This window comes from Blastococcus mobilis, from assembly GCF_900188025.1.
GTDB lineage: Bacteria > Actinomycetota > Actinomycetes > Mycobacteriales > Geodermatophilaceae > Blastococcus_B > Blastococcus_B mobilis.
The window spans coordinates 1-115,343 of the sequence record NZ_FZNO01000007.1 but is presented as its reverse complement, the minus strand read 5'-3'; the positions used below and the strand labels follow the sequence as shown (position 1 = coordinate 115,343).

At 73.0% G+C, this 115,343-nt stretch carries 109 protein-coding genes and 3 tRNA genes (1 of these 112 running past the window's edge); 88 read left to right on the top strand and 24 right to left on the bottom strand.

Annotated elements, in window-relative coordinates; translation table 11 throughout:
- Positions 1-1,766, bottom strand: the 5' portion of a protein-coding gene (gene treS, locus CHB94_RS08285; RefSeq protein WP_254920497.1) for a maltose alpha-D-glucosyltransferase. Its footprint begins 91 nt before the window's first position; only the first 1,766 of its 1,857 coding nucleotides appear in the window; its start codon is at positions 1,764-1,766; the stop codon falls past the left edge of the window.
- 133 nt (positions 1,767-1,899) lie between these two features.
- Complete coding sequence (locus tag CHB94_RS08280; protein ID WP_089336100.1) at positions 1,900-3,933, bottom strand: alpha-1,4-glucan--maltose-1-phosphate maltosyltransferase; 2,034 nt, start codon at positions 3,931-3,933, stop codon at positions 1,900-1,902.
- A 160-nt stretch (positions 3,934-4,093) separates the two neighbouring features.
- Between CHB94_RS08280 and glgP the strand changes: the two genes are divergently transcribed.
- Positions 4,094-6,643 (top strand): alpha-glucan family phosphorylase, encoded by a 2,550-nt coding sequence (gene glgP, locus CHB94_RS08275; RefSeq protein ID WP_089336099.1) that lies wholly within the window; start codon positions 4,094-4,096, stop codon positions 6,641-6,643.
- 122 nt (positions 6,644-6,765) lie between these two features.
- Positions 6,766-7,728 carry an FHA domain-containing protein gene (locus tag CHB94_RS08270; RefSeq protein ID WP_089336098.1) on the top strand — a complete coding sequence of 321 codons (963 nt, stop codon included), beginning with the start codon at positions 6,766-6,768 and terminating at the stop codon, positions 7,726-7,728.
- Between the two features lie 65 nt (positions 7,729-7,793).
- On the opposite strand, the gene CHB94_RS25060 is transcribed toward CHB94_RS08270, so the two are convergent.
- Entirely contained in the window at positions 7,794-7,946 is a 153-nt protein-coding gene (locus CHB94_RS25060) for a hypothetical protein (protein ID WP_176445468.1), read from the bottom strand.
- Positions 7,946-10,120: a glycogen debranching protein GlgX gene (gene glgX / locus CHB94_RS08265; protein ID WP_089336097.1), complete on the bottom strand. Its 2,175-nt coding sequence runs from the start codon at positions 10,118-10,120 to the stop codon at positions 7,946-7,948. The genes CHB94_RS25060 and glgX overlap by 1 nt, the downstream gene beginning before the upstream one ends.
- 62 nt (positions 10,121-10,182) lie before the next feature.
- Between glgX and CHB94_RS08260 the strand changes: the two genes are divergently transcribed.
- From CHB94_RS08260 to ligA, 15 genes are all read left to right on the top strand, one after another.
- Positions 10,183-10,995: an ABC transporter ATP-binding protein gene (locus CHB94_RS08260; RefSeq protein WP_089336096.1), complete on the top strand. Its 813-nt coding sequence runs from the start codon at positions 10,183-10,185 to the stop codon at positions 10,993-10,995.
- Between the two features lie 172 nt (positions 10,996-11,167).
- The gene (locus tag CHB94_RS08255) at positions 11,168-11,953 is read left to right on the top strand and encodes an enoyl-CoA hydratase/isomerase family protein (RefSeq protein WP_089336095.1); all 786 of its coding nucleotides are present in this window, start codon (positions 11,168-11,170) and stop codon (positions 11,951-11,953) included.
- 123 nt (positions 11,954-12,076) lie between these two features.
- Positions 12,077-13,219 (top strand): ABC transporter substrate-binding protein, encoded by a 1,143-nt coding sequence (locus CHB94_RS08250; protein WP_217899226.1) that lies wholly within the window; start codon positions 12,077-12,079, stop codon positions 13,217-13,219.
- Between the two features lie 71 nt (positions 13,220-13,290).
- A complete protein-coding gene (locus tag CHB94_RS08245) occupies positions 13,291-14,139 on the top strand; it encodes an ABC transporter permease (protein WP_089336093.1) in 849 nt (282 codons plus the stop codon).
- Positions 14,136-15,014, top strand: coding sequence for an ABC transporter permease (locus tag CHB94_RS08240; protein WP_217899225.1), 879 nt, complete (start codon positions 14,136-14,138; stop codon positions 15,012-15,014). The genes CHB94_RS08245 and CHB94_RS08240 overlap by 4 nt, the downstream gene beginning before the upstream one ends.
- Complete coding sequence (locus tag CHB94_RS08235) at positions 15,011-16,117, top strand: ABC transporter ATP-binding protein (RefSeq protein WP_089336092.1); 1,107 nt, start codon at positions 15,011-15,013, stop codon at positions 16,115-16,117. The genes CHB94_RS08240 and CHB94_RS08235 overlap by 4 nt, the downstream gene beginning before the upstream one ends.
- Positions 16,114-17,238, top strand: a complete 1,125-nt coding sequence (cds1, locus tag CHB94_RS08230) for an L-cysteine desulfhydrase Cds1 (protein WP_089336091.1) — start codon at positions 16,114-16,116, stop codon at positions 17,236-17,238. The genes CHB94_RS08235 and cds1 overlap by 4 nt, the downstream gene beginning before the upstream one ends.
- A gap of 124 nt (positions 17,239-17,362) precedes the next feature.
- Positions 17,363-18,142: an electron transfer flavoprotein subunit beta/FixA family protein gene (locus CHB94_RS08225; protein WP_089336090.1), complete on the top strand. Its 780-nt coding sequence runs from the start codon at positions 17,363-17,365 to the stop codon at positions 18,140-18,142.
- A 35-nt stretch (positions 18,143-18,177) separates the two neighbouring features.
- Complete coding sequence (locus CHB94_RS08220; RefSeq protein WP_089336089.1) at positions 18,178-19,140, top strand: electron transfer flavoprotein subunit alpha/FixB family protein; 963 nt, start codon at positions 18,178-18,180, stop codon at positions 19,138-19,140.
- Positions 19,141-19,370: 230 nt separating this feature from the next.
- Entirely contained in the window at positions 19,371-19,844 is a 474-nt protein-coding gene (locus CHB94_RS26080; RefSeq protein ID WP_254920496.1) for an MFS transporter, read from the top strand.
- The gene (locus CHB94_RS08215; RefSeq protein ID WP_254920495.1) at positions 19,802-20,806 is read left to right on the top strand and encodes an MFS transporter; all 1,005 of its coding nucleotides are present in this window, start codon (positions 19,802-19,804) and stop codon (positions 20,804-20,806) included. The genes CHB94_RS26080 and CHB94_RS08215 overlap by 43 nt, the downstream gene beginning before the upstream one ends.
- Positions 20,807-20,843: 37 nt before the next feature.
- A complete protein-coding gene (locus CHB94_RS08210; RefSeq protein WP_089336088.1) occupies positions 20,844-22,034 on the top strand; it encodes a cysteine desulfurase family protein in 1,191 nt (396 codons plus the stop codon).
- Positions 22,031-23,128 carry a tRNA 2-thiouridine(34) synthase MnmA gene (gene mnmA, locus CHB94_RS08205; protein ID WP_089336087.1) on the top strand — a complete coding sequence of 366 codons (1,098 nt, stop codon included), beginning with the start codon at positions 22,031-22,033 and terminating at the stop codon, positions 23,126-23,128. Before CHB94_RS08210 ends, mnmA begins: the two co-directional genes overlap by 4 nt.
- A 51-nt stretch (positions 23,129-23,179) precedes the next feature.
- Complete coding sequence (locus CHB94_RS08200; protein ID WP_254920494.1) at positions 23,180-24,196, top strand: methionine synthase; 1,017 nt, start codon at positions 23,180-23,182, stop codon at positions 24,194-24,196.
- A gap of 55 nt (positions 24,197-24,251) precedes the next feature.
- Positions 24,252-26,384: an NAD-dependent DNA ligase LigA gene (gene ligA, locus CHB94_RS08195; protein ID WP_089336085.1), complete on the top strand. Its 2,133-nt coding sequence runs from the start codon at positions 24,252-24,254 to the stop codon at positions 26,382-26,384.
- A gap of 57 nt (positions 26,385-26,441) precedes the next feature.
- Here ligA and CHB94_RS08190 read toward each other — a convergent pair whose 3' ends face one another.
- Complete coding sequence (locus CHB94_RS08190; protein ID WP_089336084.1) at positions 26,442-27,140, bottom strand: ACT domain-containing protein; 699 nt, start codon at positions 27,138-27,140, stop codon at positions 26,442-26,444.
- A 228-nt stretch (positions 27,141-27,368) separates the two neighbouring features.
- On the opposite strand from CHB94_RS08190, the gene gatC reads away from it, so the two are divergent.
- The 4 genes from gatC to gatB are packed head-to-tail and all read left to right on the top strand — an operon-like array spanning position 27,369 to position 30,887.
- Positions 27,369-27,668 (top strand): Asp-tRNA(Asn)/Glu-tRNA(Gln) amidotransferase subunit GatC, encoded by a 300-nt coding sequence (gatC, locus tag CHB94_RS08185; protein ID WP_089336179.1) that lies wholly within the window; start codon positions 27,369-27,371, stop codon positions 27,666-27,668.
- Positions 27,665-29,221: an Asp-tRNA(Asn)/Glu-tRNA(Gln) amidotransferase subunit GatA gene (gene gatA / locus CHB94_RS08180; RefSeq protein WP_254920493.1), complete on the top strand. Its 1,557-nt coding sequence runs from the start codon at positions 27,665-27,667 to the stop codon at positions 29,219-29,221. Before gatC ends, gatA begins: the two co-directional genes overlap by 4 nt.
- Complete coding sequence (locus CHB94_RS08175) at positions 29,218-29,397, top strand: hypothetical protein (protein WP_089336083.1); 180 nt, start codon at positions 29,218-29,220, stop codon at positions 29,395-29,397. The genes gatA and CHB94_RS08175 overlap by 4 nt, the downstream gene beginning before the upstream one ends.
- On the top strand, positions 29,394-30,887 hold the full coding sequence (gene gatB, locus CHB94_RS08170) for an Asp-tRNA(Asn)/Glu-tRNA(Gln) amidotransferase subunit GatB (RefSeq protein ID WP_089336082.1): 1,494 nt from the start codon (positions 29,394-29,396) through the stop codon (positions 30,885-30,887). The genes CHB94_RS08175 and gatB overlap by 4 nt, the downstream gene beginning before the upstream one ends.
- A 114-nt stretch (positions 30,888-31,001) precedes the next feature.
- Here the strand turns inward: gatB and CHB94_RS08165 are convergent, their stop codons facing one another.
- The gene (locus CHB94_RS08165; protein ID WP_089336081.1) at positions 31,002-32,156 is read right to left on the bottom strand and encodes a PQQ-dependent sugar dehydrogenase; all 1,155 of its coding nucleotides are present in this window, start codon (positions 32,154-32,156) and stop codon (positions 31,002-31,004) included.
- A 50-nt stretch (positions 32,157-32,206) separates the two neighbouring features.
- Between CHB94_RS08165 and CHB94_RS08160 the strand changes: the two genes are divergently transcribed.
- Positions 32,207-33,154 (top strand): 2-hydroxyacid dehydrogenase, encoded by a 948-nt coding sequence (locus CHB94_RS08160; protein WP_176445467.1) that lies wholly within the window; start codon positions 32,207-32,209, stop codon positions 33,152-33,154.
- Here the strand turns inward: CHB94_RS08160 and CHB94_RS08155 are convergent.
- Positions 33,148-33,537 (bottom strand): PH domain-containing protein, encoded by a 390-nt coding sequence (locus CHB94_RS08155; RefSeq protein WP_254920492.1) that lies wholly within the window; start codon positions 33,535-33,537, stop codon positions 33,148-33,150. The genes CHB94_RS08160 and CHB94_RS08155 overlap by 7 nt on opposite strands.
- 141 nt (positions 33,538-33,678) lie before the next feature.
- On the opposite strand from CHB94_RS08155, the gene ilvD reads away from it, so the two are divergent.
- The 6 genes from ilvD (at position 33,679) to ilvC (ending at position 44,730) form a co-directional block, all read left to right on the top strand.
- Positions 33,679-35,388, top strand: coding sequence for a dihydroxy-acid dehydratase (gene ilvD, locus CHB94_RS08150; RefSeq protein ID WP_089336079.1), 1,710 nt, complete (start codon positions 33,679-33,681; stop codon positions 35,386-35,388).
- An 83-nt stretch (positions 35,389-35,471) separates the two neighbouring features.
- Entirely contained in the window at positions 35,472-38,123 is a 2,652-nt protein-coding gene (locus CHB94_RS08145; protein ID WP_141137450.1) for a putative bifunctional diguanylate cyclase/phosphodiesterase, read from the top strand.
- A 23-nt stretch (positions 38,124-38,146) separates the two neighbouring features.
- Positions 38,147-40,912, top strand: a complete 2,766-nt coding sequence (locus CHB94_RS08140; protein ID WP_089336077.1) for a putative bifunctional diguanylate cyclase/phosphodiesterase — start codon at positions 38,147-38,149, stop codon at positions 40,910-40,912.
- 213 nt (positions 40,913-41,125) lie between these two features.
- Positions 41,126-43,018 (top strand): acetolactate synthase large subunit, encoded by a 1,893-nt coding sequence (locus CHB94_RS08135; RefSeq protein WP_089336076.1) that lies wholly within the window; start codon positions 41,126-41,128, stop codon positions 43,016-43,018.
- A 95-nt stretch (positions 43,019-43,113) separates the two neighbouring features.
- The gene (gene ilvN, locus CHB94_RS08130) at positions 43,114-43,641 is read left to right on the top strand and encodes an acetolactate synthase small subunit (protein WP_089336075.1); all 528 of its coding nucleotides are present in this window, start codon (positions 43,114-43,116) and stop codon (positions 43,639-43,641) included.
- A 60-nt stretch (positions 43,642-43,701) separates the two neighbouring features.
- Positions 43,702-44,730 (top strand): ketol-acid reductoisomerase, encoded by a 1,029-nt coding sequence (ilvC, locus tag CHB94_RS08125; protein ID WP_089336074.1) that lies wholly within the window; start codon positions 43,702-43,704, stop codon positions 44,728-44,730.
- A 59-nt stretch (positions 44,731-44,789) separates the two neighbouring features.
- Here the strand turns inward: ilvC and CHB94_RS08120 are convergent, their stop codons facing one another.
- Both CHB94_RS08120 and CHB94_RS08115 read right to left on the bottom strand, forming a co-directional pair.
- Positions 44,790-45,287, bottom strand: a complete 498-nt coding sequence (locus CHB94_RS08120) for a DUF805 domain-containing protein (protein WP_217899224.1) — start codon at positions 45,285-45,287, stop codon at positions 44,790-44,792.
- A 149-nt stretch (positions 45,288-45,436) separates the two neighbouring features.
- Positions 45,437-46,216, bottom strand: coding sequence for a hypothetical protein (locus CHB94_RS08115; protein WP_089336073.1), 780 nt, complete (start codon positions 46,214-46,216; stop codon positions 45,437-45,439).
- Positions 46,217-46,370: 154 nt separating this feature from the next.
- Between CHB94_RS08115 and serA the strand changes: the two genes are divergently transcribed.
- The 3 genes from serA (at position 46,371) to cimA (ending at position 51,020) form a co-directional block, all read left to right on the top strand.
- Complete coding sequence (gene serA / locus CHB94_RS08110; protein ID WP_217899223.1) at positions 46,371-47,972, top strand: phosphoglycerate dehydrogenase; 1,602 nt, start codon at positions 46,371-46,373, stop codon at positions 47,970-47,972.
- 16 nt (positions 47,973-47,988) lie between these two features.
- Positions 47,989-49,011, top strand: coding sequence for a 3-isopropylmalate dehydrogenase (locus tag CHB94_RS08105; RefSeq protein ID WP_089336174.1), 1,023 nt, complete (start codon positions 47,989-47,991; stop codon positions 49,009-49,011).
- 395 nt (positions 49,012-49,406) lie between these two features.
- Positions 49,407-51,020, top strand: coding sequence for a citramalate synthase (gene cimA / locus CHB94_RS08100; RefSeq protein ID WP_089336072.1), 1,614 nt, complete (start codon positions 49,407-49,409; stop codon positions 51,018-51,020).
- Positions 51,021-51,315: 295 nt separating this feature from the next.
- On the opposite strand, the gene CHB94_RS08095 is transcribed toward cimA, so the two are convergent.
- Positions 51,316-51,693 carry a VOC family protein gene (locus CHB94_RS08095; protein WP_089336071.1) on the bottom strand — a complete coding sequence of 126 codons (378 nt, stop codon included), beginning with the start codon at positions 51,691-51,693 and terminating at the stop codon, positions 51,316-51,318.
- A 44-nt stretch (positions 51,694-51,737) separates the two neighbouring features.
- Between CHB94_RS08095 and CHB94_RS08090 the strand changes: the two genes are divergently transcribed.
- From CHB94_RS08090 to CHB94_RS08040, 11 genes are all read left to right on the top strand, one after another.
- Complete coding sequence (locus CHB94_RS08090; protein WP_089336070.1) at positions 51,738-52,556, top strand: fumarylacetoacetate hydrolase family protein; 819 nt, start codon at positions 51,738-51,740, stop codon at positions 52,554-52,556.
- Positions 52,553-54,067 (top strand): glutamate--tRNA ligase, encoded by a 1,515-nt coding sequence (gltX, locus tag CHB94_RS08085; protein ID WP_089336069.1) that lies wholly within the window; start codon positions 52,553-52,555, stop codon positions 54,065-54,067. Before CHB94_RS08090 ends, gltX begins: the two co-directional genes overlap by 4 nt.
- Positions 54,068-54,363: 296 nt before the next feature.
- Positions 54,364-55,284 (top strand): CPBP family intramembrane glutamic endopeptidase, encoded by a 921-nt coding sequence (locus CHB94_RS08080; protein WP_176445466.1) that lies wholly within the window; start codon positions 54,364-54,366, stop codon positions 55,282-55,284.
- Positions 55,285-55,363: 79 nt separating this feature from the next.
- A tRNA-Gln gene (locus CHB94_RS08075) sits at positions 55,364-55,435 on the top strand.
- Positions 55,436-55,469: 34 nt separating this feature from the next.
- Positions 55,470-55,542: transfer RNA gene (locus tag CHB94_RS08070), tRNA-Glu, on the top strand.
- A 106-nt stretch (positions 55,543-55,648) separates the two neighbouring features.
- Positions 55,649-55,721, top strand: a tRNA-Glu gene (locus CHB94_RS08065).
- Between the two features lie 148 nt (positions 55,722-55,869).
- The gene (gene galT, locus CHB94_RS08060) at positions 55,870-56,952 is read left to right on the top strand and encodes a galactose-1-phosphate uridylyltransferase (RefSeq protein ID WP_089336067.1); all 1,083 of its coding nucleotides are present in this window, start codon (positions 55,870-55,872) and stop codon (positions 56,950-56,952) included.
- A complete protein-coding gene (gene galK, locus CHB94_RS08055) occupies positions 56,949-58,118 on the top strand; it encodes a galactokinase (RefSeq protein WP_254920491.1) in 1,170 nt (389 codons plus the stop codon). The genes galT and galK overlap by 4 nt, the downstream gene beginning before the upstream one ends.
- A gap of 46 nt (positions 58,119-58,164) precedes the next feature.
- Positions 58,165-59,838, top strand: coding sequence for a sodium:solute symporter family protein (locus CHB94_RS08050; RefSeq protein ID WP_089336066.1), 1,674 nt, complete (start codon positions 58,165-58,167; stop codon positions 59,836-59,838).
- Positions 59,839-59,852: 14 nt separating this feature from the next.
- Positions 59,853-60,119 carry a hypothetical protein gene (locus CHB94_RS08045; protein WP_089336065.1) on the top strand — a complete coding sequence of 89 codons (267 nt, stop codon included), beginning with the start codon at positions 59,853-59,855 and terminating at the stop codon, positions 60,117-60,119.
- 20 nt (positions 60,120-60,139) lie between these two features.
- Entirely contained in the window at positions 60,140-60,634 is a 495-nt protein-coding gene (locus CHB94_RS08040) for an MOSC N-terminal beta barrel domain-containing protein (RefSeq protein WP_089336172.1), read from the top strand.
- A gap of 140 nt (positions 60,635-60,774) precedes the next feature.
- Here the strand turns inward: CHB94_RS08040 and CHB94_RS08035 are convergent, their stop codons facing one another.
- A complete protein-coding gene (locus CHB94_RS08035) occupies positions 60,775-61,476 on the bottom strand; it encodes an IclR family transcriptional regulator (RefSeq protein ID WP_089336064.1) in 702 nt (233 codons plus the stop codon).
- Between the two features lie 77 nt (positions 61,477-61,553).
- On the opposite strand from CHB94_RS08035, the gene leuC reads away from it, so the two are divergent.
- Positions 61,554-62,966, top strand: a complete 1,413-nt coding sequence (gene leuC / locus CHB94_RS08030) for a 3-isopropylmalate dehydratase large subunit (protein WP_089336063.1) — start codon at positions 61,554-61,556, stop codon at positions 62,964-62,966.
- Positions 62,966-63,571 carry a 3-isopropylmalate dehydratase small subunit gene (gene leuD / locus CHB94_RS08025; protein ID WP_254920490.1) on the top strand — a complete coding sequence of 202 codons (606 nt, stop codon included), beginning with the start codon at positions 62,966-62,968 and terminating at the stop codon, positions 63,569-63,571. The genes leuC and leuD overlap by 1 nt, the downstream gene beginning before the upstream one ends.
- Before the next feature lie 112 nt (positions 63,572-63,683).
- On the opposite strand, the gene CHB94_RS08020 is transcribed toward leuD, so the two are convergent.
- From CHB94_RS08020 to cofC, 3 genes are read right to left on the bottom strand one after another with little or no spacing between them, the layout of a single operon-like run.
- Positions 63,684-64,613 carry an NUDIX hydrolase gene (locus CHB94_RS08020; protein WP_089336062.1) on the bottom strand — a complete coding sequence of 310 codons (930 nt, stop codon included), beginning with the start codon at positions 64,611-64,613 and terminating at the stop codon, positions 63,684-63,686.
- On the bottom strand, positions 64,597-66,687 hold the full coding sequence (locus CHB94_RS08015; protein WP_176445465.1) for an RNA degradosome polyphosphate kinase: 2,091 nt from the start codon (positions 66,685-66,687) through the stop codon (positions 64,597-64,599). The genes CHB94_RS08020 and CHB94_RS08015 overlap by 17 nt, the downstream gene beginning before the upstream one ends.
- 20 nt (positions 66,688-66,707) lie before the next feature.
- Positions 66,708-67,343: a 2-phospho-L-lactate guanylyltransferase gene (cofC, locus tag CHB94_RS08010; protein WP_089336060.1), complete on the bottom strand. Its 636-nt coding sequence runs from the start codon at positions 67,341-67,343 to the stop codon at positions 66,708-66,710.
- A 119-nt stretch (positions 67,344-67,462) separates the two neighbouring features.
- Between cofC and CHB94_RS08005 the strand changes: the two genes are divergently transcribed.
- From CHB94_RS08005 to CHB94_RS07995, 3 genes are all read left to right on the top strand, one after another.
- On the top strand, positions 67,463-68,284 hold the full coding sequence (locus CHB94_RS08005; protein WP_089336059.1) for a lysophospholipid acyltransferase family protein: 822 nt from the start codon (positions 67,463-67,465) through the stop codon (positions 68,282-68,284).
- 73 nt (positions 68,285-68,357) lie between these two features.
- Complete coding sequence (locus CHB94_RS08000; protein ID WP_089336058.1) at positions 68,358-69,353, top strand: NAD(P)H-dependent glycerol-3-phosphate dehydrogenase; 996 nt, start codon at positions 68,358-68,360, stop codon at positions 69,351-69,353.
- A gap of 11 nt (positions 69,354-69,364) precedes the next feature.
- Complete coding sequence (locus tag CHB94_RS07995) at positions 69,365-70,504, top strand: cystathionine gamma-lyase (protein ID WP_089336057.1); 1,140 nt, start codon at positions 69,365-69,367, stop codon at positions 70,502-70,504.
- Here CHB94_RS07995 and CHB94_RS07990 read toward each other — a convergent pair.
- Entirely contained in the window at positions 70,487-71,302 is an 816-nt protein-coding gene (locus CHB94_RS07990) for a CDP-alcohol phosphatidyltransferase family protein (protein ID WP_217899221.1), read from the bottom strand. The genes CHB94_RS07995 and CHB94_RS07990 overlap by 18 nt on opposite strands.
- A 40-nt stretch (positions 71,303-71,342) precedes the next feature.
- Here CHB94_RS07990 and CHB94_RS07985 point away from each other — a divergent pair, with 40 nt between their 5' ends.
- Both CHB94_RS07985 and CHB94_RS07980 read left to right on the top strand, forming a co-directional pair.
- Positions 71,343-72,494 (top strand): D-alanine--D-alanine ligase family protein, encoded by a 1,152-nt coding sequence (locus CHB94_RS07985; protein ID WP_089336056.1) that lies wholly within the window; start codon positions 71,343-71,345, stop codon positions 72,492-72,494.
- Positions 72,491-73,156, top strand: coding sequence for a DUF7373 family lipoprotein (locus CHB94_RS07980; protein WP_089336055.1), 666 nt, complete (start codon positions 72,491-72,493; stop codon positions 73,154-73,156). Before CHB94_RS07985 ends, CHB94_RS07980 begins: the two co-directional genes overlap by 4 nt.
- A 5-nt stretch (positions 73,157-73,161) precedes the next feature.
- Here CHB94_RS07980 and CHB94_RS07975 read toward each other — a convergent pair whose 3' ends face one another.
- A complete protein-coding gene (locus CHB94_RS07975) occupies positions 73,162-73,719 on the bottom strand; it encodes a DUF3515 domain-containing protein (protein WP_254920488.1) in 558 nt (185 codons plus the stop codon).
- A 65-nt stretch (positions 73,720-73,784) separates the two neighbouring features.
- A complete protein-coding gene (locus tag CHB94_RS07970; RefSeq protein WP_089336054.1) occupies positions 73,785-74,018 on the bottom strand; it encodes an Lrp/AsnC family transcriptional regulator in 234 nt (77 codons plus the stop codon).
- 95 nt (positions 74,019-74,113) lie between these two features.
- Between CHB94_RS07970 and CHB94_RS07965 the strand changes: the two genes are divergently transcribed.
- The 3 genes from CHB94_RS07965 to CHB94_RS07955 are packed head-to-tail and all read left to right on the top strand — an operon-like array spanning position 74,114 to position 76,339.
- A complete protein-coding gene (locus tag CHB94_RS07965; protein WP_089336053.1) occupies positions 74,114-75,154 on the top strand; it encodes a thiamine-phosphate kinase in 1,041 nt (346 codons plus the stop codon).
- Positions 75,138-75,722, top strand: a complete 585-nt coding sequence (locus tag CHB94_RS07960) for a GNAT family N-acetyltransferase (RefSeq protein ID WP_254920487.1) — start codon at positions 75,138-75,140, stop codon at positions 75,720-75,722. The genes CHB94_RS07965 and CHB94_RS07960 overlap by 17 nt, the downstream gene beginning before the upstream one ends.
- Complete coding sequence (locus CHB94_RS07955) at positions 75,710-76,339, top strand: cytidylate kinase-like family protein (protein ID WP_089336051.1); 630 nt, start codon at positions 75,710-75,712, stop codon at positions 76,337-76,339. The genes CHB94_RS07960 and CHB94_RS07955 overlap by 13 nt, the downstream gene beginning before the upstream one ends.
- Positions 76,340-76,474: 135 nt before the next feature.
- Here the strand turns inward: CHB94_RS07955 and rpmB are convergent, their stop codons facing one another.
- Positions 76,475-76,657 (bottom strand): 50S ribosomal protein L28, encoded by a 183-nt coding sequence (gene rpmB, locus CHB94_RS07950; RefSeq protein WP_425427062.1) that lies wholly within the window; start codon positions 76,655-76,657, stop codon positions 76,475-76,477.
- 194 nt (positions 76,658-76,851) lie between these two features.
- Between rpmB and CHB94_RS07945 the strand changes: the two genes are divergently transcribed.
- From CHB94_RS07945 to smc, 12 genes are all read left to right on the top strand, one after another.
- A complete protein-coding gene (locus CHB94_RS07945) occupies positions 76,852-78,459 on the top strand; it encodes a DAK2 domain-containing protein (protein ID WP_089336050.1) in 1,608 nt (535 codons plus the stop codon).
- A gap of 18 nt (positions 78,460-78,477) precedes the next feature.
- Positions 78,478-80,679: an ATP-dependent DNA helicase RecG gene (gene recG / locus CHB94_RS07940; protein ID WP_089336049.1), complete on the top strand. Its 2,202-nt coding sequence runs from the start codon at positions 78,478-78,480 to the stop codon at positions 80,677-80,679.
- A gap of 7 nt (positions 80,680-80,686) precedes the next feature.
- Entirely contained in the window at positions 80,687-81,241 is a 555-nt protein-coding gene (gene rsmD / locus CHB94_RS07935; RefSeq protein WP_089336048.1) for a 16S rRNA (guanine(966)-N(2))-methyltransferase RsmD, read from the top strand.
- Positions 81,238-81,726 carry a pantetheine-phosphate adenylyltransferase gene (coaD, locus tag CHB94_RS07930; protein ID WP_217899220.1) on the top strand — a complete coding sequence of 163 codons (489 nt, stop codon included), beginning with the start codon at positions 81,238-81,240 and terminating at the stop codon, positions 81,724-81,726. The genes rsmD and coaD overlap by 4 nt, the downstream gene beginning before the upstream one ends.
- Positions 81,723-82,409, top strand: a complete 687-nt coding sequence (locus tag CHB94_RS07925; protein WP_089336046.1) for a hypothetical protein — start codon at positions 81,723-81,725, stop codon at positions 82,407-82,409. Before coaD ends, CHB94_RS07925 begins: the two co-directional genes overlap by 4 nt.
- A 285-nt stretch (positions 82,410-82,694) precedes the next feature.
- On the top strand, positions 82,695-83,261 hold the full coding sequence (locus tag CHB94_RS07920) for a YceD family protein (protein ID WP_254920486.1): 567 nt from the start codon (positions 82,695-82,697) through the stop codon (positions 83,259-83,261).
- Positions 83,262-83,263: 2 nt separating this feature from the next.
- Complete coding sequence (rpmF, locus tag CHB94_RS07915; protein ID WP_089336044.1) at positions 83,264-83,443, top strand: 50S ribosomal protein L32; 180 nt, start codon at positions 83,264-83,266, stop codon at positions 83,441-83,443.
- Positions 83,444-83,463: 20 nt separating this feature from the next.
- Positions 83,464-84,234 (top strand): ribonuclease III, encoded by a 771-nt coding sequence (gene rnc, locus CHB94_RS07910; RefSeq protein ID WP_089336043.1) that lies wholly within the window; start codon positions 83,464-83,466, stop codon positions 84,232-84,234.
- A gap of 3 nt (positions 84,235-84,237) precedes the next feature.
- Positions 84,238-85,167 (top strand): bifunctional DNA-formamidopyrimidine glycosylase/DNA-(apurinic or apyrimidinic site) lyase, encoded by a 930-nt coding sequence (gene mutM / locus CHB94_RS07905; RefSeq protein ID WP_089336042.1) that lies wholly within the window; start codon positions 84,238-84,240, stop codon positions 85,165-85,167.
- 10 nt (positions 85,168-85,177) lie between these two features.
- Entirely contained in the window at positions 85,178-85,447 is a 270-nt protein-coding gene (locus CHB94_RS07900; protein WP_089336041.1) for an acylphosphatase, read from the top strand.
- A 53-nt stretch (positions 85,448-85,500) separates the two neighbouring features.
- Positions 85,501-85,788, top strand: a complete 288-nt coding sequence (locus tag CHB94_RS07895; RefSeq protein ID WP_254920485.1) for an MreC domain-containing protein — start codon at positions 85,501-85,503, stop codon at positions 85,786-85,788.
- Between the two features lie 124 nt (positions 85,789-85,912).
- A complete protein-coding gene (smc, locus tag CHB94_RS07890; RefSeq protein WP_089336040.1) occupies positions 85,913-89,479 on the top strand; it encodes a chromosome segregation protein SMC in 3,567 nt (1,188 codons plus the stop codon).
- A gap of 62 nt (positions 89,480-89,541) precedes the next feature.
- Here smc and CHB94_RS07885 read toward each other — a convergent pair whose 3' ends face one another.
- Positions 89,542-90,339 carry an endonuclease/exonuclease/phosphatase family protein gene (locus CHB94_RS07885; protein ID WP_089336039.1) on the bottom strand — a complete coding sequence of 266 codons (798 nt, stop codon included), beginning with the start codon at positions 90,337-90,339 and terminating at the stop codon, positions 89,542-89,544.
- Between the two features lie 12 nt (positions 90,340-90,351).
- Positions 90,352-92,025 carry an alkaline phosphatase D family protein gene (locus CHB94_RS07880; RefSeq protein ID WP_089336167.1) on the bottom strand — a complete coding sequence of 558 codons (1,674 nt, stop codon included), beginning with the start codon at positions 92,023-92,025 and terminating at the stop codon, positions 90,352-90,354.
- A 67-nt stretch (positions 92,026-92,092) separates the two neighbouring features.
- Here CHB94_RS07880 and ftsY point away from each other — a divergent pair, with 67 nt between their 5' ends.
- Positions 92,093-93,298, top strand: coding sequence for a signal recognition particle-docking protein FtsY (gene ftsY, locus CHB94_RS07875; protein ID WP_089336038.1), 1,206 nt, complete (start codon positions 92,093-92,095; stop codon positions 93,296-93,298).
- Positions 93,299-93,354: 56 nt separating this feature from the next.
- Here the strand turns inward: ftsY and CHB94_RS07870 are convergent, their stop codons facing one another.
- From CHB94_RS07870 to CHB94_RS07860, 4 genes are read right to left on the bottom strand one after another with little or no spacing between them, the layout of a single operon-like run.
- Positions 93,355-94,098 (bottom strand): energy-coupling factor ABC transporter ATP-binding protein, encoded by a 744-nt coding sequence (locus CHB94_RS07870; protein ID WP_217899219.1) that lies wholly within the window; start codon positions 94,096-94,098, stop codon positions 93,355-93,357.
- Positions 94,095-94,877, bottom strand: coding sequence for a cobalt ECF transporter T component CbiQ (gene cbiQ, locus CHB94_RS07865; protein ID WP_089336037.1), 783 nt, complete (start codon positions 94,875-94,877; stop codon positions 94,095-94,097). The genes CHB94_RS07870 and cbiQ overlap by 4 nt, the downstream gene beginning before the upstream one ends.
- Position 94,878: 1 nt before the next feature.
- Positions 94,879-95,190 carry a PDGLE domain-containing protein gene (locus tag CHB94_RS25640; RefSeq protein WP_217899218.1) on the bottom strand — a complete coding sequence of 104 codons (312 nt, stop codon included), beginning with the start codon at positions 95,188-95,190 and terminating at the stop codon, positions 94,879-94,881.
- Complete coding sequence (locus CHB94_RS07860) at positions 95,187-95,885, bottom strand: energy-coupling factor ABC transporter permease (RefSeq protein WP_217899217.1); 699 nt, start codon at positions 95,883-95,885, stop codon at positions 95,187-95,189. Before CHB94_RS07860 ends, CHB94_RS25640 begins: the two co-directional genes overlap by 4 nt.
- Before the next feature lie 251 nt (positions 95,886-96,136).
- Here CHB94_RS07860 and CHB94_RS07855 point away from each other — a divergent pair, with 251 nt between their 5' ends.
- The 23 genes from CHB94_RS07855 (at position 96,137) to CHB94_RS25050 (ending at position 114,672) form a co-directional block, all read left to right on the top strand.
- On the top strand, positions 96,137-97,501 hold the full coding sequence (locus tag CHB94_RS07855) for an ammonium transporter (protein WP_089336036.1): 1,365 nt from the start codon (positions 96,137-96,139) through the stop codon (positions 97,499-97,501).
- Positions 97,498-97,836: a P-II family nitrogen regulator gene (locus CHB94_RS07850; RefSeq protein ID WP_089336035.1), complete on the top strand. Its 339-nt coding sequence runs from the start codon at positions 97,498-97,500 to the stop codon at positions 97,834-97,836. Before CHB94_RS07855 ends, CHB94_RS07850 begins: the two co-directional genes overlap by 4 nt.
- 67 nt (positions 97,837-97,903) lie before the next feature.
- Positions 97,904-100,357: a [protein-PII] uridylyltransferase gene (locus CHB94_RS07845; protein WP_254920484.1), complete on the top strand. Its 2,454-nt coding sequence runs from the start codon at positions 97,904-97,906 to the stop codon at positions 100,355-100,357.
- Positions 100,358-100,434: 77 nt separating this feature from the next.
- Entirely contained in the window at positions 100,435-100,626 is a 192-nt protein-coding gene (locus CHB94_RS07840; RefSeq protein ID WP_089336034.1) for a hypothetical protein, read from the top strand.
- A gap of 163 nt (positions 100,627-100,789) precedes the next feature.
- Complete coding sequence (ffh, locus tag CHB94_RS07835; protein WP_089336033.1) at positions 100,790-102,373, top strand: signal recognition particle protein; 1,584 nt, start codon at positions 100,790-100,792, stop codon at positions 102,371-102,373.
- Entirely contained in the window at positions 102,370-103,452 is a 1,083-nt protein-coding gene (locus CHB94_RS07830) for an amidohydrolase family protein (protein ID WP_254920483.1), read from the top strand. The genes ffh and CHB94_RS07830 overlap by 4 nt, the downstream gene beginning before the upstream one ends.
- Positions 103,453-103,566: 114 nt before the next feature.
- Positions 103,567-105,315 (top strand): proline--tRNA ligase, encoded by a 1,749-nt coding sequence (locus CHB94_RS07825; RefSeq protein ID WP_089336163.1) that lies wholly within the window; start codon positions 103,567-103,569, stop codon positions 105,313-105,315.
- Positions 105,316-105,363: 48 nt separating this feature from the next.
- A complete protein-coding gene (locus tag CHB94_RS07820) occupies positions 105,364-105,705 on the top strand; it encodes a ribonuclease E inhibitor RraB (protein ID WP_089336032.1) in 342 nt (113 codons plus the stop codon).
- A 285-nt stretch (positions 105,706-105,990) separates the two neighbouring features.
- Complete coding sequence (gene rpsP, locus CHB94_RS07815) at positions 105,991-106,470, top strand: 30S ribosomal protein S16 (protein ID WP_089336031.1); 480 nt, start codon at positions 105,991-105,993, stop codon at positions 106,468-106,470.
- A gap of 3 nt (positions 106,471-106,473) precedes the next feature.
- Entirely contained in the window at positions 106,474-106,710 is a 237-nt protein-coding gene (locus CHB94_RS07810; protein ID WP_089336030.1) for an RNA-binding protein, read from the top strand.
- A gap of 11 nt (positions 106,711-106,721) precedes the next feature.
- The gene (gene rimM, locus CHB94_RS07805; RefSeq protein ID WP_089336029.1) at positions 106,722-107,267 is read left to right on the top strand and encodes a ribosome maturation factor RimM; all 546 of its coding nucleotides are present in this window, start codon (positions 106,722-106,724) and stop codon (positions 107,265-107,267) included.
- Positions 107,268-107,322: 55 nt separating this feature from the next.
- Positions 107,323-108,060, top strand: a complete 738-nt coding sequence (trmD, locus tag CHB94_RS07800) for a tRNA (guanosine(37)-N1)-methyltransferase TrmD (protein ID WP_089336028.1) — start codon at positions 107,323-107,325, stop codon at positions 108,058-108,060.
- Positions 108,057-108,554, top strand: a complete 498-nt coding sequence (locus CHB94_RS07795) for an NUDIX hydrolase (protein WP_089336027.1) — start codon at positions 108,057-108,059, stop codon at positions 108,552-108,554. The genes trmD and CHB94_RS07795 overlap by 4 nt, the downstream gene beginning before the upstream one ends.
- 147 nt (positions 108,555-108,701) lie before the next feature.
- Complete coding sequence (gene rplS, locus CHB94_RS07790) at positions 108,702-109,058, top strand: 50S ribosomal protein L19 (RefSeq protein WP_089336026.1); 357 nt, start codon at positions 108,702-108,704, stop codon at positions 109,056-109,058.
- Positions 109,059-109,125: 67 nt separating this feature from the next.
- Positions 109,126-110,073, top strand: a complete 948-nt coding sequence (gene lepB / locus CHB94_RS07785; protein ID WP_089336025.1) for a signal peptidase I — start codon at positions 109,126-109,128, stop codon at positions 110,071-110,073.
- Between the two features lie 232 nt (positions 110,074-110,305).
- On the top strand, positions 110,306-111,055 hold the full coding sequence (locus CHB94_RS07780; RefSeq protein WP_176445464.1) for a LuxR C-terminal-related transcriptional regulator: 750 nt from the start codon (positions 110,306-110,308) through the stop codon (positions 111,053-111,055).
- 117 nt (positions 111,056-111,172) lie between these two features.
- The gene (locus tag CHB94_RS07775; RefSeq protein ID WP_089336023.1) at positions 111,173-111,925 is read left to right on the top strand and encodes a ribonuclease HII; all 753 of its coding nucleotides are present in this window, start codon (positions 111,173-111,175) and stop codon (positions 111,923-111,925) included.
- Positions 111,922-112,242: a DUF2469 domain-containing protein gene (locus CHB94_RS07770; RefSeq protein WP_089336022.1), complete on the top strand. Its 321-nt coding sequence runs from the start codon at positions 111,922-111,924 to the stop codon at positions 112,240-112,242. The genes CHB94_RS07775 and CHB94_RS07770 overlap by 4 nt, the downstream gene beginning before the upstream one ends.
- 86 nt (positions 112,243-112,328) lie before the next feature.
- Positions 112,329-112,688, top strand: coding sequence for a YraN family protein (locus tag CHB94_RS07765; RefSeq protein ID WP_089336021.1), 360 nt, complete (start codon positions 112,329-112,331; stop codon positions 112,686-112,688).
- Entirely contained in the window at positions 112,685-112,960 is a 276-nt protein-coding gene (locus tag CHB94_RS07760; RefSeq protein ID WP_254920482.1) for a magnesium chelatase domain-containing protein, read from the top strand. Before CHB94_RS07765 ends, CHB94_RS07760 begins: the two co-directional genes overlap by 4 nt.
- Before the next feature lies 1 nt (position 112,961).
- Positions 112,962-114,371, top strand: coding sequence for a recombinase family protein (locus CHB94_RS07755; RefSeq protein WP_089336020.1), 1,410 nt, complete (start codon positions 112,962-112,964; stop codon positions 114,369-114,371).
- Positions 114,368-114,535, top strand: a complete 168-nt coding sequence (locus tag CHB94_RS25055; RefSeq protein ID WP_176445462.1) for a hypothetical protein — start codon at positions 114,368-114,370, stop codon at positions 114,533-114,535. Before CHB94_RS07755 ends, CHB94_RS25055 begins: the two co-directional genes overlap by 4 nt.
- On the top strand, positions 114,532-114,672 hold the full coding sequence (locus CHB94_RS25050) for a hypothetical protein (protein WP_176445461.1): 141 nt from the start codon (positions 114,532-114,534) through the stop codon (positions 114,670-114,672). The genes CHB94_RS25055 and CHB94_RS25050 overlap by 4 nt, the downstream gene beginning before the upstream one ends.
- The last annotated feature ends 671 nt before the right edge of the window (positions 114,673-115,343 follow it).

The window sequence follows — 115,343 nt, the reverse complement described above, 5'->3', positions numbered from 1 at the left end:
GCGGCCAGCAGGGAGTCGGCGACCGCGCTGGAGCCGGTGGCGCTCTCCCAGTCCTCGTGCTCGTCCGTGACGGGCGGCACCGGCTTGGACAGCTCGAACCAGTAGAAGCCGTGGCCGGCGAGGGTGAGCATGTAGGGCAGGACGCCGATCTGCGGGAACTCCACCCGGCCGGTGAGCTCGACGGGCGTGTAGCCCTCGAACCGGCGCAGGTCCAGCTCCACCGGCTGGGGGAAGCGGGACAGGTTGTTCACGCACAGCACGACGTCGTCGCCGAACTCGCGCACGAAGGAGAGCACGGTGGGGTTGCGCGAGCCGATCTCCTCGTAGCTGCCGAGACCGAAGGTCGGGTGCTGGGCCCGCACCTTGATCATCTGGCGGATCCAGTGCAGCAGCGACGTCGTGTTGCGCAGCTGCGACTCGACGTTGGTGACCTGGTAGCCGTAGACCGGGTCCTGGTTCAGCGGCAGGTACATCCGCTGCGGGTCGGCGGTGGAGAACCCGCCGTTGCGGTCCGGCGTCCACTGCATCGGCGTCCGCACGCCGTCGCGGTCACCGAGCCAGATGTTGTCGCCCATGCCGATCTCGTCGCCGTAGTAGAGGACCGGCGACCCGGGCAGCGACAGGAGCAGGGCGTTGAACAGCTCGAGGGTGTCGATGTCGTTGTCGAGCAGCGGGGCCAGGCGCCGGCGGATGCCGATGTTGGCCTTCATGCGGGGGTCCTTGGCGTACTCGTCCCACATGTAGTCGCGTTCCTCGTCGGTGACCATCTCGAGGGTCAGCTCGTCGTGGTTGCGGAGGAAGACGCCCCACTGGCAGTTGTCGGGGATGTCCGGCGTCTGCGCCATGATCTCCGAGATCGGGAACCGCTGCTCCCGGCGCACGGCCATGAACAGGCGCGGCATGACCGGGAAGTGGAAGGCCATCTGGCACTCGTCGCCGTTCTCGCCGAAGTACTCCACGACGTCGGCCGGCCACTGATTGGCCTCGCACAGCAGCACCCGGTCGGGGTAGTCCGCGTCGACCACCTTGCGCACCTGCTTGAGGAACTCGTGGGTCCGCGGCAGGTTCTCGCAGTTGGTGCCCTCCTCCTCGAAGAGGTAGGGCACGGCGTCGAGCCGGAAGCCGTCGATGCCGAGGTCCAGCCAGAAGCGCAGGGCGTCGATGATCGCTTCCTGCACCCGCGGGTTCTCGAAGTTGAGGTCCGGCTGGTGGGAGAAGAAGCGGTGCCAGAAGTACTGCTTGCGGACCGGGTCGAAGGTCCAGTTCGAGCTCTCGGTGTCGACGAAGATGATCCGGGCGTCGGCGTACCCGGAGTCGTCGTCGGCCCAGACGTAGAAGTCGCCGTAGGGGCCCTCGGGGTCGCTGCGGCTGGCCTGGAACCAGGGGTGCTGGTCCGAGGTGTGGTTCATGACGAAGTCGATGATCACGCGCATGCCGCGGGCGTGCGCCTCGGTGAGGAAGTCCCGGAAGTCCTCGATGTCACCGAACTCCGGGAGGACAGCGGTGTAGTCGCTGACGTCGTACCCGCCGTCCCGCAGGGGAGAGGCGAAGAACGGCGGCAGCCACAGGCAGTCGACGCCGAGCCACTGCAGGTAGTCCAGCTTGTCGATCATGCCGCGGATGTCGCCGACGCCGTCGGCGTTGCTGTCGGCGAAGCCCCGGACGAGGACCTCGTAGAAGAGGGCGCGCTTGTACCACTCCGGGTCCGAACCGGGCGGCGGCAGGGCGGAGCGGCTGTCAGGGAAGTCGGGGACGGGAACGGTCATCGGCGGAGACAGACCTCGATCGAGATAGCGGGTGGGAGTAGAAGGACCCCGTCCTCCTCACCGCGCCCAGGCTCGCGGCGAGCCTCGGCGCGGGGCCGTGGGGGCGGGGGGCCTTGCTCAGGGGAGTTCCTTCTCATGAGACCGGCGGCGGGAACCGCACCGGCCGCGGGAGGGTGACCGCGAAGACGTGGGCCGGCTCCCGGTAGGGGTCCAGCTCCACGTAGTTGAACTGGCCCCAGTCGTAGCTGGCCCCGGTGAGCTCGTCGGTGACGCCGAACCGCTCGTGCCAGTCCAGGCCGAGCACCGGCAGGTCCAGCGCCGTCGTCCCGATCTGGGTGTGGTGACTGGACAGGTTGACCACCACGATGACGGCGTCCTGCGACCCCGGGTCGGTCTTGGAGAAGCAGATCAGATTCGGGTTGTCGACGGGGTGGAAGTGCAGCGTGCGGAGCTGCTGGAGGGCGGGATGCGCCCGCCGGATCTCGTTGAGCTTGCGCAGGTAGGGCGCGAGGCTGCGCCCGGAGGCCTCGGCGGCAGCCCAGTCGCGTGGCCGCAACTGGTACTTCTCGCTGTCGAGGTACTCCTCACTGCCGGGCCGCACCGCCACGTGCTCGAAGAGCTCGAAGCCGGAGTAGACCCCCCAGGTCGGGCTCATCATCGAGGCCAGCGCGGCGCGGATCTTGAACATCGGCGGACCGCCGAACTGCAGCGACTCGTGCAGGATGTCCGGGGTGTTCACGAAGAAGTTCGGCCGCATGTAGTGGCAGTTCTCGGCCAGCTCCCGGCCGTACTCCTCCAGCTCGCCGCGCGCGGTGCGCCAGGTGAAGTAGGTGTAGGACTGCGTGAACCCGAGCCGGGCCAGCTGGTGCATCATCGCCGGCCGGGTGAACGCCTCGGCGAGGAACAGCACGTCGGGGTCGGTCTTCTTGACCTCCCAGATCAGCCAGTGCCAGAAGTTCAGCGGCTTGGTGTGCGGGTTGTCGACGCGGAAGATCTTGACCCCGGCCTCGATCCAGACCCGGATCACCCGTAGGCACTCGGCGTAGATGCCCTCGGGGTCGTTGTCGAAGTTGATCGGGTAGATGTCCTGGTACTTCTTCGGCGGGTTCTCCGCGTAGGCGATCGTGCCGTCGGGCTTGGTGGTGAACCACTCCGGGTGCTCCTCGACCCAGGGGTGGTCGGGCGCGGCCTGCAGCGCGAAGTCCAGCGCCACCTCCATGCCGAGTTCCCGGGTGCGCGCGACGAAGGCCCTGAAGTCGTCCATCGTGCCCAGCTGCGGATGGACGGCGTCGTGGCCGCCCTCGGCGCTGCCGATGGCCCACGGTGAGCCGACGTCGTCCGGCCCGATCTCGTGGGGATTGCCGCCCGGGAACTGCGGCGAGTTCGGGCCCTTGCGATTGACCGTGCCGATCGGGTGGATCGGCGGCAGGTAGACGACGTCGAAGCCCATGTCCGCGATGGCGGGCAGCCGGTCCTGGGCGAGGGCGAACGTGCCGTGGGTCTTCCTGCCGCCGACGACCGGGCCCTCCGAGCGGGGGAAGAACTCGTACCAGGAGCCGTAGAGCGCGGTCGGCCGGTCGACGTAGACCTCGTACCGGGGCGAGCGGGTGACCAGCTCGCGCACCGGGTGGTCGTGCAGGTAGGCCTGCAGGGAGGAGGCGAAGGCGGGGGCGATCCGGGCGGTCAGCTCCATCGAGCTGTCGCGCAGCGCGGCGGCGGCTGCCTCGACCTGGCCGCGGCGCTCGTCGTCGGCGTCGGCGGCGACGCGGTCGAGCAACCGGGCGCCCTCCTCGAGGTCGTTGGCGAGCTCCTCCGGGCCCTGCCCGGCCGCGACCTTCACCTCGACGGCGTGGTGCCAGGTCGAGAGCGGGTCGCTCCACGCCTCGATGCAGTACGACCAGAGGCCCTCCCGGTCGGGGACGACGGTGGCCAGCCACCGGTCGGGCTCCGGCGGCAGTTTCGCCATCCGGATGAACGGGCTCTTCGAGTCGTCCTCGCCCGGCGCCGTCCAGACGACGTTCGCGGCGACGGCGTCGTGGCCCTCGCGGAAGACGGTGGCGGTGATCGGCACGTGTTCGCCGACCACGGCGCGGGCGGAGAAGGCCCCGCAGGACACGAGCGGGGAGACATCGGAGATGCCGAGGCGGAGGTCAGGGCGGCCAGTCATCGCCGCCCACGCTATCGAGGTCCCGCACCACGAGCACCTCGGCTGTGATCACGCCCCGCCCGCCTGACCCGTCCGGGGCGGTCGTGGGGGCGGAAGGGGTCGGGCCGGAGGAATCCGTCAGGTCCCTGTCGCCGGGCCGCCGGCTGGTTAGTCTCGGCCGGTGCGAGCTCTTCGTCGGTTCACCGTCCGCGCGGCATTGCCCGAGGCCCTGGCGCCCCTGTCCCAGCTCGTGATGAATCTCCGGTGGTCCTGGCATGCGGAGACGCGCGACCTGTTCGAGGCCCTCGACCCGGCGCTGTGGCAGAAGTGCGGCGGCGACCCCGTCAAGACGCTCGGCGAGGTGTCGGCCGAGCGGCTGGCCCAGCTGGCCAAGGACCGCCGGTTCGTCCGTCGTCTCCAGGACGCCGTCGACGACCTGGAGGAGTACCTGACCACGCCCCGCTGGTACCAGTCCCTGGGGACCGAGGCGCCGGCGAGCATCGCGTACTTCTCCGCCGAGTTCGGCATCACGGAGGTGCTGCCGCAGTACTCCGGTGGCCTCGGCATCCTGGCCGGGGACCACCTGAAGGCCGCCTCCGACCTGGGGGTCCCGCTGATCGGCGTCGGGCTCCTGTACCGCGCCGGCTACTTCGCGCAGGGGCTGTCGGCCGACGGGTGGCAGCTGGAGCACTACCCCTCGATGGACCCGCACGGCCTGCCGGTGAAGCTGCTGCGCGGGCCCGACGGATCGGCCGCCGTCATCACCGTGCCGCTGCCCGAGGGCCGCACCCTGCACGCCCACGTCTGGCGGGCGCAGGTCGGACGGGTGTCGCTGCTGCTGCTCGACAGCGACATCGAGGAGAACGCCCCCGCCGAGCGGCTGGTCACCGACCGCCTCTACGGCGGCGACGAGGACCACCGCCTCCGCCAGGAGATGCTCCTGGGGATCGGTGGTGTCAGGGCCCTGCGCACGTACTGCGGGTTCACCGGCACCCCGATGCCCGAGGTCTTCCATGCCAACGAGGGCCATGCCGGCTTCCAGGGCATCGAGCGCATCCGCGAGCTGACCGAGGCGCACTCGCTGTCGTTCCCCGAGGCGCTGCAGGCGGTCCGTGCCGGCACGGTGTTCACCACGCACACGCCGGTCCCGGCCGGCATCGACCGGTTCCCGAAGGCGCTGATCGAGCGCTACTTCGCGGGATTCGGGGTGCCCATGCACGACCTGCTCGTGCTGGGCGCCGAGGAGGACCCGGCGAAGTTCAACATGGCCCACATGGGCCTGCGCCTGGGCCAGCGGGCCAACGGCGTCAGCCGGTTGCACGGCCACGTCAGCCGGGGGATGTTCAGCGGCCTCTGGCCCGGCTTCGACGAGAGCGACGTGCCGATCGGCTCCATCACCAACGGCGTGCACGCGCCCACCTGGACCGCCCGCGAGCTGGTCGAGATGGGCACCCAGACGTCCACCCAGGGCGACCCGGTCGCGGTTGACGGGCCCGTCCACTTCGACGGCGTGGACAAGATCCCGGCCGACGTCCTGTGGAGCGTGCGGCGGGCGCTGCGCGGTCGGCTGGTCGACGAGGTGCGTCGCCGGCTGCGGGACACCGCGCTGTCCCGGGGGGCGACCGAGGCCGAGGTCGGCTGGACCGAGACCGCCTTCGACCCCGACGTCCTGACGATCGGCTTCGCCCGCCGGGTGCCCTCCTACAAGCGGCTGACCCTGATGCTGCGTGACCCCGAGCGGCTCAAGGCGCTCCTACTGGACCCCGAGCGGCCGATCCAGCTGGTGATCGCCGGTAAGAGCCACCCCGCGGACGACGGCGGCAAGAAGCTCATCCAGCAGATGGTGGAGTTCGCCGACGACCCGGAGATCCGGCACCGGATCGCCTTCCTGCCCGGTTACGACATCGGGATGGCCCGCTATCTGTACTGGGGCTGCGACGTCTGGCTGAACAACCCGCTGCGGCCGCTGGAGGCGTGCGGCACCTCGGGCATGAAGGCGGCGCTCAACGGCGGGCTGAACCTCTCGATCCGCGACGGGTGGTGGGACGAGTGGTTCGACGGTCAGAACGGCTGGGCGATCCCGACCGCCGACGGTGTGAGCGACGCGGACCGGCGGGACGAGGTCGAGGCGCGGGCCATCTACGAGCTGATCGAGAACCAGGTCCAGCCGCGGTTCTACGAGCGCGACCGCGACGGCGTCCCGGGGCGCTGGGTGGAGATGGTGCGGCACACGCTGCGGGAGACCGGGCCCAAGGTGCTGGCGACCCGCATGGTGCGCGACTACGTCCAGGCGCTGTACGTGCCGGCCGCCGCCTCGGCACGGGTCATGGCCGGCGACGGCTACGCGCCGGCCCGGGAGGAGGCTGCCTGGCGGTCGCACCTGCTGTCCAACTGGCAGGCCGTCCGCGTGGCCCACGTGGAGGCGACCGGTGCGGGGGACACCCCCGAGATCGGATCGACCCTGGCCCTGCGTGCGGAGGTGGAGCTGCCCGGTCTGACCCCGGCCGACGTCGAGGTCCAGGCCGCCTACGGCCGCGTGGACGACGCCGACGGGCTGCACGACGTCACCAGCGTGCCCATGACGCACGAGCACACCGACGGCTCCCGGCACTGGTTCGCCGCTACTGTGCCGCTGGAGCGGACGGGAGCCTTCGGGTACACGGTGCGCGTCCTTCCGCACTCCGAGCGCATGGCCGATCCGGCCGAGCTCGGGGTCGTCAGCAGCGCATGACCCCGCCTCTCGTGCAACTCGACGCCCAGGTGTCCCATGCGCCACGTGTGACGTGGTGAACGCCCGGCGTGGCGGTGGCGTGCGGTCAGCCAGACCGCCCGTCGATCACTAGGCTGGAGGCCATGCCTGACCGCTGTGAAGTCCTCCCCGGAGACTCTGTCGTCGCCCGCCGCGGCGGCGGACTGCTGTGGGTCGACGCTCCCGGCTCGCCCGCGCTCGTCGCGGCCCTCCACGCCTGCCTGGGTGTGTCGGGTCCCGGCGCCGACCGCGTGCTCGCCGCTGTCGCCGGCCAGGTGAGTTCGCTCGCCCACGGGGAGGTGTCCTTCGCCCTCGTCCTCGCCGACACGACGGGGGGCACCGGCACCGGTGTCGCCCTCTGGTCGGGCAAGGGCCAGCCGGCCGTCGACGGCGTCCCGGTCTCCGGCTCGACGGTCGAGGGCGGCACGCTCGCCTCCGGCTTCCAGCTCGGCCAGGCCCTGTACGTCGGTCCCGGCCAGGCGGCGCCGCAGATGCCCCCGGGGGTGGCCTTCGACCTCGTCGAGGGCACCGTGCCCGGATCCGGCGCGATGCTGCAGCTGGCCGCCCACGCGCCGTCGTCCTCGTCGGCCGTGCCGCCGGCCACCGCCGCCCCGTCGTCGTTCACCGCCGGCTCGGACGCCGGCTTCGGCTCCGGTGCCGGCCGGACGACCGATGCGCCGGAGTCCGGTGAGCAGACCGCCTTCTGGCGCCCGGAGCAGTCGCCCGCCCCGCTGCTCCGCTTCGACGACGGCATGGTGGTGACCGTGGACGAGGACATCGTGCTCGGCCGCCGTCCCGACAACCACGAGATGGTGACCAGCGGCGGCGCCCGCCCCGTGCCGATCGCCGACACCCAGAACGTGCTCTCCTCCGCGCACGCCGCCCTGCAGCGCTCGGGCCGCGAGGTCTCGCTGGTCGACCTGGGCTCGCTCAACGGCACCCACGTCGCCGGGCCGGAGGCGACCGAGTGGACCCAGCTCGAGCCCGGTGTGGCCCACCCGCTGTCCGACGGCGACCGTCTGCTGCTCGGCTGGACGGTCATCACCTTCGAACAGCCCCAGGACTGAGCACATCGCGATCCTCCGGATCGCACCGCGGCCAGCTGCCGTCCCCGGCGGGCGGAGCCGTTGAGTCACGCCTGCGCGGAACCCTCCAGGCCCCACTCGGCGCGACGGCGGCTCCGCCGCACCGCGGCCAGCTGCCGTCCCCGGTGGGCGGAGCCGTTGAGCCGCGCCTGCGCGGAACCCTCCAGGCCCCACTCGGCGCGACGGCGGCTCCGCCGCATCACGGCCTCCGGAGGACGCGCAGCGCCCAGACGGTGCGGCCGGGGAGCTCGATCGGGCCCGGCCCCACCGCGGTGAACTTCGGGGGCTCCCCGGTCGGGTACTCGGTCGAGACGACGAGCTCGTAGCCGTCGGCCCAAGGCGGGCCCGGCAGCGTCACCGTGACGGGGTCGGGCCCGGCGTGCAGCTGCACGAGGTAGGAGTCGTCGACCACCGGCCGGCCGTGCGCATCGCGCTGCCGGATGCCGCGCCCGTCGAGGTACATGCCGACGGTCCGGAGCCCGGTGTCGAACCAGTCCTGGGTGGACAGCTGCCCGCCGTCGGAGGCGAACCACGCCAGGTCCCGGGTGCCCCCGGCGCCCGGGATCTCGTGCCCCTCGAAAAAGGCCTGCTGCCGGAGGACGGGGGAGGATCGCCGGAGCCCCACCAGCCGCGCGACGAAGGCCCGCAGGTCCTCGTCGACGGCCTTCCAGTCCAGCCAGGAGAGCTCGTTGTCCTGGCAGTAGGCGTTGTTGTTGCCCTGCTGCGTGCGGCCCAGCTCGTCGCCGGCGGTCAGCATCGGCACGCCGGTCGAGAGCAGCAGCGTGGCCAGGTGGTTGCGCACCTGACGGGCGCGCAGCGACTGCACCTCCGGGTCGTCGCTGGGCCCCTCCACCCCGCAGTTCCAGTTCCGGTTGTGGCTCTCGCCGTCCCGGTTGCCCTCGCCGTTGGCCTCGTTGCGCTTGTGCTCGTAGGTCACCAGGTCGGCGAGGGTGAACCCGTCGTGGGCGGTCACGAAGTTGATGCTGGCGAACGGTCGCCGGCCGTCGGACCGGTACAGGTCGGAGGAGCCGGTGAGCCGGTACGCCAGGTCGCGGATGCCGACGTGCGCGCCGGACCAGACATCGCGCACGGTGTCCCGGTACTTGCCGTTCCACTCCGTCCACGGCGGCGGGAAGTTGCCCACCTGGTAGCCGCCCGGTCCGACGTCCCACGGCTCGGCGATCAGCTTGACGTTGCTGACCACCGGGTCCTGGTGGACGACGTCGAAGAAGGCGGAGAGCCGGTCGACGTCGTGCATCGACCGGGCCAGCGCGGAGGCGAGGTCGAACCGGAAGCCGTCGACGTGCATCTCCGTCACCCAGTAGCGCAGCGAGTCCATGAGCAGGCCGAGGACGGCCGGGCGGCGGACGTCGAGGGTGTTGCCGCAGCCGGTGTAGTCGGTGTATCGGGCGGGGTCGCCGCCACCGAGGCGGTAGTAGCCCCGGTTGTCGATGCCCTTGAACGACAGGGTCGGTCCGGTGTGGTCGCCCTCGGCGGTGTGGTTGTAGACGACGTCGAGGATCACCTCGATGCCGGCCGCGTGCAGTTCCTTGACCATCGTCTTGAACTCGAGCACCTGCCCGCCGCCGCTGCCGGAGGCGCTGTAGGCGGCGTGCGGCGCGAAGTAACCCAGGGTGTTGTACCCCCAGTAGTTGGTCAGCCCCCGGCGCAGCAGGTGCGGCTCGCTGACGAAGTGGTGCACCGGCAGCAGCTCGACGGCGGTCACCCCCAGCGACTGGAGGTGCTCGACGAACGCCGGGTGCGCCAGACCCGCATAGGTGCCGCGCAGGTGCGGGGGCACGTCCGGGTGCCGTGCCGTCGCGCCCTTGACGTGCACCTCGTAGATCACGGTGTCCGACCAGGAGGTGCGCAGCGGGCGGTCGCCGTCCCACGGGAAGAAGTCGTGGACGATGACGCCGCGCGGCACGTGCGGGGCGGAGTCCTGCTCGTCGCGGGCCCCGCCGTCGACGGCGTCGCCCACGTAGCCGAACAGCGAGGGGTGCAGCGTCAGGCCGCCGTCGACCGCGCGGGTGTAGGGATCGAGCAGCAGCTTGGCCGGGTTGTGCCGGAGCCCCGCGGCGGGGTCGTACGGGCCGTGGACCCGGTAGCCGTAGCGCTGTCCCGGGCCGACACCGGCGAGGCGGCCGTGCCAGACCTGGTGGGTGGTCTCCTCGAGCCGGTGGCGGTGCTCGGTGCCGTCGTCGTCGAAGAGGCAGAGGTCGACCGCCTGCGCCCCCGCCGACCACAGCGCGAAGTTGGTTCCCGTGCCGTCCCAGACGGCGCCGAGCGGCGTCGGGCGACCCGGCAGGACCTCGCGGGCCCGTTCGGTGCCGGTGCGTTCGGTCCCGCTGCGGTCGGTCCCTGGTCCGGTCATGGAGCGATCGTGCCAACTCCGACGCCCCTGGGTGCGCAGGTACGGGCGTCGATGTTGATTGGATGGGGGGCGTGTCGAGCAGAGCCGTCGCTGAGGCGGTCGTCGGGATGACCGGGGTGGACGTCGTGCGGGGGGAGACCCATCTGCTCCGCGGCGTCGACTGGACCGTCGAGGCCGAGCACCGGTGGGTGGTCCTCGGCCCGAACGGGGCGGGCAAGACCACCCTCCTGCAGCTCGCCGCCGCGCAGATGCACCCCACCCGCGGCGAGGTCCGGCTGCTCGGCGAGACCCTCGGCGCGGTCGACGTCTTCGAGCTGCGCCCGCGGATCGGGCTCACCAGCGCCGCGCTGGCTCAGCGCATCACGCCGTCGGAGAAGACCGGCGACATCGTGGTCTCCGCCGGCTACGCCGTGGTGGGCCGGTGGCGGGAGCGCTACGACGTCCACGACCTCACCCGTGCCGGGATGCTCATGCAGCAGTGGGGCATCGCCGAGTACGCGCATCGCCCCTTCGGCACGCTCAGCGAGGGGGAGCGCAAGCGCACCCAGATCGCCCGTGCCCTCATGCCCGACCCGGAGCTGCTGCTGCTCGACGAGCCCGGCGCGGGCCTGGACCTCGCCGGCCGGGAGGACCTCGTGGCCCGGCTGTCGGACCTCGCGAAGTACCACTACGCGCCGGCCCAGGTCCTGGTCACCCATCACGTCGAGGAGATCCCGCCCGGGTACACCCACGCGCTGTTGCTCCGGGACGGCGAGGTGGTGGCCTCCGGCGCGGCCGACGACGTGCTCACCGCCGAGGCGCTGTCGGAGACGTTCGGCCTGTCGCTGTCCCTGACCCGCACCGACGGCCGCTTCACCGCCCGCCGGGCGGTGTAGGAGAAGGGCCCCTTCCTCCCCACCCCTCGCCCGGTCGGGGCGGTGCCCAGGAAGGGGCCGGCCGTGCTCGTGCGCATCCGGGCGGTCTGACCACCCGGCCGCGGCACGCGGCGCTGGCTAGGGTTCGGGCGAGCACGCAGGAAGACAGACCCCGGCTCCCGGAGGACCGCACATGGCAGCGCCCGAGTTCGTGACCCTGCAGGTGGACGACGGGGTGGGCACGATCCGCCTCGACCGGCCGAAGATGAACGCGATCGACGAGCAGCTGCACCAGGAGGTGCGGGCCGCGGCCATCGAGGCCTCCGAGCGCGCCGAGGTCCGGGCCGTCGTCCTCTACGGCGGCGAACGGGTCTTCGCCGCCGGGGCCGACATCAAGGCGATGTCGCAGCTGGACGGGAGCGGCATGACGGCCTGGGGACGGGAACTGCAGAGCTCCTTCCGGACGGTCGCCCACATCCCGAAGCCGGTCATCGCCGCGATCACCGGCTACGCCCTCGGCGGCGGCTACGAGCTCGCCCTGTGTGCCGACTTCCGGCTGCTCGGCGCCTCCGCGAAGATCGGGCAGCCCGAGATCCTGCTCGGGGTCATCCCGGGTGCCGGAGGGACCCAGCGGCTGGCCCGGCTGGTCGGACCGGCCAAGGCCAAGGACCTGGTGTTCACCGGCCGGCACGTGGGTGCCCAGGAGGCGCTGGAGATCGGCCTCGCTGACGCGGTCGTCCCCGACGACGAGGTGTACGCCACCGCGGTGGCCATGGCGCGCAAGTTCGCTGCCGGGCCGCCGCTGGCCCTCGCCGCCGCCAAGCGGGCCATCGACGAGGGGCTCGACAGCACCCTCGACGAGGGGCTGGCACTGGAGAGCCGGCTGTTCGCCGAGCTGTTCGACACCGAGGACCAGAAGACCGGCATGACCTCGTTCCTGGAGAACGGTCCGGGGAAGGCCCAGTTCAGCGGCCGCTGAGCGTTCGTCTCACGTTCGTGTGCCGTCACCGCCCCTGAACGCGCCCGGTCGGTGACAATCGCGATGCCGGATCGCCGGGCGTCAGCGGGGCGCTGGGTGCGCGGCACCACGTCAGGAGGACATGTGCGACGAAGCACCCTGCGGACCGCGGTCGCGGTCGTCACCGCCGGGCTCACCCTCACCGCGTGCGGCTCGGACGACGGCGGCTCCTCCGGCGGCAGCGGCTCCGACGCCGCCTCGGCCACGTCCGCCGAGGACCTGGGCGGGATGGACGCCCTGGTGGAGGCCGCGCAGGAGGAGGGCACGCTCAACGTGATCGCCCTGCCCCCGGACTGGGCGAACTACGGCGAGATGCTCGAGACCTTCAGCGAGAAGTACGACATCGAGATCAACAGCGCCAGCCCCGACGGCTCCAGCCAGGACGAGCTGAACGCCGTCCAGAGCCAGAAGGGCCAGGACCGCGCGCCCGACGTCCTCGACCTCGGCACCGCGTTCGCCCGCCAGGCGCAGGCCCAGGACCTCCTCGCCCCCTACCAGGTGGAGACCTGGGACGACATCCCGGAGAACCAGAAGGACCCTGAGGGCCACTGGTACAACGACTACGGCGGCTTCATCTCCATCGGCTGCAACGCCACGGTGGTCGCCGAGTGCCCGACGACCTTCGCCGACCTGCTCGACCCGCAGTACGCCGGCCAGGTGGCGCTCAACGGCGACCCGACCCAGGCCGCCGCGGCGTTCAGCGGCGTGTGGGCGGCGTCGCTGGCCAACGGCGGCAGCCTCGACGACATCGGTCCCGGGATCGACTTCTTCAAGCAGATCAAGGACGCCGGCAACTTCAACCCGGTCGAGATCACGCCCGCGACCATCCAGAGCGGCGAGACCCCGATTTCCATCGACTGGGACTACCTCAACGCCTCCTTCACCGAGACCTTCGCCGAGGAGGGCGTGGAGTGGCAGGTCGCCGTCCCCACCGACGGTGTCTTCGGCAGCTACTACAGCCAGGCCATCAGCAAGTTCGCCCCGCACCCGGCGGCGGCCCGGCTGTGGCAGGAGTTCCTGTACAGCGACGAGGGCCAGAACATCTGGCTGAAGGGCGGCTCGCGCCCGGTCCGGCTGCCGGCCATGGAGGAGGCGGGTACCGCCGACAGCGAGGCGCTCTCGGCACTGCCCCCGGTCGAGGGTGACGTCGAGTTCCCGACCGAGGAGCAGCAGACGGCGGCACAGGCGGTCGTCGCCGAGCGCTGGAACGCGGAGATCTCCGGCTGAGTACCGCAGCCCCGGACCGCACTCCGGACGCAGTCGCGCCGGTCTCCCGTCGGGGAGGCCGGCGCGGCCGCGTGCTCGTCGTCCTGGGTGCGCTGCCGTTCTTCCTGTACGTGGCCGTCTTCCTGCTGCTGCCGATCGCCGTGCTCGCCGTCGAGGCGTTCCGGGCGACTGATCCGGTGACCTTCGAGGAGACCTGGTCGACCGCCTCCGTCGCGGCGATCACCGAGGGCCCCTACCGGCGGGCCTACGTCGGCAGCCTGCAGCTGTCGGTGATCACCGCCGTCCTCGGAGCCGTGCTCGGTCTCGCGCTCGCCGTCGCGATCCTCCGCGCGCGGCGAGGACGGCTGCTGCGCCGGCTGGTGCTGACGGCGTCCGGGGTGCTGGCCAACTTCGGTGGGATCCCGCTGGCGTTCGCGTTCATCGCCACGATCGGCACCTCCGGCGTCGTCACCGCCCTGCTCACCGACACCCTCGGGCTGGGCCTCGGCGGATTCAGCCTGTACTCGATGGCCGGCCTGGCGCTGGTCTACCTCTACTTCCTGATCCCGCTGATGGTGCTCACGATCATCCCGGCGCTGGAGGCGCTGCGGCCGCAGTGGCGCGAGGCGTCGGACAACCTCGGGGCCAGCGGCTGGCAGTACTGGCGGCACGTCGGCGGACCGGTGCTCGCACCCCCCGTCGTCGGCGCGACGATGCTGCTGTTCGCCTCGGCCTTCGCGGCGTACGCCACCGCGGACGCGCTCGTGGGCAGCACCGTCCCGCTGGTCACGCTGCAGATCGCGAACGCCCTCTCCGGGGACGTCGTCGTCGGCTCGGAGAACCGCGGCAAGGCCCTCGCGCTGGGCATGGTCGTGCTCATCGGCCTGGTGATGGTCTTCTACGCCTGGGTCCAGCGCCGCACGCAGCGGTGGCTGGCATGACCGCGCTCGCCGAGAGCGTCGCGGGGGCCGGCGGCGTCGCTCCGGAGACACCCGTCCGACGGGGACGACGGGGCTCGGGGGCGTGGCGCTACGCCGTCCTCGCCGTCCTCGGCCTCTACTTCCTGGTGCCGATCGCGGCCTCGGTGTGGTTCACCATCCGGGAGCGCGACGGCGTCTCGCTGGAGACGTACGCCGAGATCCCGGGTGCCGAAGGCTTCACCGAGGCCTTCACCCGTTCCCTGGCCATCGCCGGCCTGACCGTCGTCATCGCGCTGGTGCTCATGGTGCCGACCGTCGTGCTGGTGAACCTCCGGCTGCCCCGGCTGCGGACGACGGTCGAGCTGCTCACCCTCATGCCGCTGGTGCTGCCTCCGATCGCCCTGGTGGTCGGCGTCCGCAGCGTGCTGGCGTGGGCTCCGGACTACTTCTTCGGGACGCCGCTGGCGGAGGCCTTCTTCGCCCTCCAGGAGCCGGCGCTGCCCTGGATCCTGGTCCTCGTCTACGTCGTGCTCGCGCTGCCGTTCGTCTACCGGGCGCTGGACGCCGGGGTCCGGGGCGCCGACCTGCGCACCCTCACCGAGGCCGCCCGCAACCTCGGGGCGTCGTGGCCGCGCGTGCTGGTCTCCGTCGTCCTGCCGGTCCTGCGGACGTCGGTGCTCAACGCCTCGTTCCTCACCCTCGCCCTCGTGATGGGGGAGTACACGATCGCCGTGATCCTGGGCTTCGAGACCTTTCCGACGTGGATCGTGCGGATCTCGGGATCCCAGTCCCAGCTCTCGGTGGCCGTCTCGGTGCTGTCGCTCGTCGTCACCTGGGTGCTGCTGCTGATGATCTCCGCGCTGGACCGCCGGCGCGGCACGAAGGAGACCTCATGACCGCCGTGTCCGCCCGGGCCGCAGGCCCCGCCGACCTGCGGGAGCGCCCGGGCGTGCCCATCCGGCTCGACGGGCTGACCCGCCGGTACGGCTCGGTCGTGGCGTTGGACGGCCTGGACATGGACATCGCCGGGGGCGAGTTCCTCGCGCTGCTGGGCCCGTCGGGCTGCGGGAAGACGACGGCGCTGCGGGCGATCGCCGGGTTCGACCAGCCCGACGCCGGCCGGGTGCTGGTCGACGGCCGTGACATCACCGGGGTCCCGGCGAGCAAGCGCGACATGGGCATGGTGTTCCAGGCCTACAGCCTCTTCCCGAACCTCACGGTCGCGGAGAACGTCGCGTTCGGTCTGCGGGTCCGGCGGCGGCCGAAGGCCGAGCAGACCGCCCGCGCCGCCGAGCTGCTGGACCTGGTCGGGCTGGCCGACCGCGCCGCGCGCTATCCCCACCAGCTCTCCGGTGGGCAGCAGCAGCGCGTGGCGCTGGCCCGCGCCCTGGCCGTCGCGCCGCAGGTGCTCCTGCTCGACGAACCGCTGTCCGCCCTCGACGCCCAGGTCCGCGTGCAGCTGCGCGAGGAGATCCGGCGGATCCAGCTCGAGCTCGGCATCACGACCGTCTTCGTGACCCACGACCAGGCCGAGGCGCTCTCGGTCGCCGACCGCGTCGGAGTGCTGCGCAGCGGTCGGCTGGAGCAGGTCGCCACGCCCGACGAGCTCTACGAGCGGCCCGCGACCGGTTTCGTCGCCCAGTTCGTCGGCACCATGAACCGGCTCCCGGCCCAGCTCGCCGACGGCCACGTGGCGCTGCTCGGCGTGCGCCGACCGCTTGCAGGCGCCGCACCCGCGGCCGGCAGCGTGGTCGCGCTGGTGCGCCCCGAGGCGCTGGAGGTCAGCGCCCACCCGGCCGGGAACGCACGGGTGGTGACGCGCACGTTCTCCGGCGCCTCGACGCGGGTCCTCGTGGCGCTCCCGGACGGCGTGGAGGTCCGGATCGACGTCGCCAGCGCGAGCAGTGCCGACCTCGTCCCCGGCGCCGCGGTGACGGTGACGCCGGCGGAGCGACCGGTGCTCGTCGTCGCGGACGAGCCGAGGGGCGAGGGGGCATGAGCGCTGTCGAGCCCGTCGGGGCCGCGACGGACGTCGACCGCTCGGACCCGGTGGGCCGCGCCTGGGTCGACCGCGCGGTGGCCGCGGTCGAGGCCGACGCCCGCCGCAGCGCCGACACCCACCTGCTGGTCTACCCGCTGCCACCCGAGTGGGGCGTCGAGCTCTACCTCAAGGACGAATCGACCCATCCGACCGGCAGCCTCAAGCACCGGCTGGCCCGCTCGCTGTTCCTCTACGGACTGTGCTCGGGCCAGATCACCGAGGGCAGCACGGTGGTCGAGGCCTCCAGCGGGTCGACGGCGGTCAGCGAGGCCTACTTCGCGCGGATGCTCGGGCTGCCGTTCGTCGCGGTCATGCCGACCTCCACGAGCCCGGAGAAGGTCGCGCTCATCGAGTTCCACGGCGGTCGCTGCCACTTCGTGGACCGGGGTCCGGACATCTACGAGGAGGCCCGGCGGCTGGCTGCCGAGTGCGGGGGCCACTACCTGGACCAGTTCAGCAACGCCGAGCGCGCCACCGACTGGCGGGGCAACAACAACATCGCCGAGTCGATCTTCAGCCAGCTCGCGCTGGAGCGGCACCCGTTGCCGGAGTGGGTGGTGGTCGGGGCCGGTACCGGCGGGACGAGCGCCACCATCGGCCGGTACCTCCGGTACCGGCGCCTGCCGACCCGGCTGGCCGTCGTCGACCCGGAGGGCTCGTCCTTCTTCCCCGGCTGGCGGGACGGCGACCCCGCGACGGCCACCGGGCGGTCCTCCCGCATCGAGGGGATCGGCCGGCCGCGGGTGGAGCCCTCGTTCGTGCCGACGATCGTCGACCGGATGATCTGCGTGCCCGACGCGGCCTCGCTGGCCGCGATGCGCGAGCTGGAGCGGGTCACCGGCCGACGGGCCGGAGGCTCGACGGGCACCAACCTCTGGGGCGCGTTCCAGCTGGTCGCCGAGATGGTCGCTCACGGGCGCACCGGCAGCGTCGTCACCCTGCTGTGCGACGGCGGGGAGCGGTACGCGCACACGTACTACTCCGACGAGTGGGTCGCCGACCAGGGCCTCGACCTCGCGCCGTACGCGGCCACGCTGGAGCGTTTCGCCGCGACGGGTCAGTGGATGCCGTCCACCTGATCGGGTCGCGTGACGCTCGTCACCGGCCCCTCGGCTCGCCGCCGCGTTACCTGCCAGTAACCTCCATGATCGGAGCCAGGCGGGCCCGTGCCCGCGTCCTGAACGCGTCGGAAGGTCAGCGCGAATGAACATCGTCGTTCTTGTCAAGCAGGTCCCGGACTCGGGGAGCGAGCGCAAGCTCGACCCGTCCGACAACACCGTCGCCCGCGCCTCGGCCGACAACGTGATCAACGAGATGGACGAGTACGCGATCGAGGAGGCGCTGACGATCAAGGAGGCGCAGGGCGGCGAGGTCACCGTGCTGACCGTCGGTCCGGACTCGGCCACCGACGCGATCCGCAAGGCCCTCTCCATGGGCGCGGACAAGGCCGTCCACGTGTCCGACGAGGCCATCCACGGCTCGGACGCCCTCCAGATCAGTGCCGTCCTCGCGGCCGCCCTCCAGCAGCTGGAGTACGACCTCGTGCTCTGCGGCGCGGAGGCCACCGACAGCCAGATGAGCGTCATGCCCGCGCTGCTGGCCGAGCGCCTCGGCATCCCGCAGCTGTCCGGCGCCCGCAAGCTCACCGTCGAGGGCTCGACCGCCCGGATCGAGCGGCAGACCGACGGCGGCTACTGGGCCGTCGAGGCGCCGCTGCCGGCGATTGTCTCGACCTGGGACACGATCAACGAGCCGCGCTACCCCTCGTTCAAGGGGATCATGGCCGCGAAGAAGAAGCCGGTGGAGACCAAGTCGCTGGCCGACCTCGGCGTCGACCCGTCGACCGTGGGCCTGGCCGCCGCCAGCACCAAGGTGCTCGACTTCGCCGGCCGCCCGCCCAAGGGCGAGGGCGTCAAGGTCACCGACGAGGGCGACGGCGCGCAGAAGCTCGTCGACTTCCTCGCCAGCCAGAAGATCGTCTGAGCCCGGCCCGGATCGAAGGAAGAGGAGAAGCACTCATGGCAGAGGTCCTGGTCCTGGCCGAGCTCAACCCGGCCGGCGGCGGAGTCCGCAAGACCACCCTGGAGGCCCTCACCGCAGCGCGTGCGCTGGGTGAGCCGTCCGCCGTCGTCGTCGGTGCCCCGGGCACCGCCGCCGGCGTGAAGGACGCGCTGGCCGAGTACGGCGCCGCCACCGTCTACGTCGCCGAGGCCCCGGAGATCGACGAGTACCTCGTCGCCCCCAAGGCCGAGGTGCTGGCCCAGCTGGTGGGCGAGAAGTCCCCGGCCGCCGTGGTGATCCCGTCCTCCCCGGAGGGCAAGGAGATCGCCGCCCGGCTGGCCGTCCGGACCGGCAGCGGTTTCCTGACCGACGTCACCGAGATCGCCGCCGACGGCACCGCCACCCAGGTCGCGTTCGCCGGGGCGACGATCGTGCACTCCCAGGTGACGACCGGCACGCCCATCTACACCCTGCGCGGCAACTCCGTCACCCCGGAGCCGGCCCCCGCCGCCGGCGCCGAGCAGCCGGTATCGGTCTCGGTCTCCGACGCCGCCAAGCAGGCGCGCGTGGTCGACCGCGTGGTCGAGCAGAAGAGCAGCCGCCCCGAGCTCACCGAGGCCTCGATAGTCGTCTCCGGTGGCCGTGGTGTGGCCAGCGCCGAGAACTTCGCGATCATCGAGGCGCTGGCGGACTCGCTCGGCGGTGCCGTGGGCGCCTCCCGCGCTGCCGTCGACTCCGGCTTCTACCCGCACAGCTTCCAGGTGGGCCAGACCGGCAAGACCGTCTCGCCGCAGCTCTACGTCGCCGTCGGCATCTCCGGCGCGATCCAGCACCGTGCCGGCATGCAGACCAGCAAGACCATCGTGGCCATCAACAAGGACCCCGAGGCCCCGATCTTCGAGCTGGCCGACTTCGGCGTCGTGGGCGACCTGAACACGGTCGTCCCGGCCGCCACCGAGCAGATCACCGCGCGGAAGTAACGGACCCGTCCTCCCCGCCCTTCGTAGAAGGACCCCCCGCCCCCCACGGCTCGCACGCTCGCCACGGGACCCTGCAGGGGCCGGGGGCCCGGGACGGGGTCGCGGCGCGGGTCCCTGCAGCGAGGCCGCGCCAGCACGTTGCGTGTCGAGCGCCGGTCCCCTTCGGGGGGTCGGCGCTCGACACATGTACGGAGCAGGCATGGGCGGGAAGCATCGGCGGTCGGAGGGGGTTGGCGGACGACGTGGGGACGAGCGGGCGGCCGACGGTGTTCGACCGGGCGCACCGGCTGACCACCGCGGGCCTGCTCATGCTGATCACCTTCGTGGCCTTCGAGTCCATGGCGGTTGCGACGGCGATGCCCACGGCGGTCGCCGAGCTCGACGGGCTGGCCTGGTACGGCTGGCCGTTCAGCGCCTTCCTCGTGGCGTCGGTGTTCGGGATGGTCCTCGGCGGTGACCTCGACGACCGCCGCGGTTCCCGCGTCGCGGTGCTGGCCGGTGTGGCCGTCTTCGCCGCCGGCCTCCTGGTGGGCGGGCTCTCCGGGCACATGGCGGTCTTCGTCGCCGCCCGCGCGGTGCAGGGGATCGGCGGCGGGATCATCGCCGTCTCGCTCTACGTCGTCGCGGGCCGTGTGCCTACCGGGCGGAGCTGCGGCCGCCGTTGTTCGCGGCCTTCTCGGCCGCGTGGGTGCTGCCCGCGCTGATCGGCCCGCTCCTCGCCGGCCTGCTCACCACGCACGTGGGCTGGCGGTGGGTGTTCCTCGGGATGCTGCCCCTGATCGCGCTCGGCCTCGCGCTGCTCCTGCCCGCCCTCCGGAGGCTCGGCGCGCCCGAGGGCCTGGCGGTGCCCGCGTCGGCCCGGCGGTGGTGGGCGCTGCTCGCCGGAATCGGTGTCGCCGCGCTGCAGTACGCCGGCCAGCGGCTGGACCCGGTCGCCCTGGGCATCGCCGCGGTGGGCGCGATGGCGCTCGTGGCGGGCCTGCGCCCGCTCCTCCCACGGGGCACCGCCGGGATGCGGCCCGGCCTGCCCGCGGTCATCGGCGCGCGGGGGATGCTGGCGGGTGCCTTCTTCGGCATGGACGCGCTGCTGCCGCTCACCCTGACCCAGCTCCACGGCTACAGCCCCACCACGGCCGGAATCCCGCTGACGGCCGGCGCGCTCGGCTGGGCGGTGGCCTCCCAACTGCAGGGGCGCCGGCCCGACGTCGCTCGGGTGGTCCTGCTCAGGATCGGCTTCCTGCTCCTGGCGGCCGGCCTCGCCGGTACCGCGCTCGTCACCGTCCCGGCCCTGCACGGCTGGCCGACCTGCGTGAGCTGGGCGGTCCCCGGGTTGGGGATGGGGCTGGGCATGCCGAGCCTGAGCGTGCTCCTGCTGGGGCAGTCGCGCGAGGATCGCCGCGGCGCGGATTCGGCCGCCTTCCAGATCGCCGACGTCACGATGTCGGCGGTGTGCGTGGGGATCGTCGGCGTCCTCGTGGCCGCCGCGGCCATGGACCTGCTCGCGTTCCCGTCGTCGGTGCTGCTCGGCATCGCCGTCCTCACCGCCCTCGCGCTGGTGGGTGCGTGGCTGTCCCCGCGGGCCGGTGCCGCCCCAGGCCCGGCGGTGCCCGCGTCTACGCTCGTTCCGGTGACCGAGTTCGCGAGGTCACGCGGAGACGGAGAATGACGGTCACGTGGCCGACGAGCCCCAGCGAGGAGGTCGGGTGACGTACCTGGACCACGCGGCCACCACGCCGGTGCTCCCCGAGGTCCTGGCTGCCATGACGGAGCAGCTGGGCCGGGTCGGGAACGCCTCCTCGCTGCACGCGAGCGGCCGGGCCGCCCGGCGTGCCGCAGAGCAGTCCCGCGAGCGGTTCGCCGAGGCCCTGGGTGCCCGCCCGTCGGAGGTGCTCTTCACCGGGGGCGGGACCGAGAGCGACAACCTGGCCGTCAAGGGTCTGTTCTGGGCGCGGCGGCAGGCGGAAGCCGGTCGCCGCCGCATCGTGGTCAGCCCGGCCGAGCACCACGCCGTCCTGGACAGCGTCGAGTGGCTGGCCAAGCACGACGGGGCGGAGATCACCTGGCTGCGGGTCGAGCCGAGCGGTCGGGTGCGGCCGCAGGCCCTGGCCGAGGCGCTCGGGGACGGTTCCGACGTCGCCCTCGCCAGCGTGATGTGGGCCAACAACGAGATCGGCACGGTGAGCGACATCCCGGCGCTGGCCGCGGTCGCGCACGAGGTCGGCGTGCCGCTGCACACGGATGCGGTGCAGGCGGTCGGCCAGGTGCCGGTCGACTTCGCCGCGAGCGGGGTGGATGCGCTCACCATGACCGGGCACAAGCTCGGCGGGCCGATGGGCGCCGGCGCGCTGCTGCTGCGGCGGGACGCCGAGTGCACCCCGCTGCTGCACGGGGGCGGCCAGGAGCGCGACGTCCGCTCCGGGACGCTGGACGTGGCCGCCATCGTCGGCCTCGCCGTCGCGACCGTCACCGCCGTCGGGTCCCGCGAGGACCGTGCCGACCGCCTGTCGGAGCTGCGCGGCCGGCTCGTCGCCGGCGTCGTGGAGCGGGTGTCCGACGCCCAGCTCAACGGTGCGCCGCTCGACGACCGCCTGGCTTCCGGGCCGGGCCGCTTGCCCGGCAATGCGCACCTGTCGTTCCCGGGCGCCGAGGGGGACGCGCTGCTCATGCTGCTGGACGCCCGGGGCATCGAGTGCTCCACGGGCTCGGCGTGCAACGCGGGCATCGCCCGCCCGAGCCACGTGCTGCTGGCCACCGGCGCCGACGCCGACCGGGCTCGGAGCTCGCTGCGGTTCAGCCTCGGCCACACCTCGACCGACGCCGACGTCGACGCCGTGCTCGACGTGATCGCGCCCGTCGTGGAGCGGGCCCGCCGGGCGGGGATGGGGCGACGATGAGGCTGCTCGCCGCCATGAGCGGGGGAGTGGACTCGGCGGTCGCCGCGGCGCTCGCCGTCGACGCCGGTCACGACGTCACCGGGGTGCACCTGGCGCTCTCGCCGGATCGGCAGACCCTGCGCAGTGGGGCGCGAGGCTGCTGCAGCGTGGAGGACGCCCACGACGCCCGGCGCGTCGCCGACGAACTCGGCATCCCGTTCTACGTCTGGGATCTGGCCGACCGGTTCCGTGAGGACGTCGTCGACGACTTCGTGGCCGAGTACGCGGCCGGCCGCACGCCCAACCCCTGCCTGCGCTGCAACGAGAAGATCAAGTTCTCCGCGGTGCTGGACCGTGCCCTCGGTCTCGGGTTCGACGCGGTCGTGACCGGCCATCACGCGCGGCTGGAGGGTGGCGAGCTGAGGCGGTCGGTCGACGCCGGCAAGGACCAGTCCTACGTGCTCGGAGTGCTGACCGGCGAGCAGCTGGCCGGGGCGATGTTCCCGCTGGGGTCGATGACGAAGGATCGGGTGCGGGAGATCGCGGCCGAGCGGGGTTTCGCCGTGGCCGCCAAGCCCGACTCGCACGACATCTGCTTCATCCCCGACGGGGACACCCGCGGCTTCCTGAACCGCCGGCTGGGGAGCCTGCCCGGGCCGGTCGTCGACGCGGCCACGGGGGAGCAGGTGGGAGAGCACGGCGGCACCTACGGCTTCACGGTCGGCCAGCGGCGCGGTCTCGGTATCGCGGTCGGTGACCAGCGGCCGCGGTACGTCCTCGCGATCGAGCCGGTGTCCCGCACGGTCACGGTCGGGACGGCCGATCTGGCCGCGGTGCCCGGAGTGCGCACGGGTCCTCCCAGCTGGACGGGGCCGGTGCCGCCGCTGCCGTTCACGGCCGAGGTGCAGGTGCGGGCGCACGCCGCACCGGTGGCCTGCCGGGTGAGCGCAGGGGACGACGGCGGGCTGCTGATCGAGTTCGCCGAGGAGCAGCGCGGCGTGGCTCCCGGCCAGTCGGCCGTGCTCTACGAGCCCGACGCCGTCCGGGGTGACCGCGTGCTGGGACAGAGCGCCGTGCGGACGGCGTGCGCGACGGAGGAGCCGCTGTCCCGCTGAGCCCGCGGGTGGTGACCGGGGACGCTGCCGGGGCGGGTTACCGTCGCCGTCGTGACCTCCTCGATCGATGCCTCCGACCCGGGGCCGGCTCCGGCGTCGTGGGGGTCGGCCTCCGGCGTCGGATCCCTCCCCGGCATCGACCCGGCCGAGGCAGTGCGCCTCGTCGTGGGGGAGCTGCCCGATTTCGCCCACCTCCCCGAGCTGCCCGCCCGTGGGGCAGGTGCCGACCTGATCGGCCGGAGCGCCGGCCTGCTGGTCGACCTCGCCGTCGACCTGACTCCTGCCGGCTGGCGGCTGGTCCCGCGCTCGGGCATCGACCAGCGCCGTGCGCGGGAGTTCCTGGCTCGTGACCTGGACGCCCTGTACGACGTCGCCGACGGCTGGACCGGTCCACTGAAGGTGCAGGCCGCCGGCCCGTGGACGCTGGCCGCGGGCCTCGAGCGCAGCCGGGGCGACCGCGCAGTGGTCGACGCCGGCGCCCGCCGGGATCTCGCGCAGTCCCTGGCGGAGGGGCTGGCCGGGCATGTCGCCGCCGTCGCCGCCCGGGTGCCCGGCGCCCAGGTCGTCGTCCAGCTCGACGAACCCTCTGTCCCCGCCGTCCTGCAGGGTGGGCTGCCCACGGTGAGCGGGTTCGGCAAGCTGCCCGCGGTCGAGGCAACGGTGGTGGAGCAGGAGCTCGCCGACCTGGTCGACCGGCTCCCCGTCCCGGTCGTCGTGCACTGCTGCGCCGCTCGCGCGCCACTGGAGCTGTTCCGGGCCGCCGGTGCCGCGGCCGTCTCCTTCGACCTCGGTCTCGTGCAGGACCTCGACGCCGCCGGGACCGCGATCGAGGCCGGCACGCACCTGTTCCCCGGCGTCGTCCCCGGCACCGACACGGCGCTGCCCGCGCCGAAGGCGACGGCGTCCCGGGTCCAGGCCTGGTGGCGGGAGCTCGGCTTCCCCGCCGCTGACCTGCCCGCCGCCGTCACCCTCACCCCGTCCTGCGGGCTGGCCGGAGCTTCTCCGGCGTACGCGCGGTCGGCGATGGCGCACGTCCGCGAGGCCGCGAAGTACCTCCAGCCGGAGTGATCCACGACCGGGGGAACCCCGGTTGGCCGTCGTACCTGCCGGATACCGTCTGCTGGTGAGCACTGAGGCCGAACTCGACGCCCCCGCGGTCGCGGCCGCGGTCGACCGCGAGGACGTCACCGAGGTCCCCGACGGCGCCCGCACCCGGCATCGCGACCTCTCCGAGGAGCTGGACCGGTACGCCTTCGCCTACTACGTGCGCGACGAGCCGTTGGTCAGCGACGGTCAGTACGACGAGCTGATGGGGGAGCTCAAGGCGATCGAGGCGGCCCACCCCGCGCTGGTCACACCCGACTCGCCGAGCCAGAAGGTCAACGGTGGCTTCACCGCGACCTTCGCGCCGGTGCAGCACCTCGAGCGCATGCAGAGCCTGGACAACGCCTTCTCCAGCGACGAGCTCTCCGCCTGGGCCGCCCGGGTGGAACGGGAAGGAGCTGCCGGCGCCAGCTACCTGTGCGAGCTGAAGGTCGACGGGGTCGCCGTCGCCATCGTCTACGAGAACGGCCGGATGATCCGGGCCGCGACCCGCGGCGACGGGACGACCGGGGAGGACGTCACCGCCAACGTCCGGACCATGGCCGGCGTCCCCCAGCAGCTGACCGGCGAGGACGTCCCCGAGCTGCTTGAGGTGCGGGGGGAAATCTACTTCCCCGTGGCCGCCTTCGCCGATGTCAACGCCGGCATGGTGGAGCAGGGCAAGGCGCCCTTCGCCAACCCGCGCAACGCCGCGGCCGGCTCCCTGCGTCAGAAGGACCCCCGCGTCACCGCGTCCCGGCCGCTGCGCCTGGTCGTCCACGGCCTGGGCGCCCACCGAGGTTTCCGGGTCGACCGCCAGTCGGCCGTCTACGACGAGCTCCGCGCCCTGGGCCTCCCGGTGAGCGACCGCTTCGAGGTCGTCGACGACCTCGCGGGCGTGTGGGCCTACATCGAGCGCTACCGGGAGCAGCGGCACTCGGTCGAGCACGAGATCGACGGCGTCGTCGTCAAGGTCGACCAGGTCTCCCTCCAGCGGCGGCTGGGCTCCACCTCGCGGGCACCGCGCTGGGCCATCGCCTTCAAGTACCCGCCGGAGGAGGCGACGACGAAGCTGCTCGACATCCGCGTCAACGTCGGTCGCACCGGGCGGGTCACGCCCTTCGCCTACATGGAGCCGGTGAAGGTGGCCGGATCCACGGTGCAGCTGGCCACGCTGCACAACGCGTCCGAGGTCAAGCGCAAGGGCGTGCTCATCGGCGACACGGTCGTCATCCGCAAGGCGGGGGACGTCATCCCCGAGGTCCTGGGTCCGGTGGTCGCCGCCCGCGACGGCTCCGAGCGCGAGTTCGTCATGCCCACCCACTGCCCCGAGTGCGGGACCGAGCTGCGACCGGAGAAAGAGGGCGACGCCGACATCCGCTGCCCGAACGCGCGGTCCTGCCCCGCGCAGCTGCGTGAGCGGGTGTTCCACGTCGCGGGTCGCGGCGCATTCGACGTCGAGAACCTCGGCTACGAGGCGGCGATCGCGTTGCTGCAGAGCCGGCTCCTGCAGGACGAGGGCGACATCTTCTTCCTCGACGGGGAGCAGTTGCAGCGGTCGCCGTTCTTCACCAAGAAGAACGGCGAGCTGTCGGCGAACGGTCAGAAGCTGCTCGCGAACCTGCAGAGCCGCAAGGACGTCCCGCTGTGGCGCGTGCTGGTGGCCCTCTCGATCCGGCACGTCGGTCCCACGGCCGCTCAGGCGCTGGCCCGTGACTTCCGGTCGATGGACCGGATCATGGCTGCCTCCGAGGAGGAGCTGGCCGCCGCCGACGGCGTCGGCCCCACCATCGCGAGGTCCGTGCGCGACTGGTTCGGGGTCGACTGGCACCGCGACGTCGTCGAGAAGTGGCGCAGTGCCGGGGTCCGGATGGCCGACGCTGGCGAGGATGCCCCGCCCGGGCCGCTCACCGGCGTCACCGTCGTGGTGACCGGTTCCCTGCGCGACCTCAGCCGCGACCAGGCCATCACGGCGATCCAGGAGCGCGGTGGCAAGGTCACCGGCTCGGTGTCGAAGAAGACCGGTTTCGTCGTCGTGGGCGCCGACCCCGGCAGCAAGTACGACAAGGCGGTGCAGGTCAAGGCGCCGATCCTGGACGACGACGGTTTCCGGGTGCTCCTCGACGAGGGCCCGGAGGCGGCGCTGGCCGTCGCCACGATCGGGGAGGCGTAGTCCGCCCCTCCAGGGAACCGCCCCGAGCTCCCGAGGGGCCGGGGAGGGGTCCTCTCCCTAGTCCGGGGGCAGGGACGCCACGGTGGTCGCGATGCCGGTCAGGTGCGCGAGCCGGAGCAGCTCCGACCGGCGGAAGGCCGGGCCACCGGAACGACCCACCACCACCGCGCAGCCCGGGCCGCCGTAGGGAGCGGCCATCATCTCGATGGCCATCTCCCGCCACCGCTCCGGCAGCCACTCGTCGTCGCTGGGCAGCAGCCGCGGCCCGCTCAGCGGCATCCACGGGAGGGTGAGTCCCTCGAACGTCGGGGCGGCGTCGGAGGCTGCCGCCACTTCCCACGCGGGCCCACCCGCGGAGGACGGCTGGACCGCCGAGAGCACGACGGCCCAGCCGCTGTGGAAGACCCGCGGCAGCTCGGCCGCCAGCAGCTTCGCCGACAGGGAGGGCTCGGGAGGGCTTCCGGCCCCGCGGGCCAGCGCGTCCAGCAGTTCCAGCTCGCGGTGGGTGTCCAGCGGGCCGGCGAAGGGCCGCAGCGTCTCCACCGAGACCCCGGGGACGGTCTGTGCGGCGGTGATCAGGCTGTCGGGCAGCCGGCCGGGGGGCAGGTCCACGACGACGTCGTCGACCGCCACACCGTTGCCGCGCTCGAGGACGTCGAGGGAGACGATGTCGACGCCGGCGGAACCGAGCGCGGTGGCGACGGCGCCGAGGGCGCCGGGCTTGTCGGGAACCACCAGGCGCAGGAGATAGGACACGCTTCCTCCGGGGCTGCCCATGGCCCCCTTCCGGGGCCCGCCGCGAGCGTGCGAGCGGTGGGGAGAAGGGGATCCTTCTCCCGTCGATCGCGTGCGTGCAGCTTCTCACGTCCGCTTCCGCACCGGATGCCACCGGCGGGGCCCACGTAGAGTGGGCGGGTCACGTCCGGCCGAGAAGCCGGGCCCACCTCAGCCGTTCGGCACTGCGAAGTGGAGTTCCACCCCAGCATGAGCACGCTCTCCCGGAAGGATGTCGCGCACCTCGCGCGCCTGGCCCGGCTGGCGGTGACCGACGAGGAGCTCGATCTCTTCGCCGGCCAGCTCGCCGACGTGCTCGACGCCGTGGCCCAGGTCGGGAAGGCCGCCGTCGAGGAGGTGCCGCCCACGACGCACGCGGTGCCCATGACCAACGTCATGCGCGAGGACGTCGTCGGGCCCAGCCTGCCCCGCGAGATCGTCCTCGCCGGGGCGCCGGCCGCCGAGGAGGGCCGCTTCCGGGTGCCGCGGATCCTGCAGGAGGAAGCGTGACCACGACTCCCGAGAACGAGGTGCGCGCGAGCACCGACGTGACCTCGATGACGGTGACCGAGCTGCAGGCGGCCCTGCAGGACGGCGCCACGTCCGCCGAGATCACCCAGGCCTACCTGGACCGCATCGCCGCCGATGACGACGTCCTCGGCTCCTACCTGCACGTCGACCCCGCGGCTGCCGTGGAGCGAGCGGCCGCCATCGACGCGGCCGGCAGCGCGGGCTCGGGGCTGGCCGGCATCCCGGTCGCGCTCAAGGACGTCATCGTCACCGCAGGTGTCCCGACGACCAGCGGCTCGAAGATCCTCGAGGGCTGGAAGCCGCCCTACGACGCCACGGTCGCCGCGCGGCTCGGCGCCGCGGGCACGGTGCTGCTCGGCAAGACCAACATGGACGAGTTCGCGATGGGCTCCTCCACCGAGAACTCCGCCTACCGGATCACCCGCAACCCCTGGGATCCCGAGCGCATCCCGGGTGGGTCCTCCGGCGGCTCGTCCGCGGCGGTCGCCGGCGGCCTCGCCCCGTGGGCGATCGGCACCGACACCGGCGGCTCGATCCGCCAGCCCGCCGCCCTCACCGGGCTGGTCGGCCACAAGCCGACCTACGGCTCGGTGTCCCGCTTCGGCCTCATCGCCTTCTCCTCGAGCCTGGACCAGGCCGGGCCCATGGCGCGCACCGTCCTCGACGCAGCACTGCTGCACGAGGCGATCGGCGGGCACGACCCGCTGGACTCGACCAGCATCGACGCCCCCGTGCCGGTGCTCGCCGAGGCCGCCCGCCGCGGCGCCGGGGGTGACCTGACGGGCCTGAAGGTCGGGATCGTCCGCGAGCTCGGCGGCGAGGGCCACACCGACGGCTACGAGCCCGGCGTGCTGGCCCGCGTCGCCGAGGCCGTGGCCCTGCTGGAGAGCATGGGTGCCGAGGTCCGTGAGGTCTCCTGCCCCGCGTTCGACCTGGCGCTGCCGGCCTACTACCTGATCGCTCCCAGCGAGGCGTCCTCCAACCTGTCCCGCTTCGACGGCGTCCGCTACGGCTTGCGGGTGGGGGACGACGGGAGCCGCGACCTCGACGAGGTCATGGCGTTGACCCGCGAGCGGGGCTTCGGTGCCGAGGTGAAGCGCCGCATCATCCTGGGCACCTACGCCCTGTCCAGCGGCTACTACGACGCCTACTACGGCCAGGCCCAGAAGGTCCGGACGCTGATCAGCCGCGACTTCTCCGCCGCCTACGACGAGGTGGACGTCGTGGTCAGCCCGACGACGCCGACCGTCGCCTTCCCGCTCGGCTCCCGCGTCGACGATCCGGTCGCCATGTACGCCGCGGATCTCTGCACGCTGCCGGCGAGCCTGGCCGGGGTGCCCGCCATCTCGGTGCCCTGCGGGCTCTCCGACGGGTTGCCCGTCGGCTTCCAGATCATGGCGCCGGCGCTCGCCGACGACCGCTGCTATCGCGTCGCCGCAGCGCTGGAGAGCGCGCAGGACGACGCCCGCGGCTCCCGGTTCCTCGACCAGCTGCCCCATCGTGACGCCCAGGCCGCCGGCGGTGCCGCGTGAACGGCGCACTCAAGGCCGCCTGGGTCCTCACCGCGTTCGTCGTCCTGGCCGGCGCCGCGCTCTGGATCGGCACCGGACGCGCCGTCTTCGCGGTCTTCATCGTCCTGGGCGTGCTGACCGGCATCGGCGCGGTGCTCACCGGCCGCACCGGCCCGAAGGAGAACAACCCCTCATGAGCGACACCCTGGTCGGCTTCGACGAGGTCCTCACTCGCTACGAGCCGGTGATCGGCCTCGAGACCCACGTGGAGCTCGGCACCGCCTCCAAGATGTTCTGCGGCTGCTCCACGACGTTCGGGGCCGAGCCCAACACCCAGACCTGCCCGGTGTGCCTGGGCCTGCCCGGCTCCCTCCCGGTGGCCAACGCCGCCGCGATCGAGTCGACGATCCGCATCGGCCTGGCCCTGGGCTGCCGCATCGCCACCTGGTGCCGGTTCTCGCGGAAGAACTACTTCTACCCGGACATCCCCAAGGGCTTCCAGACCACCCAGTACGACGAGCCGCTCTGCACCGCCGGGCATCTGGACGTCGAGGTCGACGGCGAGACCTACCGCGTGGAGATCGAGCGGGTGCACCTCGAGGAGGACACCGGCAAGAACCTGCACGTCGGTGGCGCCACCGGCCGCATCCACGGCGCCGACCACTCGCTGATCGACTACAACCGCGCGGGCATCCCGCTGGTCGAGATCGTCACCCGCCCGATCCCCGGCGCCGGCGCCAAGGCGCCCGAGGTGGCTCGCGCCTACGTCACCGAGCTGCGCGAGATCCTGCTGGCCCTCGGCGTCTCCGAGGTGCGCATGGAGCAGGGCAACCTGCGCTCCGACGTCAACACCTCGCTGGCCCCGATCGGCAGCCTGGAGTGGGGCACCCGCACCGAGACCAAGAACGTCAACTCGCTGCGCTCCGTCGAACGCGCCGTCCGCTTCGAGATGCGCCGCCAGGCCGCCGTCCTGGACGCGGGGGAGCGGGTCCTGCAGGAGACCCGGCACTTCCACGAGGACACCGGCACCACCTCGCCGGGTCGCAGCAAGGAGGAGGCCACCGACTACCGGTACTTCCCCGAGCCCGACCTCGTGCCGGTCGCCCCCGACGAGGAGTGGGTCGCCAAGCTCGCCGCCATGCTGCCCGAGCTGCCCGCCGCCCGACGGGCGCGGCTGTCGGAGGAGTGGGGGATCTCGCCGACCGAGATGGCCTGGCTGGTCAACGCCGGTGCCGTCGAGCTGGTCAGCGACACCGTCGCGGCCGGCGCCTCGCCCGCGGACGCCCGCAAGTGGTGGCTGGGCGAGCTGGCCCGTCGGGCCAACGACGCCGGCGTCGACCTGGCGGAGCTCGCCGTCACCCCGGCGCAGGTCGCCGAACTGGTCGGCCTGGTCGCGGCCGGCACGATCAACGACCAGCTCGCCCGGCAGGCGCTCGACGGCGTGCTCGCCGGGGAGGGCGACCCGGCCGCGATCGTCGAGAGCCGCGGTCTGGCGGTCATGGGCGAGTCCGACGAGCTGGTCGGCGCCGTCGAGGCGGCCATCGAGGGCAACCCCGATGTCGCCGAGAAGGTGCGCGGTGGCAAGGTGCAGGCCATCGGCGCCCTCGTGGGCGCGGTCATGAAGACCACCCGCGGCAAGGCCGACGCCGCCACCGTCAAGCGGATGCTCGAGGAGCGGCTGCTGTAACACTGCGGTCCTCGGGACCGCACCGCGGCCAGCAGCCGTTCCCCGGTCGCGCTGAGCCCTTGCGTCGTCCCGGCCGGGAGCCCTCCGGGCTCCGCGCCCGGGACGACCAGGCCTCTACAGCGGCGACGCGCCGGCCGCGGACGGCGGGAGGATCCGGAGCACCCGGTCGTCGTCCTCGATCGGTGTCCCGACGCCGTCGCGGTTGGACGTGGTGATCCAGAGCGCGCCCTCGGCGTCGATGACGACGGTGCGGAGCCGGCCGTACTGGCCGCCCAGGAACTCCTCCGGGTCGCCCACCACGGCCCCGGCACCGTCGAGTGCGAAGGCGTGCACCCGCTCCCCGTCCAGTGCGCCGAGGAAGATCCCGCCACCGGCAGCGGCGCAGCCGCCGAGGCCACTCTCCTCGGCGGGCACCTCGATCAGCGGCGCGACGGTGCCGTAGTCGGTGCCGCGGACGACCCGGTCGACCTCGTCCGCTCCCTCGGTGGCGTCGTCGGTGGCGTACAGCGTCCCCTGGCCGGCCTCGTCCGGCACCGGTGACCGGCAGAGCGCCGTCACGTCGCGGTGGCCCCGGCTGAAGACCGGGGACGGGCCCACGGACCGCCCGAACACGTCGATCTGCAGCACCTTGCCGCCCAGCGAGCCGAGGTCCCGGCCGAGGGTGGGATCCCCGGCGTCGCCGGTGCCCACGAACAGGGTGCCGTCGGTCCCGAACAGCAGCCCGCCGCCGTTGTGCCGCTCCCCCCGGGGGATGCCGGTCAGCACCGGGTTCGGTGTGCCGCCGAGCGGAAAGCGCACGACCCGGTTGTCGGTCGCCGTCGACACGTAGGCGTAGAGCAGGCCGTCCTCGAGGTAGGTGGGCGAGAGGGCCAGGCCCAGCAGGCCTCCGTCGCCGGCCGTGTCGATGCCCGGCACCGTCATCAGCTCGCGCGCGGGGGAGCGGTCGGGGAACACGTGGACGAGGCGGCCGGTGTCGCGCTCGCCGACGATCGCGCTGCCGTCGGGCAGGAGGACGAGGCCGGTCGGGACGGAGAGCCCGGACGCGACCACGTTCGGGTCGCCGCCCTCCTCGCCGGACCCGGGCAGCGCCGGGTCACCGGGGACGGGGGCGCTCGACGACGGCGGCCCCACCTCGGGCGGCGCGCCCTCCGGCAGCGGGCGGAAGGGCCCGCTCGGCTCGTAGCCGCCGTCCCCGCAGCCGGTCAGTACGACGGCGGTGAGCACGACCGCAGCCAGACGGGACGCACCCGCTGCCGCCCGCCGTCCCACCTGGTCGAGAGTACGTGCGCCCGGCGGCCCGCCGCCTAGAGTCCGGAGTCGTGCCCCACCTGCCCCTGGAACCCGGCGAGACCCTGCACGTTCTCGTGCCCTCCCGCGCGATCGGCGCCGCGGTCGAGGACCTGTCCCCGCGCGTCCGCGCCCACCGCATCGACCCGGACGACGGCCCGCCGTCGGGCGATGCGGCCCTCGCGCAGGTGTGGGTGCCGCGCTCCGGCGGCGCGACCCTGCCGGACAACGGCTTCGTGGAGGGCCTGTCCCGACTGCGGCTCGTGCAGCTGCTCTCCGCCGGCGCGGAGAAGTTCGCCGGCCGGCTCCCTGCGGGGGTGATGCTCTGCAACGCCCGCGGAGCGCACACCCCCTCGACGGCGGAGTGGGCAGTCACCGTCACGCTCGCTGCCCAGCGCGGCATCCCGTTCTTCGTCCGCGAGCAGGACGCCGGGCGCTGGTCGTTCAGCACCCACAGCTCACTCGTCGGCGCCCGGGTGCTCGTCGTCGGCGCGGGCGACATCGGCCGGGCGATCGGCCGGCTGCTCGCCGGCTTCGACGTCGAGCTGACCTACGTCGCCCGGACCGCCCGCGAGGGCGTCCGGGCCATGCGCGACCTGCCGGAGCTGCTGCCGCACGCCGACGTGGTGATCCTCATCGTGCCGGTGACGGCGGAGACCACGGGCATGGTCGACGCCGGCTTCCTCGCCGCGATGCAGGACGGCGCCCTGCTGGTCAACGCCGCCCGCGGGGTGATCGTCGACACCGACGCCCTGCTCACCGAGCTGCGCGCGGGCCGGCTCCGCGCGGCGCTGGACGTCACCGACCCGGAGCCGCTGCCCCCGGGCCACCCGTTGTGGTCGGCGCCCGGGCTGTTGCTCACCCCGCACGTCGGCGGCGAGGTGCCGCAGACGGGGGCTCGTGCGGCGGCGGCGGTCACCGGCCAGATCGCCCGGATCCTGGCCGGGGAGGCGCTGGAGAACGTCGTCGACCGCTACTGATCCTTCTCGGTCGGTGGCTCCGGGACCTCGAGGCGGCCACCGGACAGGGCGGCGAGCCGAGGGAGATCGCGCGCCCGCATCACCGGCAGTCGCACCTCGGTGCGCGCGGTGGTGACCAGCCAGAGGTCGCCGCGCGGGGCGACGCGGATCCCGGCGAGCCGGCTCCAGGGCACCTGCCGCTGCCCGAGCAACGAGCGGACGGTCAGCCCGTCGTCCCCGATGTCGACGCCCACCCGCACCACCCACGCCGCAATCACGGCGGGCACCAGCAGGACCACCAGCGTCCAGCCCGACACCGTCGCCAGTGGCAGCATGCAGAGCGCGAGGAGGGCGACGGGAAGGAGTGCGGTCCGACTCGTCCGCAGCCGGGCAGGGGGGCTCACGGATGGTGATGTTCCCACCCGCGCCGGACACGTCGTGGACCGAACGGCCTACCATCGCCGCTCGTGAGCGAACGTGCCGGCTCACGGAGACGACACGGCAACCATGGGCGCACGGGGGACGAGCGTCAGCGAGGAGAACCAGTGACCACCGTCGAGGACCGTCCCGCAGGCAGTGAGACCGCCGACCTGAAGCCGCGCAGCTTCGAGGTGACCGACGGGGACTCCAGGGCTCCCGCCCGCGCCATGCTCCGCGCGGTGGGCATGCAGGACGAGGACTTCAGCAAGCCGCAGATCGGCGTCGCGTCGTCCTGGAACGAGATCACCCCCTGCAACCTCTCCCTGGACCGGCTGGCCAAGCGGGCCAAGGAGGGCGTCCACGCCGCCGGCGGATTCCCGCTCGAGTTCGGCACGATCTCGGTCTCCGACGGCATCTCCATGGGGCACGAGGGCATGCGTGCCTCGCTGGTGTCCCGCGAGGTCATCGCCGACTCGGTGGAGACGGTCATGTTCGCGGAGCGGCTCGACGGCTCGGTCCTGCTGGCCGGCTGCGACAAGTCGCTGCCCGGGATGCTGATGGCCGCCGCCCGCCTCGACCTCGCCAGCGTCTTCCTCTACTCGGGCTCGACGCTCCCCGGGAAGCTCGGCGACCGCGACCTCACGATCATCGACGTCTTCGAGGCCGTCGGAGCCTGCGCGCGGGGGCTGATCAGCCGCGACGAGCTCACCGCCATCGAGAAGGCCGCCTGTCCCGGCATGGGTTCCTGCGGCGGCATGTACACCGCCAACACCATGGCCAGCGTCGCCGAGGCGCTCGGCATGGCGCTGCCCGGCAGCGCCGCCCCGCCCGCGCCCGACAGCCGCCGCGACGCCTTCGCGGTCGCTTCCGGCGAGGCCGTCGTCAACCTGCTCCGCAAGGGGATCACCGCCCGCCAGATCATGACCCGCGAGGCGTTCGAGAACGCGATCACCGTCGTCATGGCGCTGGGCGGCTCCACCAACGCCGTCCTCCACCTGATGGCGATCGCGCACGAGGCCCAGGTCGAGCTCTCGCTGGAGGACTTCAACCGGATCGGCGACCGGACCCCGCACCTGGCCGACGTCAAGCCCTTCGGTCGTTACGTGATGACCGACGTCGACCGGATCGGCGGTGTCCCGGTGGTGCTGCGCGCGCTGCTGGACGCCGGCCTGCTGCACGGGGACGTGCTGACCGTCACCGGCAGGACGATGGCCGAGAACCTGGCCGAGATCGCCCCGCCGGACCCGGACGGCGCGATCATCCACGCGATGAGCGAGCCGATCCACAAGACGGGCGGGCTCACCATCCTGCGCGGTTCGCTGTCCCCGGACGGGGCGGTCGTGAAGTCGGCCGGCTTCGACACCGACGTCTTCGAGGGCACCGCACGGGTCTTCGACGGCGAGCAGGGCGCGATGGACGCCGTCACCGAGGGCACGCTGAAGCCCGGCGACGTCGTCGTCATCCGGTACGAGGGCCCGAAGGGCGGGCCGGGGATGCGGGAGATGCTCGCCGTCACCGGCGCGATCAAGGGCGCCGGCCTGGGCAAGGACGTGCTGCTGCTCACCGACGGCCGCTTCTCCGGCGGCACCACGGGGTTGTGCATCGGCCACGTCGCCCCGGAGGCCACCGACGGCGGGCCGATCGCCTTCGTCCGCGACGGCGACGCGATCCGGCTGGACCTGGCCGCGCGCACGCTCGACCTGCTGGTCGACGACGACGAGCTGGCCCGCCGCCGGGAGGGCTGGACCCCGCTCCCGCCGCGCTACACGACCGGCGTGCTCGGCAAGTACGCCAAGCTCGTCGGCTCGGCCGCCCACGGCGCGATCTGCGGCTGAGCAGCCGCGGGGAGCACCCCCCGGACGGGTGAGGCGGGCGCGGGGCGGCTCGATCGGCTCGGTGCGGGTGCCGACAGGACGGTGTGGACTCCCGTCGATGGTGGTTGCTCGCCGCCGCGCTGCCGGTCGCGCTCGGGTGCGCACTGGCCGCCGCGCATCCTGAGCTGCGCCTCGCGGGCGAATATGCCCTGATCGGCGCCGGGCTCGTGGCCGGCGGGGTGCTGTGGTCGTCCGCTGCCCGTACGGCGCGACCGCGCACGTGGCGGCTGCTGTCCGCGGCGTCGCTCCTGCCCGCCGCCGGTGCCTTGCTCGCCACCGTCGTCGGTCCGGCCGACCCGGTCCACGCGACGGTGCTCCGCTGGGTGCCCGCCGTGCCGGGGTACGTCATCGCCGTCATCGCCGTCCTGGGCCTGGTGGACCGCCGCCGGCTGCGCTCAGGACCCCGGGTGGCGGTCGAGGTGGGGCTGTTCCTCGTGGCCTGCCTGGTCGTGGTCGGGCTGCTCGCCGTGGGGCCGGACGGCCGCTGGCCGGCGTCCGGCCTGACCGAGCTCCTGGTCCCGGGGACGGCTGTCCTCGCCACCTCCGCCACGATGGCCGTCGCACTGACGCTGCTGGGCGTCGTCGAGGCCGGCCGCCGGTCCATGGCGGTCCTGCTCCTCGTCGGGGCCGTCCTCCTGACCCTCGGCCCGTGGCTCGGCACCCCCGCCCTGCTCCCGGGCGTGGCCGTCCCGGTGGGGGTGTCGCGCTTCCTCGTCGTGGCCGGGCTGTTCGCCCTGGCGCTCGCGGTGCTGGCCGATTCCCAGGGAACTCCCGTGGCCCCCCGCGACGGGGCCCACGAGCCGCGGCCCGGCGGCCACGCGGGCTCCCTGCTGCCACATCTCGCCCTGCTGATGGCGCTGGCCACGTGCGGCGCCGTCGTGATGGCGGGAGGGCGCCTCGCTCCGGGCACGATCGCCGGTCTGGTGGTCTGCGCGGTCCTCGCCGCTGTGCACCGCTGGCTCACGGCGTGCGAGGAACAGCGCCTGGAGGCCCGCCTGCGGCGCAGCGAGGCCTACTTCCGCTCGGTGGTCCGGTCCGCGAGCGACGCCGTCGTGGTCCTCGACGACGACCTGCGCGTCACGTGGGCGTCCCCGGCCCTCGGCCGCGCCCTCGGTGAGGCAGCACCGGCACTCCTCGGCCGGCCGCTCCTGGAGTCCGTCCACCACGACGACGTGCCGGCGCTGGCCGCGGTGCTCCCCGTCGCCGGTGCCGTGCCGGCCGAGGCTCCTGCGGTCAGCGGCCTGCTGACCCTGCGGCTGCCCGACGCGGCGGGGGAGTGGCGCTGCCTGGAGGCGGGCGTCACCGACCTGCGCGGGGACCCGGACGTCGGCGCCGTCGTCCTGCACTGCCGGGACATGACCGAGCGCCAGGCGCGCGAGCAGGCCCTGCAGGCCATCGCCCACACCGACCCGATGACCGGTCTCCCGAACCGCGCCGGCGTCCGCGAGGCCCTCCAGCGAGCCGCGACCGACCCCGGGCACGCGCCCACGACGCTGCTGATGATCCAGCTGGTCGGGTTGGCGGCGGCCCGGGAGGACGCCGGCCGCGAGACCGTGACCACGGCGATGACCGAGGTCGGCCGCCGGCTGCGCGCCACGGTCCGCGGCGAGGACACCGTCGCCCGGATGGGGGGCGGAGCCTTCGCGGTGCTGGCCCACGGCGCCGACGCCGACGCCGATCGGCTGGCCGACCGCTGCCTGTCGGTGGTGGAGCAGCCGATCCCCACCCCCGGCGGGATGATCGAGCTCACCGCGGTCGTCGGCGTGGTCCCCGTCGAGCACGGGCTCGGCGTCGATGCGCTCCTCGACCGGGCCGACCTCGCCGTGCGGGCCGCCGATGAGGCGGGGCCGGGCACGGCCCGCCGCTACCAGGACGCGCTCGGCGAGGCCGCCGCGCGGCGCGACCTGCTCCGCTCCGACCTGCGGTGCGCTCGGACCCGCGAGGAGCTCTTCCTGCTGTTCCAGCCGATAGTGTCGCTGGAGCAGCAGCGGATCACCTGCATCGAGGCCGAGCTGCGATGGCGGCACGAGACGCTCGGCGAGATCCCGCCCGGCGACTTCATGCCGCTCGCCGAGCGCACCGGCCTGATCGGTGATCTGGTCCGCTGGGGCCTGGAGCAGGCCGCTGCCGCCGCCATCGACCTGCCCTCGACCGCTGCGCCGTTGCGCATCGCCATGAAGGTCCCCGTCGGCCACCTCTCCGGCGGCACGCTGGTCTCCGACGTCGAGTCCGCGCTGCGCGCCACCGGTCTGTCCCCGGAGCGGCTGGTGCTGCAGATCAGCGCGCCTGCCGTCATGTCGGACGACGAGCGGCTCGGCCTCGACGTCTCCAGCCTGCGTCTCATGGGTGTGCACGTCGCGCTCGACGGCTTCGGCGGCGGCTCCTCGGCGCTGGCCCACCTGACCCGGCTGCCCATCGACGTGGTGAAGCTCGACAGATCGCTCATCACCCGCATCGACCGCGATCCGCAGAGTCGGGCGCTGTGCGAGTCCGTCATCGGCATCGGCCGGGCGCTGGGCCTTGACGTCGTCGCCGAGGGGGTGGAGACCACGGCCCAGCTCGCTGCTCTCAGGGGGTTCGGCTGCGACTTCGCCCAGGGGTTCGTGATCGCCCGGCCCATGCCGCTGGCGGGCATCGCCGCGATGGTCGCCGACGGTGACGGCGTGCTCCTGCCCGGCCTGGCAGGCTCCCGGTGAGCCTTGCCGTCGCGCCGGGGGGCGTGGCTTCGCAGCCGGTGTGGCCGCGCACGCCGGTCCTCGGGGCGTTGACCGCGGTCGCCGTCGTGCTGGACGCCCAGCTCCTCGTCCGCCCGGAGTGGAACGCGCGCACGGCCCCGGCCGTTCTGTCGGGCGTCACGGTCCTGGTGGGAGCGCTGGTGCTGCGGCACAGCCGGCGGACCGCTCAGTTGTCCGCCCTCACCTGGCGGGCGTTCGCCGCCATCGCCGGCCTCCTGGCGCTGGGCCACCTCGTCCGCGCGGTGACCGGCGTGGGGGTGAACCCCCCGGAGGTGGGTCCGTCGGACCTCTCGCTGGCGGCGACGGCTCCGATCGCGGTCTTCCTGTGCATCCGGCTCGCCCGGTCCACGGGCGCACGCGTCCGCGTCCAGGTGGTCCTCGACGCCGCGGTCGCGCTGACCGCGCTGGGTGTTCTCCTGCAGCTCTTCGTCCCGCTGACGACCCGCCCGGACGGGAGCGTGGCCCACCCCCTCCTGACGATCGGCTACCCGGCGGTGTGCGCCGTGCTGGTCGCGGCCGGTCTGGTCGCGTTCGCCGGGGTCTCACCGCCACGGCGGACGGCGGCGGGCTGGATGCTGCTCTGCTTCGCCTCGCTCGCGCTGACGCTGGCCTGCGGCGCCCTCGCCGTCACCCGCCCGGCGCCCGCGCTGGACGCCGTCGCGAGCACCGCCTACCTGGCCATCCTGGGCGCGGCCACGCTCGCGCTCGCCGCGGACCCCGGCCCGAAGGCCCGGGCCGAGGAGGCGGCCGTCGCGGTGCCACTGGCCGGCGTCGTGGTCAGTTACTGCCTGGGGTCGGGCGTCCTCCTGCTGCTGCTCGGTGGTCTGGCCGCCGGCCGGCCGATCGCCCCCGGCGAGGCGGTCACCGTCGTGGTGCTGATGGCGCTGACGCTGATCCGCACCCTCGTCTGGGCGGCCGACGGTGCCCGGCTCACCCGGCAGGTGCTGCGCACCGAGGCCTACTTCCGCACCCTCGTGCACCGGTCCGCCGACCTCACCGTGGTCCTGGACGGCCACGGGCAGGTGACCTGGGCCGCCGCGGCCGGCCCCGCGACGCCGTCCTGGTCGGTCCGCGACCTCGAGGGCCGGTCGCTGCGGGACCTCGTCCACGAGGACGACCGCTACGAGCTGCACCGGGCCCTCGACGCGGCCGTGGACGACATCGACGGTCGAGGTCCGGTGTTCCGGCTCCGCGGGCGGGACGGCACCTGGCGGCAGTTCGAGACCGTCCGGACCGCGTCGTCCGCGGGCCTTCCGGGTGCTGCCGGCTCCGCACCCGGTCTGCGGTACGGGGGCCCCGATGCTGCCGGCGACGGCCTGGTGCTCCACCTGCGCGACGTCGCAGGGCGGCAGAGGACGGAGCTCGAGCTCGAGCGGCTCGCGTACACCGACTACCTCACCGGGCTGCCCAACCGGGCCCGCCTGATGGCGGCCCTCGCCACCGCCCGCACGCGGGCGGCGAGCGGGCAACGGGCCAGCCTGCTGCTGCTGGACCTCGACGGCTTCAAGCCGGTCAACGACATCGCCGGGCACGAGGCGGGGGACCACCTGCTGATCCAGGTGGCCGACCGGCTCCGTGCCACCGTCCGCGACGGCGACCTGGTCGGCCGGCTGGGTGGTGACGAGTTCGCCGTCCTCGTGGGCGACAGCCTGGAGGAGGCGAGGGCGCTGGCTGAGCGGATCGTCGCCGACCTGCGCACCGTTCGGCCGGCCGCCGACGTCGAGGGAACCGCCCCCGGCGTGGTCGCGACCGGCGTCGTCTTCGACATCTCGGGGAGCATCGGCGTGACCGAGCTCGACCCGGCCGACGACGTCCCGACGACGGTCCGCCGCGCGGACCTCGCACTGCGCGCCGCCAAGACGGCGGGCAAGAACTGCGTCCGGACCGCCGGGCACGCCATCGACAGCGCCATGGGGCGGCGGGCCCGGCTGGCGCGCGATCTCCCGGTCGCGCTCCAGCAGGAGCAGTTCCGCGTGGTCTACCAGCCGGTGGCGAGCACCGAGGACCGCCGGATCGTCGGCCTGGAGGCCCTGGTGCGGTGGGACCACCCCGTGCTGGGAACCGTGCCGCCCGACGAGTTCATCGCCCTGGCCGAGGACGACGGGCTGATCGTCCCGCTGCAGCGGTGGGTGCTGCGGCGCGCGATGGCCGATCACGCCGCACTGCTGGCCGACGGCTGGCAGCTCCAGATGGGGATCAACGTGTCGGTCCGCCACCTCCAGGCCGGCTGCCTCGCCCCCGACGTCGCGCAGGCCATCGCGCACTCAGGGGTGCCGCCGGAGAGGCTGGTGCTCGAGGTCACCGAGTCGGTCATGCTCGACGCCCGCGACCGGCTGGAGAGCGATCTGGCCGGGCTGCGGGAGATGGGCTGCAAGATCGCGCTGGACGACTTCGGCCGGGGCTACTCGTCCCTCGCCTATCTGGCCCGGCTGCCGGTGGACGTGCTGAAGATGGACCGCGAGTTCATCGCCGACATCGAGCGGGACCGCCGCGCCGCCGCGCTCGTCAGCACCGTCGTCGAGCTCGGACGCACCCTCGGTATGGACGTCGTCGCGGAGGGAGTCGAGACCGGCGGCCAGCTGGCGGCACTGCGGGGGATGGGCTGCCACTACCTGCAGGGCTGGCTGTTCGGCCACGCCGTTCCGGTGGAGGACCTGGGTCCCCTGCTGGCTGCCTTCGATCCCACGGTGCTGGACGTCAGGGGCGCAGAAATGGACCCCGGTGTCCACATCGTGGGACAGCTTGGTTGACGACGCCGTCCGGCGAGGCGCACAGTGTGCAGGTGCCCAGCACCTGCCTGCTTCTCGACCGCTGCTACCGCAGCCTCGTAATCGCCTAGCGCGCCGGTCCTCGACCGACGCGCTGACCCCTCCGTGCCTGTGGCACGAGGGGTTTTTTGTTGCCCGGAGCCCCACCGCTCGCCCCGCCCCACCCGTCACGTGCAAGGCCAGGAGAACGCCGAGATGACCACCACCCCGAGCGAGCACGCCGCCCGTGAGACGTCCCGGGACGCCGCCACCCGGGACGCCGCCGCCTCGCTGACCGGTGTCGAGACGACCGCGCGGTCCGTCGCCGAGGCCGCCACCGAGCCGGCGACGGGCATCACCGGGGCGCAGAGCCTCGTCCGCTCCCTCGAGGCGGTCGGCGTCGAGGTCATCTTCGGCATCCCCGGCGGCGCGATCCTGCCCGCCTACGACCCGCTCTTCGACTCGAAGGTCCGCCACGTCCTGGTCCGGCACGAGCAGGGTGCGGGGCACGCCGCCACCGGTTACGCGCAGGCCACCGGCAAGGTCGGCGTGTGCATGGCCACCTCCGGCCCGGGGGCGACCAACCTGGTGACGCCGCTGGCCGACGCGCACATGGACTCGGTGCCGATGGTGGCCATCACCGGCCAGGTGCCCAGCCATGCCATCGGCACCGACGCCTTCCAGGAGGCCGACATCCGGGGCATCACCATGCCGGTGACCAAGCACAACTTCCTCGTCACCGACGCCGCCGAGATCCCGCAGCGGATCGCCGAGGCGTTCCACCTGGCGTCCACCGGCCGTCCCGGGCCCGTGCTGGTCGACATCCCGAAGGACGTCCTGCAGGCCACCACGGACTTCTCCTGGCCGCCGCGGCTGGACCTGCCCGGCTACAAGCCGACCACCCGCCCCCACGGCAAGCAGGTCCGGGAGGCCGCGGCCCTGATCGCCGGTGCCCGCCGGCCGGTCCTCTACGTCGGCGGCGGCGTGCTCAAGGCGCACGCGACCGAGGAGCTGGCCGAGCTGGCCGCCCTCACCGGGGCCCCGGTCGTCACCACGCTCATGGCGCGGGGCGCCTTCCCCGACAGCCACCCCCAGAACCTGGGCATGCCCGGCATGCACGGCAACGTCACGGCGGTCACCGCGCTGCAGAAGGCCGACCTCCTGGTGGCGCTGGGTGCCCGGTTCGACGACCGCGTGACCGGCCACCTGGCGAGCTTCGCGCCCGACGCCCTCGTCGTCCACGCCGACATCGACCCGGCGGAGATCGGCAAGAACCGCAAGGCCGACGTGCCGATCGTGGGCGACGCCAAGGAGACCATCGTCGCGCTCTGCGAGGCGCTCCGCGGCGAGCAGGCGGCCGGCCGGCCCGACCTGACGACCTGGTGGGCACAGCTCGACGACTGGCGGCAGCGGTACCCGCTCGGCTACGACTGGCCGGAGGACGGCTCCCTGTCCCCGCAGTACGTCATCGAGCGGCTCGGTGCCCTCGCCGGTCCCGAGGCCATCTACGCCGCGGGGGTCGGGCAGCACCAGATGTGGGCGGCCCAGTTCGTGAAGTACGAGAAGCCGGGCACCTGGCTCAACAGCGGTGGCCTGGGCACCATGGGCTACGCCGTCCCGGCGGCCATGGGCGCCAAGTACGGCCGCCCGGACACCACCGTCTGGGCGATCGACGGCGACGGCTGCTTCCAGATGACCAACCAGGAGCTCGCGACCTGCGCCATGGAGGGCATCCCGATCAAGGTCGCCGTCATCAACAACGGCAACCTCGGCATGGTCCGGCAGTGGCAGACCCTGTTCTACGAGGGCCGCTACTCCAACACGAGGCTGCACGCACGCAACCCCGACGGAACGCCGAAGCCGGTCCGGATCCCCGACTTCGTCACGCTGGCCGAGGCCCTGGGTTGCGTCGGTCTGCGCTGCGAGACCAAGGAGGACGTCGACGCGGTGATCGAGAAGGCCATGTCGATCAACGACGCCCCGGTGGTCATCGACTTCGTCGTCGGGCACGACGCCCAGGTGTGGCCGATGGTCGCCGCCGGGGCCAGCAACGACGACATCCTCGCCGCGCGTGACGTGCGCCCGGTCTTCGGCGACGGACAGGTATAGGACCCCCGTTCCCCCCACCCCTCGCTCCGCTCGGGGCGGGCCCCTGAACGGGGGCCGTCACGGTGCCAGTGGTCCTCTGAAAGGAACCTTCTGCAATGAGCCGCCACACGTTGTCGGTGCTGGTCGAGAACAAGTCCGGGGTGCTGGCCCGCGTCTCGGCGCTGTTCAGCCGCCGCGGGTTCAACATCGAGTCCCTCGCCGTCGGCGCGACGGAGAACCCCGATCTCTCCCGGATGACGATCGTCGTCGACGTGGAGAGCCAGCCGCTCGAGCAGATCACCAAGCAGCTGAACAAGCTCGTCGAGATCATCAAGATCGTCGAGCTGGATGCCGCTGCCGCCGTCCAGCGCGAGCTGTTGCTGGTCAAGGTGCGGGCACCGATGGCCGAGCGCACGCAGGTGCTCCAGACCGCGGAGCTCTTCCGCGCCCGGGTCGTCGACGTCAACCCCGACACCGTGACCCTGGAGGCGACCGGCACTCCGGACAAGCTGCAGGCGCTGCTCGCCGTCCTCACCCCGCTGGGCATCAAGGAGATGGCCCAGTCGGGCACCGTGGCCCTGGGCCGCGGCCCCCGCGCCATGTCCGGCGCGGGTACGTTGCGCCCGGTCGAGCGCAGCGCCTGAACCACCCGGGCCGAAGTGGCCACTTTGGCCTTTCACCTACCGAAGGGAACCGCAACGCACATGGCCGCCGAGATCTTCTACGACGACGACGCCGACCTCTCGATCATCCAGGGGCGCACCGTCGCCGTCCTGGGCTACGGCAGCCAGGGGCACGCGCACGCCCTCTCGCTGCGCGACTCCGGTGTCGACGTTCGCGTCGGCCTGCCCGAGGGCAGCACGAGCCGGCCCAAGGCCGAGGCCGAGGGCCTGCGGGTCGTCACCCCCGCCGAGGCCGCCGCAGAGGCCGACCTGATCATGATCCTTGCGCCGGACCACGTGCAGCGGACGCTGTACGCGGAGTCGGTGGAGCCCAACCTGCAGGACGGCGACGCGCTGTTCTTCGGTCACGGCTTCAACATCCGGTTCGGCTACATCAAGCCTCCGGCCGGCGTCGACGTCGCCATGGTCGCCCCCAAGGGCCCCGGCCACCTGGTGCGTCGGGAGTTCGAGAACGGCAAGGGCGTGCCCTGCCTCGTCGCCGTCGAGCAGGACGCGAGCGGGTCGGGGCTGCAGCTGGCGCTGTCGTACGCGAAGGCCATCGGCGGCACCCGCGCCGGCGTCATCAAGACGACGTTCGCCGAGGAGACCGAGACCGACCTCTTCGGTGAGCAGGCCGTGCTCTGCGGCGGCGCGAGTGCGCTGATCACCGCCGGGTTCGAGACCCTCACCGAGGCCGGCTACCAGCCCGAGGTGGCCTACTTCGAGTGCCTGCACGAGCTGAAGCTGATCGTCGACCTGATGTACGAGGGCGGCATCGCCAAGCAGCGCTGGTCGGTGTCCGACACCGCCGAGTACGGCGACTACACCTCAGGCCCGAAGATCATCGACGCCCGGGTGAAGGCGGCGATGGGCGACGTCCTCGCCCGGATCAAGGACGGCTCCTGGGCCGCCGAGTTCATCGCCGACCAGGACGCGGGGGCACCGGACTTCAAGCGCCGGCGTGCCGAGGCCGAGGCGCACCCCATCGAGGAGACCGGCCGGAAGCTCCGCGGCCTGATGAGCTGGGTGTCGGCGTCCGACGACTACACCGGCACCGCCGCCCGTAGCTGAGACGGACGAAGTGCCCCGTCACCTCGCGGTGACGGGGCACTTCGCGTCTGCGCGTCCGGTCAGGCGCCGTGCTTCGGCGACGGACCCCACCGGTTGGTGCCCGGCTCGCTGTCCTGGCAGGCGAAGACGATCAGGACGATCACGCCGACCAGGGGGATGAGGCCGATCAGGATCCACCAGCCAGACTTGCCGATGTCGTGCAGGCGCCGCACGCCGACCGCGAGGCTCGGGATCAGCAGGCCCAGGGTGAGGATCAGGGACAGGATCGAGACTCCGAGCGCCGTGTCGACGATCGAGGCGACGACGGAGGCGATGACGGAGGCCAGCATGAACCACCAGTACTCCGAGCGCCGTGCCCGTCCCGAGAAGGTGGCGTACTGGGACAGCACGCTGCGTACTGCCTCGGCCATGCCCATCTGTCCGGCGGGAGCTGCGCCTGCGTACGCGGGCGCCGGGGCGTAGCCGGCGGGCGGCGGCGGAGGCGTGCCCCAGCCGGGCTGCCCCTGGGGGGCGCCGCCCTGCGGATAGGTGGGGTCGGAACCGGTGGGGTTCGTCATGGGCGGCATTCCTCCTGGTCAGACACCCGGCCGACGTGGCCGAGCGATGGCGCGCGGAGTCTATGGCCGGCGTGGGACGTGGCGTGACCTACGACACGAACCTGAACCCGCCCGGGGGACGACGTCGGGGGAGGCGACCGACGGAGGTCTCAGCCGCGCCGGCGGGCGCGGTGCACCGCGAAGTACTGCGCCGACGACCGCACCGACAGCAGGACGACGATCGCGATCGCGGCCACGAGGAACAGCAGACTCCAGACGACGCCGCCCGCGCCCGAAGCCCTGTCACTGATGCTGGCGAGGAACCCGACCAGGGTGAACAGGACGGCGATCGAACCTCCGACGATCAGCAACACCCGGCTCCGGCCGGTCAGTGCCCAGACCGAGCCCCAGATGGTGACGACCGTCCAGATCCCCAGCAGCAGAGCGAACAGGATCACGATCGCGAAGATGCCCGTGGCCGCGTCGTCGTCGGTCAGGGATCCGAAGACCGACGACGCAGCCGAGCCGGCCACGAACGTCAGCAGCGTGACGATGACCCCGAAGGCACCGAAGACGAACCCCAGGACCGCCGCGGTGACCACGGTTCCGGGCCTGGCCGGCTGTCCGGAGCCGTACTGCCCGTACGCCGGAGCCTGTTCGTACTGCTGGCCGTAGGCGGGCTGCGTGTACTGGCCCCCGTAGGCCCCCGGCGCCGGGTACTGCTGCCCGTAAGGCGGTTGCCCGTACTGCTGCTGGCCGTACTGCGGCTGCCCGTACCCCGACTGGTCGTACGGGGGCTGCCCGTACTGCTGCTGGCCGTACTGCTGCTGGCCGTACTGCTGTTGGCCGTACTGCGGCTGCCCGTACCCAGGCTGGTCGTACGGGGGCTCGCCGGAGGGCTGCGCGGGCTGGCCGGAGCCGGGACGGCCCTGGTCATCGGACTGGCTCATGATCTCCTCCGTCGGCGCCGGCGTCCCCGACTCCCACAGCCAGGATGTCCGGGCGGGCGGACGGGCACAAGCGCGTGACCCCCGCCGTCGACGGGGCCGCCGTTCGCCGGTGCGGTGTCGTCCCACTGTGCGGACGCTCCTAGGCTGTCGCCCTGTGACCACGACCATGCCCGTCGTCCTGATCGCCGAAGAGCTCGCCCCGAGTGTGCTGGAGGTACTCGGCACCGACGTGGAGATCCGGCACGTCGACGGTGCCGACCGTGCCGCCCTGCTGCCGGCCCTGGCAGACGCGGCGGCGGTGATGATCCGCAGCGCCACCCAGATCGACGCCGAGGCACTGGCCGCCGCGCCGAACCTCAAGGTCGTCGCGCGGGCCGGCATCGGACTGGACAACGTCGACGTCTCCGCCGCCACCGAGCGCGGCGTGATGGTGGTCAACGCGCCGACGTCGAACATCGTCAGCGCCGCCGAGCACGCCGTCGCGCTGCTGCTCGCGGCGGCCCGGCAGATCCCGGCCGCCGACGCCTCCCTGCGCGAGGGGGCCTGGAAGCGGTCGAAGTTCATGGGCGTCGAGGTCACCGACAAGACCGTCGGCGTCGTCGGCCTGGGGCGCATCGGCGTCCTCGTGGCGCAGCGCCTGGCGGCCTTCGGTGTCAACCTCATCGCGTACGACCCCTACATCCAGCCCGGTCGCGCAGCCCAGCTGGGGGTGCGACTGGTTCCGCTGGAGGAGCTCCTCCGCGAATCGGACTTCATCACCATCCACCTGCCGAAGACCCCCGAGACCCTCGGTCTGATCGGTGCAGCGGAGCTGGCCACCACCAAGCCGGGCGTCATCATCGTCAACGCCGCCCGTGGCGGCCTGGTCGACGAGGAGGCGCTGGCCGACGCGCTGAAGTCCGGGCAGGTGCGCGCCGCGGGTATCGACGTGTACGCCAAGGAGCCCACCACCGACAGCCCGCTGTTCGGGCTGCCCAACACCGTCGTCACACCGCACCTGGGCGCCTCCACCACCGAGGCGCAGGACAAGGCCGGCACCGCCGTCGCGCGGTCGGTGCGGCTGGCGCTGCAGGGCGACTTCGTCCCCGACGCGGTCAACGTCCAGGCCGGCGGCGTCGTCGCCGAGGACGTCCGGCCGGGTCTGCCGCTCGCCGAGAAGCTCGGGCGGGTGTTCACCGCTGTCGCCGGGGGGCTGGCGCAGTCGGTGAGCGTCGAGGTGCGCGGCAAGATCGCCGAGTTCGACGTGTCGGTGGTGCAGCTCGCGGTCCTCAAGGGCGTCTTCTCCGATGTGGTCGAGGAGCAGGTGACCTACGTGAATGCGCCGCTGCTGGCCGAGCAGCGGGGCCTGGAGGTGTCGCTGGCCAGCGACATCGAGAGCCCCGACTACCGGAATCTGATCACCGTGCGCGGTGCCATGGCCGACGGCACGCAGGTGACCGTCTCCGGCACCCTCTTCGGCAAGAACCAGGTGCCGAAGCTGACCGAGGTCGACGGCTTCGACATCGACCTGGACCTCTCGGGCTACCTGCTGTTCTTCATCTACACCGACCGCCCGGGCGTCGTCGGCACCGTGGGCGCGGCCCTCGGTGAGGCCGGGATCAACATCGCCGGCGCGCAGGTCAGCCGGACCACACGCGGAGGTGAGGCGCTGATGGCCGTCACGGTCGACAGCCCAGTGCCGTCCGAGCTGCTGGGCGACATCGCCGGCCGGATCGGGGCCCGTGAGGCCCGGTCCGCCGACCTGAACCCGCTCTGACCTAGTGTCGGTGACCATGCGCCTGGCAGTGATCGCTGGAGACGGGATCGGTCCCGAGGTGGTGGCCGAGGGGCTGAAGGTCCTGCGGGAAGTGGCTCCCGACGTGGAGCCCACCCACTACGACCTGGGCGCCATGCGGTGGCAGCGCACCGGCGAGCTGCTGCCGGACACGGTGCTCGAGGAGCTCCGCGGGCACGACGCGATCCTGCTCGGCGCGATCGGCGACCCGAGCGTGCCGCCGGGCATCCTCGAGCGCGGGCTGCTGCTGCGGCTGCGGTTCGAGCTCGACCACCACGTCAATCTCCGCCCGGCGCAGCTGTTCGACGGCGTGACCAGTCCGCTGGCCGACCCCGGGCCCATCGACATGCTCTGCGTGCGTGAGGGGACCGAGGGCCCCTACGTGGGGAACGGCGGCGTGCTCCGCAAGGACACTCCGCAGGAGGTCGCCACCGAGGTCAGCCTCAACACGGCGTTCGGTGTCGAGCGGGTGGTGCGCTACGCCTTCGAGAAGGCCGTCGCCCGGCCGCGCAAGCACCTCACGCTGATCCACAAGACCAACGTCCTGACCCACGCCGGCGGGCTCTGGTCACGCACGGTGGAGGAGGTGTCCGCCGAGTTCCCCGAGGTGACCGTCGCCTACCAGCACGTCGACGCCGCCTCGATGTTCTTCATCACCGATCCGGGCCGCTACGACGTCATCGTCACCGACAACCTGTTCGGCGACATCGTCACCGACATCGCGGCCGCGGTGACCGGCGGCATCGGTCTGGCGGCCAGCGGCAATCTCGACGCCTCCGGGATCAACCCGAGCATGTTCGAGCCGGTGCACGGCTCGGCGCCCGACATCGCCGGGCAGGGCATCGCCGACCCGACGGCCACCGTGCTGTCGGTGGGCCTGCTGCTCGAGCACCTCGGTCGCACGGAGCAGGCGAAGAAGGTCAACGCTGCCGTCGCCTTCGACCTCTCGACGCGGGCACCCCAGGGCCCGGTCCGCACCACCGAGGTGGGCGACCGGCTCGCCGCCCTCGCCTCGGGCTGAACCCGCCGAGAGGTCCCGCGACGGGCATCGACGCCGCCGCCGCATCCACCGAAGGGCGCTGCCGGTCGACGGCATCCCCGGGGCTGATCGACGTCGGTGACGTGTGGCAGGTGCGACGCGCGGTCGGCGACGCTGTCGTCGACGAGATCTCCGGCGACGTGCAGGTCCGCCCCAGGTCGACTGGAGCCGCGAGCAGGGCATCGGCCACCGTCCGCCCTGAGCGCGAACACGGCTGTCCGCCCCCGGCGTCGTCCGTGCTTTCATGTGGCGATGCACACCGTCGGCACGATCATCATCAGCTAGCGCGCAGTCACCTTCCCGACTGCGCGCAGACCTCCCGTACCCGGGGGGTCTTTTTCGTGTTCGGGCCTTCATCACCGCACCGGGAGAACACCATGTCCGCCGATGTCACGGCCGCCAGCACCAGCAGCTTCCACGTCTTCGACACCACCCTGCGCGACGGCGCCCAGCGCGAGGGCGTGAGCTTCTCCGTCGCCGACAAGCTGGCCGTCGCCCGGTTGCTGGACGACATCGGAGTCGGCTTCATCGAGGGCGGCTGGCCGGGGGCGCTGCCCAAGGACACCGAGTTCTTCGCCCGCGCCCGGACCGAGCTGAAGCTCCGGCATGCTCAGCTGGTCGCGTTCGGGGCGACCCGCAAGGCCGGAGTCCGCGTGGAGGACGACGCCCAGGTGCGGGCGCTGCTGGATGCGGAGACCCCCGTCGTCTGCCTGGTGGCGAAGTCCCACGTGCGGCACGTCCGGGAGGCGCTGCGGACGACGCCGGAGGAGAACCTGGCGATGGTGGCCGACACGGTCACCTTCCTCGTCGGCCACGGCCGGCGCGTGTTCCTGGACTGCGAGCACTTCTTCGACGGCTACGCCGCCGACCCGGACTACGGGGTGCGGGTGCTGGAGACGGCGTTCGCCGCGGGGGCGGAGGTCGGCGTCCTCTGCGACACCAACGGCGGGATGCTCCCGATGGGGGTCGGCCGGGTGGTCGCCGACGTGCGGGCGCGCACGACGGGCACGCTGGGCATCCACTGCCAGGACGACACCGGCTGTGCGGTCGCGAACTCCCTCGCCGCGGTCGAGGCGGGCGTGCGGCACGTGCAGGGGACGGCCAACGGCTACGGCGAGCGGGCCGGCAACGCCGACACGTTCGCGCTGATCGGCAACCTGGTGACCAAGATGGGGTTGCCGGTCGTGCCGGCCGAGTGCCTGCCCGAACTGCAGCGGGTGAGCCACGCGATCGCCGAGCTGGCCAACATCGCCCCCGATGAGCACCAGCCCTTCGTCGGCGCCTCCGCCTTCGCCCACAAGGCCGGTCTGCATGCCAGCGCCATCAAGGTGAGCCCGGAGCTCTACAACCATCTGGACCCGGCCGTCGTCGGCAACGACATGCGCATCCTGGTCACGGAGATGGCCGGCCGCGCGTCCGTCGAGCTCAAGGGGCGGGAGCTCGGGATCGAGCTCGCGGGACAGGGCGACGCCGTCGGCCGCGTCGTCGACAAGGTGAAGGTGCTCGAGGCGGACGGCTGGTCCTTCGAGGCCGCCGACGCCTCCTTCGAGTTGCTCCTGCGGGGCCAGCTCCCCGACGCGCCGCCGCCGCTGTTCGAGCTGGAGAGCTACAAGACCTCCGTCGAGCACTGGGGCAACGGCGTCGTCGTCAGCGAGGCCACGGTGAAGGTCCACCTGCTGAACGAGGACGGCACCCGCGAGCGCGTCATCAGCACCGGCGAGGGGAACGGCCCGGTGAACGCGTTGGACAACGCGCTGCGGCAGGCGCTGGTCGGCCGGTACCCCCAGCTGGCCGACGTGTCACTGGCCGACTACAAGGTCCGCATCCTCGGATGGAAGGGCGGCACGAGCGCGACCACGCGGGTGCTCATCGACACGACCGACGGGGTGGGGGAGTGGACGACGGTCGGGGTCCACTCCAACATCGTCGAGGCCTCGTGGCACGCGCTGGTCGACGCGCTGACCTACGCCGTCCTGCATCGCCGGCGATGACATTGTCGGCCTACCGGCCGACACCGCCGCCAGGTGCCGTCCCCCTGCCACGCAGAGCCCTTTCGTCGCGCCTGCGCGGAACCCTCCGGGCCCCACTCGGCGCGACACGGCTCAACGTCACCAGCTGCCGTCCCCCTGCCACGCGGAGCCCTTTCGTCGCGCCTGCGCGGAACCCTCCGGGCCCCACTCGGCGCGACACGGCTCAACGTCACCAGCTGCCGTCCCCCTGCCACGCAGAGCCCTTTCGTCGCGCCTGCGCGGAACCCTCCGGGCCCCACTCGGCGCGACACGGCAGTCAGAGCGGGTCGAGACGTTGCTCGAGCAGGCAGAACTGGTTCCCCTCCGGGTCGGCGAGCACGTGCCAGCCCTCGTCCCCCGTCTGGCCGACGTCCGCCCGCGTGGCGCCCAGCCCCAGCAGCCGCCCGAGCTCCTTCTCCTGGTCGCGGTCCGTGGCGTTGAGGTCGATGTGCAGCCGGACCTTGCCCGGCGTGGGGTCGGCCACCGGGGCGAACACCAGGGTGGGCGCTGCGCCGCCGAACCCGACATCGGGCCCGATCTCCACCTCGCCGTCCTCCCGGCCCAGGACCCGGTAATCCAGGACGGCGGCCCAGAAGGCGGCGAGCGCCTCGGGGTCGCGGCTGTCGACGACGAGCTCGGAGAAACGGCAGGCCATGGGCGCGAACCTTAGGGGTCGGGGGGCCGGACTAGCCTCGGGGCGTGCGCATCGTCCGTTTCGCCTCGCCCCAGGGCATGTCCTTCGGCGTCCTCGACGGGGACGGCCAGGTCGCCCAGATCGAGGGCCACCCCTTCGGCCGGATCTCCTTCACCGGCGCCCGCCATGCCCAGGCCGACATCCGGCTCCTCTCGCCGATCCTGCCCAGCAAGGTGGTGTGCGTCGGCAAGAACTACGCCGCGCACATCGAGGAGATGAAGGGGCTCACCGGGGACGCCCCGACCGAGCCCCTGCTGTTCCTCAAGCCCTCGACCGCCGTCATCGGCCCGGGTGACGCCATCCGCATCCCGCCGGGCAGCACCAACGTCCAGCACGAGGTCGAGCTGGCCGTCGTCATCGGTGCGCGCGGCGCCCGCAACGTGACGCCGGAGCAGGCCACCGCCAGCATCTTCGGCTACACGATCGGCAACGACGTCACCGAGCGGGACATGCAGAAGAGCGACGGGCAGTGGACCCGCGCGAAGGGCTTCGACTCCTTCTGCCCGATCGGCCCCTGGATCGAGACCGACCTCGGCGCGCTGGGCCTGGACCCGGCCGACCTCGAGGTCTCCTGCGCCGTCGACGGCGAGGTCCGCCAGCAGGGCCGCACGAGCCAGCTGATCTTCGACGTGCCGACGCTGATCTCCTACATCTCGCAGGTCATGACGCTGCTGCCCGGCGACGTCGTCCTCACCGGTACGCCGTCCGGCGTGGGGCCCATCCGCCCCGGACAGCGGGTCGAGGCCACGATCCAGGGCCTGGGGACGCTGGCCAACAGCGTCGCGGCAGCCGAAGGCGTCTCCACCGCGGCTGGCGCGCGATGAGCGCCCCGACCGGTTCCTCCGGGGTCCGCACTCGCTTCTGCCCGTCCCCGACGGGCCTCGTCCACGTCGGCCTGATCCGCACGGCGCTGTTCAACTGGGCCCACGCCCGGCACGCCGGCGGGACCTTCGTCTTCCGCATCGAGGACACCGACGCCGCCCGCGACTCCGAGGAGTCCTACCGGCATCTGCTCGACAGCCTGCGCTGGCTCGGACTCGACTGGGACGAGGGCCCGGAGGTGGGCGGCCCGCACGGGCCCTACCGCCAGTCGGAACGGCACGACCTCTACCGGGAGGTGGCGGCGAAGCTGCTCGCGGCGGGGCACGCCTACGAGTCCTTCTCCACCAGCGAGGAGGTCGACGCCCGCCGACGGGCCGCCGGCCAGGACCCGAAGCTGGGCTACGACAACCACGACCGGTTCCTCACCGAGGCGCAGAAGGCCGGCTTCCGCGCCGAGGGCCGGACGCCGGTGCTGCGTCTGCGGATGCCCGACGAGGACCTCGTCTGGACCGACCTCGTCCGTGGCGAGGTCCGGTTCGCCGCCGGCGCCGTGCCGGACTTCGTGCTGGTCCGCGGCAACGGTGCGCCGCTGTACCCATTCGTCAACCCGGTGGACGACGCCCTGATGGGTATCACCGACGTCCTGCGCGGCGAGGACCTGCTGCCGTCCACCCCCCGGCAGCTGGCGCTCTACGCGGCGTTGACCGACATCGGCGTGGCCGCCGGGACGCCCCGGTTCGGGCACCTCCCGCTGGTGACCGGCGAGGGCACCAAGAAGCTGTCGAAGCGCGATCCCACGTCCAACCTCGACGTCTACCGGGAGCGGGGGTTCCTCCCCGAGGGGCTGGTCAACTACCTGGCGCTGCTGGGCTGGTCGATCGCCGAGGACCGCGACGTCTTCTCGCTGGCGGAGATGGTCGAGGCCTTCGACGTCACCCGGGTGAGCGCCAACCCGGCGCGGTTCGACCTCAAGAAGGCCGAGGCGATCAACGCCACGCACCTGCGGGCGCTGCCCGTGGACCAGTTCGTCGCCGCGGTGACGCCGTTCCTGGCCGGTGCCGGGCTGGTCGGCGACCCTCTCACGCCCGAGCAGGACCGGGTCCTGCGGGCCATCGCGCCGATGGCCCAGGAGCGGATGATCGTGCTCTCCGAGGCGGTCGGGCTGCTCGGCTTCCTGTTCGTCGAGAAGGTCGACGTCGACCCGGCCGCCGCCCAGAAGCAGCTCGCGGGCCCGGCGGCCGCCGAGGTCCTCGACGCCGCGACGGCGACCCTCTCGGAGCTGGCCGACTGGTCGACCGCGGCCATCGAGGAGGCCCTGAAGACGGCGCTGGTCGACGGGCTGGGCCGCAAGCCCCGGCAGGCCTTCGGCCCCGTCCGCGTCGCCATCAGCGGCCGCACCGTCTCACCGCCGCTCTACGAGTCCCTCGAACTCCTCGGCCGCGAGCGCACGCTGGCCCGGCTGACCGCCGCGCGCGCCATGACCGAGGACGCGCCCGGCCCGTCGGTCGGATGACCGATCCCCGGGTCGAGCCGGCCGAGGTGTACGAGGGCCCGCCCCCGACGCGGCGCCCCGAACCTTGGCAGGCCGGGCCCGTGCCGTGGGCGCCGCAGCCGTGGGCACCGCAGCAGTGGGGGCCTGGAGCATGGGGGCCTGGAGCATGGGGGCCACCGCACGGCGGCCCCGGGCCGTGGGCGCCGGGACCGTGGGTGCCCGGGCCGTGGGCGCCGCAGCCGGCCCCACCTCTGGTTCGGTGGGCGCCGCCGCCCGGCACCCCGCCGCACGACGAGCCGCGTTCCTTCCTCCAGGCCATGCGGTCGCGGGACTGGGCATGGTGGCGGCCGCTGCTCGGCCTGCTCCTGCTCGGCGTCGTCTACGTCGCCCTCGCGGTGGTCACGGCGGTCGCCGGGGTCGTGGGTCTGCTCGCCTCCGGCACGGACGTGGCTGTCCTGCCCGACCTCTCCTTCGACGAGTTCACCGATCCCTGGATGCTGCTGTTCCTGAACGCCTCCTTGATCGTCGCCATCCCGTGCGTGTGGATGGTGTGGGTCGTGGCGCACGGGATGCGACGCGGGTGGTCCTCCTCCGTGCTGGCGCGGCTGCGGTGGCGGCTCCTGCTCCCGTACACCCTGATCGCCCTGGCCACCCTCGGAGTCGGTATCGGGTTGTCGGTACTGATCACGTTCACCGTGGGGGAGGAGCAGGTCTCCGGGCCGGTCCCGTCCTTCGGCTGGTTGCTGCTGGTGGTGCTGCTCACGACGCCGCTCCAGTCGGCCGCCGAGGAGTTCGTCTTCCGCGGCTACCTCAGCCAGGCGATCGCCGGCTGGATCCGCGCGCCGCGGACCGGTGCGGTGGTCGCGGCGGTGCTCAGCGCCGCGCTCTTCGCGGCGGCACACGGCCCCCAGGACCCGTTGACCTTCCTCGACCGCTTCGCCTTCGGGCTGGCCGCCTCGGCGGTGGTCTGGCTGACCGGTGGCCTGGAGGCCGCCATCGTCCTGCACGCGGTCAACAACGTCGTGGTGTTCGTCCTGGCCGGCGCGCTGGGGGATGGCGTGGCCACCGAGGCGGTCCCCGCCGGCATCGGCCTCGGGTTCGCCGCGCTGAGCCTGGCATCGATGGCCGCCTACGTCGTCGCGGTCGCCCGTTCCCGACAGCGGCTGCGTCCGGAGACCCGGACGTCCGCCGTCGACCTGCGGACGCCCGCCCCCCTGCTGCCCGTCCCAGCTCGCTGACCCGCCGACACCGGGGGCGGTGCCGCCGTCGCCAGAGGCGTCGGGTATCGTCTTCTGCGGCGCCGCGAGGTGCCACCCATGGGGTATGGGGTAATTGGCAGCCCGACGGTTTCTGGTTCCGTTAGTCTAGGTTCGAGTCCTGGTACCCCAGCGAGGAAGCAGTTCTCTCCTCCGCAGCACTGCACGGCCCCGTCGTCTAGCGGCCCAGGACGCCGCCCTCTCACGGCGGTAGCGAGGGTTCGAATCCCTTCGGGGCTACAGCGCACGAGAGCCCCCGACCTGCCCGGGTCGGGGGCTCTCGGCGTTCCTGGGTGCCGCCCCCCTGCCAGAGCGCTCGTGGCGGCATGGCAAACTGTCCGGGTCCGGCCCCGTCGTCTAGCGGCCTAGGACGCCGCCCTCTCACGGCGGTAGCGAGGGTTCGAATCCCTTCGGGGCTACAGCACGCGGGAGCCCCCGACCTGCCCGGTCGGGGGCTCCCGCCGTTCTGGGTGACGGACGCCCGCCGAATGGCCAGTGGTCAGCGACGGGGGCCCGCGTCGATACGCTCCTCACGCACAGTGACGGGCGGTGAAGGGGGTGGCAGCAGTGATCCGTACGAGTCGTCGTCTGGCCGACGGCCGGGAGATCCTCTACTTCGACAGGGAGCCGACCTCGCGCGACGCCGTCGACCTGCGCGACCTGCCGGCCGTCGCCACCCGCTCCCAGCTGCGCTACGACGCCCTGTCGGGGGAGTGGGTCGTCGTCGCCTCCCACCGCCAGACGCGCACCTTCCTGCCGCCGGCCGACGAGTGTCCCCTGGATCCGTCCCGGCCCGGCCGCCCGACCGAGGTGCCCGAGAGCGACTACCAGGTCGTCGTCTTCGAGAACCGGTTCCCCTCCCTGTCCACGGGCGTCGACCGCGACGTCCCGACGGAGGCGCCCGGGAACCCGCTCGCGGAGCTGCGGCCCGGCTTCGGCCGGGCCGAGGTCGTCCTGTTCACCAGCGACCACGACCGCGTCTTCGCCGATCTCGGCGCCGATCGGGCGCGCCTGGTCGTCGACGTGTGGGCCGAGCGGACCGCGGAGCTGTCCGCACTGGACGGCGTGGAGCAGGTCTTCTGCTTCGAGAACCACGGCGAGGAGATCGGGGTCACGCTGTCGCACCCCCACGGGCAGATCTACGCCTACCCCTTCGTGACCCCGCGGGTGGAGAAGGTGCTGGGCTCGGTGCAGCGGCACCGGGCGGCAACCGGGGGAGACCTGTTCGCCGAGGTCGTCGCGGCCGAGGCGGCCGGCCCACGGGTGGTCGTGGCCAACGAGCACTGGACGGCGTTCGTGCCGGCGGCCGCGCGCTGGCCCTACGAGGTGCAGTTCTTCCCGCTGCGCAAGGTCCCCGACCTCCCGGCCCTGGGCGACGCCGAGCGCGACGCGTTCGTCGAGGTCTACCTGGACGTGCTGGCCCGGTTCGCCCGTCGGTTCGACACCCCGATGCCCTACATCGCCTCCTGGAACCAGGCGCCGGTGCGCCACCGGGACGACTGGTGGCTGCACCTGCAGCTGTTCTCGCTGCGCCGGGCGCCGGGGAAGCTCAAGTACCTGGCCGGGTCGGAGTCGGGCATGGGGGCCTTCATCACCGACACCAATCCCGAGGACGTCGCCGAGCAGCTCCGCGCCGTGGTGGTGCAGTGATCTCCGACGAGCAGATGGTCTCCCGCGCCCGGAAGGCCTTCACCGAGTCGTTCGAACATGCTCCCGAGGGGGTCTGGGCCGCGCCCGGCCGGGTCAACGTGATCGGCGAGCACACCGACTACAACGGCGGCTACGTCCTGCCGGTCGCGCTGCCGCACACCACGCGCGCGGCGGTCGCCCGGCGGGACGACGGACTGGTCGCGATCGCTTCCCTGCAGCACCCCGGGAACACCGTGCGGACCGCGATCGAGGACCTGGCCCCGGGGCATCCCGACGGCTGGGCGGGATATCCCGCCGGCGTGGTGCACGAGCTGCGCGACGGGGTGGCGAGCGGCCTGAGCATCCTGGTGGACGGCGACGTCCCCGCGGGCGCGGGCCTGTCGTCGTCGGCCGCGCTGGAGTGCGCCGTCGCCCTCGCCCTGCGGGACCTGCTCGGCCTCGACCTGGCCGCGGCGGACCTCGTCGACGTCGCCCGCCGAGCGGAGAACGACTTCGTCGGTGCCCCCACCGGCATCCTGGACCAGTCGGCCTCCCTGCTCTGCACCGCCGGTCACGCGCTGTTCCTGGACACCCAGGACCGCTCGAGCGAGCAGGTCCCACTCGATCTCGAGGCCGCCGGGCTGGCGCTGCTGGTCATCGACTCGGGGACCACCCACGACCACGCCGACGGCGGCTACGGCGACCGCCGGCGCGAGTGCGAGGAGGCCGCCGCGCGGCTGGGCGTCGGCCTGCTCCGGGAGATCACGGACGTCGCCGACCTCGGTGTCCTGGCCGACGGCACCGCCGAGGGGAACGTGCTCCACCGGCGGGCGCGGCACGTCGTGACGGAGAACGCCCGCGTGCTGGAGGTGGTCGATGCCCTCCGTGGGGACGCCGACCCCCGCGCGATCGGCCGGATCCTGACGGCAGGTCACGTGTCCCTCCGCGACGACTTCGAGATCTCCGTCCCGCTGCTCGACGCGATCGTCGACGCGGCGGTGGGGGCCGGCGCCCACGGGGCGCGCATGGTGGGCGGCGGCTTCGGGGGCAGCGCGCTCGCCCTCGTCGAGGTCGACCGGATCGCCGACGTCGCCCACGCGGTGACCGACCGTTTCGCCCGCGAGAGCCAGCCCGCCCCGAGAACGTTCACCGTCGTCCCGTCCGCTGGAGCGCGCAGGTTGACGTGACAGGCAAGTCAGCCCGAACCCCCGCGACCGAGACGAGAAAGTTCCTGTGGACGACACCCTGAGACTGGACGCATCCCTCCTCGACTACGCATTGGTCGCCGTCTACTTCGCCGTCGTCCTCGGGATCGGGCTCGCCGCCCGCCGCCGGGTGTCCGACAGCCTCGACTTCTTCCTGTCCGGGCGGTCGCTGCCGGCGTGGGTGACCGGGCTGGCGTTCATCTCGGCCAACCTGGGCGCGGTCGAGATCATCGGGATGTCGGCCAACGGCGCGCAGTACGGCATGGCGACGATGCACTACTTCTGGATCGGCGCCGTCCCGGCCATGCTCTTCCTGGGCGTGGTGATGATGCCCTTCTACTACGGGTCGAAGGTCCGCAGCGTCCCGGAGTTCATGCGACGCCGCTTCGGCACCGGCGCCCACCTGGTCAACGCGATCAGCTTCGCCGTGGCCCAGGTCCTGATCGCCGGAATCAACCTGTACCTGCTGGCCACGATCGTCGGGTCACTGCTCGGCTGGCCGCTGTGGGTGTCGCTGATCCTGGCCGCGGCCATCGTGCTCAGCTACATCACCCTCGGCGGGCTGTCGGCGGCCATCTACAACGAGGTCCTGCAGTTCTTCGTCATCGTCGCCGCGCTGCTGCCGCTGACCCTCATCGGGCTGCACAAGGTCGGCGGCGTGGGCGGGCTGATCGACGCCATCCAGGAGACCCCGGGCGGTGAGGAGCAGCTCTCCTCGTGGCCGGCGACCAACCTCTCCGGCTTCGAGAACCCGGTGTGGTCGGTGATCGGGATCGTCTTCGGTCTCGGCTTCGTCCTGTCCTTCGGCTACTGGACGACGAACTTCGTCGAGGTCCAGCGCGCGATGGCGACCAAGTCGATGTCCGCGGCGCGCAGCACGCCCATCATCGGGGCCTTCCCGAAGATGTTCGTGCCGTTCATCGTGGTCGTCCCGGGCATGATCTCGGCCGTCCTGGTCACCGAGATGATCGACTACAAGGCCGATCCGACCGGCGACAGCGGTGTCACGTACAACGACGCGATCCTGCTGCTCATCCGCGACGTCCTGCCCAACGGCCTGCTGGGCATCGCGATCGCCGGCCTGCTGGCGGCCTTCATGGCCGGCATGGCGGCCAACATCTCCTCCTTCAACACCGTCTTCAGCTACGACCTGTGGCAGCAGTACGTGCGGAAGGACCGGCCCGACGGCTACTACCTGAAGGTCGGCCGGTGGGCGACGGTGGGCGCCACGGTCGCCGCGATCGGGACGGCGCTGATCGCCGCCGGCTACAGCAACCTGATGGACTACCTGCAGACCCTCTTCGGGTTCTTCAACGCCCCGCTGTTCGCCACGTTCATCCTCGGCATGTTCTGGAAGCGGATGACGCCGACGGCCGGATGGATGGGCCTCGTCTCGGGCACGCTCGCCGCGCTGACCGTGGACCGGCTGGTGGCCGCAGGCGTGTTCGACCTCCCGGGCCAGGGTGGCGCGTTCGTCGCGGCGGCCGCGGCCTTCGTCGTCGACATCGTCGTCAGCGTCCTGGTGACGCAGGTGACCGCGCCGAAGCCCGCGGCCGAGCTCGCGGGGCTGGTCTACTCCGAGACACCCAGGGAGCTGCGCACCGACCCCGAGGCGCACCGGCTGCCCTGGTACCAGTCACCGGTGCCGCTGGCCGGGATCGCGCTGGCCATGGTCATCGCTCTCAACGTCGTCTTCCGCTGAGTCAGGAGCATCCGATGAGCAACCCGCAGCGCTCGGCCGGCGCCTTCGACGTCCGCAACGTCATCGCCGGCCTGATCGGTTTCTACGGTGTCGTCCTCGTGATCGTGGGCCTGGTCGACCGGTCGGAGGAGACCCTCGCCAAGGCCGGTGGCATCAACGCCAACCTCTGGGCCGGGCTCGCCATGGTCGTGGTCGCCGCCGGCTTCGCGCTGTGGTCACGGCTGCGCCCGATCCTCGTCGAGGCACCGAAGGAGACCGGCGCCGATCAGCCCGGCCGGTGACGCGGCGGCCGGCCGGAGTCGTGGCCGGGCTGACGCGGTACCCCGTGAAGTCCCTGGCCGGCGAGGAGCTGGCGGTGGTGGAGGTCGGCCCGCGAGGGCTGGCCGGTGACCGTGGCTGGGCGGTCCACACCGAGGACGGAGGCATCGGCAGCGGCAAGACCACCCGCCGCTTCCGCCGGGTCGACGGGTTGCTGGAGTTGCGGGCGAGGCTCGCGGGCGCCGTACCCGTCGTGGACTTCCCCAGCGGCCCACTCACCGCCGACGACGCGGCCGCGAACCAGACGCTCAGCACCGTGCTGGGCCGGCCGCTGGAGCTGCGCCCCGAGGGCGAGGTCCCACACCACGACCAGTCCCCGGTGCACGTGATCACCAGCGCGGCGCTCCGGAGCCTCGGCCGCGTGCTCGGCCGGATCCTCCGGGCCCTGGCCGACGGGCGCGACCTGACCTTCGGCGTCCAGGCGTCCGTGCTGCGGGGTGGCACCATCCGGCGGGGCGACAGCGCCGTACTGCTCTGAGCGACCCGGGGCATCAGACCAGCACGGTGGCCGGCACCCGCGGGCCGACATCGTTCGCCATGCCCTGCCGAGCGGCGCGACCCGACCACGCCTCGCATCCGCGCTCATGCGGCCAGTGCGGTCGCCGGGTGGACGGGCCGCTAGCGCGCCGCCCGGGAGATGGCGGCGGCCGCGTCGAGGACGGCGCCGATGACCTCGGGGCTGGGCCGGCGGCCCAGCCGCTCGACCGGTCCGGAGATCGAGACGGCACCGAGGACCGCCCCGGAGCCGTCACGCACCGGGGCGGACAGGGAGGCCACGCCCGGCTCCCGCTCGGCGACGCTGTGCGCCCAGCCGCGGCGGCGGACGTCGAGCAGCGTCCGTGCGGTGAAGCTGGCCGCCGGGAGCAGGCGGGTGACCTCCTCGGCGGGAGTGAACGCCAGCAGGGCGTGCGCTGCCGACCCGGCGGTCATCGGCAGCCGTGCGCCGACCGGCACGGTGTCGCGCAGCCCGCTCGTGCGCTCGGCGGCGGCGACGCACACGCGGGTGGCGCCGTCCCGGACGTAGAACTGGGCGCTCTCCCCGCTCGCGTCGCGCAGCGCGATCAGGTGTCGCCCGGCGAGCTCGGCCAGGTCGACGCCGCCACGACCCAGCTCGGCCAGGGCGGGTCCGGGGGCCCACGAGCCCTCCGCGGTGCGCCGGACGAGCCGGTGCCCCTCCAGGGCCACGGCGAGCCGGTGGGCGGTCGCCCGGGGCAGGCCGGTACGGCTGACCAGCTCGGCCAGCGTGGCCGGCTCGTCGGCGACGGCACGAAGAATGGTCACCGCTTTGTCCAAGACGGCGACGGGGTTAGGCTGTCCCACACAGCAATACTCGCATCCCACAGTGTGAGATCGCCACCGCGATCACCGGTCGGGGTGCCCCGGTGAGAGGACGAACCGTGCCGAAGACCCTGGCGGAGAAGGTCTACGAGGCCCACGTGGTGCGCAGCGCCGATGGCGAGCCCGACCTGCTCTACATCGATCTGCACCTGGTCCACGAGGTCACCAGCCCGCAGGCCTTCGACGGTCTCCGCGCCGCGGGCCGCACGGTCCGCCGTCCCGACCTGACGATGGCGACCGAGGACCACAACGTCCCGACCCTCGACATCCTCGCGCCGATCGCCGACCCCGTGAGCCGCGCCCAGATCGAGGCCCTGCGCAAGAATGCCGCCGAGTTCGGCATCCGGCTGGCTCCCATGGGCGACCGCGACCAGGGCATCGTGCACGTGATCGGCCCGCAGCTGGGGCTGACCCAGCCGGGCATGACCATCGTCTGCGGTGACAGCCACACCTCCACCCACGGCGCGTTCGGCGCGCTCGCGTTCGGCATCGGCACCAGCGAGGTGGAGCACGTGCTCGCGACCCAGACGCTGCCGCAGTACCGGCCCAGGCAGATGGCCGTGACGGTGAACGGGCAGCTCCCGCCGGGCGTCTCGGCGAAGGACATCATCCTGGCCGTCATCGCCGAGATCGGCACGAACGGCGCCCAGGGGCACGTCATCGAGTACCGCGGCAGCGCGATCGAGGCGCTGTCGATGGAGGCACGGATGACGATCTGCAACATGTCGATCGAGGCGGGGGCCCGTGCCGGCCTGATCGCCCCCGACGCGACCACCCTCGAGTTCCTGCGGGGCCGCCCGCACGCCCCGCAGGGCGCGGACTGGGACGCCGCCGTCGAGTACTGGTCGACCCTGCGCACCGACGAGGGCGCTGTCTTCGACCGCGAGGTCGTGCTCGACGCGGCCACGCTGACGCCCTACGTCACCTGGGGCACCAACCCGGGCCAGGGGCTGCCGCTCACCGGCAGCGTTCCCGACCCGACCGACTTCGCCGACGAGAGCGAGCGTCGCGCGGCCGAGCAGGCGCTGGCCTACATGGGCCTCGCGCCCGGGACCCCCCTCCGCGAGATCGAGGTCGACACCGTCTTCCTCGGCTCCTGCACCAACGGCCGGATCGAGGACCTGCGCGTCGCCGCCGAGCTGCTGCGCGGCAGGCGGATCGACGCCGACACCCGGATGCTCGTCGTCCCGGGGTCGGTCGGCGTCAAGGCGCAGGCGGAGGCCGAGGGTCTCGACAAGGTCTTCCTGGACGCCGGCGCCGAGTGGCGCGGCGCCGGCTGCTCGATGTGCCTGGGCATGAACCCTGACCAGCTCAAGCCCGGCGAGCGCTCGGCCTCGACCAGCAACCGCAACTTCCAGGGCCGGCAAGGCAAGGGCGGGCGTACCCACCTGGTGTCGCCGTCCGTCGCCGCTGCCACCGCCCTCACCGGCAAGCTGACCGCCCCCGCCGACCTCGAGAACGCCGGAGCCTGATGACCATGGACGCCTTCACCACGCACACCGGCACCGCGGCCCCGCTGCGCCGGTCGGCCGTCGACACCGACCAGATCATCCCGGCCGAGTACCTCAAGCGGATCACCCGCACCGGCTTCGCCGACGGTCTCTTCAAGGCCTGGCGCACCAACGAGCCGGATTTCGTGCTCAACCAGCCGCAGTACGCCGACGCCTCGATCCTCGTCGCCGGACCCGACTTCGGCACCGGGTCGTCCCGCGAGCACGCCAACTGGGCCCTGCTGGACGGCGGCTTCCGCGTCGTCATCAGCTCCCGGTTCGCCGACATCTTCCGCAACAACTCGACCAAGGCGGGACTGCTCACCGTCGTCCTGCCGCAGGAGCAGGTGGAGGCGCTGTGGACCGCGATCGAGACCGATCCGGCGATGCAGGTGACCGTCGACCTGCAGGCGAAGCAGATCACGTATGACGACGTCTCCGTGCCGTTCGAGATCGACGACTACGTCCGCTGGCGCCTGCTGGAGGGCCTGGACGACGTCGGTCTGACCGAACGGAACCTCGACGACGTCGAGGCCTTCGAGGCCGGTCGCCCGGCCTGGCTGCCGACGGCGCTTCCGGTCCGCTGAGCGGCGGCCCTCTGCAGGGTCCCGCCGCGAGCCTGCGAGCGGTGGGGGCAGGTAGAAGGACCCCGTCCTCCCCAGCCTTCGCACGCTCAGGCCGGGACCCGGGACGGGGCCTCTAAAAAAAGTCGCGGTAGTAGTCCGCGCTCAGCGCCCCGGGCCGGCCGCCCAGCACCCAGACGCTGCCCTTGGCCGCGGGCGGGTGCAGCCGCCCGGCGCCCCGCTCCCAGCGCACGCCCAGACTGAGCAGTACCGACGGGATCGCCCCGCCCTGGCTGCAGACGACGGTGATCCCGGGCGTGCTCCGCGGGGCCAGCAGCCGCTCCACGGTCGCCAGACCGGCCTGCGGGTCCTCGCCGAACTCCTCCTCGCCCAGCTCGGGCAGGGGCTGTACCGGGACGCCGAGCCGCTCCGCGAGGGGTGCGACGGTCTGCTCGCATCGGGTCCGCCGTGCCGACAGGACGTCCACGGGGCCGAACACCGGCAGTACCTCTGCCAGGCGGGCCGCCTCACGCTCGCCGCGGCCGTCCAGCGGCCGCGTGTCGTCGGGCCCGTCCCAGTCGCGGCGGTGGCCGGCATGCCCGTGCCGGACGAGAGCCAGCCTCGGCATGCACGGGACGTCGGTCCGCTCCAGGTCGACCAGAACGGCGCGGTCGTGGTCGTGGCTGCACAGCGCCGTAGCCGCGTCGACCGGCAGCCAGCGCAGCTCGTCGGCCTCGTCGTTGGGCACGAACTCCCCACCGGTCCACTGCGCGGTCCAGTAGTCGACCTCCTTCGGCGCGGAGCCGCCGCCGGGGAGGCTGACGTCGTAGCGCGTCCGGACACTGCGCCGACCCAGCACGACGTCGAAGCCGGACTCCTCGAGGACCTCGCGGTGGGCCGTCTGCAGCAGGTGCTCGCCAGGCTCCGGCTTGCCCTTCGGCAGCGACCAGTCGTCGTACTTCGGCCGGTGCACCACCGCTGTCTCCAGCGTGCCGTCGCCCCGGTGCCGCCAGATCACGCACCCGGCGGCCCGGACGACCAGTGGCCGCTCAGCCAGCGTGCTCACCCACCTCGGCGAGGCGCTCGGCCTGGAAGTCGACGTCGCCGGTACGGGTCCAGCTCCCGTCCCCACCGAGCTGCCATGAGCGGACCTCCGGAGCCATCGCCTCGTCGAGGATGCGGGCCAGGTCGCGGCGGGCCGTGTCGTCGCACACCCGCAGCAGCACCTCGACGCGGCGGTCGAGGTTGCGGTGCATCAGGTCGGAGCTGCCGATCCACCACTCGGCGTCGCCGCCGTTGGTGAACGACATGACGCGGGAGTGCTCCAGGAACCGGCCGACGATCGAGCGCACGCGGATCGTCTCGGACAGCCCCGGCACCCCGGGACGCAGCGCGCAGATACCGCGGATCAGCAGCTCCACGGGTACGCCGGCCGCCGACGCCTCGTAGAGCGCGTCGATGATCCGCTCGTCCACCAGCGAGTTGAGCTTGAAGCGGATGCCGCTGGGCCTGCCCTCAGCGGCGTGACGGGCCTCCCGGCGGATCTTCTCGATCAGACCGGCGCGGATGCCGTGCGGGGCCACCATGAGCATCCGGTAGTTGGTCTGCCGGGAGTAGCCGGTGAGGGTGTTGAACAGGTCCGTGAGGTCCGCCCCCACCCGGGGGTCGGCAGTCAGGATGCCGAGGTCCTCGTAGGTCCGTGCCGTCTTGGGGTTGTAGTTGCCGGTTCCGATGTGGCAGTACCGGCGCAGCACCCCGTGCTCGCGGCGGACCACCAGCGCCGTCTTGCAGTGCGTCTTCAGGCCGAGCAGGCCGTAGACCACGTGGCAACCGGCGCGCTCCAGCGACCGGGCCCAGGTGATGTTGGCCTCCTCGTCGAACCGCGCCTTGATCTCGACGAGGACCACGACCTGCTTGCCTGCCTCGGCGGCGTCGATGAGGGCGTTCACGATCGGGGAGTCACCGGAGGTCCGGTAGAGCGTCTGCTTGATCGCCAGCACCTGGGGATCGGCCGCGGCCTGCTCGATGAACCGCTGGACGCTGGTGGCGAAGGAGTAGTAGGGGTGCTGCACGAGCACGTCACCCTCGCGCAGGGTGGCGAAGACGCTCTTGGGGGTCTCGCCCTCGGACAGCCGCGGATGCGTGACGGGGACGAACGGGTCGTCCTTGAGCTCGGGCCGGTCGAGGTCGTACAGCGCCCACAGCGAGCCGAGGTCGAGCAGCCCGGGGACGTGCAGGACGTCGTGCGGCTGCATCTCCATCTCCGAGAGCAGCACGTCCAGGATCTGGGGGTCCATCGACTCGGTGACCTCCAGCCGCACGGCCGGTCCGAAGCGCCGGCGGGCCAGCTCACGCTCCAGCGCCTGCAGCAGGTCCTCGTCCCGGTCCTCCTCGACCTCGAGGTCGGCGTTCCGCGTCACCCGGAACAGGTGGTGGGACACCACGTCCAGCCCGGGGAAGAGGTGCGGGAGATGGGCGGCGATGAGGTCCTCGAGGGGGAGGAACGTCGCCGTGTCGTCCGTGGGGCCCACCGGGATGAACCGGGGCACGTTGTTGGGAACCTTCACCCGGGCGAAGTGGGAGGCGCCGCTGTCGGGATCGCGCACGCTCACGGCGAGGTTCAGGGACAGGCCACTGATGTAGGGGAACGGGTGCGCCGGGTCCACCGCCAGCGGGGTGAGCACCGGGAACACCTGGTCGCGGAAGTACTCACGGAGCCGCCGGGCCTCGTCGTCCTCGAGCTGCGGCCAGTGGACGATCCGGATCCCGACCTCCTCCAACCGTGGGGCGACGTCCTTGATGAAGACGTCGGCGTGCCGTTGGACCAGGTCCTGCGTCCGTCGGGTGACCCGCTCCAGCTGCTCGCGGATGGTGAGGCCGTCGGGGGAGCGGACGGTGAGCCCGGTGGTCTGCCGGCGCTTGAGGCCTGCGATGCGCACCATGAAGAACTCGTCGAGGTTGCTGGCGAAGATCGCCAGGAACTTGACGCGTTCCAGCAGCGGCAGCTTCTCGTCCTCGGCGAGTTCGAGGACGCGCGCGTTGAAGTCCAGCCAGGACACCTCCCGGTTCAGGAAGCGGTCGGCCGGGAGGGGACGGGTCCGGGACGAGCTCTCGGAGGGCACGGATCCATCGTGCCGCACCCGGGGCGACCATGAGTTGCTCAATCGGCGGACCACAACCGTCCGGCGACTGCTGTCGTGCGTGGTCCTGCGCCGAGGGCCAGCGCGGCACGGAGGTCGTCCTCGGTGTCGACGTCCCGGATCAGCCCGGGCCAGGGCCCGGAGAGCGCCGCCGCGCCACCCCTGAGATGGGCCGCGGCCGAGCCCGCCCCGAACCGCGGCAGCAGTTCGGTGTCCACGGCGGTGAGCAGCGTCGTCCCGGTGCCGTGGGCGTCGGCCACGAACGCGCGGGCGGTACCGGCCGCGGCTCCCAGGGCGGCCGCGAGCTCCTCCGGCCGGAGCGCCGGCAGGTCGGAGGAGAGCGCGGCGACCGCCGTCCCCGGGGCGGTGCGCGCCCCGTGCTCGAGGGCGGGGTTCAGGCCCCGGTCGGGCTCGTCGCCGACGATCCGGGCGCCGAGGGGCCGGACGACGTCGGCCGCGGCCGGTTCGTCGGTCACGACCACCACCGCGCCGACGGCCGGACAGGCGACCGCCGCGGCGACGGTGTCGGCCAGCAGCGCCAGCACCAGCTCGCGGTGGGTCGCCTCGGCGTGCTCGCGGTCGCCGGTGAGCGGCCGCAGCCGGGTCTTCGCGACGGCCAGCCGCTTCGCGGGGACCACCACCGACCAGCTGCGCACGGGCCCATGTCAGCACATCGGGCGGGCGCCTCCGGCGTGGCGGGGGGACCCGGTGCATCCCCGCCACGGGGCCGGGGTCGATCATGGGCGGGATCACGGCGATGAGGGGAGGCGGGCCGATGACGGAGCTGACGTCCTCGGACGGCGCGGGAACCGGTGGTCGGCCGGCCGCGTCCCGCGCGACGAGGTGGCGCACCCGCGGCCGGATGTCCTACGGGACGATCGCGGCCGTCGTCGTCATCCATCCCGTGGCGTCGCTGATGTTCCGGCTGCGCTCTCGGCACGCCCACCGTCTCCCCGCGCGGGGACCGGTCCTCCTGGTGGTCAATCACGTCTCGATCCTGGATCCGCTGGCCTGCGCCCGGCTGGTGTTCGACAACGGCCGGCTTCCGCACTTCCTGGCCAAGGAGTCGGTCTTCAGGGGGCCCGCCGGGACGCTCCTGCGCAGCGCCGGCCAGATCCCCGTGGCGCGGTTCTCGGCCGACGCGCACGTAGCGCTCGACGCCGCCAAGGCCGACCTCGACGCCGGGAACGTCGTCGTCATCTACCCCGAGGGCTCGGTGACCCGCGATCCGGACTGGTGGCCCATGCAGGCACGTACCGGCGTCGCGCGGCTGGCGCTGACCACTGACGCCGTGGTCCTCCCCGTCGCCCAGTGGGGCCCCCAGGAGGTGCACGACTACCACCGCAGGAAGCTGCGACTGCGCTTCCGCGCCCCCGCCCAGTACCTCGTCGGCGAGCCGGTCGACCTCTCCGACCTGCGGGCGGAGGTGCGCGCCGGCCGGCCGCTGACCGTCGAGCTGCTCCGCGGGACGACCGACCTGATCATGGCCCGCGTGCGTGACCAGCTGGCCGAGCTGCGGGGGACTCCCGCGCCGACGGCGTTCCACCCGCGGCCCCGCCGCGAGCTGCCCGGCGACCTCTCGGGGAGCGCTGCATGACCCGGCTTGCGAGATCATCCGGCGACACAGCACGCTGGGGCATGAGGCCGACGAGTGCCGGCGAGGAGGCCCGATGATCCGCGCCGCCGTGCTGGGCGCCGGCTCCTGGGGTACGACGTTCGCCAAGGTCCTGGCCGACGCCGGCTGCGGCGTGACGCTGCACGCCCGCCGGCCGGAGCTGGCCAAGTCGATCACCGAGGACGGCGAGAACCGCGACTACCTGCCCGGGGTCCGGCTGCCGGCGGCGGTCCGGGCCACCGCGGACGCGGGGGAGGCGCTGCTGGACGCCGACGTCGTCGTCCTGGCCGTGCCGTCGCAGTCGCTTCGCGAGAACCTCACCGGCTGGGCGCCTCTGCTCCCCGGCGACGCCACCCTGCTCTCGCTCATGAAGGGCATCGAGCTGGGCACGACCAAACGGATGAGCGAGGTCATCTGCGAGGTGACCGACGCCGGACCCGACCGGGTCGCGGTGCTCTCGGGGCCCAACCTGGCGCGGGAGATCGCCGAGGAGCAGCCGGCGGCGACGGTGATCGCCTGCACCGACACCGCGCGGGCCGAGGCCCTCCAGGCGGCCTGTCACACGCCGTACTTCCGGCCGTACACCAATCCCGACATCATCGGGTGCGAGCTCGGTGGGGCGGTCAAGAACGTCATCGCGCTGGCCTGCGGAATCGCGGAGGGCCTCGGGTTCGGCGACAACACCCGCGCCTCCCTGATCACCCGCGGCTTGGCCGAGACCGCGCGGCTCGGCATGGTCCTGGGTGGCGAGCTCACCACGTTCGCGGGGCTGGCCGGGATGGGCGACCTGGTGGCCACCTGCAGCTCCCCGCTGTCCCGCAACCGGACCTTCGGCGAGAAGCTCGGGCGAGGGATGTCGGTCGAGGAGGTGCAGCAGAGCACGCGCCAGACCGCCGAGGGGGTCAAGAGCAGTCGCTCGGTGCTCGACCTCGCGCGGGCGCACGACGTCGACGTGCCGCTCACCGAGGCCGTCGTCCGGGTGTGCCATGAAGGCGAGGCGCCCGCCCAGATGGTGCGGGAGATCATGACGCGCGAAGCGAAACCGGAGTGAGCGGACCCGGGATGACGAGCGGGACGTCCTGGGGCGACGGGACGCGGTCGGTGCGGGCGGGGGAGGGTGCCCCGGTCGCGGGTGCGCCGCTGCGCCCGTCTCCGGTGTTCGCCGCGCCCTTCCACCTCGCCGACCTGCCGCCGCGGGCCGGCGGCGCCGATGCCTACGCCCGCACCGAGCACCCGACGCTGCGGGACTTCGAGGGCGCTGTCGGCGAGCTGGACGGTGGCCGCTGTCTGTCCTTCGCGACCGGCATGGCGGCCCTCACCGCGGCTGTCCTGGCCTGTGCGGGGTCCGGTGACCGGGTGGTCCTGCCCTCGGACGGCTACTACACGACCCGGCTGCTCGCCGCCCAGGAACTCCGGCGGTTCGGCATCGAGGTGCAGTACGTACCCACCCTCGGCATCGCGGAGTTCGCCGCAGGGGGCGGGCTGGACGGCGTCCGGCTGGTGCTCCTGGAGACCCCCAGCAACCCGCAGCTCGACGTCTGCGACATCGCCGCGGTGGCCCGGGCGGCTAAGGCCTCCGGCGCCCTGCTCGCCGTCGACAACACCACGGCCACGCCCCTCGGGCAGCGCCCGCTGGAGCTCGGCGCCGACATGACCGTCGGGAGTGACACGAAGGCGCTGACCGGGCACAGCGACCTGCTGCTCGGGCACGTCAGCACCGCCGACGACGAGCTGTACAGGCGCCTGCAGGGCTGGCGGAACCACAGCGGAAGCACCCCCGGTCCATTCGAGGCGTGGCTCGGCCACCGCTCGATGAGCACCCTGGACCTGCGGCTGGCCCGCCAGGCGGCGAACGCGGCCGCCGTGGCCGACCTGCTGGCATCGGCTCCGGGCGTCGCGGGGGTCCGGTGGCCGTGGCGGCCGGAGGACCCGTCGTTCGCGCTGGCCGCCCGTCAGATGCTGCGGCCCAACGGCGTGGTCTCCGCCGAGCTGGCCGACGAGGACGCGGTGGCCCGCCTGCTGGCGGGCAGCCGGCTGTGGACCGCGGCGACCAGCTTCGGTGGCGTGCACAGCACGATCGACCGGCGGGCCCAGTGGGGCGCCGACGACGTGGCGCCCGGCTTCGTGCGGTTGTCCTGCGGCATCGAGGACACCGCCGATCTGGTGGCCGATCTCTCCGCCGCGCTACGCGCCCTGGCGTGAGGCGAGCCGGCGGCGGGTCGCGCCGGCAACGGTGAGGTACAGGCTCAGGCCGATGTAGTAGACGACGTAGCCCATGCTCAGCACCACGACGACCGGGTGCGGGTCGGGGTACTGGGCGAGCAGGACGGCGTAGGTGACCAGCCAGAGGGCTGCCAGCGCCAGGTTGAGCCCGCGCAGCAGCCGGGTGCGCGAGGGGTAGACGTACCGGACCGGCACGAACACCAGCACGGTCAGGACGACGAGGGCGATCGCGACCCCGGTCCGGCCGACGTCGAGCACGATCACGTAGAAGGCGACGACGTTCCAGTAGCTCGGGAAGCCGAGGAAGAAGTGGTCGGAGGTCTTCGCGTCGATCCGGCAGAACTGGTAGCACGACGCCAGCAGCGGCAGGGCGGCCAGCACCCAGCCGCCGAGCCCCTCCGGGAGCCGCTCCGTCGTCCAGAGGAGGACGACGGGGGCGAAGACGTAGGTGAGGTAGTCGACGATGTCGTCCATCCGCGCGCCGTCGAACCACGGGATCGTCTGCTTGACCCGGAACCGGCGGGCGAGCATCCCGTCGGTGCCGTCGATGACCAGGGTCGCCAGCCCCAGCCACAGGGCGGTGACGGCGTCGCCCTCGAGCGCCGCCACGACGATCAGCAGGGCGAGCACCGAGCCGCTGGCCGTGTAGAGGTGCACGGCGGCACCGGCCAGCCGCAGGCGGAGCGGGAACCGGTCCGGCGTCGAGGCGGCGTCCGGGACGCGACCCGCCGGGTCGGGGACAGCTCCGGCCGAGGGAGGAGCCGGGTTCTTCCGCACGCGAAGAGGTTGTCACACCGGCTCCACTAGGGTCGCGGTGATGAGCGGGATCTCAGGCGGCGTGACGTCGGCCAAGGTGCGGATCGCGGTCGTGTTCGGCGGCCGTAGCGCCGAGCACGCCATCTCCTGCGTCTCGGCGGGGAGCGTGATCGCCGCGCTGGACCCCGACCGCTACGAGGTCGTGCGGGTCGGTATCACCCGGGACGGCGGCTGGGTGCTGGCCGATCCCGAGCAGCGCCTGGCCATCGACGACGGCGTGCTGCCCGAGGTCACCGACGGCACGGCTGTCTCCCTGGTGGGCGACCCGGCCGGGCGCGGGCTCGCGGTCCTGGACCCCGGCGCCGCGATCGGGCCCGCGCTCACCGGCGTCGACGTCGTCTTCCCGGTGCTGCACGGCGCCTACGGGGAGGACGGGACGATCCAGGGCCTGCTCGAGATGGCCGGGTTGCCCTACGTCGGGTCGGGTGTGTTCGCCAGCGCCGCGTCCATGGACAAGGAGTTCACCAAGAAGCTGCTCGTCGCGGCCGGGCTGCCGCAGGGCGACCACGTGGTGCTCCGCGACGCCACCGGCGCCGTCTGCCCCGACCCGGAGGTGCTCGACGAGGCGGCCCGGGAGCGGCTGGGTCTACCGGTGTTCGTGAAGCCGTCGCGGGCCGGGTCGAGCATCGGCATCACCAAGGTGACCGACTGGGCGCAGTTCCCCGAGGCCGTCGCCACGGCCGCCGCCGTCGACCCGAAGGTCGTCGTCGAGGCATCCCTGCCCGGTCGCGAGATCGAGTGCGGCGTGCTGGCCGGCGTCGGCGGCGGGCGACCCGAGGCATCCCTGCCCGCGGAGATCCGGCTGCGCCCGGGCGTGGACTGGTACGACTTCTCCGCCAAGTACCTCGACGACTCGGTGGACTTCGACGTCCCCGCCGACCTGACCCCGGAGCAGACCGCGGCGGTGCAGGAGGCGTCGGTGAGGGCCTACCAGGCGCTGGACTGCCGCGGCCTGGCCCGGGTGGACTTCTTCCTGGGCACCGGGCGGGACGGGCGCGATCGGCTGGTCGTCAACGAGGTGAACACCATGCCCGGGTTCACTCCCATCTCGATGTTCCCCCGGATGTGGGCGGCCAGCGGGGTGAGCTACCCCGAGCTCGTCGACCGGCTCGTCCGGTCGGCTCTGGACGGCGGCTCCCGGGCCGTTCGGTGACCTCGGGGCGGCGATCCCGGTCCGCCCGGGGAGCCGTCCTGCTCGCGGTCCTGTCCGGCCTCCTGCCGCTGGCCGGCTGCACGCGAGCCGTCGACGGCGTGCCCACGGCGGTTCCCGTGCGGTCGCTGCCCGGGTCGGTCGAGGAGCTGGAGCCGCTGATCGTGACCGAGGTGCCGTCGGGACTGCCCCGCCTCGAGGACGGGCAGCTCCACCCGCCCGCCGGTGCCAAGCGGGCCGAGGACGTCGCCGGCTACGCCGAGAACCCGGCGCGCGAGCGGCAGGTGCTCGAGGACTACGGCTACCGGCACGGCTGGGAGCGGTTCTGGGGTGACGGCTCCGCGCTGACCACCGGGGTCTTCGTCGACCAGTTCCACACCCGGGCCGGGGCGGGGGCCTACGCCGAGGACCTCGCCCACAACGACGCCGAGCACTACGACGGCGTCCTGGAGGAGCGGCCGGTCGACCTGCCCGGCACGTGCCGGCTGCTCACGATCGAGAAGCCCCGGGCGGACTCGCGGATGGCCGGCCCCGCCGCGCTCGTCTGGTGCGCTCACGGGGTCTTCAGCGTCGGGGTGACCGCCGTCGCCGGGTCGGTCGAGGCCGCGGAGGAGGAGGTCCGCGCCGTCCTCGACGAGCAGCTGGACAGGCTGCCCCCCGCCTGACGCGGTCACGGGCCGGGCTGGGGCTCCCGATAGGGCAGGGCCTCGGCGATCTGCGGGGTCAGCGCGGTCACCGGGCCGCTGTCGACGTCCGCCGGGAGGGTGATCTCGACGTACACCGGCCGGTCGACCGTCGTCCAGACCGTCGACTCGGGATCGGAGGTGTCGACGTACCACTGCACGCCGTTGATCTGCATCGCCGAGACACCGGTCACGAAGCCCGCCGGCCGGTCCACCCCGCAGACGAGCACGATCGGCGGATCGCCCCACGCGTAGGCGTAGGGCGAGTCGGAGTCCACCCGCCGGGAGGGCTCACCGGTCAGCTCCAGCGGCAGCGTGCCCATCAGGGCGGGGCAGGAGGCGTCGGCCTCGGGCGTCACGGGAGGCACCTCGACGGGGACGACGGGAAGGTCCTCCCGTTGCGGGGGGGCCGTCCCGTCGATCGTCGCCGGCCCGTGCCCGGAGTGGTCGGCGTCCGACGCGTCGACGGAGCCGCCGAGCACGTTCACCAGCACGACCAGGGCGACCACGACGGGGACCAGGACTGCTGCCGTGACCAACGCCACGCGCCGGAGCGGGTCCTCGGGCGGCGTCCGGGCGGGGATGTTCTGCTCGGTCAGGGCGTTCGACCTCAGAGGTTGACGACCGGGCAGGTGAGCGTCCGGGTGATGCCGTCGACCGACTGCACGCGTGCGACGACCAGGCGGCCGAGCTCGTCGACGGTGTCGGCCTGGGCCCGGACGATGACGTCGTAGGGCCCGGTGACATCCTCGGCCTTGGTCACGCCGTCGATCTCGCTGATCGTCGCTGCCACCTGGGCGGCCTTGCCGACTTCGGTCTGGATGAGGATGTAGGCGTGGACCACGGGAGACCTTTCCTCGGGCGCAACTGCCGGTTCGTCGTCCCCGCCGGGAGTTGGCGGTCAGTTCGGGAACCTACCTCAGCACCGGAAGGTGACGGATGACTCGCCCCCGCCCGCTCGTCCCTCGCGGCGATCCCGCAGACACCGTGAAGGTGGTGGGGGAGTTCGGCGTCATCGGTCGCGTCCTCGCCCAGGCCGGCACCGCACGAGCGGCGCAGGTCGGTCCTGGGGACGACGCCGCCGTGCTCTGGACGTCCGACGGGCGCGTGGTCGCGACCACCGATGTCCTGGTGGAGGGCCGGCACTTCCGCCGTGACTGGTCCTCGGCCGAGGACATCGGCCGCAAGGCGGCCGCCGCCAACCTCGCCGACGTCGCCGCCATGGGCGGGGTGACGACGGCGCTGCTGGTGGGTCTGGCCTGCCCGCCGGACACCCAGACGTCGTGGCTCGAGGGGCTGGCCGCAGGTCTGGCGGAGGAGTGCGCACCGCTGGGTGCCGCCGTCGTCGGTGGAGACCTCGTGGCGGCCGCGGCCGACAGCGCCTCCGTGGTCCTGTCGGTGACCGCGCTGGGCGACCTGGGCGGCCGGACGGCGGTACTGCGGTCGGGCGCCCGTCCCGGTGACGTGGTGGCGCTGGCCGGCCGGCTGGGCTGGTCGGCGTGTGGGCTCGCCGTCCTCCGCCGGGGGTTCAGCAGTCCGGTCGCCGTGGTCTCGGCACACCGCCGTCCCACTCCGCCGTACGCGGCGGGACCCGGCGCGGCCGACGCCGGGGCGACCGCGATGTGCGACGTCAGCGACGGCCTGCTCGCCGATCTGGGCCACATCGCCGCGGACAGTCGCGTCGTGATCGACCTGGACCGGGCCGCACTGGTCCGGGCCTGCCTCGAGCCCGCGGGACCGCTGCAGCAGGTGGGATCGGCCCTCGGCGTCGATCCGTTGTCCTGGGTGCTGACGGGTGGGGAGGACCACGCTCTCGTGGCGACGTTCCCGCCGCGGACGGCTCTGCCGGTGGGCTGGGTCCCGATCGGTGAGGTGCGGAAGGGTGGCAGGACGCCCGGGGTGTCGGTGAACGGGGAACCAGCCGGGGATGTCGTCGCGGCCGTAGGGGCGGAGGGTGCGGGGCATGTGCACTTCGGCTGACCGGACCCGGGCGGCTGAGCGGTCCACCACGGTCCGGCGGATGCTCCGGGACGGGACGGTCGCGACCCTGCGCCCCCTGCCCTACGACGACCCGCTGGCGCAGTACCTGATCGAGCAGGTGCAGCAGGAGTACGTGCGGCGCTACGGCGGTCGGGACGAGGCCGTGGTGGATCCGGCGGAGTTCCTGCCACCTCGCGGGGTGTTCCTGGTCGCCGAGGTCGACGGCGTCCCGGCCGGATGCGGTGCCTGGCGGGTCCGGCCGTCGGGCCCGGCGGAGATCAAGCGGGTGTACGTGGAGCCGGCCTTCCGGCGCCGCGGGATCGCCCAGCTGGTCGTCGCCGCCCTGGAGGAGGGCGCCGCCGCGGCCGGGCACCCGGAGGTCGTGCTCAACACCGGTCAGGAGCAGCCGGAGGCCCTGGCGCTGTACGCCGAGCTCGGCTACCGGCCGGTGCCCGGGTACGGGGTCTACGCGTGCGCGCCCGGCGCCGTCTTTCTGGGTAAGGAGCTGACCGTCTCCCGTGCCGCAACGGGCCGGGACGAGGACGAGGAGTCGTCGTGGGCGTCGTGACGATCTCGGCGGCCTACGGTGCCGCCGGTGCGGAGGTGGCGCCGGCCGTGGCCGAACGGCTCGGACTGCCCTTCCACGACCGGGCGATCCCTGCCCAGGTGGCCGGGCGGCTGGGCGTGCCCGTCGAGGAGGCCGAGGCCAACGACGAGACCGTGGTGCGTGGGCTGTGGCGGTTGGTCGCCTCGCTCGGCACCATGCCCGACCCGGTCGGCGGGGTCCTGCCGACGTCCGCGCTGCCCGACGCCCGGGCCTATCGGCAGCAGACCGAGCGCGTGCTCGCCGAGATCACGTCCGGCGCCGGAGGCGTGGTCCTCGGCCGTGCCGGGGCGATGGTGCTGCGGGATCGGCCGGACGTGCTGCACGTGCGGCTGGACGGGCCACCCGACCGGCGCCTGGCGGCAGCGGTGCAGCGGTCGGACCGCAGCGCGGAGGAGGTGCGGCGGGAGATGGTGGCCACCGACCGGGCGCGGGAAGCCTACGTGCGGCACTTCTACCGCTGCGACCCCGCATCGGCGCAGCACTACCACCTGGTGATCGACGGGACGGCGCTGCCGGTCCAGACGGTGGTGGACCTGGTGGTGACCGCGGCCAGGGCCCGGGGGATCGGGCTGCGCTGACACACACGGCCCCGGATGACGCCGCCCTCCCGGCCCGCGCGGTTCGACGCCCGGCGAACGCCCAGAACGCCGAGGCGAACGCAAAGAACCCCGGGGGCCAGAGCCCCCGGGGTTCTCCCTGCAGTCACGCCTCGATCAGGCGCGCACGACCTTGCCGGCGCGGATGCACGAGGTGCATGCGTTGATCCGGCGACGGTTGCCGGGGGCGATCAGCGCCCGCACGGACTGGATGTTCGGGTTCCAACGGCGCGGCGTGCGGCGGTGCGAGTGCGACACCGACATACCGAAACCGGGCCCCTTGCCACACACATCGCACACGGCAGCCACGGTTGATCACTCCCAGAGAATCGTTCACAGACGGCGGGGCAAGGCAGCACCCGCATCGAAGACCGTCCAGCAGTCTAACCGCTCCGTGCAGATGATGTCGCCGGCCCCCTCCACGGAGGCGCCGACGAGCGCCGCGGTCACGCGCGACCGCCGGTCCTGTCGGCTGTCATGGGTACCCTCCGCCCGTGGTGCAGGCGCTGGACGACGGCGCGGTCGGGCAGTGGTACCGGACCGCGGTCGAGGTCCTGTCCGAGGCCCGGGGGCGGCTGGACGACCTCAACGTCTTCCCCGTGCCCGACGGCGACACCGGCACCAACCTCCTGCTCACCGCGCAGGCCGCCGTGGCCGCGCTGGACGCCGAGGGGCCGCGCACCACCGAGTCCGCCTGGTCGATCCTCGCCCGCGGGGCCGTGCTCGGCGCCCGGGGGAACTCCGGCACGATCCTCGCCCAGCTCCTGCGCGGACTCGCCGACCAGCTCGCCGGCCAGCCGCCGGCGGACGGCCCGGCGTTCGCTGCCGCGCTCCAGAAGGCGGCCGACACGGCCTACGGCGCGGTCGCCGACCCCGAGGAGGGCACCTTCCTCACCGTCGCCCGGGCCGGTGGCGAGGCCGCCAGGGCCGCGGTCGACGCGGGCCGGACCGGGCTCGCCGACGTCGTCCGGGCCGCCGCCGACGGCGCGCGCGTCGCCCTGGAGGCCACCCCGGGTCAGCTGGCCGTCCTCCGGGAGGCCGGTGTCGTCGACGCCGGCGGCGCGGGCCTGTGTCTGGTCCTCGACGCCCTGGTGACGACGGTGACCGGCGTGGAGCCCGCTCGCCCGCCGCTGGCCCGCCGCGACCGCGGGCACGGGCACTCCGGCGAGCACCTGCCGCACCCCCCTCCCGCGGGTCCGGGCAGCGAGGTCCAGTACCTGCTCGCGGACGCCGACGAGGAGTCCGTCGCCCGCCTGCACGAACGCTTGGCCGCGCTCGGCGACAGCCTCGTCGTCGTCGGCGTCGACACCCCCACGGGGCGGGCGTGGAACGTGCACGTGCACGTCGCGGACGTCGGGGCCGCCATCGAGGCCGGCATCGAGGCCGGCCGGCCGTACCGGATCTCGGTCACCCCGCTGGCCCCCGTCCAGCCCGTCGCGCCGGTCCCGGGGACCCGGGCGGTCGTGGCGGTCGTGCCCAGCGACGGGCTGGCCGCCCTCTTTACCGGTGAAGGTGTCCGCGTGGTCACCTGCGGCGCCGACGGCGTGGGGGAGGACGAGGTCCTGGAGGAGATCCTCGCGTCCACCGCACACGAGGTCGTCGTGCTGCCGAACGACGCCGGGCTCGTCCCGATCGCCGCCCGGGCGGCCACCCGCGCGCGGGAGGCCGGTCGGGAGGTCGGTGTCGTCCCGACCCGGTCCCCGGTCCAGGGGCTGGCCGCCATCGCCGTCTCCGACCCGGCCGGCCATTTCGGTGACGACGTGGTCGCGATGGCCGAGGCCGCAGCCGCCACCCGGTGGGCGGAGGTCACCGTGGCCGAGCAGGAAGCCCTCACCACGGCGGGCCGCTGCCAGCCGGGGGATGCCCTGGGCTCGGCGGAGGGCGACGTCGTGGTCATCGGCAGCGACCTCGCCGCCGTGGCCTGCGAGCTCCTCGACCGCCTCCTCTCCGCCGGCGGGGAGATGGCGACCCTCGTGGTCGGCGACGACGATGCGCTCGGTGACACGGTCTGCCGACACCTCGCGACCGTCCACCCCACCATCGAGGTGAGTCGGTACGGCGGCGGTCCGAGCAGCATCCCCCTGCAGGTCGGGGTCGAGTGAGGCCGTGCCGGTGATCCCATGGCGGTGACCCTCGAGACCCCGCTCACCCGCGTCCTGGGGCCCAAGACCGCGAGCAGCATGGCCGAGCAGCTCTCTCTGCACACCGTCCGGGACCTGCTGCGCCACTACCCGCGCCGCTACGCCAGTCGCGGCGAGATGGCCCGGCTCGACGACCTCGAGAAGGGCGACCGGGTCACGATCCTCGCCCAGGTCAAGAGCGTGAACACCCGCCGCATGCGTCAGCGCCACGGAACGATCACCGAGGTCACCGTCGGCGACGGCGCCGGGTCGATGACCCTGGTGTTCTTCAACCACCGGCACGCCCACCTCCGGCAGGGCGCCTGGGGCCTGTTCGCCGGCACGGTCGGCAGCTACCAGGGCAAGCTGCAGTTCACCCACCCCGACTGCCACCTGCTGGACGGGGACAACGGCGACGACGACTGGGCCCGCGCCCTCGTCCCGATCTACCCCGCCAGCAAGGACGTCTCGAGCTGGGTGATCCAGAAGTCGCTGAAGCTGCTGCTCGGACCGCAGGGCAACCTCGCCGGCCTGGTCGAGGACCCGCTGCCCGAGGAGATGCGGACCAGGCACGGGATCCTCCCGCTGGCCGCGGCCCTCCTCGACATCCACCGGCCCACCACCATGGCGGACGTCGAGCGCGCCGCCCACCGGCTCAAGTGGGACGAGGCGCTGACGCTGCAGCTGACCCTTGCCGCCCGCCGCCGGGCCGCGGCCCTCGAACCGGGCACCGCGCGGCCGCGGCGCGCCGGCGGGCTGCTGGACGCCGTCGATGCCGCGCTGCCCTTCGCGCTCACCGAGGGGCAGCGGGCCGTGGGGGAGGAGCTGGCCGCCGAGCTCGACCGCGACCAGCCGATGCACCGGCTGCTGCAGGGGGAGGTGGGCTCGGGGAAGACGGTCGTGGCCCTGCGCGCGATGGCCCAGGTCGTGGATGCCGGTGGCCAGGCAGCGCTGCTGGCGCCCACCGAGGTCCTCGCCGCGCAGCACGCCCGCGGCATCCGCGAGCTCCTCGGGCCGCTGGGCCGGGCCGGCGAGCTCGACGGCGACCCCGCCGGCACCCGCGTCACGCTGCTCACCGGGTCACTCAAGGCGGCCGCCAAGCGGGAGGCCCGGGCCGAGGTCGCCGAGGGCCGGGCAGGCATCGTCGTCGGGACCCACGCCCTGCTGCAGGAGGGCGTGGAGTTCGCCGACCTGGGCCTGGTCGTGGTCGACGAGCAGCACCGGTTCGGGGTCGAGCAGCGGGACGCCCTGCGCGCCAAGGGGAACCGCCCCCCGCACGTGCTCGTCATGACCGCCACGCCCATCCCGCGCACCGTCGCGATGACCGTCTACGGCGACCTCGAGATCTCCACGCTGCGTCAGCTGCCCAGCGGTCGTGGCGGCGTGTCCAGCTCGGTCGTGCCGGTGACCGAGAAGCGGGCCTGGCTCGACCGCGCCTGGGAGCGGCTGCGCGAGGAGGTGGCCGCCGGTCGCCAGGCCTACGTCGTCTGCCCGCGGATCGGCGACAGTCCCAGTGACGCTGCCGGGGCCGACGACGAGCCCGAGGACGCCGACGGCGCACCCGACGACGGGCCGCGCGGTGATCGCCGCCCGCCGCTGGCCGTCCTCGACATCGCCGAGCTGCTGCGCGGCGGCCCGCTGGCCGGCCTCCGGCTCGACGTCCTCCACGGCCGGCTCACCCCGGAGGAGAAGGACGCCCGGATGCGCGCCTTCGCCGCGCGCGAGATCGACGTCCTCGTCGCCACGACCGTCGTCGAGGTCGGGGTCGACGTCCCCAACGCCACCGTCATGGTCGTCATGGACGCCGATCGCTTCGGCGTCAGCCAGCTGCACCAGCTCCGGGGCCGCGTCGCCCGTGGGCAGCACCCCGGGTTGTGCCTCCTGGTCACCGATGCGTCGACCTCGTCGTCCACCGGGCAGCGGCTCGCCGCGGTCGCCGCCACCTCCGACGGCTTCGAACTGGCCCGGCTGGACCTGGAGACCCGGCGCGAGGGCGACATCCTCGGCGCGGCGCAGTCCGGCCGGCGCTCGGGGGTCCGGATGCTGTCCCTCCTCGAGGACGAGGAACTCATCGCCACCGCGCGCGCCGAGGCGACCGCGCTGCTGGAGAACGAGCGCGGGCTGGCCGACCATCCGGGGCTGGCCACCGAGGTCGCCCGCCTGGCCACCGACGAACGTGCCGAGTGGTTGGAGAAGGCGTGACCGTCCCATGACTCGGCTGATCTCGGGAACGGCCGGCGGGCGCCGGCTCAAGGTGCCCCGGTCCGGCGTGCGACCCACCGGCGACAAGGCCCGCGAGGCGCTGTTCAACGCGCTCACGCACCTGACCGACCTCCGCGGCGCGGCCGTGCTCGACCTCTACGCGGGGTCCGGCGCACTCGGGCTGGAGGCGCTCTCCCGTGGTGCGGCCACCGTCGTCTTCGTCGAGTCCGCCCCGGGCGTGCTGCCGGTGCTCAAGGAGAACCTGGCGACCGTCGGGCTGCCCGGTGGACGGGTGGTCGCCGGGTCGGTGCCCACCGTGGTCGGCGGCGCGCCGCCCGCGCGGTTCGACGTCGTCCTCGCCGACCCGCCGTACGCCACGCCGTCGGACGAGGTCCTCAGCGTGCTCCGGTCGCTGGCGACGGGCGAGTGGCTGGCACCGGACGCGGTGCTCGTGGTGGAACGGTCCAGCCGCGAACAGCCCTGGGAATGGCCGACACCCCTGATCGGCTTGCGCGACCGACGCTACGGAGAGGCCCAGCTCCGGTACGGTCGCTCACCGTGAGACGCGCCGTCTGCCCGGGATCCTTCGACCCGGTGACCAACGGTCATGTCGACGTCATCACCCGGGCCGCCGGCCTCTACGACGAACTCGTCGTCGCGGTGCTGGTGAACCCGGGCAAGGCCGGTTTGTTCTCGGTCGCCGAGCGGATGGACCTCCTGCGCGAGGCGGTGGCCGACCTCGGCAACGTGACCGTCGACAGCTTCGAGGGACTTCTCGTCGACTACTGCCGCGCCCACGGGATCCCGGTGATCGTCAAGGGCCTGCGCGCGGTGAGCGACTTCGAGTACGAGCTGCAGATGGCCCAGATGAACCGTGAGCTGGCGGCTGTCGAGACCCTGTTCGTCCCCACCGCGCCGCAGGTCGGCCATCTCTCCTCGAGCCTGGTGAAGCAGATCGCGACCTTCGGCGGTGACGTCTCCAGGCTGGTCCCCAAGGCCGTCGACGACCGGCTGCGGGAGCGCACGCGACAGGACGGCGCCCCATGACCGAGGTGGTCTACCGGCTGTACGAGACGGTCGACGAGCTGACCACGGTGATCGAGAACGCGCGCAGCGTGCCGATGTCGGCGTCCTGCATGGTGCCGCGGGACCACCTGCTCGACCTCCTGGACGACCTCCGCGAATCCCTCCCCGAGGACGTGCAGGCCGCCGGCGCGATCGTCGAGCAGCGCACCGAGATCCTGCAGCAGGCGCAGGCCGAGGCCGAGCGGCTGACCGGTCGCACCCGCGGCGAGAGCGAACAGCTGCTCAGCTCGGCCCGGCGCCAGCGCGACGAGCTGCTGGGCACTGCCCGCCGCCAGCGCGACGAGATCCTCGCCCAGGCCCAGGCCGACGCCGAGGACATCCTCGCCGAGGCGGAGGCCGAGGCCGAGCGGCTCGTCGCCGAGGGGATGGCCCATCGCGAGGCACTGCTCGCCGACGCCCAGGCGCAACGAGCCGAGATGCTCGCCGCCGCGCAGGCCGAGCACGAGCGCCTGATCACCGAGACCGAGGTCTACCGCGGGGCGGTCGACCGGGCCGACGAGCTGGGCGCCCGGACCGCCGCCGACGTCGCGCGGATGCGTGCCGAGGTCGACCAGTACGTCGACAGCCGGCTCGCGGACTTCGGGACGACGCTCGAGCGGATGCTCCATTCGGTCGAGAAGGCGCGGACGACGCTCCGCGAGTAAGAGGACCCCGTGCCCCCCGCTACTCGCTCCGCTCGCAGCGGGACCCCGCACGGGGGCCGCACTCCGGGTCGGACTGCAGGGCGCCGGTGCCGTCCGGCGATCGGGTAGTCTCGACTCCTGGTCCGATCGCCGGTTGCTCCGCTGCACGCGGGGTGGTCCCGGCCGGCCGCCAACCCACTGCCTACCGCGAGTACTGACATGTCTGCCTCTTCGCTCAGCTCAGGCGCCGAGTCCTCGGGTCCACGGACCACGGACGCCCGGCGTCCCGCAGCCAACCCCTGGCGCGTGGATCTCCGTGAGCTGGGCCGTCGCGCGGGGTCGCTGCACGAACTCGACCGGACGGCGCCGGCGCCGGAGAACTGGCGGGTGGAGCTGATCGGCGTCCCCGCGGGCGCCGACGTGCACCTGCGGCTGCGGCTGGAGTCGGTGATGGAGGGCGTGCTCGTCAGCGGCGACCTCGACGTCCCGGTCACGGGCTCCTGCGCCCGGTGCCTGGAGCCGATCGAGGACACCCTCTCCCTGGACGTCCAGGAGCTCTACGCCTACGAGGGAAGCACCACCGAGGCGACGAGCGAGGAGGACGAGGTCCGCCGCATCGAGGGCGACCACCTCGACCTCGAGCCGCTGGCCCGTGACACCGTCGTCCTGGCCCTGCCGCTGGCCCCGGTCTGCAGCGAGGACTGTGCCGGGCTCTGCGTCGACTGCGGCCAGCGCCTCGACGACCTGCCGGCCGACCACGCGCACGAGATCGTAGACGCCCGCTGGGCCGGTCTCGCCGCCAAGTTGGGTACCGACCCGTCCACTTCCTCGCCGGGCGCCCCCGGCGAGAGCCCCACCACTGAGGAGAACTGACCGTGGCTGTCCCGAAGCGGAAGATGTCCCGCTCCAACACCCGCAAGCGCCGCTCGATGTGGAAGGCCACGGCGCCGACCCTGTCGCCGTGCCCGAACCGCGCCTGCGGCGAGCTCAAGCCCCCGCACCAGGCCTGCCCGACCTGCGGCCAGTACGACGGCCGCCAGGTTCTCTCGGTCTGACGACCTCCCGAGGATCTGCCGTGGGGACGACGGCCGCCGGGGCGCACCCTCGCGAGGGTGCCGCCGTCGGCCGCCCCCCGGGCGGTCCCGCTCACGCCGATCGATCCGCCGCCTGGCTGCGGGACGCCCTCGGCGTCGAGCTGCCCGATGGCCTGCTCGGCCTTGCGCTGACGCACCGGTCCTTCGCGTACGAGAACGGCGGCCTGCCGACCAACGAGCGGCTGGAGTTCCTGGGCGACTCGGTGCTCGGCCTGGTCGTCACCGACGAGCTCTACCGCAGCCAGCCGGACCTCCCCGAGGGCCAGCTGGCCAAGCTGCGTGCCTCGGTGGTCAACATGACCTCGCTGGCGGGCGTGGCGCGGCGGCTGGGTGACGGCGGCGTCGGCCCGCACCTGTTGCTCGGCCGCGGCGAGGAGGCCACGGGCGGCCGGGAGAAGGACTCGATCCTGGCCGACGCCCTCGAGGCGTTGATCGGCGCGATCCACCTCGGCTGCGGCCTCGACATCGCCGCCGCGATCGTCCACCGGTTGTTCGACCCGCTACTGGTCGAGGCGGCGACCCGGGGTGCCGGTCTGGACTGGAAGACCAGCCTCCAGGAACTCGGTGCGGTCCGGGGTCTGGGGGCGCCCAGCTACCGGGTCGAGGACGACGGGCCCGACCACGCCAAGACCTTCGCCGCCGCGGTCCTCCTCGCCGGCACCGTCTACGGACGGGGCAGTGGCCGCACCAAGAAGGCCGCCGAGCAGGAGGCCGCCGAGGCGGCCTGGCGGGCGCTCTCCCAGGACGGCTGAGCGGTGCCGGAACTTCCCGAGGTCGAGGTGGTCCGGCGGGGCCTGGAGCAGTGGGTCGCCGGGCGCACCGTCGCCGCCGTCGAGGTGCATCACCCGCGCGCGGTGCGCCGGCATCTCGAGGGGGCCGACTCCTTCGTGGCGCAGCTGACCGGCCGCACGCTCACCGCCGCCCACCGTCGCGGCAAGTACCTGTGGCTGCCGCTCGCCGAGCCGGACGGGGCGCCGTCCGGCGGAGCGCTCGTGGCGCACCTGGGCATGAGCGGACAGCTGCTGGTGGAGAAGCCCAGCCAGCCGGACGAGACGCACCTGCGTGCCCGGTTCACCTTCACCGACGGCGGCCGCGAGCTGCGCTTCGTCGATCAGCGGACCTTCGGTGGCCTGGCGGTCGAGGAGTTGCCTCGGGGTGGTGGGGCGGGCGGAGCCATCGCGGCGGACATCCCGTCGCGGCTGGCGCACATCGCGATCGACCCACTGGACGGCACCTTCGACGAGGCGGCCTTCAGCGCCGCGCTCCGGCGGCGCCGTACGGAGGTCAAGCGCGCGTTGCTCGACCAGACCCTGATCGGCGGCGTCGGCAACATCTACGCCGACGAGGCGCTGTGGCGGGCCCGGCTGCACGGTGCCCGGCCGACCGACAAACTCACCCGGGGCCAGGTGGCCGACCTCCTCGACGGGGTCCGCGACGTGCTGGGGGAGGCCCTGGCCCAGGGTGGGACGTCGTTCGACTCCCTGTACGTCGACGTCAACGGGCAGAGCGGCTACTTCTCCCGGTTCCTCGCCGTCTACGGCCAGGCCGATCGGCCCTGCCCCCGGTGCGGGACCCCGATCCGGCGGGAGTCCTTCATGAACCGTTCCAGCTTCAGTTGCCCGCAGTGCCAGCCGTCCCCGCGGGGCCGGCGGAAGCCGGCGGCGCCCAGGGCCCCCCGCGCATGAAGCGCCCCTCATGACGCGCCGGGCTGTCGCCCTCGTCTCGGGGCACGTGCAGGGCGTCGGGTACCGGTGGTTCGTGCGCGGGCTCGCCGGCGAGGCGGGGCTGAGCGGCTCGGCCCGGAACCTGCCCGACGGGCGGGTCGAGGTCGTGCTGGAGGGAGCCGACGACGCCGTCGCCGCCGTCCTGGGCGCTCTCGACGGTCCGCGCGCCCCCGGAACGGTGGCTGGGGTCGACTACCGGGACGAGCCCGCACAGGGGACAGCGAGCTTCACCACAGAGTGACGAACGCGACATCCCCCCGACACGGGGAGTAGGCGGTCTTCGCGTTGACCTGCGTGTCCGGGCCTGTCACCCTGGGGATACCACAGCTGGCGCCGACCGACATCCGGGGCGCCGGGCTCACCCTCTCGCTCGGAAAGGCCGTTGCAGTCATGGCCAAGGCCCTGTTCGGTCACGTCGTCGCACCCGCGGAGCTCCGAGTAGTCGAGGAGAACGCAGTCCTGCGGGCCAAGGTGCGGCGGCTGGAGCAGGAGCTCCTGGAGCTGCGCGCCCAGCGGGAGGCCGCGATCGCCCGCGAACTGCTGTCGATGGCCGGCGACAACGCCGAGCCGGCCCTGGCCTGAAGCCGGACACCTCGGAGTCGGGCCAGGACGTCGCCTGACGGCCCGACACCCCCCGCGTCCCACCTGCACCATCGGCCCCGACATGCGAGGCCGACGCCGGTGTCCCGGCTAGAGTGCCTGTTCCGTGCACCTCTCCAGCCTGACGCTCAAGGGCTTCAAGTCCTTCGCGTCCGCCACCACGCTCCGGCTGGAGCCCGGCATCACCGCAGTCGTCGGCCCCAACGGGTCCGGCAAGTCCAACGTCGTCGATGCCATCGCCTGGGTCCTCGGCGAGCAGGGCGCCAAGAGCCTGCGCGGCGGCAAGATGGAGGACGTCATCTTCGCCGGCACCGCCGGCCGCCCCGCCCTCGGCCGGGCCGAGGTGACCCTCACGATCGACAACTCCGACGGCGCGCTGCCGATCGAGTACACCGAGGTGTCGATCACCCGCCGCATGTACCGCTCCGGGGAGAGCGAGTACGAGATCAACGGCGACAAGGTCCGCCTCCTCGACGTCCAGGAGCTGCTCAGCGACTCCGGCATCGGCCGCGAGATGCACGTCATCGTCGGGCAGGGGCAGCTCGACGCCGTCCTCTCCGGCCGTCCCGAGGACCGCCGTGCCTTCATCGAGGAGGCCGCGGGGGTCCTCAAGCACCGTAAGCGCAAGGAGAAGGCGCTTCGCAAGCTCGAGGGGATGTCGCACAACCTCGATCGGCTGGCCGACCTCACCACCGAGCTGCGCCGCCAGCTGAAGCCGCTGGGCAAGCAGGCCGAGGTGGCCCGCCGGGCGGCGGGCGTGCAGGCCGACCTCCGGGACGCCCGCCTGCGGCTGCTCGCCGACGACCTCGTCCAGCTCCGGGACTCCCTCGACAAGGACGTCGCCGACGAGACGGCGGCACGGGAACGGCGGGCCCTGGTCGAGCGTGAGCTGTCCGTCGTCTCGCGCCGGGAGGCCGAGCTGGAGTCGGGGCTCGCCGCGAGCGCCCCGCGGCTGCAGGCGGCGTCGGACACCTGGTACCGCCTCTCCGCGCTCGGTGAGCGTTTCCGCGCTGTGGCCCAGCTGGCCGCCGAACGGCACCGCCACCTCTCCGCCGCCGGACCGGCCGCCAGTGCGGGGCGCGACCCCGACCAGCTGGACGCCGAGGCCGACCGGGTGGCGGCGACCGAGACCGAGCTCGCGGCCGGTCTGGAGGCCGAACGCACCCGCCTGGCCGCCGTCGTCGCGCAGCGCGCCGAGCTCGAGACGGCGCTGGCCGCGGAGGAGCGGGCATGGGTCGCCGCGGCCCGGGCGCTGGCCGACCGTCGGGAAGGCCTGGCACGGCTGTCCGGTGAGGTCGCGGCGGCCCGCTCGCGGGTCGCCGCCGGCCAGTCGGAGATCGAGCGACTCACCCTGGCCGCCGGCGAGGCCGCCGATCGTGCCGAGGTGGCCACTGAGCGGCTGGCCGAGCGGCGTGCGGTGGTGGCCGACCAGCAGGACGGCGACGTCGCGCTGGTCGCGGCCCACGAGGAGGCCGTCGCCGCCCACGCTGCCGCGGCCCGGCTGGTCGCCGAGCTGACCGCGGCCGAGCGGGCAGCCGAGCGGGACCGCGCCTCCTGGCAGGCCCGCCGGGACGCCCTGGCCCAGGGACTGACGCCGGTCAACGGCGCCGCCGCGCTCCTCGGGGCCGGTCTGACCGGGGTGCTCGGCCCGGTGGCCGATCGGCTGACCGTGCGGGCCGGCGACGAGGTGGCGCTGGGTGCCGCCCTGGGCGGGATGGCCGACGCCGTCGTGGTCTCCGGCGTCGCCGCGGCCGCGGCCGCGCTGGGACACCTCAAGGGCACCGACGGCGGCCGGGCCGGGCTGCTGGTCACCGGCGGACTCCCGCCGGTCCCGCGGGACGGCTGGCCCGTGCTGCCTGAGGGTGTCCGGTGGGCACTCGACGCCGTCGACGCTCCCGACGAGCTGCAGCCGGCGCTGGCCCGGGCCCTGGAGCGCGTCGCTCTCGTCCCCGACCTGGACACTGCCGTCACGCTCGTGGGCACGCACCCGCGGGTGCGCGCCGTCACCGCCGCCGGCGACCTCGTCGGCGCGGACTGGGCGGTCGGCGGGCAGACCGACGCGCCGTCGAACCTCGTCGTCCGGGCGCGGGTGGACGAGGCCGACGGCGAGCTGGCTCAGGCCGTCACCCGGGCGGCTGAGCTCGCCGACCGTCTCGCGGAGGCCCGGGACGCCGCCCGCGACCGATCCGCCGACGTCGACGCCGCCCTCGTCGCCCGCCAGGCCTCGGACCGCTCGCGCTCGGCGGTCGCCGCCGAGCTGGCGGAGCTGGGCGCAGCCGCCCGGTCCGCCCAGGCCGAGGCCGAGCGCTCCCTCGCCGCCCGCGTCCGCGCCGAGCAGGCGCTGGAACAGGTGCTGACCACCCTCTCCGGACTGGAGCAGCGGCTGGCCGAGGCGGAGGCGGCCCCCGTCGAGGAGGAGCCGTCGACGGAGGTTCGCGACCGGCTGCGCGCCGAGGTCGCCGCGGCCCGTCAGGCCGAGACCGAGGCGCGATTGGCCGTCCGGACCGCCGAGGAGCGCGCCCGGGCCCTGCACGGCCGGGCCGAGTCGCTGCGGCGCCAGGCCCGGCAGGAGCGGGCGGCCCGCGAGCGGGCTGCGGTGGCACGGGCGGCGCGGGAGCGTGGCGCCGCCGTCGCCGCCACGGTCCGGTCCGATGCCGACGTGGCGCTCGCCGCCCTCGCGACCTCCCTGACGCGGGCGGCCGCCGAACGTGACGCGCTCGCCGCCTCGCGGTCCGCGCAGGAGGCCGAACTGCTCGAGGTACGTGGGCGGGTGCGTGCCGCCACCGCGGACCTCGACCGGCTCACCGACGAGGTGCACCGCGACGAGGTGGCCCGCGCCGAGCAGCGCTATCGCATCGAGGCGCTGGAGGCGCGCGCGGCCGAGGAGTACGGCGTCGACCTGCCGACGCTGCTCGGGGAGTACGGGCCTGGTGCACCGGTGCCGCCGTCGCCCCAGCAGGTCGCCGCGGCCGAGGCGGCGGGGGTGGCCGAGCCCGACCCGGTGCCCTACGACCGGGCCGTGCAGGAGCGCCGGGCGGCCAAGGCCGAGCGCGACCTGGCCACCCTGGGCAAGGTCAACCCCCTGGCGCTGGAGGAGTTCGCGGCGCTGGAGGAACGGCACGGATTCCTCGCCACCCAGCTGGAGGACCTCAAGTCCACCCGCCGGGACCTGCTCACCGTCGTCCGCGAGGTCGACGAGCGGATCCACGACGTCTTCGCCGCGGCCTTCGCCGACGTGGCGCGGGAGTTCGAGGGCGTCTTCGCGACCCTGTTCCCCGGCGGGCAGGGGCGACTGGTCCTGACCGAGCCCGACGACCTGCTCACCACCGGCATCGAGGTCGAGGCGCGCCCGCCGGGGAAGAAGGTCAAGCGGCTCTCACTGCTGTCCGGCGGCGAACGGTCGCTGACGGCCGTGGCCCTGCTGGTGGCGATCTTCCGCGCCCGCCCCTCGCCGTTCTACGTGCTCGACGAGGTGGAGGCCGCCCTGGACGACGTGAACCTGGGCCGGCTGCTCACTCTGGTGGAGCAGCTCCGGTCGACCTCGCAGCTGATCGTCATCACCCACCAGAAGCGGACGATGGAGATCGCCGACGCCCTCTACGGCGTGAGCATGCGCGGCGACGGCATCACCGGCGTGATCAGCCAGCGGCTGCGCGAGCTCGAGCCGGCTTAGTCCGGCCCCCTCCAGGGCACCGCCCCGAGCCTGCGAGGGGAGGGGAGGAGGGGGGTCCTCTTTCACACGCCGGACTGCACCAGCAGATCGACCATGACCGGCAGGTGGTCCGACGCGCCGCCGGCGTCGAGGACCTGGGCCGCGGCGACCGTCACCCCGGAGGTGACCCACACCTGGTCGATCCGGCGGTGTGGTGCGTGCGCGGGGTGGGTCAGCCCCTCCTCGCGCTGCCAGAAGCGCCAGCCCGCCTGGTCGTCGCGATCGTGCGCCAGGTCCCAGGCGTCGGAGAAGCGCCCCTGCAGCGGCTCGAGCTCGGGCGCGTCCGGGCGGGCGTTGAGGTCGCCCACGAGCACCCCGGCCTCCATCGACTCGGTGTGCAGCGCGGCCAGGGCGGTCACCTGCTCGGTCCGCCGATCCGGCCGGCCGGCGCTCAGGTGGGTGTTGGTCACCCAGAGCGTCCCGCCGTCCAGCTCGAGCATCGTCCGCAGGGCGCTGCGGGGCTCGCCCTCGCCGGGCAGCGGGTGGACGTCGCTGATCAGGATGGGCAGCCGCGACAGCAGCGCGTTCCCGTACTGACGCGGCCGGTCGTCCGGTCCCGGGTCGTCGATCGCCGGTCCCCAGGCGAGCTGCATGTCCAGGGCCCGCGAGAGCAGCAGCGCCTGGTCGACGTCCTCGCTGCGCTCACCGAAGTACCGGTCGACCTCCTGCAGGCAGATGACGTCGGCGTCCACCGAGTGCAGCAGCTTGGCCAGCCGCGGCAGGTCGTGCCGCGCGTCCTCACCGACCCCGTGGTGGGTGTTGAAGGTGACCAGCCGGACGGGGATCGGCGGCTGGTCGGGACCAGGGGCGGGCTTGGTCATGCGTGCAGCTTCTCAGGCCTCCGCGAGGGGAACGTCGAGCACCTGTCGCAGCTCGGGCCGCCCGCGCTGACTCACCAGGAGCACGAAGCGTGCCGACCGGTCCTTCAGGACGAGCTCACCGATCTGATTGCCGAAGAAGGGGCCGGCGAGCTTGTTCCATTCGAGCCGGTTCGGCTCCGCCTTCGCCAGCCGCGCCAGGGCGTTCGTGAACCGCTTCGCCGCGCGGCTCCAGCCGATCGTGAACCCGACGCGGATCGGGTGCGGTGCCTGGTTGTGCAGCGGGGAGACGGTGAGCTGGTGCACGCGGCTGGTGAGGTCCCCCGGTTCGACCAGTTCCGCGGCGTAGGCGTGGTGCACGTCGCCGGAGAGCACCAGCGCCGTCGCGGGTGCCCGGCCGTGGTCCCCGCGCGCGACGGCCGCCAGCGCCGCGCCCAGGCGGTCGAAGGAGTGCCCGAACGCCGCCCAGTGCTCGAGGTCGGCGGCCTGCCGCAGCGACTCGGCGATCCGCCCGCGCCACCGTCCGTGGTGGCGCACGTTGAGCGTCTCGTTCCAGCGTTCCAGGTTGTGGATCGCGTGCGGCAGCAGCCACGGCAGCGACGTGCCGAGGATCAGGTGCTCCACGCCCTCGTCGACGGCGCGGCGCATCGCGGCCTCGACCCAGGCGAACTCGTCCTCGTCGAGCATCCGGCGGTGCTGCTCCTCCAGGACGCGGCCGGCCCGGCTGTCGACCATGATCAGTCGAGCCTCGCCCCAGTGCCGCACGAAGCTCCACCGGATGGTCGCCGGCTCGGCATCGGCCAGCTCGGCCATCTCGCGCAGCATCGGCTCGGCGTCCCGAGTGGGGTCGTCAGCACTCATGCCCTGGATCGCCTGCCAGGTCTTGTTCTCGGCCAGCTCCTGCGGGCTGAGGTTGCCCAGGTGCTGGTAGACCCAGTAGCTGGTCAGGCCGCCGGTGATCCGTCCCCGCCACCAGGACCGGCGGGTGATCTTCTCGCGCCAGGCGGCCGAGGTGTTCCAGTCGTCGATCATCTCGTGGTCGTCGAAGATCATCGAGGACGGGATCGTCGACAGCAGCCAGCGCACCTGCGGGTCCCGCCAGGACTCGAAGTACAGCCGGGTGTACTCCTCGAAGTCGGCGACCTCGTGGTCCGGGGACCGCTTCTCCTCCCGACCGTTCCGCCGGCGGTGCAGCCACGACGTCGTCTCCTTCGTGAGCTCGTCGGCGTAGACCTGGTCGCCGAGGAGCACGAGGGCATCGGGCCACTGGTCCTCGGGCACGGCGGCCATCTGGGAGGCGTAGAGGACCAGCGCGTCCGGGGGGATGCCCTCGGAGTCCTCGACCGTTCGCCGGCTGGCGTAGCGGCAGGAACCGAAGGCCAGACGGAACGGCCCCGGGCGACCGGGCGTCCGGATCCGGCTGGGTGGGAACTCCGAGTTCCTCGGCGGCCACACCTGCGCGCCGTCCAGCCGCACCTCGTACGGCGTCGTGCTGCCGGGCTCGAGGTCCTCGACCATCACCAGGGCGTAGTGGTGACCGCCGACGCAGAACGTGCGCGCCCGCCGGCCGAGGACGTCGACCTCGCAGGGGCGATCGGTCTCCACCCACACCGTGGCGGACACCGGGTCCACGTGCCGCAGCAGTGGGCCCAGCAGGAGGACCGGATCAGCGCTCGTGGGTGACGACATCGGTCCAGCGTGGACCACGAACCTGTGTCCTGCCTGCAGCACCGCCGCGAGCTGGGAGACTCGCGGCATGGAATTCGTCCTCATCGCGATCGCGATCCTCGTCGTGGCACTCATCGCCGGAGTGGGCCTGCTGGTCGGCAGAGGACGGCGCACGACGCGCCTGGACGACGACGCGGCCACCGGGACGACGCTCACCCGGCCCCGGCCGCCCGCACCCGTCGAGGAACCGCGTGCGACGGGGGCCACCGCTTCCGGGCTGGGGCTGCCGCCGGAGACGGCCGAGGCGCCCCCCGTCGAGTTGCCACCCGCCGAGCCCGAGCCCGGCCTGGTATTCGAGACCCCGCCGCCGTCCGCCGGTCGCCTGGTGCGGCTGCGCTCCCGGCTGGCCCGCTCGCAGTCCTCGCTGGGCCGCGGCCTGCTCACCGTCCTCGCCCGCGAGAAGCTCACCGAGGAGGACTGGGAGGAGCTCGAGGAGACCCTCCTGGCCGCCGACGTCGGCATCGCCGCCACGACGCAGATCGTGGAGCGGCTGCGCACCCAGTCGATGGTGCTGGCGACCGCCTCGGGGGCCGACCTGCGCGAGCTGCTGGTCCGTGAGCTCACCGCCGTCCTCGGGCCGGACCTGGACCGCACCCTCGGCACCCAGCGGCGGGAGGGCCGGCCGGGGGTCGTCCTGGTCGTCGGCGTCAACGGCGCCGGGAAGACGACGACGGTCGGCAAGATCGCCCGCGTGCTCGTGGGGGACGGGAAGAGCGTCGTCCTGGGGGCGGCGGACACCTTCCGCGCCGCGGCCGCCGACCAGCTGGAGACCTGGGGGGAGCGCGTCGGGGTGCTCACCGTCCGGGGCCGGGAGGGCGGTGACCCGGCGTCGGTGGCCTTCGAGGCGGTGCGGACCGGCGTCGAGGGCGAGGTGGACGCCGTGCTGATCGACACCGCCGGCCGGTTGCACACCAAGTCCGGCCTGATGGACGAGCTGGGCAAGGTCAAGCGGGTCGTCGAGAAGCAGTCGCCGGTGACCGAGGTGCTGCTGGTCCTGGACGCGACGACCGGCCAGAACGGCGTCGTCCAGGCGCGGGTGTTCACCGAGGCGGTGACGGTCACCGGCATCGTGCTCACCAAGCTCGACGGGACGGCCAAGGGCGGCATCGTCGTCTCGGTGCAGCGCGAGCTCGGCATCCCGGTGAAGCTGATCGGCCTGGGGGAGGGCCCCGACGACCTCGCGCCGTTCGAGCCGAGGACGTTCGCCGAGGCGCTCGTCGGCGGAGCCGACTGAGGCGCGGGGTCGGCGGAGCCGACTGAGGCCAGAGATCGCCCGGTGCGCGTCGTGGGCTAGGTGCGGCTGACGTCGAAGCCGTACGGCAGCTCGAGGCGATGCCTCGACAGGAGGTCCGGGTTGGCGAGCAGCTCACGGGTCGCCCCGTCGGCGACCACCACACCCTCGTCGAGGATCACCGAACGCGGGCAGAGCTGGAGGGCGTAGGGCAGGTCGTGGGTGACCATCAGCAGGGTCACCGGAAGGGCCTGGAGGACCTCGGCGAGCTCCCGCCGACCGGCGGGGTCCAGGTTCGAGGACGGCTCGTCCAGCACCAGGATCTCCGGGTGCATCGACAGCACGGTGGCGACGGCAACGCGGCGGCGCTGGCCGAACGACAGGTGGTGCGGCGGGCGGTTCTCGTAGCCGCTCATCCCGACCTGCTCCAGGGCCTCGGCGACCCGGGCAGCGATCTCCGCCTCCGGCAGCCCCAGATTGCGTGGCCCGAACGCCACGTCCTCCCCGACGGTGGGCATGAACAGCTGGTCGTCGGGGTCCTGGAAGACGATGCCGACCCGACGCCGGATCTCCTGCAACGCGGGCTTGTCCACGGGCAGCCCCCCGACCGTCACCCGCCCGCGTCCGGCGCGCAGGATGCCGTTGAGGTGCAGGACGAGGGTGGTCTTGCCCGCCCCGTTCGGGCCCAGCAGGGCGACCCGCTCGCCACGTTCGATCCGCAGGTCGACGCCGTAGAGGGCCTGGTGCCCGTCGGGGTAGGCGTAGGCGAGGTCCTCGACGAGCAGGGACGGGGGTGCGGTCACCCGAGCACGAATCCGCTGAGGAGCACGACGCCGGCGACCGCAGGCAGGGCCAGGGCGACCGCCCACGACCGCCCGCCGACAGCGGCCGCGGGGCCGGCCGGCAGCCGTCCGGTGTAGCCGCGCGAGAGCATCGCCAGGTGCACGCGCTCGCCCCGCTCGAAGCACCGGACGAACAGCGACCCGGTGGCCGGCCCGAGCACGCGCAGGGCGCTGACCCGTCCACCGCGGAAACCGCGGGACTCCCGGGCCACCCGCATCCGGTGCAGCTCACCGCCCACCACGTCCGCGTAGCGGATCATGAACATCAGGATCTGCACGAGGACCTGGGGCAGCCGCAGCCGCTCCAGCCCGCGCAGCAGCTCCCGCGGCTCGGTCGTCGCGGCGAGGATCGTCGCGGCCAGGACCGAGAGCGTCGCCTTGGCCAGCAGTCCGCCTCCGGCGGCGAGCCCGGACTGCGACAGCGACAGCCCGAGAACCTCCACCCGCGGCCCCGGTGCCACGAACGGCATCAGCAGCGCGAACCCGACGAACGGGATCTCGACCACCAGTCCGCGGACCAGCCGCCCGGGGTCGACACCGGCGATCGCTGCCACGGACAGGACGGCGACGAGGTGGCCGGCGTAGGCGAGGGGAGCCCACGGCGCGTGCACCGGGGTGGCGACGACGACGAGCGCGAAGGCGAGGACCGACACCACCTTGAGATGCGGTTCCAGCCGGTGCACCGGGCTGGTGCCGGCCAGGTACCGGGCGGCCAGGGCGCCGCCGTGGGCGGCACCCACCTCAGTCGCCGACCGGCGCGGGTGTGTCGCGGCGGCGCACGACCCAGGCCAACGTCCCGGCGACGGCCAGGACGGCGACCACGCCGATGACCCCGGCCACGCTGCCCGGGAGGCGGCCCTCCGCGCCGTCGACCGTGTAGTCGGCCAGCGGGGAACCGGCGGTGACGCTGTCCTGGGCGGTGTCGTCGAACCCGGTCTGCTCCGCCGACCACTCGAGGCCGTCGGGGTGCGCGCTGGCGTACCAGCTGCCGACACCGGCGACCAGCAGCGCGAGCAGCAGGCCGGCGATCCAGAGGGTGCGGCCGCGGCTCATCGGGCCGCTCCGGCCGGCTCGGGACGACGGCTGGCGAGCGCGGTCGCCGACCGCAGGTGGGCGGCTCCGTGCACGAGGTCGGGGCGGACGGCCAGCACGGCGCCGAGGACGGCGACGGTGATCGCGGCCTCGCCGAGACCGATGAGCAGGTGGATCCCGCCCATCGCCGCCACCACGGGGCCGAGGGGCACGTCGGATCCGCCGACGACGAACAGGCCGACGAATGTCATCGCGGCGGCCGGCACCGACAGGAACGCGGCGACGAAGGTGGCGGTCAGCACCCCGCTGCGGGTGCGGGGCAGCGCGGCGCGCAGCAGCCGGAAGACGCCGTAGCCCAGCCCGACGGCGACGACTCCCATGAGCGTGACGTTCGTGCCGATCGCGAGGACGCCGCCGTCGGCGAACAACAAGGCCTGGACCATGAGGACCACGGTCATGCAGAGCACCGCCGTCCACGGGCCGACCAGGACGGCGAGCAGCACCGCGCCGATGAGGTGGCCGCTGGTCCCGGCGGCGACCGGGAAGTTGATCATCTGGGCGGCGAAGACGAACGCGGCGGTCAGGCCGGCCAGCGGAGCGGTGCGCTCGTCGAGCTCCGCACGGGCCTTGCGCAGGGCAAGGGCGACGGTGCCGGCGGCGAGGACGCCGGTGGCGACGGAGGTGGGCGCGTCGAGAAAGCCGTCGGGTACGTGCACGACGGCGACCTTATTGCACATCGTTTGCAATTGCGACCGGCCCCGCTCACAGCGGAGGTCCGCGACCGTCCGCCGCGGCCGTTCGACGACGGTCGGCAACACGGCCGCAACGGGAGCGCGGGACACGCGGCGCGGAGTTCACCGGCCCGAAACGCGGCGACGAACGCCCCGGAAACACGGCGACGGCACGGTGAACGCCGACCGGACAGGCCCGGGTCGGCCATCGGCCCAGAACTCTTCAGGAGGTTGCCGTGGTCAACACCGGCGACACCGCCTGGATCCTCACCAGCGCCGGGCTCGTGCTGCTGATGACTCCAGGCCTCGCGTTCTTCTACGGCGGCATGGTCCGCGCGAAGAGCGTGCTCAACATGATGATGATGAGCTTCGGGGCGCTGGCGCTCGTCAGCGTGCTCTGGGTCGTCTACGGCTACTCGGTCGCCTTCGGCGACGACGTCGGCCTCGGTCTCCTCGGCAACCCCGGGGAGTTCTTCGGACTCGCGGGGCTGATGGAGGACACCACGGGCGAGGCGGGCGGCCTGCCGGCCATGGCGTTCGTCGGCTTCCAGGCGGTGTTCGCCATCATCACCGTCGCACTGATCTCCGGTGCCATCGCCGACCGCGCCAAGTTCGGCTCCTGGATGGTCTTCGCCGGGATCTGGGCGACGATCGTCTACTTCCCGGTCGCGCACTGGGTCTTCGACTTCACCCTGACCGACGAGGACGGCACGGTGACCCACACCGGCGGCTGGATCGCCAACGACCTGGCGGCCATCGACTTCGCCGGCGGTACCGCGGTGCACATCAACGCCGGTGCGGCGGGCCTCGCCCTCGCGATCGTGCTGGGCAAGCGGCGGGGCTTCGGTCGCGAGGCGATGCGCCCGCACAACCTGCCCCTGGTGATGATCGGTGCCGGGCTGCTGTGGTTCGGCTGGTTCGGCTTCAACGCCGGTTCCGCGCTCGCCGCGAACAACACCGCGGCCGTGGCGTGGGTCAACACGCTGGCCGCGGCCGCCGCGGCCACCCTCGGCTGGCTCCTGGTGGAGAAGGTGCGCGACGGTCACTCGACCTCGCTCGGTGCCGCGTCCGGTGTCGTGGCCGGTCTGGTGGCGATCACGCCGGCCTGTTCGGCGGTGTCGCCGATCGGTGCCGTCATCCTCGGCGTGATCGCCGGCGTCCTGTGCGCCCTCGCCGTCGGCCTCAAGTACGCGCTCGGCTACGACGACTCCCTCGACGTCGTCGGCGTCCACCTGGTCGGTGGCCTCTGGGGCACCGTCGCCATCGGCTTCCTCGCCGATCCGGACGCCCCTGCCGGTGTCGAGAGCCTGATCTTCGGCGGCAGCGTCGACCAGCTCTGGCGGCAGGTCGTCGGGGCACTGGCCGTCCTCGTCTTCTCCTTCGTCCTTACGCTGGTGATCGGCATCGTCATCCAGAAGACGATCGGCTTCCGGATCACCGAGGAGGACGAGGTCACCGGGATCGACAACGTCGTGCACGCGGAGTCCGGCTACGACTTCGCCTCGCTCGGCAGCAGCGGTTCGGCTGCACCAGTGGCCGGCCAGGTGCGCGCCACATCAACCGAGGGCATCGCCCGGAGCACGGAAGGGGTCCGGGCATGAAGCTCGTCACCGCCATCGTCAAGCCGTTCAAGCTCGACGACGTCAAGAACGCCCTCGAGCTGATCGGGATCGCGGGGCTGACCGTCAGCGAGGTCCAGGGCTTCGGCCGTCAGCGGGGCCACACCGAGGTCTACCGCGGCGCCGAGTACCAGGTGGACTTCGTGCCCAAGGTTCGCATCGAGGTGGTCGTCAGCGAGCTCGACGCCGCGCGCGTCGTCGATGCGGTCGTCGAGGCCGCCTCGACGGGCCAGATCGGTGACGGCAAGGTGTGGGTGACGACGATCGACGAGATGGTCCGCGTCCGCACCGGCGAGCGCGGGGACGACGCGCTGTAGTTCCCGGGCGCGGTGATCCCGACGCGCTGAGCGGCTGCGCATCCCGTCGGCCGGGGTGGTGGGGTGGGTGGGAGCCCGTCTCATCGCCCCGGTGCGACGGTTCTTCCCGCGGCGGTGCAGTTCTTCCGAGGAGGACGTGGTGCTGGACCTCGAGGCGCTCCCGGGCCTGAGCCGAGCCGAGCGCGTGCGGGCCGTCGACACCTGGCTGGGCGGTCTGCTGGTGGAGGCGGTGGCGGGCACGCCACCGCCCAGGCAGCGCAGTGGGGGACCTCCGCCGCAGAGCGGCACCGAAGGCGTCGCTCTCGTCGCCGTCGGCAGCCTCGGTCGCCGGGAGCTGCCGCCGTACGGGGACCTCGACCTCGTCCTCGTGCACGAGGGCCGGTCGGAGATCGGGGCCGTCGCCGACGCCCTCTGGTACCCGATCTGGGACACCGGCCTCCGCCTGGACCACTCCGTCCGCTCGATCCCCGAGGCGGTCTCCGTGGCCTCCACGGACGTGAAGGCCGGCCTCGGTCTCCTCGACGCCCGGCTCGTGGCAGGGGACGCCGACCTCGCCGCGCGGCTGCGTGCGGCCACTCTCGGCAGCTGGCGGCAGGCGGCCTCGAAGCTCCTGCCGCAGCTGCGGGACCTCCGGCGGGAGCGCGCCCGCCGGCTGGGGGAGCTGGCCTTCCTGCTCGAGCCCGACCTGAAGGAGGCCTACGGCGGCCTCCGCGAGGGGCAGGTCCTGCGTGCCGTCGCCGCGGCACAGCTCGGCGACGAGCCGGACGCGGAGCTCGAGCGGGCGTACGCGTTCCTGCTCGACGTCCGTGACGAGCTGCGCCGGCGCATCGGCCGGCCGCACGACGTCCTCGTCCGCCAGGAGCAGCGGCCGGTCTCGGTCGCCCTGGGCCTGGCCGACGAGGATGCCCTGCTGCGCGAGGTGAGCCTTGCGGGACGGCGACTGGCGTTCGTCGTCGACGAGACCTGGCGCCGGGTCGAGGCGGCACTCGTCCGCCGCCCGCGTGGCCGGTACCGGCGGGTGCGTCGTGAGCCGCTCGCCGAGGGCGTCGTCCGCCAGGGCGACGAGGTGGTCCTGGCGCAGGGCGCCAGGCCGGCCGCGGATCCGGGTCTTCTGCTGCGGGCGGCGGCCGCCGCCGCCCGGGCGGATCTGCTGCTCTCGCCGTACACGCTCAAGGTGCTCGCGGTGCACAGCCCGCCGGTGCCCGAGCCGTGGCCGGCGGAGGTCCGCTGGTCGTTCCTGCGGCTGCTGGCCAGCGGGCGTGCCGCTGTTCCGGTCATCGAGCAGCTGGACCAGGAGGGGCTGCTCTCCCGCCTGCTGCCGGAGTGGGACCGGGTCCGCTCGCTGCCCCAGCGGCATCCGTGGCACCGGTTCACCGTCGACCGCCACCTGGTGGAGGCCGCTGCGGCTGCCGCCGAGCTCACCCACGACGTCGACCGCCCCGATCTCCTGCTGGTGGCCGCGCTGCTCCACGACATCGGCAAGGGCTGGCCGGGCGACCACAGCGTGGTCGGTGAGCCGATCGCGGCCGGGATCGGCGCACGCATGGGCTTCGGGGAGGCCGACGTCGCCACGCTCGCCACGCTGGTGCGTCACCACCTGCTGCTGCCGGCGACGGCGACCCGGCGCGACATCGACGACCCCGCGACCATCGACCGGGTCGCGGCGACCATCGGGAACGACCCCGCCGTCCTGCAGCTGTTGCACGCCCTGGCCCAGGCCGACGGGGCGGCCACCAGCAGCTCGGCCTGGTCGCCGTGGAAGGCGCACCTGGTGGCTGCCCTGGTGGCTCGTGTGCAGGGCAGGCTGAACGGCGGTCCGGTACCGGAGCTGGAGCCCGTGCTGCACCCGACCGAGGCTCGGGTCACCGCCCGGCTGCTGGACGTCCCCGGGACCGCGGGCGCGGTGACGGTCGGGATCGAGGACGTCGCCGACGGCCAGCAGGTCACCATCGGCGGTCCCGACCGGTCCGGGCTGCTGAGCACGTGCGCGGGCGTCCTGGCCCTGAACCAGCTCGACGTCCGGGCGGCGAAGATGTCGGTGGAGAACGGCTACACGACCGGCGTCTTCGCCGTGCGCCCGCGGTTCGGTCGTGCGCCGGTGCCGGAGATCCTGGCCGACGCCGTGCGGGCCGCGCTGGAGGGCACACTGCCGCTGGCCGCCCGGCTGCGCCAGCGGGAGGCCGACTACCGGCAGAACGGTGGACGGACGGCGCCGCCGCGCATCTCCTGGCACAACGGCGAGGTGAGCGGTGCCGCGACCGGGATCGTCGAGGTCCGCGCCACCGACCGGGCCGGGCTGCTCTACCGGCTCACCGCGGCGATCGCGGAGGAGGGCCTGGACGTGACGTCGGCCCGGATCGAGACCCTCGGGGCGGACGCGGTCGACTGCTTCTACGTCTGCAACCCCTCCGGCTCGCCGGTCGAGCCCGACCAGCGCGCGCGGGTGGACGAGGCGTTGGTGGCGGCCACCGTCGGGGCGAGTGCGTCGAAGGAGCTCCGCAAGGCCGACACGCCGGGGTGAGCTCCCGCGATCTGTCAGTACCACGTGTCACCGTCGGCAGGACGGGACGGAACGGTCCCCCTGACCGGAGGAGACCCATGGACAGCCGGATGTGGCCCTGCCCCCCGTGCGGGGAGGTCACCGAGTTCGTGCAGCCCCCGTGCGTCGACGGGCACATCGATGACGGTGGCGAGTGCCCCGAGTGGGCGTGCGCCGGGTGCGGCGCGGCCGTCGTCATGGGCGAGCTGTCCCTGGTGGCCGACGTCGTGCGCCAGCGGCACGCCGCCTGAAGAAGGACCCCGTCCTCCCCGCCCCTCGTGGAAGGACCCCGCTGCCCCCACGCGTCGCATGCTCGCAGTGGGCCCCTGCAGCGAGGCTGTGCCCTGGACGGGGCCGTAGCCTAGGAGCCAGGTGGCGCGGCGAGCCCGTGCCCGCGACTTCTGAGGACGTGCTGTGTTCGAGACCCTCTCCGACCGCCTGGACAAGGTCTTCACCGGCCTGCGTGGCAAGGGCCGGCTCACCGACGCCGACATCGACGCCACCGCGCGCGAGATCCGCATCGCGCTGCTGGAGGCCGACGTCGCCCTGCCCGTGGTGCGGGCCTTCATCACCTCGGTCAAGGAGCGCGCCCGCGGCGCGGAGGTCTCCGGTGCGCTGAACCCGGCGCAGCAGGTCATCAAGATCGTCAATGAGGAGCTCATCGCCATCCTCGGCGGCGAGACGCGCCGCATCCGGCTGGCCAAGCAGTCGCCGACGGTGATCATGCTCGCCGGTCTGCAGGGCTCCGGTAAGACGACCCTCGCCGGCAAGCTCGGCCGCTGGCTCAAGGAGCAGGGCCACGCCCCGCTGCTCGTGGCCTGCGACCTGCAGCGTCCCAACGCCGTGCAGCAGCTGTCGGTCGTCGCCGGGCAGGCGGGGGTCGACGTCTACGCGCCGGAGCCGGGCAACGGTGTCGGTGACCCGATCCGCGTCGCCGCGGACTCCATCGAGCACGCCCGCCGCACGATGCACGACGTCGTCGTCGTCGACACCGCCGGTCGGCTGGGCATCGACGCGGAGCTGATGGCCCAGGCCGCCGGCATCCGCGACGCCGTCTCGCCCGACGAGACGCTGTTCGTCGTCGACGCCATGATCGGTCAGGACGCCGTCACCACGGCCGAGGCCTTCCGCGACGGCGTCGGCTTCACCGGCGTCGTCCTCACCAAGCTCGACGGCGACGCCCGCGGTGGTGCGGCCCTGTCGGTCCGGCACGTCACCGGGCAGCCGATCATGTTCGCCTCCACCGGCGAGAAGCTCACCGACTTCGACGTCTTCCACCCCGAGCGGATGGCCTCGCGCATCCTCGGCATGGGCGACGTGCTCAGCCTGATCGAGCAGGCCGAGAAGACCTTCGACGCCGACCAGGCCGAGCGCATGGCCGGCAAGCTCGCCTCGCGCGAGGGCTTCACCCTCGAGGACTTCCTCGAGCAGATGCTGGCCATCCGCAAGATGGGCCCGATCGCCAACCTGCTCGGCATGCTGCCCGGTGCGGGGGCGATGAAGGAGCAGCTCAAGCAGGTCGACGATCGCGATCTCGACCGCACCGCGGCGATCATCCGCTCGATGACGCCCGAGGAGCGGGTCAACTCCAAGATCATCAACGCCTCGCGCCGGGTGCGGATCGCCAACGGTTCCGGCGTCAGCGTCACCGACGTCAACCAGCTGCTCGAACGGTTCGCCCAGGCCCAGAAGATGATGAGCCAGATGGCCGGGAGCATGGGCCTCCCGGGCATGGGCCCCATGTCGAAGAAGCAGCGCGGGCGGCAGACGCAGGCGCAGTCCAAGAAGGGCAAGAAGGGGAAGGGCGGCAAGGCGAAGGGCGGTCCCGCCCGCCGGCCGGTCGGCGCCCCCGGCCTCCCGTCGGGCGCGGGCAACCCCTTCGGCGGTCTGCCCGGCGGCATGCCGGGTGGCATGCCCGGGTTCCCGCCCGGTCAGGGGCTGCCCGACCTCACGAAGCTGAACTTCGATCAGCTCAAGGACGACCGGCCGGGCCGGTGACCGCGTCGCTGCACCTCTCCGGTGTGGTCCTCCCCGGGGGGGAGCACCGCGATGTGTGGGTGAGCGAGGGACGGTTCACGTTCGAACCCGTACCGGGCGCGGAGACGGTCAGCCGTGGCGGCTGGCTGCTGCCGGGCCTCGTGGACGCGCACTGCCACGTCGGCATCGCGACCGGCGGCGGTCACGTGACCGATCTCGACGGCATGCGGGGCCAGGCGCTGGCCGAACTCGCCGCCGGGGTGCTGGCGCTGCGCGACTGCGGCTCGCCGGTCGACACCCGCGCCCTCGACGAAGAGCCCGACCTGCCCCGGATCATCCGGGCAGGACGGCACATCGCCCGCAGCCGGCGCTACATCCCCGGCCTGGCCGTCGAGCTGGAGCCCGACGACCTGGCCGCTGAGGTGCGCGTGCAGGCCGGTCGGGGCGACGGCTGGGTCAAGCTGGTCGGGGACTGGATCGACCGCGGCGCGGGCGACCTGGCGCCGGAGTGGCCGCGTCCGGCGTTGGAGGCGGCGATCGAGACCGCGCACGCCGCGGGCGCCCGGGTCACCGCGCACACCTTCGGCACCGATGCGCTGCCGGACCTGATCGCCGCGGGCATCGACTGCATCGAGCACGGCACCGGCCTGACCGAGGAGCTCATCGGTGAGATGGCCCGCCGCGGTACCGCCGTCGTCCCCACCCTGGTCAACGTGGAGAACTTCCCGGGTTTCGCGAGCGCGGGGGAGAAGAAGTTCCCCGCCTACGCCAGCACGATGCGGCAGCTGTACGCGAACTCCGGCGCCGTCGTGCGCGCGGCGTTCGATGCGGGGGTGCCGGTCTTCGCCGGCACCGACGCAGGCGGGGGGATCCGGCACGGACGCATCGCCGACGAGGTGCGCGCGCTGCACCACGCCGGCCTGCCGGCCGAGGCGGCGCTGGCCGCTGCCTCCTGGTCAGCGCGAGCCTGGCTCGGCCTGCCCTGCATCGAGGAGGGCGCGCCGGCCGACGTCGTGGTCTACGACAGCGACCCGCGGACGGATCTCGATGTCCTGGCCCGGCCGCAGCGGATGGTCCTGCGCGGACGGGTCGTCGGATAAGGCGCTTCGCGAGTGGGGCCCGGAGGGTTCCCGAGCGGCGGCGCGGACACGCTCGTCGCAGCTGCGGGAGGCCCGCTGGCCGCGGTGTCGGGCGGTAGCCCGACAATGGGCATCGTGCTGTTGCGGATGTCGACCCTGTTCCTGCGGACCCTGCGTGACGATCCGGCCGATGCCGAGGTGCCCAGCCACCGGCTGCTCGCGCGCGGCGGCTACATCCGCCGGGCCGCGCCCGGTGGGTTCACCTGGCTGCCGCTGGGGTTCCGCGTCTTCCGCAACGTCGAGCGCATCGTCCGCGAGGAGATGGACGCGATGGGCGCGCAGGAGGTGCACTTCCCCGCGCTGCTGCCCCGGGAGCCCTACGAGGCGACCAACCGGTGGACCGAGTACGGCCCCAACCTCTTCCGGCTCAAGGACCGCCGGGGCAACGACTTCCTGCTGGGCCCCACCCACGAGGAGATGTTCACGCTCCTCGTGAAGGACCTCTACGGCTCCTACAAGGACCTGCCCGTCTCGCTGTACCAGATCCAGACCAAGTACCGGGACGAGGCGCGGCCGCGGGCCGGGCTGTTCCGCGGCCGCGAGTTCACGATGAAGGACAGCTACTCGTTCGACGTCGACGACGCCGGGCTGGACCGCTCCTACGCCGCGCACCGCGCCGCCTACATCAAGATCTTCGACCGGCTCGGCCTCGACTACGTGATCGTCTCGGCGATGTCCGGCGCCATGGGCGGCTCCAAGAGCGAGGAGTTCCTGCACCCGACGCCGATCGGCGAGGACACCTTCGTCCGCTCGCCCGGCGGCTATGCGGCCAACGTGGAGGCGGTGTCGACCGTCGTCCCCGACGCGATCCCGTTCGACGGCCTGCCCGAGGCGCACGTCGAGGACACCCCGGACACCCCGACCATCGAGACGCTGGTCGCCGTCGCGCAGCAGCTGTTCCCGGACGCCGGGTACACGGCCGCCTCGACGCTGAAGAACGTCGTCGTCAGCCTGGTGCACCCCGACGGCAGCCGGGAGCCGCTGGTCATCGGCCTGCCCGGTGACCGCGAGGTCGACGCCAAGCGGCTGGAGGCCCAGCTGGCCCCCGCGGAGGTCGAGCCCTTCACCGACTTCGCCGGCAACCCCGTCCTGGTCAAGGGCTACATCGGCCCGCAGGTGCTCGGCAGCGAGAGCGAGTCGAAGATCCGTTACCTGGTCGACCCGCGGGTCGTCCCCGGCACCCGGTGGATCACCGGGGCCAACGAGGCGGGCAAGCACGTGTTCGACCTCGTGGCCGGCCGGGACTTCACCTGGGACGGCGTCATCGAGGCCGCCGAGGTGCTGCCGGGCGATCCCGCCCCCGACGGCTCCGGCCCGCTGGAGCTGGCCCGAGGCGTGGAGATGGGGCACATCTTCCAGCTCGGCCGCAAGTACGCCGAGGCGCTCGACCTCAAGGTGCTCGACGAGAACGGCAAGCTGGTCACCGTCACCATGGGCTCCTACGGCATCGGGGTCTCCCGCGCCGTCGCGGCGATCGCCGAGTCCACCCACGACGAGCTCGGCCTGGTGTGGCCCCGCGAGGTGGCGCCCGCCGACGTGCACGTCGTCGCCACGGGCAAGGATGCCGCCGTGTTCGAGGCCGCGGAGGCGCTGGCCACCGAGCTCGTCGCCGCCGGTCTGACGGTGCTCTACGACGACCGGCCGAAGGTCAGCCCGGGGGTGAAGTTCAAGGACGCCGAGCTGCTCGGCATGCCGACGATCGTCACCGTCGGCCGTGGTCTGGCCGAGGGCGTCATCGAGGTGCGCGACCGGAAGACCGGGGACCGCGAGGAGGTGCCGGTCGCCGAGGCCGGGGCCCGCGTGCTCGCCGCCGTCCGCTCCTGACGGCGTCGCCTCCGCAGGGATGGCGGCGGAGCGTGGTCGACTGAGTCCGTGCCGAACGACATCGACGTCCAGCTGCGGTCCACCGCCGAGCTGGTCGAGGTGAACCTCGGCTACGGCGACCAGGTGCACCGGCCCCGGCGGCTCGACCACCTGTCCGGGTTCCCGTCGCGGTCGGCCGCACTCGCGGCCGCAGGCGAGCTCGAGGGTCTGGGGTACGAGATCGACGGCCTCCGCCGCCGCTGGCTCACCGTCTGGCTGGCATTCGGCAAGGAGATTCCGGTCGACCACGAGTCGGCCGCGGCGTTCACCCGCGAGGTCGTCGGCGTCGTCGACCGCCACGGCGGCACCTATGACGGGTGGAGCGGCTTCCTGGTCACCGAGGACGCGTGACGGTTCCGTCGTCAGGCTGCTCCGCGACCGGTTCCACCTCGTAGCCCATCGGCGTCCGCCAGGACAGCTCGGCGCTGGCGAGATCGGGCCCCCGCAGCTCGATGTGGTGCAGCGGACCGCTCCTGGCCGCAGCTCCTCTCCGGTGATCTGGCATCATGGTCGGTCGAACACGGCGGTGGCGGCCCTCTCACCGTTTCCGGCCGTGTCCATCGCTCCGCCCCGGCGTACCCCCACACGCCGCTCCGGCGAGCAACCACACAGCGTTCGAGGAGTACACCACCCACCGTGGCCACCAAGATCAAGCTCATGCGCCTGGGCAAGATGCGCGCGCCCTACTACCGCATCGTCGTCGCCGACGCCCGGACCAAGCGTGACGGCCGCTCGATCGAGACGATCGGCAAGTACCACCCGAAGGAGGATCCCTCCTTCATCGAGGTCGACTCCGAGCGGGCGCAGTACTGGCTGGGCGTCGGCGCTCAGCCGACCGAGGCCGTCGCCGCCATCTTCCGGGTGACCGGTGACTGGCAGAAGTTCAAGGGCGAGCCGGCCCCCGCGCCGATGAAGGTCGCCGAGCCGAAGCCGGACAAGAAGGCCCTCTACGAGGCCGCCGTCCGCGCCGGCATGGACGAGCCGACCACCGAGGCGACCACCGCCAAGAAGAAGGCCGCTCCGAAGAAGGCAGCCGCTGCCGACGAGGCGCCGGCTGCCGAGGCTGCGCCCGAGGCCTCCGCCGCGGACGCACCCGCCGAGACGCCTGCCGAGTAAGACGTGCTCGAAGACGCGCTCGAGCACCTGGTCAAGGGCATCGTCGACCATCCGGAAGACGTGACCGTCGATCTCCTCACCAACCGCCGCGGCAAGACCCTCGAGATCCGGGTGCACCCCGACGATCTCGGCAAGGTCATCGGCCGTGGCGGGCGCACCGCCAAGGCGCTGCGCCAGGTGATGACCGGCGTCGGCGGACGTGGCCTCCGGGTCGACGTCGTCGACACCGACGGGCGCTGAGCACACCTCCCTTGCCGGGAACTCCGCACGACACCGACACCGTGGTGGTCGGCCGCATCGGCCGGCCCCACGGTGTCCGTGGTCTGGCCACCGTCGAGGTGCGCACCGACGACCCCGACCACCGGTTCGCCCCCGGCACGGTGCTGCTGACCGACCCACCGCAGCGCGGCCCGCTGACCGTCGTCGACAAGCGGTGGCACAGCGGCACGCTGCTGCTGCAGGTGGCCGCGCCGTCCGGCGAGGTCTACGGCACCCGCGAGGACGTCGACGCCCTCCGCAACACCCTCTTGCTGGTCCCGGTCGCCGATCTCCCGGTGATCGAGGACCCGGACTCCTACTACGACCACCAGCTGGTCGGCCTGTCCGCGCGGCTGCCCGACGGCTCGGTCGTCGGCGAGGTCACCGCCGTCCGCCACGAAGCTCAGGACCTGCTCGTCCTGCGCCGCGCGCAGGGGGGCGAGGCGCTGATCCCGTTCGTCTCGGCGATCGTGCCCGCGGTCGACCTGGCCGGCGGTTTCCTGGTGGTCGACCCACCCGAGGGGCTGCTCGACCTGTGAGCGGCCCTGTGATCGGCCGGCTCCGCCGGGCGGGAGCGAACCGGCGGGTGACGTCGTGACCTACCGCGTCGACGTCATCACCATCTTCCCCGAGTACCTGGCGCCCCTGCGGCAGTCGCTGCTCGGCAAGGCCGCCGAGCGCGGCCTCGTGGCCATCGGCGTGCACGACCTGCGGGAGTGGACCGACGACGTGCACCGCACCGTCGACGACGCCCCCTACGGCGGGGGCCCCGGCATGGTCATGAAGCCCGAGCCGTGGGCGCTGGCGCTGGAGGCCGTCCGCCCACCCGGGACCCGCCTGGTCGTGCCGACGCCTGCCGGCCGGCCCTTCACCCAGGCGATGGCCGCCGAGTGGGCGGCCGAGCCCGGCCTGGTCTTCGCCTGCGGCCGCTACGAGGGCATCGACCAGCGGGTGGCCGACTGGGCCGCCGACGCCGGTCCGGTGTCCGAGGTCTCCATCGGCGACTACGTGCTCGCCGGCGGGGAGTCCGCCGTCCTGGTGATGGTCGAGGCCGTCACCCGGCTGCTGCCCGGGGTCGTGGGCAACCGGGAGTCCGTGGAGTTCGACTCGCACGCCGACGGTCTGCTCGAGGGGCCGTCCTACACCCGGCCGGCGAACTGGCGGGGCCTCGACGTGCCGCCGGTCCTGCTGTCGGGTGATCACGCCGCCATCGCGCGCTGGCGGCGTGCGGAGTCGCTGCGGCGCACCGCGACCCGGCGGCCGGATCTGCTCGCCGCCCTGCCCGAGCACGGGCTCACCGACGCCGAACGGGCCGCCCTGGACCTCCCATGAACCGCCCCTGGGTGCGGCCCACGGCCCGGGTGGTGGTCATCGACCCCGCCGGGCGCGTGTTGCTGCTGGGCGCCCGGCTGACCGATCCGGCACTGCCGCCGGGCGACGTCCTGTTCTGGTACACGCCTGGCGGGGGTGTGGAGGACGGCGAGAGCCTGCGCGAGGCCGCCGTCCGGGAGCTGGCCGAGGAGATCGGCCTGGTCGTTCCGCCCTCGGCCCTGGAAGGCCCGGTCTGGCTGCGCCGACACCTCGGCGCCTTCGCCGGGGTCGACATCGACTCCCGGGAGACCTTCTTCGTCCTCCGGGACGTCGTGCACGAGGTGGATCCCGCCGGGCGCACCGAGCTGGAGGTGCTGGGGGAGGAACCGCACCGCTGGTGGTCGGCCGAGGAGATCGCGACCAGCACGGAGGTCTTCGCTCCCGGGGATCTCGCCGACCGGCTGCCGGAGCTGCTCGCCGGCCCGTGGGCAGGGCCGCCGCGCGTCGTTCTCTGAAGATGTGGCACAGTAGAGAGCTGCTGCAGACCTCCGGCACCGCCGGTGGGAGCTCTCCACAGGAGCCGCAGCTCCCCGGGACCGGACAGCCGGGGCGTTCCGCTGTCCGCACCGAGAACGAGCCATCTGAGACTGAGGACTGCCGAGATGAACACCCTGGACGCACTCGACGCCGACTCGTTGCGCGACGACATCCCCGAGTTCCGCCCGGGGGACACCGTCAAGGTGCACGTGCGCGTGGTCGAGGGCAACCGCTCCCGCATCCAGGTCTTCCAGGGCGTCATCATCCGTCGTCAGGGTGGCGGCATCCGCGAGACCTTCACCGTGCGCAAGGTGAGCTTCGGCGTCGGCGTGGAGCGCACCTTCCCGGTGCACACCCCGGTCGTCGAGAAGATCGAGGTCGTCACCCGCGGTGACGTGCGCCGCGCCAAGCTGTACTACCTCCGCGAGCTGCGCGGCAAGGCCGCCAAGATCAAGGAGAAGCGCGACGTCGTCTCGCGCTGACACGCCTGACCGCCGGTTCCGGTCGGCTGTCGTCCCGGCGGGTCCCCCGCGCCGTACGCTGCCTTCGATGAGCAGTGATCGGCCCGGGGGGCCCGCCGACGTCGTTCCTGGGGATGACCGAAGGGACGAAGGCCCGCACCGGGACGACTCCCTGTCGCGGCAGGCAGCGACCGGCAGGAGGTCCCGGCGCGCCCGTCGGGAGGCGTCGGCCAAGAAGGGCTCCCTGCTGCGCGAGCTGCCGGTGCTCCTGCTCGTCGCGTTCGTGCTGGCCCTGGTGGTCAAGACCTTCTTCGTCCAGGCGTTCTTCATCCCCTCCGGGTCGATGGAGCAGACGCTGCACGGCTGCGCCGGGTGCACCGGCGACCGTGTGCTGGTCAACAAGGTGCCCTACTGGTTCGGCGAGCCGGAGCCCGGCGACGTCGTCGTCTTCAAGGGGCCTGACACCTGGACGCCCGAGATCGCCGTCGCCCAGCCGGAGAACTGGGTCACCGGCGCCCTGCTCTGGCTGGGTCGGGCGGTCGGGGTGGCGCCGCCCGGCGAGGACGACTTCGTCAAGCGCGTGATCGCCGTCGAGGGCCAGACCGTGCAGTGCTGTGACGCCGAGGGCCGCGTGACCGTCGACGGTGAGCCCCTCGACGAGCCCTACATCTTCGAGAACACTCCGCTCGAGTCGCGGGCGTTCGGCCCGGTGACCGTTCCGGAGGGGCGGCTCTGGGTGATGGGCGACCACCGCTCGGCCTCGGCCGACTCCAGATCGCACGTCGGCGACGAGTACGGCGGCACGATCGGTGTCGACGACGTCATCGGCAAGGCCGCGCTGATCGTCTGGCCGGTCAGCCGGTTCGGGCTCCTCGACTCACCCGACATCCAGGGCGCCGAGGCCGCGGCGGCAGCCCCCTCGGGGGTGACCGTCTCGACGGTCGCGGCGTCGACGGTGGCGCCGTGGGCGATCGGCCTGGCGGGCGCAGTCCCGGTGGCCGCCTGGCGGCGCCGGCGCCGTCCCTCCGGCGACTGACCCTCTTGCGCTGCGTTCTCCCAGCCGTTCCTCCTGCCCAGCACGCTCCTCGCCCGGGTGTGCGTCGTCGCATGTGCTGTTCCGGACCGTTTCGCTGTTACGGATGGGACAGCGGTCGTGCCATTACCGATCCGGAAACAGCGGCGAAGAAAATGTCGAAAAGCGTTCAAGCAACCGTTTCACCCTTCCGATGGAGACATTGCTAGTTCCCGGAGTCGAAACGGAGTCAGTTGTGTCTGCACCTATGGCGAGCACCGCCCGCGGGGTCACCCGCGTGCTTCTCCTCGCCGACGCGCCCGTCCTGCGTCGCGGTCTGGTCAGCATGATCAACGAGACGGCCGGCATGCAGTCGGTGGGTACGCCCGGCGAACTGCGTCGCGCCCTCACGCTGGTCGAGTCGGCCCGCCCCGACGCCGTCGTCGTCGAGCTCGGCTCCGGTCGCGCCGCGACCCTCAACGCCTGCCGCGACCTGCGGCGCCGCTTCCCCCGTGTCGCGATCGTCGCCCTCGCCACCTCCGAGGACTCCTCGGTCGTGAACGAGGCCCTCGCCGCCGGTGTCCGCGGCTACCTGATGATCAACACCTCGCCGACGCTGCTCGGCTGGGCGATCCTGGCCGCCCGTGCGGGCCGGACCGTCGTCGACCCGCAGATCCGCCGCGTCGAGCCGTCGACCCTCCCGGTCGCCAAGCCCTTCACGCCGGAGGTGCCGCTCACCCGGCGCGAGTCCGACGTGCTGGACGAGCTGCTGCTGGGGCAGTCCAACCGGCAGATCGGACGGAACCTCTTCATCAGCGAGGACACCGTCAAGTCCCACGTCAAGGCGATCCTGCGCAAGCTGGGGGCCCGTGACCGGGCGCACGCGGTCTCGCTGGTCCTGTCCAACCGCCAGCCCGGCTGCACCTGCGGTGCCCACGGCCTGTCCTCGGCCGGACCGGCGGAGGCGGAGCTGACCAGCCCCGACCTGGGGCTCGCCGAGATCTGATCCCGGCATCTTCTCCGGCAGAACGGGCCGACCCCTCGGGGCCGGCCCGTTCTGCCGTTCCGGGGCCGGGTGTCCGGTCGGCGATCCCGGCCCGGGCCGTCGTACTGTCGGACGACGATGGCCCTCAGATCCGCCCCCTCCGGCCGCACGCTCGCCGACGAGGACCGCTCCGGCGCCCTCTGGGACATGGAGCGATCCCTGCGCCGTCGTGGTTTCCAGGTCGTGGCCGGCGCCGACGAGGCCGGCCGCGGTGCCTGTGCCGGCCCCCTGGTGGCGGCCGCCTGCGTGCTCCCGTCCGGGCGCCGTGGCCGCGTCCCCGGCCTCGCCGACTCCAAGCTCCTCACCGCCGCCGCACGCGAGCGGGTGTACGACGAGGTCGTCGACCGGGCGCTGTCCTGGTCGGTGGTGGCCATCCCGGTCGGCGAGTTGGATGCCCGTGGTATGCACGTGACCAACATCGAGGCCCTGCGCCGAGCCGTCTGCGCGCTCGATCCCTCTCCGGACTACGTGCTGACCGACGGCTTCCCGGTTCCCGGACTGACCCGTCCCGGCCTGGCCGTGTGGAAGGGCGACCGCGTGGCGGCCTGCGTCGCGGCCGCCTCGGTGCTCGCCAAGGTCACCCGGGACCGGATGATGCTCGAGCTGCACGAGCGGTGGCCCGAGTACGACTTCGCCGGGCACAAGGGCTACATCACCGACGTCCACAGCGCGGCACTGGAGCGGCACGGGCCCTGCCCCGAGCACCGCATGCGCTTCGTGAACGTGGCTCGGGCGCGCGACGCGCACGCCGCGCGGGTGGGTCGGCTGCCCCGCCCGGGCGGCATGGTCGATGATGGGCCCATGAGTCCAGTGCCCGGAGAGGTTCGATGAGCACCGAGGATCTCGAGAAGTACGAGACCGAGATGGAGCTGCAGCTCTATCGGGAGTACCGGGACATCGTCCGTCAGTTCACCTACGTGGTGGAGACCGAGCGACGGTTCTACCTGGCGAACTCCGTCGATCTCCAGGTGCGCGAGGCCGGGGGAGAGGTCTACTTCGAGCTCAAGCTCTCCGACGCCTGGGTCTGGGACATGTACCGGCCGGCGCGCTTCGTGCGCAACGTGCGGGTGCTGACGTTCAAGGACGTCAACGTCGAGGAGCTCGACAAGCCCGATCTGGAGCTGCCGGACAACCCGCGGCTGCCCTAGCCGGCCGGCCGTCCACAGTGCCGGGCGGCGTCCACAGATCGTCGCCGCCGCTGTCCTGACGGCCCGGCACGGGCGACCGTCGGTGGGTGTCCACATCCACCGATCTCGGCGTCCATGGCGAGCGGATCGCCGTCTCCTATCTCACCGACCGCGGCTTCCGCGTGCTGGACCGGAACTGGCGCTGCCGCGAGGGTGAGCTCGACATCGTCGCCCGCGACGGGGACGCCCTCGTCTTCTGCGAGGTCAAGACGCGGCGCGGGGTCGGCTACGGCCATCCGGTCGAGGCGGTCACCCGCACCAAGCAGCGTCGTCTGCGCACCCTCGCCCAGCGGTGGCTGGCGGCGCACGACGAGCACGCGCCGGAGCTGCGCTTCGACGTCGTCGGGGTGCTCGTGCGCCCGTCCCGGCCGGCGCTGGTCACGCACCTCCGGGCGGCGTTCCCGTGACCCTCGCCCGCACCTGGTCGGTGGGCCTCGCAGGGGTGCACGGCGCCATGGTCGAGGTCGAGGTCGACATGGCCGCCGGCGTGCCGCACGTGGCGCTGGTCGGCCTTCCCGACGCGGTGGTCCGCCAGTCGGTCGACCGGGTCCGCGCAGCGGTCGTCAACGCCGGAGCAAGCTTTCCGCAGCGGCGGATCACCATCGGTCTGTCGCCGGCGTCGATGCCCAAGCAGGGGAGCGGCTTCGACCTGTCAATGTTGTCGGTGGGACGCTTCTAGCATGCGCCGTCGAGCGGTCATCTACACGCGGATGAGCAGGGACCGGGAGGGCGCCGGACTCGGCGTGGATCGGCAGCGCCAGGACTGCATGGACCTGGCCGAGCGGCTCGGCTGGAAGATTATCGGCCACCACAGTGACAACGACCTCTCCGCCTACTCTGCGAAGCCGCGTCCGGGGTATCGCGCCCTTCTCGACGACCTCGAGGAAGGGCGCGCCGACGCCGTCGTCGTATGGCATACCGACCGGCTGCACCGCCGACCGGTTGAGCTCGAGCACTACATCGATGTCTGCGACCCCCGCGGCGTCATCACGCAGACCGTGAAGGCCGGGCCGCTGGACCTCGCGACACCGTCCGGTCGGATGGTGGCCCGGATGCTCGGCAGCGCCGGCCGATACGAGGTCGAGCACCTGATCGAGCGCCAGCAGGCGGCAAAGCTGCAGGCGGCGACGTCCGGTCGGTGGAAGGGTGGCCGGCGTCCGTTCGGCTACGAGGCGGACGGGGTCACGATCCGCAAAAGCGAGGCGGCCGAGATCCGCCGGGTGACCGACGACCTGCTGGCTGGAATGAGTCTCCACGCCATCGCCCGCGACTGGAACGCCCGCGGCATCACGACCTCGACGGGTGGTGTCTGGAAGCCGACCGAGGTGCGAAAGCTGCTGGCGCGTCCCCGGAACGCCGGACTGATGGAGCACCGCGGCGAGGTGGTGGGCAGGGCCGGGTGGCCCGCGATCGTCGAGGAGCCGTTGTGGCAGGCCGTGCGGGCCATGCTGTCGGACGTCAGCCGCCGCACGACGACCGGAAACGCCCGTAGGTGGCTCGGGGGAGGCCTGTACCTGTGTGGGATCTGCGGCGCCGCCCTGCGGGCAACCACGGCAGGGACGGGCGGCCTGGGTCGGGGACACGCACCGGCCTACCGGTGCGAACAGGGCGCGCATGTCGTGCGTCGCTGCGAACCGCTCGATGACTTCGTCGAGCACATCCTCATCGAACGGCTGTCCCGACCCGACGCGGCGGACCTGGCTCGAACGCCGACGACCGTGGATACGACCGACCTCCACGTTGAGCGGCTCGCGATCCAGGCCCGACTGGATGAGCTCGTCGACCGCTTCGCAGCCGGTCACATCACCGGGCAGCAGATGGAGCGCGGCTCCGCCACCCTGAGATCACAACTCGAAGATCTGGATCGGCAGCTCGCCGCAGCCGCCGGCGCGTCAGTGCTCGACGGAGTAGTCGGCGGGGACGCGGCCGAAATCTGGCCCATCCTCGATTTGTCGCGGCGTCGGGCCATCCTCGACACCCTCATGTGCGTGACCGTCCACCGAACCCGCCGGGGTCGCCCGCCCGGTTGGCGGCCTGGGGATTCCTACTTCGACCCTCGCGGCATCGAGATCGCGTGGAGGACGTCGTGAGCATCGAGAAGCTCTTCATTCTCTGCGACGACCCCTCGCATCCGTATCGGCGCGTCGCCGTCCCCGACTACGTGCACATCGGTCAAGGCCGTTCGACGGAGCGGTACACGCGCACCGCCGCGCAGGGGCACCGCGAGTCGGGCATCATGCGGCGCACCAGTTGATCGCGCTGCTGACCCGGCTGGTGGGCGGCTTGGCGCCGTCCACGGAACGGTGGGTGATCGTCCTGGTCTACGTCGGGGTCGACGCCGGTGGCGGCGTGAGCTGGTCAGCCGTAGCTTGCGCGGAGCAGCAGGGCTAGCTTGTCGCGCTGCTCAGCGGTTAGAGGCGGCGCCGCGTCCACGACTCGGCGGATGTGATCCTCGAACTGCTCCACTCGCCGGGCTTCGGCCAGCGCGTGGCAGACGCTCGTGAGTCTGGGGTCGTCATCTGCACGGTCGCCGCTGAGCGAGGAGACGCCGGCCCGGCGGTTGAGCCGTTCTTCTGTGCCGAGGTAGTCCCGAACCCGAGCGATGGCTAGCGGCTCATCCTGCCGTTTCCTTGCGACGGTCCGTGGCTGCATGGCCCGGGTCATCGGGCACCAGGACCGTAGCGGAGGCCCGATTGTTTGCGGGAGCACAGCCCGCGACGACCGGTTGCGGGTCTCATGGCGGAAGCCTGGGTCCTGTTGTTCCGGTTGCTCTCCAGTCGGGCTCCGTGATGGGTCGGCCGTGTCAGCGCCGCGCGTGTGCCGTCAGCTCGTCTCGTCCGCGCCACGTGCCTTCTCCAGTTACTCCCCAGTACTTCTTCAGGGCTGCGCCGGTCTGCGGTGGCCGGGCTGCCGCACAAGTTGTCCAGCGCCTGCGCCGCGCCTGGCCGGGGGGAGCCCTTCGGCGGCCTAGGCCCTGTTTGAAAGGTCGCGCAGCCAGATGTCGATGTCGCTGATCTGGACGGTGGCCTCGTAGCGGACGGCGAGCTTGTCGTAGCGGGTGG

Excerpts from the sequence above, each read along its gene's own strand:
- CHB94_RS08280 (WP_089336100.1), bottom strand. The coding sequence starts at position 3,933 with ATGACTGGCCGCCCTGACCTCCGCCTCGGCATCTCCGATGTCTCCCCG.
- CHB94_RS08270 (WP_089336098.1), top strand. The coding sequence starts at position 6,766 with ATGCCTGACCGCTGTGAAGTCCTCCCCGGAGACTCTGTCGTCGCCCGC.
- CHB94_RS25060 (WP_176445468.1), bottom strand. The coding sequence starts at position 7,946 with ATGCGGCGGAGCCGCCGTCGCGCCGAGTGGGGCCTGGAGGGTTCCGCG.
- glgX (WP_089336097.1), bottom strand. The coding sequence starts at position 10,120 with ATGACCGGACCAGGGACCGACCGCAGCGGGACCGAACGCACCGGCACC.
- CHB94_RS08260 (WP_089336096.1), top strand. The coding sequence starts at position 10,183 with ATGGGGGGCGTGTCGAGCAGAGCCGTCGCTGAGGCGGTCGTCGGGATG.
- CHB94_RS08255 (WP_089336095.1), top strand. The coding sequence starts at position 11,168 with ATGGCAGCGCCCGAGTTCGTGACCCTGCAGGTGGACGACGGGGTGGGC.
- CHB94_RS08240 (WP_217899225.1), top strand. The coding sequence starts at position 14,136 with ATGACCGCGCTCGCCGAGAGCGTCGCGGGGGCCGGCGGCGTCGCTCCG.
- CHB94_RS08235 (WP_089336092.1), top strand. The coding sequence starts at position 15,011 with ATGACCGCCGTGTCCGCCCGGGCCGCAGGCCCCGCCGACCTGCGGGAG.
- cds1 (WP_089336091.1), top strand. The coding sequence starts at position 16,114 with ATGAGCGCTGTCGAGCCCGTCGGGGCCGCGACGGACGTCGACCGCTCG.
- CHB94_RS08225 (WP_089336090.1), top strand. The coding sequence starts at position 17,363 with ATGAACATCGTCGTTCTTGTCAAGCAGGTCCCGGACTCGGGGAGCGAG.
- CHB94_RS08220 (WP_089336089.1), top strand. The coding sequence starts at position 18,178 with ATGGCAGAGGTCCTGGTCCTGGCCGAGCTCAACCCGGCCGGCGGCGGA.
- mnmA (WP_089336087.1), top strand. The coding sequence starts at position 22,031 with ATGAGGCTGCTCGCCGCCATGAGCGGGGGAGTGGACTCGGCGGTCGCC.
- gatC (WP_089336179.1), top strand. The coding sequence starts at position 27,369 with ATGAGCACGCTCTCCCGGAAGGATGTCGCGCACCTCGCGCGCCTGGCC.
- gatB (WP_089336082.1), top strand. The coding sequence starts at position 29,394 with ATGAGCGACACCCTGGTCGGCTTCGACGAGGTCCTCACTCGCTACGAG.
- CHB94_RS08135 (WP_089336076.1), top strand. The coding sequence starts at position 41,126 with ATGACCACCACCCCGAGCGAGCACGCCGCCCGTGAGACGTCCCGGGAC.
- ilvN (WP_089336075.1), top strand. The coding sequence starts at position 43,114 with ATGAGCCGCCACACGTTGTCGGTGCTGGTCGAGAACAAGTCCGGGGTG.
- ilvC (WP_089336074.1), top strand. The coding sequence starts at position 43,702 with ATGGCCGCCGAGATCTTCTACGACGACGACGCCGACCTCTCGATCATC.
- CHB94_RS08120 (WP_217899224.1), bottom strand. The coding sequence starts at position 45,287 with ATGACGAACCCCACCGGTTCCGACCCCACCTATCCGCAGGGCGGCGCC.
- CHB94_RS08115 (WP_089336073.1), bottom strand. The coding sequence starts at position 46,216 with ATGAGCCAGTCCGATGACCAGGGCCGTCCCGGCTCCGGCCAGCCCGCG.
- CHB94_RS08105 (WP_089336174.1), top strand. The coding sequence starts at position 47,989 with ATGCGCCTGGCAGTGATCGCTGGAGACGGGATCGGTCCCGAGGTGGTG.
- cimA (WP_089336072.1), top strand. The coding sequence starts at position 49,407 with ATGTCCGCCGATGTCACGGCCGCCAGCACCAGCAGCTTCCACGTCTTC.
- CHB94_RS08095 (WP_089336071.1), bottom strand. The coding sequence starts at position 51,693 with ATGGCCTGCCGTTTCTCCGAGCTCGTCGTCGACAGCCGCGACCCCGAG.
- gltX (WP_089336069.1), top strand. The coding sequence starts at position 52,553 with ATGAGCGCCCCGACCGGTTCCTCCGGGGTCCGCACTCGCTTCTGCCCG.
- CHB94_RS08080 (WP_176445466.1), top strand. The coding sequence starts at position 54,364 with ATGCGGTCGCGGGACTGGGCATGGTGGCGGCCGCTGCTCGGCCTGCTC.
- CHB94_RS08045 (WP_089336065.1), top strand. The coding sequence starts at position 59,853 with ATGAGCAACCCGCAGCGCTCGGCCGGCGCCTTCGACGTCCGCAACGTC.
- leuD (WP_254920490.1), top strand. The coding sequence starts at position 62,966 with ATGACCATGGACGCCTTCACCACGCACACCGGCACCGCGGCCCCGCTG.
- CHB94_RS08005 (WP_089336059.1), top strand. The coding sequence starts at position 67,463 with ATGACGGAGCTGACGTCCTCGGACGGCGCGGGAACCGGTGGTCGGCCG.
- CHB94_RS08000 (WP_089336058.1), top strand. The coding sequence starts at position 68,358 with ATGATCCGCGCCGCCGTGCTGGGCGCCGGCTCCTGGGGTACGACGTTC.
- CHB94_RS07995 (WP_089336057.1), top strand. The coding sequence starts at position 69,365 with ATGACGAGCGGGACGTCCTGGGGCGACGGGACGCGGTCGGTGCGGGCG.
- CHB94_RS07985 (WP_089336056.1), top strand. The coding sequence starts at position 71,343 with ATGAGCGGGATCTCAGGCGGCGTGACGTCGGCCAAGGTGCGGATCGCG.
- CHB94_RS07965 (WP_089336053.1), top strand. The coding sequence starts at position 74,114 with ATGACTCGCCCCCGCCCGCTCGTCCCTCGCGGCGATCCCGCAGACACC.
- CHB94_RS07960 (WP_254920487.1), top strand. The coding sequence starts at position 75,138 with ATGTGCACTTCGGCTGACCGGACCCGGGCGGCTGAGCGGTCCACCACG.
- recG (WP_089336049.1), top strand. The coding sequence starts at position 78,478 with ATGGCGGTGACCCTCGAGACCCCGCTCACCCGCGTCCTGGGGCCCAAG.
- rsmD (WP_089336048.1), top strand. The coding sequence starts at position 80,687 with ATGACTCGGCTGATCTCGGGAACGGCCGGCGGGCGCCGGCTCAAGGTG.
- CHB94_RS07925 (WP_089336046.1), top strand. The coding sequence starts at position 81,723 with ATGACCGAGGTGGTCTACCGGCTGTACGAGACGGTCGACGAGCTGACC.
- CHB94_RS07900 (WP_089336041.1), top strand. The coding sequence starts at position 85,178 with ATGACGCGCCGGGCTGTCGCCCTCGTCTCGGGGCACGTGCAGGGCGTC.
- CHB94_RS07885 (WP_089336039.1), bottom strand. The coding sequence starts at position 90,339 with ATGACCAAGCCCGCCCCTGGTCCCGACCAGCCGCCGATCCCCGTCCGG.
- CHB94_RS07880 (WP_089336167.1), bottom strand. The coding sequence starts at position 92,025 with ATGTCGTCACCCACGAGCGCTGATCCGGTCCTCCTGCTGGGCCCACTG.
- ftsY (WP_089336038.1), top strand. The coding sequence starts at position 92,093 with ATGGAATTCGTCCTCATCGCGATCGCGATCCTCGTCGTGGCACTCATC.
- CHB94_RS25640 (WP_217899218.1), bottom strand. The coding sequence starts at position 95,190 with ATGAGCCGCGGCCGCACCCTCTGGATCGCCGGCCTGCTGCTCGCGCTG.
- CHB94_RS07850 (WP_089336035.1), top strand. The coding sequence starts at position 97,498 with ATGAAGCTCGTCACCGCCATCGTCAAGCCGTTCAAGCTCGACGACGTC.
- CHB94_RS07840 (WP_089336034.1), top strand. The coding sequence starts at position 100,435 with ATGGACAGCCGGATGTGGCCCTGCCCCCCGTGCGGGGAGGTCACCGAG.
- CHB94_RS07795 (WP_089336027.1), top strand. The coding sequence starts at position 108,057 with ATGAACCGCCCCTGGGTGCGGCCCACGGCCCGGGTGGTGGTCATCGAC.
- rplS (WP_089336026.1), top strand. The coding sequence starts at position 108,702 with ATGAACACCCTGGACGCACTCGACGCCGACTCGTTGCGCGACGACATC.
- lepB (WP_089336025.1), top strand. The coding sequence starts at position 109,126 with ATGAGCAGTGATCGGCCCGGGGGGCCCGCCGACGTCGTTCCTGGGGAT.
- CHB94_RS07775 (WP_089336023.1), top strand. The coding sequence starts at position 111,173 with ATGGCCCTCAGATCCGCCCCCTCCGGCCGCACGCTCGCCGACGAGGAC.
- CHB94_RS07770 (WP_089336022.1), top strand. The coding sequence starts at position 111,922 with ATGAGCACCGAGGATCTCGAGAAGTACGAGACCGAGATGGAGCTGCAG.
- CHB94_RS07755 (WP_089336020.1), top strand. The coding sequence starts at position 112,962 with ATGCGCCGTCGAGCGGTCATCTACACGCGGATGAGCAGGGACCGGGAG.